Source organism: Ferranicluibacter rubi, assembly GCF_011603255.1.
Classification (GTDB): domain Bacteria; phylum Pseudomonadota; class Alphaproteobacteria; order Rhizobiales; family Rhizobiaceae; genus Ferranicluibacter; species Ferranicluibacter rubi.
The window spans coordinates 1-114,271 of sequence record NZ_JAANCM010000007.1; the positions used below are offsets into that span (position 1 = coordinate 1).

A 114,271-nucleotide genomic window follows, 5' to 3' on the forward strand; every position below is an offset into this window, starting at 1 on the left:
AATCCTACGAGGATATCGTCGACCACTGCTGCCACGCTTGGCGAACACTGCAGGACCGACCTTGGAAGATCATGTCCATCGGTCAGCGGCAATGGGCTCATAGGTTCTGATCAATGAGGGTTGGTATCAGAGGCTCGTTGAATGGGAACGAGACGACGTTAAACGCTTAACAAAAACAGTTTGCGGGGACGAGGTTCGACTCTTTTGGAGGTGCACGTGTCTTGCCCTCCATCCAATCGGAAAAATAGTAGCTGAAGACATACCGCGCCATCGCGCTGACTCCGGATGCTATCGGCCGCGCCGTCCGCTTCGCAATTGAAAAGCCCGACGATGCTGACGTCAACGAGACCGTCGTGCATACGACCATGGTGGATTTCTGACCAGTCACCCAGAAACCAGCCGGTGAAGGAGGCTGTCGAAGGCGTTCTGAGACGGAGATAGCGGTTTTACCGAGCCAATGTTGCAGAACATATTTTGCCCCGTCCTTCTTTCCAAGAGAGCGAGCTCTATCTCGTCGTATCGCACGATAACGCCTTGGATGCATCCGGCAGCACCTCCCGGAGACAGATCATATAAGCGCAAACGAACAGAAGGCATGTGATGACAGCCAATGACCAGATGCTCCAGAACCATGTAGTCATCGTCACCGGTGCCAGCTCCGGGATCGGTATCTCCGTTGCCGAGGCGATGGCGGAGGCCGGTGCAGCCATGATCGTCAACTACCGCTCTCATCAGCAGCCCGCCGAAGAGCTGGTTACCAGGATCAAAAGCAAAGGTGGGAAGGCTCTTGCCCTGAAGGCTGACGTCTCGCAGGAAGACGACGTCGCCAAGCTTTTCGATGAGACCGTCGAAGCGTTTGGACGCGTCGATGTGCTCGTTTCCAACTCCGGTGTCCAAAAGGATGCGGCTATTGCCGATCTTTCGCTCAAAGACTGGAATACCGTTATCGACGTCAACCTGACTGGCCAGTTCCTCTGCGCCCGCGAGGCCGTGCGTCGCTTCAGATCGCAACCCAGGGAGGGCCGGCCCGCGCGCAGTGCCGGGAGCATTATCGCCATGAGTTCCGTGCACGAGATTATCCCTTGGGCCGGGCACGTCAATTATGCTTCGGCCAAAGGCGGCGTGCGAATGCTGACGCGATCTCTCGCTCAGGAAGTGGCCGCCGAGGGCATCCGGGTCAATGCGATTGCGCCGGGCGCCATCCGCACACCGATCAATAAGGATGCCTGGGAGACCGACGAGGCCCTGACCAAGCTTCTCCGGCTGATCCCCTATGGTCGCATCGGCGAGCCGGAAGACGTCTCCCGCGCCGCTGTCTGGCTCGCCTCTGACGAGGCTGACTATGTGACAGGCACGACGCTCTTCGTCGATGGCGGCATGTCGCTCTATCCGGAGTTCCGTGACAATGGTTAAGCCAAACCGCGCCATCAGTGAGCATGGGATTGTCGGAGACATGGAGACGGCGGCGCTGGTCGCGCAAGACGGAACGCTCGACTACCTCTGCTGGCCGGCACTCGACAGTCCTACCGTCTTTGCGGAGCTCCTCGATGAAAAGAGGGGTGGTGCATTCTCGATTGCGCCGCAACTTGTCGAACCGCGCCGTCTTCAACTATATGTGCCTGAGACGAACGTTCTGATCACTCGCTGGATGGCGGATGGCGGGAGCGCGGAGGTCTTGGACCTCATGCCGCATCCGGATGCCCGTGTTCACCCTGGAAATACTGCCCGCTGCATCCTTCGCCGGATCTCGGTGACGCGGGGAACAATCTTGTTCAAAATCCGCTGCGCACCCTGTTTCGACTATGCCCGCGAGATCCCGAACATTTCCACCATCGATGGTGGGGTAAAGTTTACGGGCAAAGACTTGACGATGCATCTCTTCGCATCGATCCCCTTGACTGCGAACGATGGCGCAGCCGAGGCGACGTTCGAGCTTTCGGTTGGTAAAACGGCTTGGTTTACGCTTGGTGGCGAAGATCTCACCATTCCCGACGACGCGATGCTTTCCGCCGAGATTGTTGAAACGACGGCTGCCTGGCGAAGCTGGGCTGGAAAGGCGACCTACCGGGGCCGCTGGCGCGAGCAGGTGCTGCGCTCGGCCCTTGCCTTGAAGCTTCTGACCTCGCGCCAGCACGGCTCGATCGCTGCGGCCGCGACATTCTCGCTTCCCGAAGCGATCGGTGCCGGTCGAAACTGGGACTATCGCGCGACGTGGATCCGCGATGCCTCGTTCACGGTGTATGCCTTCATGCGGCTCGGCTTTCTAGAAGAGGCGCAGCATTTCGGCCGATGGGCGGGCCAGCGCGTCATGGCGTCGGATGCCGACCATCCGCTGCGTATCATGTACGCGATCGACGGATCGGAGGCAAAGGACGAGGAGGAATTACCGCATCTTTCCGGCTATGCCGGCAGCCGGCCCGTCCGTATTGGGAATGGTGCGAGTGTTCAAACTCAGCTGGATATCTTCGGCGAACTGATGGACAGCGTCTATCTCTCCAACAAATATGGCGAGGCCATCAGCCATAATGGCTGGGAACACGTTCGAAACCTCGTTGAGTATGTCATCGAGCACTGGCAGAAGCCCGATGCCGGGATCTGGGAGATGCGGTCGGAACCGCGCCACTTCCTGCATTCACGCCTCATGTGCTGGGTGGCGCTCGACCGCGCGATCCGGCTTGCGAAAAAACGCTCCCTGCCGGCACCGATCGTGCGCTGGGCGGAGTGCCGCGACGCCATCAATGCTGATGTGTGGGAGAACTTTCGTCATCCCGAGGACGGCTATTTCGTACAGGAGCGCGGTGGGAAGGAGCTCGACGCAGCCCTTCTCATGATGCCGCTCGTGCGCTTCGTCTCGTCTACCGATCCGGTCTGGCTAAAAACGCTTGACGCCATCGGTGAGCAGCTCTGCGACGATGGTCTCGTCTATCGCTATCGCGTCACGGACGGCCTTGAGGGCGACGAGGGTGCTTTCACCACCTGTACGTTCTGGTATGCCGAGTGCCTCGCCCGTGCCGGACGTCTTGACGCGGCTCAGCTAACGCTGGCCAAGGGCATGCGCTATTCCAATACACTTGGCCTCTTTGCCGAAGAGCAAGATGTCCGAGGCAGGCAACTCGGCAACTTTCCGCAGGCGCTGACGCACCTTGCATTCATCAGCGCTGCCTTCTTCACAGATCGTCGCCTAGATCCGTCGCATCGCCCGAATTGGCAACCCTGATGGAGTTTATGCCATTGTCGTCGCGTTCAAAACAAATTTCGGTCAGCACCTTTCAACGCGCCTGAGACATGACGCTGGAAATATCGGGCAAATAAGCAATAACCCTTTCATCAGTTTGCCGGCGGTGGCACGCTGACAATTATCCGGTCTTTTAGGATGAACCGTGGTTGTCCGAGCTATACCGCGTCCTCGGGCACGATCCTCAAGCCTGTATTTCCATTACCAGACCCATAGTCACAGGCAACCGTCCCCGACCAAGCAACTTCAAAGGGAACGCGTTGATCATAACAGTTCGTCAGTTCAAACCCCATCAAGGCGAAAAGGAATTGGACGATCGAAACTGACATCTGCGGCTGGTCGGGGAGCGTGTGCAGTGGGCCCGAGGATTTCGACAACATCGTCAATTCTGGCATTCATCGCCCAGCACGTCGCAGGGCCGGGATTATCGTGTCGGGCAAACTCGATGGCGATGTCTCTCCGCGGCGTTGATATGCCGAATGGTGTAGACACGATCAGACCTGCCGATGTGCTGTCCGCAACATAAAAAAATATGTTTGCACTTAAACAAGCACGCGGACCTCCTAAGCTCGCTCGACCCAACAAGGAAGAGCGAACATGCATCATGCCAATCAAAGCACGTCAATCCGGCCGATCCTCGTGTTTCTTCCACGGCCATCGGGAGAGTTCGTTGTCTCGAGACTGATCGCGACCGGCCGTGCCGCGGCATGTGTTTCCACAATTCAGGAGCTCTCCGAAGCGCTTGAGACACGCGTTTGGGCGCTGGCGATAACCGCCCGGCCGGACATAGATGCGATCCTCGGCTTGCGGGCACTACCGGTCGTGAACATCGAGATCTTCTTTCACCAGACAGTGGACGAGGATGGACGGGAGACGGGCCGGAAGGTGTTTGACGGACAGGCATTCCTAGAGAGGGTGCGACTTCTCACGGAGCAGCGCCCGGCGCGACCGCCGGCCTCCACAGCTCGGGCAAAGCCCTGCCGCACCACGATGCCGAGACAGACGAACCATGGGTGGATTGGCACATTGAGGGACCTCCTCAGCAAAAGGCCTGCGGCATCCTCGCGATGATCGCCGATGCCGGCTCGTTCGGTAACGTCATTCAGGGCGGCTCCGAACATTTCGCAACGTCAAAGGACAACACGCAACGTTGGCATCGCTCATAAAGGGCCGGCAACGAGCCCATCAGACAGGCGCTCGTCTCTTTGATGAACAAAACGAGGTATCCCGATGAACATCAGAATTCTGGCTTTGACGATCCTGTCATCTGCGACGGCACTGCCGGCTCTCTCCGCCGACATGAACGTCCTCGAGGACGCGCCCCAGCCTGTTCAACAGGTGTCAAGCACCTACGACTGGTCCGGCTTCTATCTCGGTGGCCAAGGCGGCTACGCCTGGATGACGGGCGATGTCCGTGGCATCGAGCGCGAGCTCGACGGCGGGGCGGCGGGCGCGCATGCCGGCTACAACCTTCAATCCGGAAGCATCGTCTACGGCATCGAAAACGACGTCAACTACAACTTCGACAGCAAGGGTTCCGCAAAGACAGAGTGGGACGCATCGGGCCGGGCGCGTGTTGGTTATGCGCTGGATCGTACGCTGATCTTCGCCACCGCGGGTGTTGCTGCGGCCGGGGCAGTGGTTGAACGTCCTGCCGCAGGAAAGAAAGACGAAATCCTGATCGGATGGACGGCTGGGGGTGGCATCGAGCATGCCGTTACCGACAACATCCTCGTGCGTGGCGAATATCGATACACGGATTTCGGCGAGAAGGACTTTGGAGACTCGGTCGGTAAATTTGGCGCTACCCAGAACAAGGTGATTCTCGGAGCAAGCTTCAAGTTCTGAAGGCATGGATGAGCGGGACCCATCGCGAAGGAAGCGGGGTTCCGCTGAACCACGAACGAACCGGCGCGGTCGGACGTTCTCAGCGTTTAAAGGCCGCGAGTTTCACCTCGAAGCTCTCGATCTATCCAAACCCTCAAGCAGCGAGGACGGGATGCAGGGCGAAGACCATCAGGATGCAGGTGCGCTGGCCCCAGCCATCGGGACGTTCGTCGTGCTTCTGACGCATCTGGCCATAGCCGCCGCCTGCGTGCTGCTGACATTCTAACGCGGGGGCATCGTCTTGCCGCAATGCGATACGAGGAAGAACAGACATGGAAATCACTCTGCAATCGAACGAATACCGCCGCCATGATGCGAAGGCCTCCCGGAATCTCACCTGGAATCTTGTGATGGGAGGGGCCGGACTGTCACTGCTGACGACCATGGCCGTTCTTGCCAAAGGTCCCGTGAAGGAAGACCGGCCCCAACAGATACCTGCCAATTATGTGTCGCTCTATAGTCCGAGATCAGAAGGCTTGCCGGCCTCGTCTCCGGTCGTTTTCCAGGCTGAGTCCGCTCGGACCTATCGCGTCGTTCCAACACCAAAGCCGCCCGTCCTTGCCTCGGCCAAGACTGCGCCTGCGCCCCTTGCAATGCCGGTTCGACGGTCAGCAAGCCCTGATGGCGATTTCAGCGCGTGCGATGCCTCTTGTCGGCAACCCATGTCGAGGAGAGACGCAACACACGCTGCGCCAGCCGTATCCACGTCTGAGATGTCCCTCGACAATCAGGGCTTTGACGATACGACTCGCCGCCCCGGACCGCTCGCGATGGCCGCGTCAGCGTTCGGCAAGGTGGCAGGCGCGCCGCTGACAGTCCTCGCATTCGGTCGGGATGCCATTGGCCGGGTCGCCAGCGTTACGGAATAGGTCGCCGGATCGTTGCGCAGACACTTTCATGCCGGGGGAGTAAGGTACTTGAAACAGGATGTTCACCTCTGGATGCTTCCGCCCGGAAACGAGCCGTGCGTCACGCTTCTGATCGCGGACCACGGGATGGCACCGGCCACCAAGGCGGTCCTTGGATTGGGCGGTATCTGGACGAAACCGATGCAGCAGATCTCGCAAGCCACCCTTTCCGCAAGCTCGGTCTCCCGGGACGTGATCGTCACGACCCGATCGACGTTCATCGCAATGAATGAAGCCTGCCGAGCGCGATCCGTTGTCGTCGATACCTACCTCTTCGAGGATCCGGATTATGCTGTATACCGTCATCGAACGCGAATGAACGGCACGCGTCTTCTTGAAGACGTTCTGGCGCGCCACCGGCATCTGCGCCGAAACGCGATGTCAGGTCTGCCGCATCTCCCATCTCGGCTGTTTCATCGTTGCGGACATGTTCATGAGGGTGCAGGAGAAGATCTTGGCGATTGCTGCAACTTCGATACGAACCCAGGTCCTGACGCTGGCCATCATGCTGATCGTTCTGGTGTCCATAACGGCGACCCTGACGGAGCCACTCCTTTATGGCCGTCAGTCCAATGACATCAGGACGGGAATATTTCTTGGGAAAGCTTTGGCCGTAACGCAGCAGTATGAAGCCAGTGACACTTCCGACGCGCGCAAGGACGTTCTGGCGCGTGTCGCCGGGGACGGACTGAGCGTTCAGATGGTCTCTCTTCCTCCAGCGGATAATGGCGATTCCAAGCTGCAGTATGTGATCCGCAGCGAGGCCGACATCGTTGCCGCTGCGCATCGCCTTAATCGCTTCGATCCCTTCGGAATGATCATGGGCTTGAACAGCGCATTTTCGACAGAGAAGGACATCGTGTTCGCCGTCTCGGAAACGTCGGCTCTTTCTTTCCGGTATAAGTCCCCTTCGGGAAGCCGCTGGACGCTCACTCCGTTTGCCAGCGGCATTCTGAAGATCGTCATTCCTCTTGGGATCATGGCATATGTCAGCTCGATGCTGATCATGAAACCCTTAGAGAGAATCGCCGCCGCAGCGAAGCGCCAGACCATTCGGGACGAAACAACGACGGAGCCGTTCGCTGTCGAAGGTCCTGCCGAGATACGAAGCCTTGCCGAGTCCCTGAACGCCATGCGGGAGCGGATCCAGCGCATGGCAATCGACCGCACGCAGATCCTGCGCTCCGTCAGCCACGACCTTCGCACCCCACTGACGCGACTGCGCATGCGGGCTGAGAGATGCGAGCAGGTGCTATTAAAGGAACGGATGCTGCGCGACATCGATCTTTTGGCGTCGATGCTCAATGAGACCCTGCAGTTCTTAAACAACAAGCCGGAAATTGCCGTCAAGGTCGACCTCTCTAGCCTTTTGGAAACGATCGTCTCGGATTTTGCAGACACGGGCATTGTCGTCCACTTCGAAGCCCCGCCAAGGCTCGTGGCCATCTGCAAGCCCCAGGGAATGACGCGCGCCATCAGCAACCTGATCGACAATGCTTCGCGCTATGCTACCCGCATCGACCTCCGTTTAGAAGAAGGCGGTCGTGATGGTGCAAGGATACTGGTCATCGACAACGGGCCGGGTATACCCGACACGCTGAAGGCACAGGTTCTTGAGCCGATGTTCAAGGCCGATCCGGCTCGACAGTCGCCGCTGGGGAAAGCAGCGGGCTTCGGCCTTGGTCTTACAATCGCCAAAGGCATCGTCGAGGTCGGGCACAACGGTCGCCTGACACTCAGAGACACTATACCCACGGGGCTTACCGTCGATATTGAGTTTGCCAGCCTGGCTGACACGCCTCTGACGGGGGGCGTATGATGTCGGGACGACTTGAGGAGATGGGCATGGCGATGAGAGCACACGAGGTCCTGCGGTTGAACGCGTCTTCTACAAGCGCGCGGTTGCTGATCGTGGAAGACGACCGAGATATCGCAGAAATGCTGGTCGAACTCGCGCAGATGAACGGATATTCCGCCGTTTCGGCCGGCTCGGGCCGGGAGATGGATCGATTGCTGGACAAACAGCCTTTCGACCTGATCCTTCTCGACGCAATGTTGCCAGGCGAAGACGGGTTCAGCATCTGCCGGCGACTGAGAGCAGCGAGCGATATGCCGATCCTGATGCTGACCGCGCTGGGCGACGACATCGACAGGGTCGTCGGGCTGGAGCTCGGGGCCGACGATTACGTCACCAAGCCTTTCAATTCCCGCGAACTCGTCGCGCGGATCAAAGCGCTGCTCCGACGTTCGGCTTCGACTGCAACTCCAAGGCCTGCCGCCAACAACGCGCCACTTTCCTTCGCAGGATGGACGCTCGATCCAGCTGCTCGCTCCCTCGTCGATCCGGAAAATGTCCAGATCTCCATGACCACGGCCGAGTTCGAAATTCTACTCGCTTTTTGTCGCAATCCGAACCAGGTGCTGACGCGCGAGCAGCTGCTCGCCATGACGCATGCGGGAAGTGCAGGGCCGGTCGAGCGAAGCGTCGATGCTCATATCAGCCGAGTTCGCCAGAAGATCGAGCTTCATCCAAAAGACCCGACCTTCATCAAGACGGTCAGGCTTGGTGGATACATGTTCACCCCTAAGGTCACCACGCACTGACATTCGGCGACATTAAAACACATCGACCACCGACGAAGTTCATGTCTGAAAGGAGGCATAGATAAAACGCAAGTTCGCGCCTAGAAAGGGGTATCGATGGTTCGAATCCGATAAAGGCGCACGGAATATCCATCCCCTTGGATCATCCGGTTACGCCGCGGGTAGTTCGATTCCAATCTTATTGGCGATGGCCGTATAGACTTCGACATCTGCATCCGGCGCCCTGACGGAGACGATCAGCGCATATCTTGCCGATCGGTCCCACCTTTGAAGCCCTGGCTTTTCCTTCCACCAGCCGCTGACTGGAAAGATACCGATCGCGTCGCGGTCGGCCAGTGCTGCGGCACTGCCGCGCCAAATATCTGAGTGAACCGAACCACGATCCCTGGTCTGACCCAGCACCCAGTCATCACCACCCGCCGCCGCGCCGAGGCCTCTTCGGCCTCCGCCGCCCTGTTGATGCGCTGCCTGAACTGAGGAAGACTCTCAAGCGACCGCTTCACCGCGAAGCGCAGGGCATGCGACGCATAGCGATGACGTCTGGTCCAACCTCGTTCCCCCGGGTTGGGTTCGACGAAATAGGACAGCGTGATACGCAACTCGACATCCAGTGCTCCAAGCGCGAGGAGTTCGTCCTTGGGCCAAGGCAGCGCATGTAGGTTCATGTCGCGCGTTTTGATTCCGCTCTTACCCTTCTTGAACGGCAGCAAAGCATCCTCCACCATCAAGGTCGCATCGTCGTTGGCGCTCATCAGCGCCCGACCGAGAGCCGGAACACCCCAGCCGTACCGGCGGAGCATCGCCATCTTCTGTGTCTGCGTGCCGGCGGCGTCAAACCGGGCGCGCATGGCGGGCGTCCATTCTGCCGAGTGAACGGCAAGTCCGCGCACGGTCTCAGGCCAAAGTCCAGGCCGGCCCACCATTATCCCGGCGCACAGGTTGGACGCGAGCGCCGCTGCAGCGCTCGTCGCACCGAAGGATTCGAACATCCGCATATGCGGCCGGTAGTGCGTGGTCAGCATCTGGAGGTCGTCGATCGCTGACGCTGCATTCACCCCGTCATGGGCATAGTTGCCGCCCTCAAAGACCACGTCAGGCCGGATTGGCCATTGCCGGTCCCAGATACCGGACGTGCGACTCGCGGGAGAGAGATCGCCGGCGGGCGCGACCGCCGCCCAGCCCGCGTAATCGGGATGATTGATGGTGATTCTGTCGGTGTAGGCGCCCGCGACAAAAGCGTTCCACGCCTGGGCCGGGCTTTCGGCCTCTGCCAGATCATTGGCATCGAGAGATGTTCCGGCGTCGATCTCGTCGCGCAGATTGCCGGCTGCAAGAACCATCAGGCGCCTGCGATCGCCTTGACCGTAGCAGATCTGATCGACCGCTGCCGACCATGAGGAGGGTCGGCCTCGTCCTAGCCCGACATCGCTTGTCACGGCGATGCAAAAGACACGCGGTCGCCCCGGCGCGAGTTCTTCGGCCTTTGCAATACCGCTCGCTGTTATCGCCCCATACAGGAGAGGATCGTTTTCTCCAGCCGGCGGCAGCACCTTGACGCTCTCCAGTCCGTGTCCGAGGTGGATCTTTTCTCCGGTCGATAGTGCTGCTTCGAGGTCCCCGTAAAGCGCAACGCCCGCCATTGAGGTGCCGTGGCCGTTCCAATAGCTTGTATCTGCTGTACCCCAGGCATCAACGGCCGTGTACATATCGTCAGCTGCAAGCGCCGGCTCGATCAACGGATGTTCTCGCGTCGTTCCGCTGTCGAGAATGCAGATCGCGGGATCCAGGGCGTTTGGTGGCTCGACCCTGCCTGCCAGATCGCCGACCCAATCGACCTGCTCGGCTGCAGGCATTTCCAAAAACAGTGTTGGCGTGTCCTTTGCCAGCCTGAGCTCGGCGATTGCATCGCTGTTGTCGATCAGGTTGGTGACTGCCGCCACATCGCCGAGCGCAAGCACGACCACGCGTTCCGGAAATCTGATGGTGTGATCCTTGACGGTGATGTTAAGGCGCTGCGCCACATGACGGAACTGGATGAGCCGTTCGTCGCGGATCCAGACCTCCCACCAGACAATTTGTCCAGCGTCGGGGAAGGTAGCCGGATCGTCTGTGAACAGCGATTTCGCGGCCGCAATGCGAACGTCCTCGATCCGCGCCACCAGGCGTTCGTTCTTCGGTCTTCCACTTTTCGGGCTCTCTTGCGTGCGGTAGGCTTCCACCCGGTTTCCGTAAAACTCCGCCGAGCTCTCTGGTACAAAGACCGTTGCCGAAATCATCCCGTCCGCGTCAGGTTGCGGGCGAACCGCTACAAGCTCGATATTGCCGGGCTTGTTTTCCAATGCGTCGACAAAACCGCGGTCTCCGGCGTCCAGATTGAACTCAAGGTAAAAGCCCTTTTCTCCTTCGGCGATCTCCGGGTTGCGTTGCGCCAGCTTGTCACGCGCTGCGGCAACCGCGGTGTCGAGCGACTGTTTGAGTTTCTGAGCGTGGGCGGCTCGAGCGCGAACAGGAGGCAGCCCATCGCGCGGCGTGCGAGGCGAGGTATAGGCTTCGGCCTCGCCGCCGCCTTCGAGATGGAAATGGGGACGATTGCGGGGAGGACGCGCCATGATACTCGCTGTTTCACGCTTTAGCTGGTGGATGCCTTCCGCTCGGCCAGCGTGGAGAGCAGCGTTGCGGTCGTGATATCGTTGCGATCGGAAAGGACGGCGGTCTTTGCGGCTTCGTCTGCGGCACGAGCGACCTCAGCCTGACTAAGTCCGTGGCCGGCGTCCTGGATCTGTGCCCAATCCACCGTCTTCAGGTCGAATGTCGCGAGATGGTTTTCGATAATGCCGCGCGCGACCGAAGCATCGGGCGGAGCGTAGTTGATGACGTCGTCGAAACGTCTGAATATGGCCTTGTCCAGAAGCTCCGGGTGGTTCGTTGCGGCAATGATCAAGCTCGGGCCGTTGTCGTTCTCGATGAACTGCAGAAAATAATTGAGCACGCGGCGGATTTCGCCGACGTCGTTTGGTCCCGATCGCTGCGAGCCGATCGCGTCGAATTCGTCGAAGAAATAAACGCCACGCTGAACGGCCATGGCGTCAAACACAAGACGCAGCCGGCTTGCGGTTTCGCCCATCATCTTTCCGATCAGGCCATCATAAAGCACGGTGAATATCGGAAGCTTCAGTTCGCCGGCAAGCGCTGCCGCTGTCATCGTCTTGCCCGAACCCGGGGGCCCAACCAGGAGAAGCTTACGTCTTGGCGATAGCCCGCGTGATTTCAGCCTTTCCTGTTGCCGTTGCTCGGTCAGGACGCGTGCGAGACGTTCCTTGAGCTCACCGGACAACACCATGTCGGCCAGGCGGGTATCGGAGAAGCGGGCATTGAGGAGGTTGGTCAGTTCACCCCTTGGCTGGGCAATTGCGACCGGTCCGGAACCACGGCGTCCAACATTCTGACCCTTACCCTTGGCGGCATCGATCAGCTCCGTCAGTTCCTGCGCGAGTTTGCCATGTCCCTGGCGGGCTTCATGGGCGGCAAGCTGCGTCGCGACGGAGATGAAACGTGCGTCATCCCCGTCGATATGGCTCCGCAGCAGGGCAACGATATGTTGTGCCGTCGTCATCAGTTTTGCAATCTTCATCCGTTCGGCCGTCATGTCCGCAAAACGCACGTTAGCGTCAAAGCCGGCCGGTGTATCGTTCGTGTGGCTTACAGGCTTCAAAGATCTGACATGTCCACAAGGTTTACACGTCAGGATTTAGGTGCTGCGATGGTCATGTGAACATAGCGAGAACCAGTTAACGTTTTCCAGTAGAAACGATGCTTGAGCCCGATGATACTGCGTATACTAATACCTGTGTGGCAGGCGGTCCTCTTATTGGGCGTCATCATTGGGCATGGCGTTCGACAACGCCGAGCGCTTTTCAAAGACTTTACGCCTCGGGGTCCCCGCAGACTCCGCTTCCAAGCAATGGACTACACGTACCTACGGCTGGCACAGGAACCGGGGCCGAGTTTCCTAAATGTTTGCTATTTCAGCGATGAAAGTGAAGGGTAGCGGTTCGGAACCATTCAAGACCTTCGTGCGACATGTCAGCTTTGTGCATTGCGGTCATGGCGGTTGCAGAAATCGGTCGGGAGCCTTTTTCTGCTGCGTTATACACCCACAATTCGTGAAAAATTCAACGCCTGAGATGTGCCGTAAAACATAGGACTGTTGCGATGAGTCTGTGGATAGTATCAGGTGCCGTGTAAGTCGGCCTCCGGCAGTATAAGCAAGCATCGCGCTTTGCAAATTCGCCCGTTTGCCATCAACGGCGCTTGCGTCTCTTCCGCGGCCGCGCTACCGCGCGGTAGCTCGGCACGATAGCATTTATCCAGCACCAAGCTTTGCGAACGCCACCAAGACAGAGTTCGAACATGCAAACAACCACATTTCTCGATATTCCGCCTGAGTTTGGCCTGCAGATGATAAAGGCCCAGGCCATGGAACGGTCGTTGCCCTTCGATGAGCCGCCCGATGGGGTGACCCTACATTTGCCACTGGGTCAAATTCACGCTTGTGGTGAAAATGGCGGCCTGCGACTGACCTTGAACGCGAGCGACGACGTGAAGTTGCACCTTCTCCAAGAAGTGGTCGATCACCGTCTCGACGAAGCGGCTGTCGCTCTCGACCGCCGATGGTCGCTGACCAATCCAGGCTTGGTTCCGCCCAATTTGACCTTTGCGACGGTGGCTTCGTGCGAGCACGTCTATCCGTCCTATTATCGCGTGCGTCTTTCCGGAGCTTCCCTTGAACGTTTTTCTCGTGATGGCCTGCATTTCCGGCTGTTGTTCCCGCCAGAGAGCCATATCGGTCAATGGCCCTTCGTTTCGGGAAGCGGGCGCGTGGAATGGCCCGGCGGCATCAGTCAATGGCACCGGCCGGTCTATACGACTCGCAGCGTCGATCCGGAGAACGGCACCCTCGACTTTGATGTTTTTGCGCATGAGGGTGGGCGCGTGACCGATTGGTGCAAGACGTTGCAGCCAGGAATGGACGTGGCCATCATGGGGCCGGGAGGAGAGTGGCTGCCAGACGCGGCATGGATTGCCTTGTTCGGCGATGAGACGGCACTGCCGGCAATCGCCCGGATACTGGAAAGCCTTCCCACGGAGACCAGTGGGGTCGCCACTATCCTCGTATCAGACGCGCATGATAAGCAGCACCTCAAGACGCCAAGCGGCATGGCCGTTCGCTGGCTGGTACGCGGCGACGGCATATCGCTGCTTAACGAATTGAAACAGCTTGAAATTCCGGATGATAATCGCTTCGTCTGGATTGCAAGCGAGCGATCGGAGGTCAATCAGGCTCGTGATATGTTGGCCGATCGCGGCCTCCAAAAGTCAGAGATGCGCGCCGCATCCTACTGGTCTCGTCAACAGTCTTGAGAAGACAGTCCCATGTGGTGTATTTTTGCAATGCGTGCGTGTGGTTTTTTCAGTCCCTAATAAGTTGATTGATTCGCTCACCTTTATTCTCTAATTTTCCTTTCGCTAGGGTTTAATGGTGCGAGGGGATAATGACGTTGAATAAGACATTGCAGCCGCTCCGTGGCTGCTTAGCAATCGCGACTGTTACAGCGGTAGTATCGATCGGGCCGGGCACTCGTATCTCGATGGCCCAGGACGCGACGCCGAACGACGAAGACGCCGTGACGACCTTGGCGCCAATCATCGTCACTGGCGAAAAATTCGGCCGTGATCAGTTCACCACCTTCACGAGCGTGGAGGTTTTCACGGGCGGAGAACTTCACGATCTCGTTCGACCCACACTCAATGATGCGCTGAACAGCTCACCCAACATCCGTGCCTTCATGGGTGGCACAGGGAATTCCGACATTGTCATCCGCGGTTTGAGCTCCGAGGGGGTAACGGCTCCGAGCCGCTCGAACCCGGTTATTTCGGTGGTCGTGGACGGCGCAGAACAGGGTGTCGAGGCGACCCGGCGCGGGACGCGAGGCATCTGGGACGTCGAGCAGGTCGAGGTATTGCGTGGTCCGCAATCGACGCTTCAGGGACGCAACGCGCTTGCAGGGTCCGTCATCATCAAGACGAAAGATCCGACGTATACCCCCGAAGCCAGTGTTGAAGGCCTGATCGGAACCGAGGACTACAAATCCGGTGCCTTTGCCGTTTCGGCGCCGATCGTCGATGACGAGCTGGCATTTCGTCTCTCCGGGCAAATCTTCCGCAAGGAAAACGATATCGACTATGTCGATCCGTCGATTTCGGACGTGGGCAAAGAGGAGTTCGAGGAAATTCGTGGCAAGCTGCTCTGGGAGCCAGCGGAAATACCGGGCCTCCGGGCGCTGTTTACCGTCAGCCGCACGCATGACAAACCGGCATGGGGTGCGGTGGACGGTCCCGATTTTTTCGCCAGACGATTTGATGATACGACGGCAGAACGACGCGATACTTATGTCAACCGCTACATCGCCGATCTGACATATGAGTTCAACGAGGACTGGAAGATTCAGTCGATCACGTCGTTCGTAGACACTGATGTGGACATCAATTCTCCTCAGACGTCGACGCTTCAACCGTTCCAGTTCATCCGTGGCGACACACGCGAGGGCGGAGATTTTTCCCAGGATACCCGTCTCACTTACGGATCGGAGGACTCGCAATTTTCGGGCGTCTTCGGTCTATTCGCGGGCCGTTCCACCTTCGATCTCGACTCGAACATCCAGATCGTCGCAGATCCATTCACCCCCATCATCGTGCCGTTCCAGCTGCTACAGGCGAAGAACAAGAGCGAGACAATCGCTTTGTACGCAGACACCCGCTACGAGTTTGTCGATCGCTGGACGCTGCTGGCCGGCGGTCGGCTGGTCCATGACAAGGTCTCGGCCAACTACACGGGCAGCCTGCTGGACGCTTCCACCTTCGGATATGTTCCACTTACAGAGAACAACTCCGTTTCCAACACCGAGTTCTTGCCGAAGATCGGCCTGGCGTTCGAACTTACCGAAAACCAGAACCTCGCAGCCACGATCAGCAAGGGTTATCGCCCAGGCTATTCGGAGCTGATTATCGGCACCACCGACATCAACAAAGTCGACCCGGAATCTCTCTGGGCCTATGAACTTGCCTATCGTTCCAAGTGGCTGGAGGACCGTCTGCAGGTGAACGGAAACGTCTTCTACTACGATTATACGAACCAGCAGGTTCCAATCGAGTTCGATCCTCGCTTCCCAGCCCAGACGATCAGTCTCAATGCAGCCGAATCGCATTCTTACGGCGCCGAACTGGAAGTTCGCTACGGCTTCGACAATGGCCTGGAGCTCTTTAGCGGGTTGGGCCTTATGAAATCGGAGTTCGACAAGGGCGACTTCAAGGGTAATGAGTTTCCCGAAGCACCATCGGTTACCGCCTCCTTCGGTGGCGTCTACAAACATGAAAGCGGTTTCTTCGGAGGCGGCGACGTGTCCTTCACAGACGGCTTCTACAGCAAGGGGGACGTGAATAATGTCCGTTCTCTGGATTCGTTTACTGTCGTAAACGTCAATGCCGGCTACGAAAAAGACAACTTCAAGATCACTGCCTTTGCCAAGAATTTGTTCGATGAAGAATATCTGACCTCGATTTCTACCGATGGAACGAGCGCCACTGTCGGCGACGGGCGCTCCTTCGGCGTACGCGTCAACGCGACTTTCTGATTGTCTGACAAGCGTTTCAGGCTTCTTCAAACCCGCCAGGCGTTGCAGCCCGGCGGGTTTTTCATTTTACAGGTCAGCGTCTTCCACCGGAACGCAGATCGGAGCCTTGGTCTGAGGCTCGATGAGGATTGTCACATCGACATCGAAGACACGCTTGACGGTCTCGGGTGTCAGGACATCCGCCGGGGGACCTTCGGAGATGATCGCGCCATGTTTTAAAAGAACCAGATTGTCAGCGTAGCGTGCGGCCTGATTGAGGTCGTGCAAGACTGCGACCACCGTCACGCCGCGTTCGCGAACAAGCTTTCGCGCAAGACGCAGGGTATCGATCTGATGCGAAAGGTCGAGAAAGGTCGTCGGCTCGTCGAGCAGGAGAACGCTGGTTCGTTGCGCGAGCGTCATCGCAATCCAGGCGCGCTGTCGCTGTCCGCCGGAAAGCGTATCGAATTTCTCGCCCGCGAGATGTGCCGTGTCGGTGACTGCGAGCGCCTCTTCGCAGGCTTCGTCGTCCTCCTTCGTCCATCGGCCAAACAGGGTACGGTATGGGTAACGGCCCTGCCGGACCAGATCCCTGACCCTCATGCCTTCCGGCGCCGACTGGTTTTGCGAGAGAAGCCCGATCCGTTGCGCCAGTTCCTTTCGTGGAAATGTCGAGATCGAGCGTCCGTTGATCAACACGGTGCCCTGCTGCGGCCGGATCAGGCCAGCAAGTGCGCGGAGGAGAGTCGATTTTCCGCAGCCATTCGGACCAAGGAGCACCGTGAAGGAAGCTTCGGGAATGGAAAAGTCGAGGTCGCGCAGGATTAGTCTCGCGCCGTATCCGATGGAGGCGGCGCGGGTTTCCAGGATAGGGAGGGCAGACTGATCAGACATTTCTCTTCCGCCACATCAGGTAAGCAAAGAAAGGCGCGCCCAGAATAGCCGTCATCAATCCGACCGGTAGCTGTGCCGGCATAAACAGGGTGCGGGCTGCAAGGTCGGCAGCAACCACCAGAAGTCCGCCGGCAAGCGCCGTGACCGGCAGCATGAGACCGTGAGAATGACCCACGAGCAAGCGAGCGACGTGCGGCGCAATCAGTCCGACGAATGCGACCAGACCTGCCGCAGCGACCGCGGCGCCAGACAGAACCGCGCAAAGGACGAACATGACGGCACGGAGCAGTTCTACCGGTTGCCCCCGTGCTCTTGCCGTCTCGTCCCCAAGGGCAAGAAGGTCCATTTCCCGCGCAATCAGTCCACTACCGGCCATTCCTATCGCCAGCCATATGACAAGTGTACGGATTTTCTCCCAGGTGCTGTTGTAGACGCTGCCGGAGAGCCAGATCATCGCTCGCTGCACGGCTTGGGGGTCTCCGAAGGCAGAAATGAAATTGGCTCCAGCCCACGCCAGCGAACTGAGGCCGATGCCAATGAGAATGATGCGCAGCGACGAGCTGCCGCTGTTCCATGACAACGCATAGATCGCAAGGGACATTGTGAGCGCTCCGGCGAATGCCAGCCACGAAAGGAGGTGTGTGGGAGGCACCTCGAATTTGACGATGACGATAACCGCAGCGAGTGCCGCGCCGGCATTGACACCGATCAGGCCCGGCTCTGCCAGCGGATTGCGAAGCACCGACTGTGCGATCATGCCGGCAATTGCAAGCGATGCACCGACCAGGAAACCCATGATAACCCTTGGAAGGCGAATGTCGCGGACAATCTGTATGGACTGCAAGTCCGCCACCGGGCTGTCGGTGAGCACCGCAATAATTTGCGCCAACGCGACTGGGTGGTCGCCGATCGCCAGTGCCACGAACAGCATGACGGCCGTCATGCCCAATAGAACAAGAACACTCCGCATCAACCAATCCCGCCAGCGCGCGATCGCGCCAGCCAGATGAAGAAAGGCGCGCCAACCAAGGCAAGCGTCACGCCGACCGGAATGTCGATCTCTGTCAGGCTTCTTTGCAGCCCGTCTGCCGTGACGACCAGTAAAGCTCCCGATAACGCGCAGAAAGGTAAAATCCAGCGGTAGTCGACGCCGAGGCTCAAGCGGACGATGTGTGGCACCACCAGTCCAACAAATCCGATAGGGCCTGCGAGCGCAACCGAACTTCCAGCCATCAGGACCACCAGGGCTCCCGAAACAAGTCTCCATAACAGGACATTCTGACCGACAGCCTGCGCGACGTCCGCCCCCAGACTGAGCGTCGTCACCTCTCTTGCAAGCAACAGAGTGGCAGCAACTCCAGCCAGGGCAAAGGGTACCACGGCTGCGACGGCAGCCATTTCTTTTCCCGTCAATGAACCAACCGACCACATTCTGATCGTGTCGATGGCTTTCATGTCGAAGATTAGAAGCGAAGCGGACACCGAACCGAGGAAAACGCTCAGCACGGCGCCTGACAGAGCGAGCTTAACAGGTGTCACACCGGATATGCCGGCTGACGCGATCAGATAGACGATGACTCCTGCTACTGAAGCACCACCGAAGGCGAACCATAGGAACACCAGCGGAGATTGCGCGTCGAAGAAGACGATGGATATGACGACCGCAAAAGCCGCCCCGGCGCTGATGCCCAGCAGATCGGGTGAAGCCAGCGGATTGTTTGTGACCGCCTGCATCAAGGCTCCGGCAACGCCTAATGTGGAGCCTACGATGATGGCCGTGAGAATGCGCGGCAGCCTGATCGTGGAAATCACTAGGTCTTGATGTGTGGTTCCCTCCGATATGATGGCATGCAGCGCGTCACCCAGCGGTATCGCTGTCGTACCGATCGTCAGCGACCACAGGCTCAGAAAAGCAAGGAGAAGTGCAAGCAGGCCAAAAGCAAAGATGCGCATCGCAGGGCTGTTGCGCCTCGTCGACGTGACGATCGCCATTTCACGGCCTCGAAATGATGTAGGTCTCGATGTCATCGAGAACCTTATTGGCCGAGGCTAGACCGCTGAACTCCATCCAGGTGGCTGCGTCCACTCGATAAGCGCGGCCTGCTTTCACGGCCGGCAGCATTTTCCACAATGGGTTCGCCAGCACCGCCTCATGCCTGCCGCTGGTGGCTGAATCGTTGGATCCGCCGACGATGTAGAGCAGGATATCCCCATCCAGGCCGGTCAGCCCCTCGAAATCGAGCCGTTTCGTGCCGACCTTCGTTTCGGATGTTTCGAAATCCGTACGCCTGACACCCGCCTCACGCAGCACGTCGAACGGCGCCCATGCATCGGGTTCATCAAGGTAAACCTGGAACTCCCAAGGCGTGATGCGGACGACGGACACGCGCACATCCTTGGGAACCCGCTCGCGAACGGATGCAACCCGCTTTTCGTATTCGGTGAAGCGACCTTCCATTCCATCCGCGACGCCAGTGATATTTGCCAGCGTGCGATAAAATTCTTTCCAGTTCGCTCCGGTGAGCAGTGCGGTGGGAGCCAATCGCGATGCCATCTGGTACGCTTCCTCGCCCAGGAAGTCGCTGCCGATGATGAGATCGGGCTGAAGCGCGACAATCTTCTCGATGCTGGGCTCCATGAAGGAACCGAGATCCACGACACCAGCAGCCTCAGCTCTGGATTTCAGATCCTCATCACTCATCCCGAAAAGCGGAGCGCCGACGACAGGCAGGCCAAGCTCCAGCGCTATGCCAAGGCTGAACGTCGGGACGAGGGATACGATCCTCTTCGGCTCCTTGGGAGCGCAGAGCGGCGGGTGAAGAAACGCGCCGTCCTCGATGAGCCGACCGTCACATTGAGCGAAGACGGGAGAAGACAGCAGCATGCTTATGAAAACCAACACAACAACGCGCATGAAAATCCAAAGATGACATTCTTGTTCATGTTAAACTAGCTTGGCGAGCCGATCCGCGCAATGCTGAGAGACGTTTGCGGCCTTTCGCTTATCCCAGCTTTTGCTACCTTGGAGGTTAAGATCCGTCATCGTCCTCAGGAGAGGAGAGGGAATCCAAGGTGCTGAAGTTCTATCCTCATAGTCATCGGAAAGGCAGGGCAACACTGTTGCGCCCGTAGGGCGCGTCAGCCGGCCAGCGCCGCGGCGTCGATACATTGCTTTACAAATGATGTGGCGAAAGGCTGATCAGCCTATCCAGCAAGGAAGTGCCCATTTAACACGGCCGCCCGATCTCGGACTATGTGTCCGCTGCGGATGCCGGTACGGGCAATTGCTTGTCGTTTCGGCCGATAACGCCAGACACGAGTGCGAGCACCAGTGCCGCTGCCGACAGGAAGGCGCCAGCCCAGTCGGGCGTGGCGTATCCAAAGCCGCCGGCTATCACGGCACCACCAGCCCACGCGCCGATGGCGTTGCCGAGGTTGAACAGACCGATGTTCACCACCGAGGCAAGGTTCGGTGCGCCGGCTGCGCGTGCATTGTCCGTGACCAGCCTCTGGATCGGCGCGACGGTGGCGAAGCCGAAGGTCGCCATCAGGACGATACAGATGGCTGAGGCGATCTGGCTGTCGGCGATATAAGAGAAGGTCAGCAGAACGATGGCCTGCGTGGCGAGCGTTACATAGAGCAGCAAGCATCAGCGCCGGTCTGCGAAGCGTCCCCGAGAATATCGCCGACGAACAGCCCCAGTCCGAACAGCGACAAAAGCCATGTGATTGCGCCCTCGGTATAGCCGGCAACCTCTATCATCATAGGGGCTACATACGTGATGGACATGAAAAATGCCGCGGGACCGAGGATCGTGATCCCATGGCAAGCAGAACACGAATATCGGTGAAAGCCGTCAGCTCTCTGCGCAAGCGCGGCGGTTCGTGGCGCTCGCCGCGAGGCACCAGCAGCAGCACCCCTGCGATGGCGATAATACCGATTACCGTTATCGCGAAAAATGTCGCACGCCACGATACGGTCTGTGCCAGCGAGGTCCCCGCCGGTGCTCCGATCAGCGTGGCGAGGGTCAGTCCCGTGAACATAAAGGCTATGGCACTCGTGCGACGATTGGGGGCGACCAGATCGGCCGCCATGATCGAACCTATGCCGAAAAACGCCCATGTGTGAGAGAGGTGATCACGCGACCGACGAGAGCGATCGGATAGGATGGCCCCACCGCCGTGATGATGTTGCCGGCGATGAAGAGAACCAGCAGTCGGGACCGTCGTTGCCCCGACAAGCCATCGGTGCCCAGCACGACCGGCGCGGTATTCGGGGCGTGGATATAGGCAGCGACTTCAGGACCCATCTCGTTGATGCCCGGCGAAATACTGATATGCGGAACGCCACGCGACTGGGTAAAGCACCGCGACCCGCCGCAGATCCGGGAGGGTGGGGGCCGAAAGATCGGTGAGCGCCTCATGCGCCAAGCGGTCGAGGATGCCCGGCGTGAGGGGGCACGGTCATTCCCTCTGCCCGTTTTCCAAAGCTCGGATTGAACATCATCCGGAATGGCAGGACGTTCTTCGGACATCATCAACTGGCCGGGAACACCACATGCATCGGCTTCGTCTAGGTCAGTTCATACGCTTTTCTCTCACAAGATTATACATTGCCAGTGCGGCGACCATCAGAACAGAGATGATGAAGATGGCGCCGGACATGGCGTAGATCACGGGGGAGGCGCCGGAGTTCATCTTGCTGAAGAGAACGACGGGAAGGGTATTCTGACGTCCGGCGAGATAGAAGGCGCGTGTGAACTCGTTCAGCGACAGCAGGAACGCGAAGATGAAGGCGCTGACAAGGCCCGGGCGGATGAGCGGCAGCGTGATATCGACGAACTGCCGCCACCGGCCGGCGCCGAGATCGGCTGCCGCGAGCAGGACGTTCTGCCGCACGGCCGCAAAGCTCGTGAGAATGACGATGAAGGCGAACGGCATCGCCCAGAGCAGGTGACCCGAAATGACCGTCATCATCGAAGCCTTCACGCCGATCCGGGTGAAGACGGCGGAGAGCGCCAGCCCCTGGACCACGCCGGGCACGAACATGGGCAGGAGGACCGCGAGAAACCACGTGGTTCGCCCGAGCCGCAGCTCGACATAACCGAGGGCGGCCAGAAGCGACAGAAACGTTGCGAGAACAGCCGTGACGAACGCGATCAGGAAGGATTGCTGGAGCGCGCCGATCAGGGCCTTCTCCCGTGGAAGCGCCATATACCAGTCCAGGCTGAGCGCCGACAGGCTCGGCAGGCCCGGCTGCAGCGCCGGATTGAACGATATCGCGAGCAGATAGAGCGGCGGCGCGTAGATCACCAGCAGGCCGAGAACGGCGATGACCCAGAGGACGATGCGGTTGCCGAGACCTTCGTGGACGGTCATCGTTCCTCCTCCCCGAACAGCGATGCCAGTCCGAAGGCGGCATTGCCGATCAGCACGAGCGCGAAAATGACGGCGAGGACGACCGTGGAGATCGCAAAGGCGAGGGGGTAGTTGGCGACCCGCATGACGTCGTTGATCATCACCGAGACGATGGAGGCGCCGGCGCCACCCAGCATCTGCACCTCCGTGGACGAGCCGGCCACCATGACGAAGACGAACAGGAAGCCGGCAAAAATGCCGGACATGGTCAGCGGCACGAGAATCGTGAGGACAGCGCGCCAGAAACCGGCGCCGAGATCCTGCGCGGCGGCCATCAGGTCCGGAGAGACGCGTCTGAAGGCGAGCACGAGCGGAAAGACCGCGAAGGGAAGATAGGAGGCGACCAGTCCGACCACGACGGCAAAGTTGCTGAACAGCAGCCAGTCCAGCGGTGCTTGCGTCAGGCCGAGCTGCTGGAGCGTCGTATTGACGATGCCGGTTCGCCCGAGGACCAGCCGCCAGGAAAAGGCGCGTATGAGGTAGGAGGTAAAGAAGGGGATCGTGATCAGAGCGAGAAGCAAGGTCTGCAGGCGCGGCCCGCTGAGGAAATGAACGGCATAGGCGATGGGAAAAGCCAGAACCACGCACAAGGCGGCTGTTCCCGCAGCCTTGAGCAGGGTCGAGACGATCACCGTCCAGCGACCCGCGTCGAGGATCGCGCTGTACCCAGCAAGGCTCAGATCCGGCTTGATCCAGTAGGTGGCGGGATCCCAGGTCCAGAAACTCCAGACCAGCACCAGCACCAGCGGCACGACGCCGAGCATGAGGATGGCAAGGAGCGGCGATGCGATGAGGGCGAGGGGGCGACGGTTCATGGGCGGGATCCGGTTGACGGCGCCGGCGGCAAGGATTGCCGCCGGCCTTCTCTGGAGATCGCGGAGCTCTCCGTCACGCGATCAGGCATTCCGCAGCTTCTGCCACCATTCCTCGTAGAGCTGGAAATTGTCTGGCCGCGCGTTCTGCCAGAAGACTTTGCCCGCAAACTTCGCCTTGACGTGCTCGGCAAGTTTTTCGACCTCTTCGGGTGCATATTCCGTCGGGTGGGCCTTGGCGTAGTCGAGGTTCTTGTCGGTCGGCACGATATAGCCGCGCGCCTTGCCGAGCTCGCAACCATAGAAGCCGCCCAGGAGCCCGTCGACGAACCGATGCGCCGCTTCAGCCGTTCCGCGGTCTTCGGCGCCCTTCAGCAGCACCGTATTGTTGCCCCAGCCCTCATAGCCCTCGACGGGTGCGGCATATTCCACCTGAAGGCCACGCTTGCGACCTTCGTAGACGATCGGTTCCCAGCCGGTCATAGCATCAACTTCCTCGTCCGCGACGAGCTGCACGCCCTGCTCCCAACCGTTCCAGAAGGTGCGGAACTGTCCGTCGGTCTTGTGCTTGATCAGGAATTCCATGACGAGGCCGAGTTCGGACTCCGACAGGTTTCCCGGGTCCTTGATCGGCTGGTTCTCGCTTTCCTTCAGGTACATGGCAGTGAAGATGGCGCTGTTGATCCAGGCATCCTCCATGGCCACGCGGCCTTTCAGCTTCGGGTCGAAGATGGGGCCGTAGCTGTCGATCTTGCCGAGCTTGTCGGGCCGATAGATGATCGAGTCCGCATTGATGACGGTGGGAATGCCGTACTGCTTGCCGTCCTGCTTGAGATAGGCGATGTCCTTGGCCCACGACCAGACGCTTTCGTAGTTCGGAATCTTCGAGAGGTCCCATGGAACGATGGCGCCCTGACGGGCGAGTTCCTTTTCCGCGCCGCCCTGGAAACCGCCGACGTCGAACAGATCGTTGGCGTTCCCCGCGGCAAGGCGGGCGATGACGGGGCCGAGATCGTTGCCGTTGTCGGTGAATTCCGGGGCTACGCCGGCCTGGGTCGCGAATTCCGGCCACTTGTCGGCGATGTCGAGCGTTGCGGTTGCCCAGAAGGCGACCGTTCCCGCCTCCTGTGCAAGGGCGCGCTGCCCAAGGCCGAGGCCGCCGGCTGCCAGAGCCGTGCCCCCGAGGCCCATGAGTTTCAGGATCTGGCGCCGGCCGATATTGCTGGCGAATGCGGAAGGCACTGGACGTCTCGTCATGGTCGTTCCCCTTTTTGTTAACCTCCGGCGCGTCAAGCGGCCGGCGGCATTCCCGAACCTGATAGAAGCATCGCTGCATCCGGAAGAAGCGAAAGCGGTACCTGCGTGCCCGGCTTCATCGTCGCCGCGGGACTGTCGCTGGAAACAACGGCCACGAGGCTTTGGCCGTCCGCAAAGGTAAGGCGCACATCCGTCTGCAGCCCGCGAAACGTGGTCGCCACGACCGTCAGAACGAGATCTGCGGTGTCGATGCTCTCCGAAATCCGCAACCTGTCCGGTCGAACGGCGACGAGGCTGTCGGCGCCCAGGGTTGCCACTGGCGCGCGGAGCCGCAGAGACTGGCCACCAACGATGGCGTGGGGACCGTTATCCCGCATCTCGATCCGCTCCGGCTTGAGCAGGGTATCGATGCCGACGAAGCGGGCGACGAAGCTGTTGGCGGGATGCTCGAAGAACTGCGCTGGCACACCCAGCTGCTCGATCCGGCCCTTGTGCATGATCGCCATGCGATCCGATAGGCTCAGCGCCTCATCCTGATTGTGCGTGACGAGAATGAAGGTCGCGCCGGTTCGCCGGTGTAGCCGGCCGAACTCGTCGCGCATCTGCTGGCGCAGGCGCTCGTCGAGGCCCGTCAGCGGCTCGTCGAGTAAGAGGATGCCCGGTTCCATGACCAGGGCGCGGGCAAGAGCGACCCGCTGGCGTTGTCCGCCGGACATCATGCCGATCGTGCGTGGGCCGAAGCCGGGAAGCTCGACCAGATCCAGCGCATCCTCGACCTTCGCCTTGAGAGAGGCCCCGGAGAGACCGCGCAGTTTCAAACCATAGCCGACGTTTTCCGCAACCGTCATGTGCGGGAACAGCGCGAGACTCTGAAAAACGGTGTTCACGGGCCGCTGGTTGGCGGGAACGTCGATCACGTCGCGGCCATCGAGCAGGATGCAACCTTCGCTCGGGCGATCGAACCCGCCGATGAGCTTCAGGAGCGTGCTCTTTCCGCAGCCGGAGGAGCCGAGAAGCGTGAAGAACTCGCCGGCCTTGATCGAGAGATCGATGCCATCCAGCGCCTTGATGGGGCCGTAGGAGCGGCTCACCGACTGTATGTCGATTGCAATCGCCATCTAGCGTCCTCCTCGTCCGGCTTCGCGAATGACCATGATGCCGTTTGCGGTCAGGTTCAGCACCTGATCGGGTTGAACGAGGCTGGTGGTCGTCGCTTCCTCGACCAGCAGCGGGCCGGGGATGTCCTGCTCGATGGGCAACGCCAAGCGATCATAGACGGGGCAGGGCAGCCATCCGGTATCCCGGCCGAAATAGACCCGTCGATCGCCTTTCAGCGCCGCCTTGAGCGATCGCCCGGCCGGGCTCTGTACAGACAGCGTGATCACCGGGCCTTCGAGGACGGCTTCGAGGTGTATCGTCGTAATCTCCACCGGCGTCGTCGTCAGACGGAAGGCATAGGCGCGCTCATGCGCCGCGTGCAGCCGTTCGGAGAAGCTTTCGACCGTGTCCTCGACGGAGAAGCCCACGAACACGCCGTGTTCCTGACCGCGATAGCGCGCCTCGACCTGATAGAGGAAGCGGATCGGGGCGTCTTCGTCCTTGGCGAAGTAGGTCGTCGCTTCCCTTTCGAGGCCGGAAAAGCGCTCAGCGAGGGCTGCAAGAGCCTCGTGCGACAGAGGCGCGAACCAGGTCGACCGGAAATCCGCCCGCGGCTCGGCGGCCAGCATGCCCCAGGCAGAGAAGATGCCGGAATGCGGCGGGACGATGGTCGCCTTGACGGCAAGGTCGCGACCAAGGCGGCTAGCCAGCGCCGGGCCGGCGCCGCCGCTGATGATGAAGATGGAATCGCGCGGATCGTGGCCGCGCTGCACCGTCACCAGCTTCAAAGCGTTGATCATGCTGGCATGCGCAATCTCGATGATGGCCAGTGCGGCATCCTCCACCGACATGGCGAGGGGACCGGCGACGGATGCGATCGCCTCGGACGCTTTGGGCACATCGAGGCGCATCGTCCCGCCGGCAAAACTCTGCGGGTCGAAGATGCCGATGACGACGAGGGCATCGGTCAGGGTCGGCCGGGTGCCGCCGCGATTGTAACAGGCAGGTCCCGGGGAAGAGCCGGCACTTTCCGGCCCCACGCGCAGGCGGCCCTGTTTGTCGAGGTGGGCAATGGAACCGCCGCCCGACCCGATCTCCACGATATCGACCACCGGTACCTGGACCGGATGTCCGGGGGTAATGCGGGTATGTTCGAGCTTGTAGTCGACGTTCAGCGTCGGCCGCCCTTCATGGATCAGCGAGCACTTGGCTGTCGTGCCGCCGACATCGAGGTGGAGCACTTCGCTCTCGCCCAGCAGGCGACCGATGCAGGCCGCCCCGGCGACGCCGCCGGCCGGTCCGGATTCCACCAGCGTCAGCGGGCGCGCGGTCGCCTGGTCGAATGTGGAGATGCCGCCGTTCGACTGCATGGCGTAATAGGGACAAGTGAGATCGCGCGCCATCAGGGCGCGTTCCAGCCGTTCGAAATAGCGCTGAATGATCGGCTGGACGTAGGCATTCAGCACGACGGTGTTCGACCGCTCATATTCGCGCCATTGCCGGGAAACGGCATGGCTTGCACAGACGGTCGCCTCCGGGAGCGCTGCGGCCAGCAGGCGGGCGCACATCTCCTCGTGCAGCGGGTTTGCGTAGCTGTGGAGAAAAAGGATCGCGACGGCCTCGATCCGCTCGGCCTTGCAGGCTGCAATGATCGACGCCAGATCGGCCTCCTCGAACGGAAGAACCACGTTTCCTCTGGCGTCCATCCGTTCACGGACCTCGAAACGCAAGTGGCGCGGGACGAAAGGTTCGGGGCTTTTGAACTGGAGGTTATAGAGGTCCGGCCGGTTGCCGCGCCCGATCTCCAGCACGTCCCGAAACCCCGCCGTCGTGACCAGTGCGGTTCGCACGCCCTTGCGCTCGGTGATTGCGTTGATCACGGTGGTGCCGCCATGGGCAAAGAACGTCACGTCGCGGGTGGCAAGGCCGTCGGTCGCCTCGCAGGCGGAAATCGCGTCGAGGACGCCCTTGGATTGATCCTCCGTCGTCGTCAGGCTCTTTGCGGTAAAAAGCCGGCCATTGCGCTCGTCGTAGCCGACGAGATCGGTGAACGTACCGCCGACATCCGTTGCCAGTCTGATCATGATGCCGCTTCCTCGTAGCCGTATATCTCAAGCGCCACATCCCGCGTCACCCGTCCGTCACGCAGATCCTGCTCGATCCTTGGCCGTTCGCGCTCCTTCGGATCTCCCCAGCCGCCACCGCCACCGGTGACGATCCGCAAGATATCGTTTCGCGCGAGATCGAGATGCGCGATGCGTCCATGAACATCAAGGCCTCCGGCGTGCCGTTCGATCTCGAGCCGATTTGCGGTTCCCTCCGCCCCGCCGTCAACGCCCCAGGGGAGGGTTTTCGTTCGGCCGAAGCTGGCATAGGCGGATGCTTCCGTTGAGAGCACCTCGTACTCCCTGATGATGCCGAAACCGCCGCGTCGGCGCCCGGCGCCGCTGCCGCCTTCGACGTTCAGCGCGTAGCGGCGAACCCGCAGCGGAAAGCGGGCTTCGATCACCTCGACGGAATAGTTGTAGGTGTCGCCATCCGTCAGCGCGATCAGCGCGCCGGCTCCGTCCTCGTCCGGCGTTGCGCCCCAGCCGCCATGTTGCGGCTCGATGTGGATGAAGGGCATGCCGGTTTCATCCCGGCCGGAAATGTAGACGACGCAGAGGCTGGAATAGGACCCGGCGGAGAACCGTCCGGGCTGGAGCGGCGCCAGCGCCTTCCAGAGCAGTTCCGACGCGTGGACCGAACCCTCGTAGTACCAGCCGGTCGGCGAGGGCAGTTCCGCCGTGAACACCGTGCCCGGCGGACAGACGACGTCGAGGGGGCGGAACCACCCTTCGTTGGATGGCGCCTGTGGGTCGATGAGGGCCTTGACGATGGTCTTGACGGCGGATTGCAGCGCGCCGCGTGCGCAGTTGATGGGCCCGGCGACGGCGGGCGGGCAGCCGGTAAAGTCGGCGACGATCTGATCCGCCGCAATGGTGATCGTGACCCTGACCTCGATCGGTGCGTCGGTGAAGCCATCGCCGTCGATCACGTCCGTTGCCGTATACACGCCGTCCGGTAAGGCGAGGATCGCTGCGCGCGCGCTGGCTTCGCTGGTGGCGAGAAGATGCGCAAAAGCTGCCTCGACCACGTCCGCACCGTACTTGGCCGCAAGCTCCGCCATCCGACGACCGGCGACGCGAACGGTGGCGATCTGCGCGTTGAGATCGCCAAGAGCCATCTCCGGCATCCGGACATTGGCGGCGATGACGTGAAGGATCTCGTCGCAGAACGCATCGGCCCGCATCACTTTCACGCCGGGAAGCCGCAGGCCTTCCTGAAAGACGGACGTGGCGTTGGGCGCAAGGCTGCCGGGCACGGAGCCTCCGACATCGAGGTAGTGGGCGACGTTGATCGCGTATGCCAGTATCTCGCCATCGACGAAGAGCGGCTTGACGATCGCGAAGTCGCAGGCATGCGTGCCCCCGGCATAGGGGTCGTTCGTCAGAAGCACGTCGCCATCGGCAAGTTGTTCGCCGAATTGCGCGATCAACGCCTTGACCTGTACGCCGAACGTGCCCGTGAAGAGCGTGATGCCGTTCATCTGCGCGACGAGCTCGCCATCCCGGGTCAGGAGGCCGCAGGCGAAATCGAGCACTTCGTAGATCACGGGGCTCATGCTGGTGCGGGCCATCACGATGCCCATCTCATCCACGGTGGCAACGAGCTTGCCCTCGATGATTTCCTGCGTCACCGGATCGACGGCGTTCTGTCCGGACAGCATGTGGACCCCCTTGGTTCGTGCAACACAGCGTAGGAGGGGATGGGAACGCGGCATAGCCAGCCAGACGGGTGGGATGCGGCCAGCGATACCCGCCCGAACGGGTGGGCAAGGGTCAGAACGTCAGGGAAGCAGGCCGGCTGTGCGTGCTGCCGCCACCGCGCCCGTGCGGGTCGTCACGCCGAACTTCGCAAAGATATTCCGGAGGTGGAACTTGACCGTGTTGTCGCTGAGGGACAGTCGCCGGCCAATATCCTTGTTTCCCAGACCCGCGCTCAGAAGCTGCATCACGGCCTGTTCGCGTTCCGTCAGGCCGCCGGTCTTCGTGACGACCGGAGACGGCGATCCGGCCGCCTGCAACAGGCGCTGCAGGACGACGCCGGGCACCGGTGCCGCGCGCGCGAGCGCGAGGATGTCACTGACAAAGGCGGGCCCTTCCGACAGGAGGACGGCGCGATAATCCATGACGGGCAGGCCGAGCACGAGATCCGAAAGTTGGCTGGCGGCGGTCGTGCTATCGCCAGCAGCCATCGCCAGCCGGATGCCGAGAAGACGCAGTTCGATCTGGCGCAGAACATGCGGCTTGCGGGCCTGGCTCGTTTCCAGCCGCGAGAGCAGATCGCGCGCCACGTCGAGGCGGCCCTGTGCCAGATGCATCCGCACCCACAGAAGGGCCGGCACCGTTCCCCTCAGCCGCAGCGACAGGTCGTTCGGCTGGTCCGCCCGCGCCGCCTTCTCGCCGAACCCGCTTGCTTCGGCATAGCGCGCGGCTTCCGCGAGATCGCCCGACGCGATCAGCAGCGCGACGCGCTCGCCATCGATCATCCGGACCAGCCGGTCGAAACCACGCCGTCTTGCGGTTGACCGCGCCCGGTCCATGGCCGCGTGCGCACCGATCGTGTCGCCCGAAAGGATGAGAACGCGCTGCTGCGCCAGCAGGCCGGCGGCCAGCGGATCGAGCCACGTGTCATGCCGTTCGACGTGCGGCAGCGCCCAGGCAAGCGCACGTCCGGCCTCGACGATGTCCCCCCGCATCGACAGGACCTCGCATTTCAGCACATGGCCGACGGCATCGAAATCGCTGCCACGACCGATATGCGCAGCGACCTCGGTGATCAGGCGGTCATAGGCTTCCTCCGCCGAGGTCATATCGCCGCTGAAGAAGGAGGCCTGGCCGATATGGGTATAGAGGTGCAACGCTCCGAAATCCGCACCGCCATCCCGGAACGCCTGCATGGCGAGATTCCCGTAATGCAAAGCGCGATCGAGGTCGGTGCGGATCAGGAAATTATAGGAGAGCATGTTGAGCGAGAGCGCGCGATGCACGAGCTCTCGGCCGGAGTGACGGCCAAGGTCGCGCTCCAGTTCTCCAAGATCCGCGCTGCTGACCCAGCGGTCGGTGTAGAGCGAAACGAGAACCCGCACGACCCGAAGCGCGCTCGCCAGCCCTTCGTCCATGGTGTCGGCTCCACGGGACACGATCTCAAGGTAATAATCCGCCGCATCGAGCTGCGCGGTCTTGGCGCTGACAACGGCAAGGCCGAGCGTGGTGAGAGGGTAGGCCGAGAGATCGATCTGTGCCGCCTCGTCCGACAGCTTGCGGAACAGGGCCGCACCGCCTCGGTTCGTCGTATACACCCGCCGCCAGCCTCCGGCCGCCTCGATGATCTCGGCCGCAAGCTCCGGCGCGCCGGCGGCGAAGGCATGCTCGACCGCGGCCTCGATATCGCCTTCTCCGGCAAACCAGCGCGCGGCACGGGCAAGGATCGCGCTGCTGTCGATGCCGAGACGAACGGCCTCCTCCTTCAGAAACCCCGTGAGAACGGGATGCAGGCGCAGCCATTGTCCCTCGTCATCGAGCACCGCAATGGGCAGGGCCTGTTCGCGCAGGGAGGCGAAGGCGCCGACGACCGTTTCGTCGCAGAGCGCGTTCACGAGCCCGCGGCTGATGGCCGGCAGGGACGACGTTTCGAGAAGCAGTCTCTGGAGGGGAGCTGAGAGGCTTGAGAAGACCTGCTCCGACAAATATTGTCCCATGTCACCGCTGCGGTCCCTGAACGCGGAGAGGATGGCCGGACTGTCGGCGCCGGACTCCTCCAGCAGAATCCGCATCATCTGCAGGGCGACCGCCCAGCCTTCGGCACGCTCGTTCAGGCTTCTCAGCTGCGGGCCGCTCAGCGCGGCGCCATCGCCGCCAAAGAAGGCCTGCGCCTCGTCGTCGGAAAACCCGAGCTCGGCAAGCCCGATCTGCTTGACCTCCCCGGCAAGGCGAAGGGCGGATGTCGGAAATCGTGGCGCACTGCGGGAAACGAGCACGAACCGGATATGCCCGAGCTCGTCATGCGACAGCAGCCGCGCGACGATCGCCTCCGTGCCATCGGTCTGGGACGCATGATAATCGTCCAGAAACAGGGTCGCCTCCGGCTGAACGCGCTGCAGACGCGTGACGAGCACGGACAGGAGCGTTGCGACGGACACGGAGCCAGCATCGATCGGCTTGGCCGGATGGTCGAGGGTCTGGTCCAGGGCCTCGACCATCGCTAGCAGAAACCGGCTCTGGTCGCTGTCATCCGGCCCGAGCGAAATCCATGCGGGCGTGAGGCCTTGTGACAGAAGCCGGTGATACCATTGCGCGGCAAGCGATGTCTTGCCGTAGCCGGCCGGCGCGACAAGGATCGTCAGCCGTCGTTGCCGAGGCAGCGACAGGAGATCGAGAAGCCGGGGGCGTGCGACTTTGCCTGCAATCGAGGGCGGTCGAAAGCGGGCTTGCCGGCGTAGCGACGATGTGGGCGGCACGGCTCTCGGCATTTTTTCCAGGCATGAAGAACGGCTCGCAACAGGGGCGAACTGGGCGATCTTATGGCCTCTGAGCCTGTTTGGAAACCCGGGCGGCTTCAGCCTCCGTCTTCCATTGCCGGTTGCATGTGAAGGCGAGATATATGTTCCATGGCAAAGTCTACCAAGGGCATCTATTCTCCGGAATCTCGTCGGAGTTTGGCACAGTCAGCAATGGCAGAGGTCATGTCGTAGGAGCCCTTGAGTGAACGTAATTGCCCACGTTGAAATTCCTGTAACAGATCTCAATAGAGCCATGCGCTTCTACAATGCTGTGTTCGGGGTGAACTTTGGAGACGTTGTCACGATCCACGACAACAGAATGGCCTATTTCCCTTTCGAAGAAGGTGGAGGTGGTGCCAGCGCAGCGCTTGCCCAAGGCGATGTCTACGTTCCCACCCGAGATGGAGCAATCATCTATCTTAATGTCGCAGACGTTGACGACGTTCTGGCCAAGGCTGTTGGGTATGGGAGCGAGATTTTGTTTCCAAAGACACCGGTGAACGAGATTGGGTTTGTCGCCGAAATTGCTGATAGCGAAGGTAACCGCATCGCAGTTCAATCACTATGATGAGGGCCGAACACGTTGTTTTTAAAGATCAACGCAACAGCCCGTCGCGGCCGAACGCTTCCCAGTCATCCAGTTTTGCAGCCGCCTCATCCAGAGCTGCGGACGGTGACGCCACCACACTCCGACCCTTCCTCAACGAACGGGTGAGTTTGGCTTTGTAAGCCGCCCGCCGTCGGTTTTCGGCGGCAGCGGCCAGGTCTTCCTCTCGCCATTCATCGACCCTCCCGCTATCGAGGAGGTCTTCGACAACCCTGGGATCGAAGACGTGAAAGGTGATCTTCTTGGCGCGGCCTGCCAGTCGGACTGTTCTTGTTCCGGCACTCGGAAGGCGACCGTCCGCCAGCCAGCGGTGTCTCTCGCCTGGCTTGATCGTCAGGATGTCCTGGATCTCGCGCGGGATCACCGGGAGGCTTTCGATATCTTTCATCGCCGCAGTGACAACGCCGGCGGCTGCGTTGAATTCGGTCTTCGCGCTGGCGGGCATCGCAAGAACAAGTTCCCCAGACTCCAGAACGAGCAGTTTCTTCGATGATGCCGGCAGTCGCGCGCGCATTTCCAGAAGAATACCCTTCGCGCGCACCGATGAGCCGAGCGTTGCCGCTGACGGCAACGTCCAGGTCCGCAGGAGTTCGACGTCATCTTTCTCGCGCTTCGACATGGCGGTGAGATGGGCCTCAGATCCGACCAAGTCAACGCAGGGAGCGTTTTCCCCTCTTGCTACCCGATCACGGGCGTCTGCCGTGCGGACAGCCTTGGCTGCATACGGCGCTTCTGACGGAAAGTTTATCTCGGACAGAGATAGCTTAGCGATCCGGCATCCCCATCTTCAGAGCAATTCGACGTCCTTTCCGCTACCTATCGGTGATCGGGACAGCAAGCCACAGAGGAGAATGTCATGAGCGCTGCGCTCGGACCATACGTGCAGATGGTCAAACTCGCCCAACAGATGGCGTTGATGTACCAGGCGGACAGGAACCTCGATCTGGGTTTGCTGGTGTCGCATTACGTCGAAGAGGTCGAGGTGAACGTGCGGTCGGACACATTCGATCATCTGGGCTTCATCGACAGGATACGGGGCGAGCTGTCGAGCGAAGCGGGACAGGCGGGAGATGGCAGACGTGGAGAATATCTGCGGATGGTCGTCGCGGCGCTTCACGCATGCGCTGGGTCTCTACCGAGTGCTCCGGATGCTCAACCCTTCGGCGCAGAAAAGAGGATGTGACGTCTAGCCGATGGTGACGTTCGTTGCCATTGCCGCCGTCCGCGCCATTGCATCGGCCAGTTCATTGCCTGGAATGTCATCGTGTCCGCGACACCATGCAATGCGAATGCGAGGGTTGGCGGTGAGCTGACGGTCAAGCTCCTGCCATAAGGCGACGTCCTGTATGACACGATTTCGCTTCTTTGGATTTGCCTCGATACGGCGCCAACCGTTGTTTCTCCAGATAGCCCTGGAGATCTGACACCCTTTCACCGTCTGGCTCGAGTCCGTCCAGATGGTGGCGGAGGTGTCGGCATGTTCGTTTGCGATCCACGCCGCTGCTTTCAAAACAGCCAAAAGCTCGAAAGTGTTGTTCGACATCCCGGTCGCAAACCCAAGCGCCCGATGGATCTCCTGCCCGTGCTGGAAAACCACGAACGCCCACCCACCGGTCGAAGACTTCGGGCGGAAGGAACCGTCCGCGTAAACGTCTAACAAGTCCGCCTCCAAAACATCCTGGATCTTGATATGTCGTGGCTCTCATCGCAATGATGAGACCATCAGCCGACTGTTGATGTACCGCTTGGGACCGTCTCCACTCAAATCTTACTTTTCCCGAAATGTATGCCAGCAATGTGCATGATGGTTGCACAATATGATCCGTCGGCATGCCCCGTGCCTCACGATAGGAGTGATTGTCTCAGGTTTTATGATCCATAATCCAACGAGTGATCGATTGCGACTGGGGTGATGAACGATGGCGTAATCGACTTATGCCGAGATCGGCCAAAGGCCATGGAAAATCGACAAAATCCTTTATATTTAAGTACGATAGGAAATTAAAATATCGGCCGATATGACTGTTGAGGAAGCCCTACCCGCGTCGCGCCGGCGCGTATCGAGCATCCCAATGGCGAGCTGCTGGACCTTTCGCTTGAGATTGTCGCCAAGGCCGAACGACTTGGCCGGGCTTTCCATTCCGGAACCGGCAGCCCAACTGGCTGCACCGTCAGGATCATGAACACCGACTACAGTAGCCATCTGCCGTTAACGCGGATTGGAACCGCAGCTTTCCAGGTCGGGCCAGCCATTTTTTGAAACTTTCAGATGGTCCCTCGACCCCGCTTGTGCGGGAGCTCGTGCTTAATGAAGATATATTCAGAACGTTCTTTGAAGTTGCGCAGCTAGAACGCTGCAAGGCTACGCAAGGGGTAAAGCAACTTTTCTATGGAAAAATCTGGAGGCCATTGCGAGCATATCCTTTCGAGCATATTATAATTTCCTCGAAAGGATATGCATCATGCCGCTCTACATCAAAGATCCGGAAGTTGATACGCTCACTGAAGAGCTGATCCGCTTGACCAAGACATCTAAGGTTGATGCCGTGAAAACTGCCCTCCGGCGCGAGATCGCCAGCCGCAAGGGCAGCTTGCCCATGCGCGAGCGCTTGGCCAAGTCCCTCGCGATGGCGCGGGACGCCGGTCCCTTTGCGCCGGGGGACCACAAACGCGAAACTGACGAAATGTGGGGCGAAGACTGATGCTATTCGTGGACGCTTCCGTGGCCGTCGCAATCCTTGCCGGCGAAGAGGACGCCGGCGAGCTGATGCAGCGGCTCGAACAGCACGGTGGCCCCTTTTACGTGTCGGCCGTGGTTCGCTTGGAAGCCTCGCTTTCGCTGACGCGGCGCATGGCACAGGCGACAGGCCGCGACCGTCCTGCTACGCCTGACATGCTCGCTAAGGCGCGAAGGATGGTCGATCAGTTCTTCGCGGACCTTGAAGCCAAAGAGGCTATGATCTCGGGAGATGTGGGGACCAAGGCGCTTGACGCTGCACAGCAGTTTGGGAAGATCGTCAATCACTCGGCAAAACTGAATATGGGCGATTGCTTCACTTATGCCTGCGCCAGGGCTTACCGCACGAAGATCGCTTACAAGGGCAACGACTTTGCCGAAACCGATCTAGGCTGGTGACCGTCAATAGCAACGCGCGAGGTAGTCATGTCCGAAGACGTATCGCAAATTCTCTACACATGCTCCCCATGCCGCCGCGCCGAAGGCGATGGCTGCTATCAAGACATTGCATATTGCTCCGGAAGGTCTTTTGATGGGCGGCTGCAGAGCGGCAGCTTACCGCCTAGTCGTCGCCACAACCGGACCGTCCTGACACGGCCTGATACCAGCCATTCCAAGGAGCGACTTTTTTGTCACAACAAGAAGATGACTAATACCGGCATGGCTACTGGACGACGGGGTCGTTGGTTCGAACCTTTTCAAGGCGAGGCAAAAGGCCGCTTGGCAATGGCGTCGATCTGAGTTTTGATCTGTGTTCAGCTGTGGATTTGCGACATGAACTCGACCATGCACCGGACAACCAAGCCATCCCTTTGGCGCGTGTACCAGTTGATCCGATAAAGATCAGCCTAAATCGGGTGGGGTTGTCAAAGACGACCTGCGTGGGAGGTGATGCGGGCCAGGATCTTTTCCAGGCTGGGCCTGGCGTAATAATAGAGCGCCGACGTCCGCTCGTATGCGCGCTCGTAAAGTCTGAACGTCTCTGGGTCGGAAAGGCTGAAAGCGGGATTGCTGCCTATGTTCTGAACGTCAGCCTTCGGGAAACGTCGGTCCTTGTGCGCGAGATAGGCTGCCGTACCGATGAAGTCTTGCACTTCCGGCTGGTCCAGTAGGCAGTAGACGTCGTAATAATGCCGAAGGAAATTGGCGGGGAACTGGCCATTACTGCTGCTTGCGATATTCAGTGGAGATGGTCTGGAGCTTCTCGACCAGCGTGTAGCCGGGCTCGTAGCAGGGAACGGCAAGTGCGCGATTATCGATCAGCTCGACGCGCGATGCCGCGCAATCATAGGCCCAGGAGCTGATATCCTTGTTGATATTGGAAGCCATCGTGTCAAAGCCGGCTTCGAGCAACACGCCGTCCTTGAGATCCGATTTCGTGCCGGTCGTCTCGGGGTAGTAGAGGCGGATGCCGCCGCTGCGATACGTCTCGTTGTCAAATTCGGTATCGCGCTCGAGCGAGGCAGATATGAAAATTGGTTGATGAATTCAACAATGATTGGATTGATCGCAGAGGGGCTGTCATTCTGCTACTCATTCGATCATCCGAGATATTTCATGAAACGTCCTACCATCGCCGATGTTGCTCAGGCGGCCAGCTTGAGTGTCGCCACAGTCGATCGGGTCTTGAATGGTCGCCTTCCTGTTCGCGAGGAGACCGCGCGTAAGGTCTACGAAGCGGCGGAGAAGCTGGGCTTTCACGGCGCTAAAATTATCCGTCAGCGCATGATGGCTGATTTGCCGTCTTATCGGTTCGGCATTATTCTGCGGAAGGAGCGACAGCCTTTCTATCAGGCTTTCGCCGAACAGTTGAATGCGGCGGCCGCGGCCGTGAAGGATCGCCATGTCAGCGTGACGATCGCTTACGCGATTTCAGGCGAGCCGAGCGAACTGTCGGAACTGATGCTCGGCATGGCCGGCAGGGTTTCGGCCATCGCGGTGACCGGGCCGGATCATTATGATGTGACGGCCGCAGTTTCGACGCTGAAGGCTAAGGGCATTCCGACGTTTGCCCTCTTGACCGATCTAGCGCAAGGCGTGCGGGAGGCCTATCTCGGAACCAACAATATGAAGGTCGGCCGAAGTGCGGCTTGGATGATCTCCAAACTGTCGCCTTCGCCGGGAAAGGTGGTCCTGTTTCTCGGCGGCCACCGGTTTCACGGACATTCGCTCCGTGAGATGGGTTTTCGCGCTTACATGCGCGAGTTCGCACCGCAGTTTCAGGTTCTCGATGCCCATATCAATCTCGAAACCCGGCGGCTGACCTATGAACTCCTCATGGATACGCTGTCGCACCATCCCGATCTCGTCGGCGTCTACTGCATGGGCGGTGGTATGGAGGGTGCTATCGAGGCGCTTAAGGAGAGCAGGCGCTCGGAGAAGATCGCCTGCCTCGTCAACGAACTCACGCCGGAATCCCGGCAGGCCCTGCTCGAGCGCCGAATCTCGGGCGTTTTCCAGACGCCGCTGGTCGAACTCTGTGCCGACCTGATTGCGACAATGGTGCACACGATCGAGCACGGCATGGCGGAAAGTCCCGGGCAGCGCTTCTTTCCGGCCCTTCTGTGGGTTCCTGAAAGTCTATGAGGGAATGATAGAAAAACGTCAGCATCGCGAGAACGTTTCTATCAGGAATGACGGCTCGACCCTCTCATGACGTGTTGACCCGTCGGGCCGACTGCGGAATTGTCCCCCTGCGGTGACGAGGTAGGAGCTCACCGCTTACGCAACAAGATCCTTGTTTCCCGTCACTGGTTCGCCAGCGGCATCGGACACGCATGCCCATAAACAGCCGCGTAACGGCGGCAACACGAATAAAGTGGAGGAGAACCCGATGAAGAAATATTTCCTGGCGACAGCGCTCGCAACGATGCTCGCGACAACGGCCTCGGCCGAGACCATCGGCGTCTCGATGGCGCTGTTCGACGACAACTTCCTGACCGTTCTTCGCAACGGCATGACGGACTACTCGAAGGATCTGAAGGACGTCACGCTGCAGATCGAGGACGCGCAGAACGATGTCGGCAAGCAGCTGAGCCAAGTGCAGAATTTCGTGGCGTCCGGTGTCGATGCGATCATCGTCAACCCGGTCGATACCGATGCGACCGTCGCGCTCTCGCAGGCGGCGGCGGCTGCCGGCATCCCGCTGGTCTATGTCAACCGGCAGCCGGTAAATGTGGACGACCTTCCCGAGAAGCAGGCCTTCGTGGCATCCGATGAAAAGGAGTCGGGCACGCTCGAAACGAAGGAAGTCTGCCGCATGCTGAAGGCTGCCGGCAAGACCGAGGCGAAAGCCGTCGTGATGATGGGCGAACTCTCCAACCAGGCAGCGCGTATGCGCACCCAGGATATCAAGGATGTCCTTGCCACGCCGGAGTGCAGCTTCATCAAGGTCGTCGAGGAGCAAACTGCCAACTGGTCGCGTACGCAGGGCGCCGACCTGATGACCAACTGGCTGTCCGCCGGCGTTCAGTTCGACGCCGTTATTGCCAACAATGACGAGATGGCGATCGGCGCCATTCAGTCCTTGAAGTCGTCCGGGCGCGCGATGGACGATGTCATCGTCGCCGGTATCGACGCGACCCAGGATGCTCTGGCGTCCATGGCCGCAGGCGAGCTGGATGTCTCCGTCTTCCAGAACGCCGCTGGCCAAGGCCGCGGTGCCGTTGATGCCGCGCTGAAGATCGCACGCGGCGAGCCGGTTGAGAAGAAGGGTTACGTCCCCTTCGAGCTCGTGACGCCTTCGAACCTCAAGGACTATCAGGCCAAGAACTAACCTTCTTCGCGACAAAGGGGGAGGCGGGAACGCCTTTCCCGATCCCACCATGGAGGGTTTGCATATGGTCAGTCCGCGAACTGCCGAAGCCATCAAGCACGTCATCGAAGAGACGGAGCGCCACGGTCTCCTTTCCATCGAGGGTATCCGCAAGGAGTTCCCGGGTGTCGTCGCGCTCGATAACGTTCAGCTGCGCGTTCGCCGCGGCACCGTGCACGCCCTCATGGGGGAAAACGGTGCCGGAAAATCGACCCTGATGAAGATCATCGCTGGTATCTACCAGCCGGATGCCGGCGAAATCCGCCTTCGCGGGGAAGTCGTTACATTGAAGTCGCCGCTCGATGCGCTCGAGCAGGGCATCGCGATGATCCATCAGGAGCTGGCCCTGATGAACTGGATGACGGTCGCCGAAAACATCTGGATCCGGCGGGAACCGAAAAACCGCTTCGGCCTCATCGATCACGGCCGGATGGCGGAGATGACGGCCGATCTTTTCGACCGTCTGCGCATCAAGCTCGATCCGCGCGCGCAGGTGTCGGAGCTGACCGTCGCCCAGAAGCAGATGGTCGAGATCGCCCGTGCCGTGAGCTATGACAGCTCCATCCTCATCATGGACGAGCCGACATCCGCCCTGACCGATCGCGAGGTCGAAGGCCTGTTCTCGATCATCCGCGACCTGCGCGAACGCGGGATCGGCATCGTCTACATCACCCATAAGATGAACGAGCTTTTCGAGATCGCCGACGAGTTCACCGTATTCCGCGACGGGAAATATGTCGGCTCCCATCTGTCGACGGACGTCGACCGCGACGACATCATCCGCATGATGGTTGGGCGCGATATCACCGACATGTTTCCGAAGATCGAGTGCCCGATTGGCGAGGTCATCCTCGAGGTTCGAAATCTTACGATTCCCGGCGTCTTCCACGACATCTCGTTCTCGCTCCGGCGCGGGGAGATCCTCGGGCTTGCAGGGCTTGTGGGGTCGAAACGGTCGAACGTCGCCGAAGCGATCTTCGGGGTCACGCCTGCCACATCCGGCGAGATCCTGGTCAACGGCACGGCGGTGACCATCGGGAGCCCGAGCGCTGCCATGGCGCAGGGCTTTGCCTTCCTCACCGAGGATCGCAAGGAGACGGGCTGCTTCCTGAGCCTCAATTGCCTGGAAAACATACAGTCGGCGCTGATCACGCGGTCGCACGTCAAAGGCGGTTTCGTCGATCAGTCCACCGTGACCAAGCTTGCCGAGGACATGGCCCGCCAATTGAGGGTGAAGACCCCGAACCTCTACGAGACTGTCGAGAACCTCTCGGGCGGCAACCAGCAGAAGCTGCTGATTGCCCGCTGGCTCCTGACCAAGCCGCGCATTCTCATCCTCGACGAACCGACGCGCGGCATCGACGTCGGCGCCAAGTCGGAAATCCATCGGCTCATCACCGGTCTCGCGGCGGAGGGGGTCGCGGTGCTGATGATTTCGTCAGAACTGCCGGAAGTGCTGGGGATGAGCGACCGCATCGTCGTCATGCATGAAGGTCGCGTGTCCGGTGTTCTCGACCGCGCCGAAGCCACTCAAGTCAAGATCATGGACCTCGCTGCGCGCTAGTCGTGCACCGCGGGAGGAGACAGCGAACATGAACACCATCACGCAACCCGTTCCGAAGCTGCAGCAGACGCGACGGCGCGTTCCGCCGGAATTGACGATCCTTCTGGTGCTCGTCGGCATCTCGCTGACGTTTGAAATTCTCGGCTGGATCCTGCAGGGGCAGAGCTTCCTCGGCAACACGCAGCGGCTTTCCATCATGATCCTGCAGGTCTCGGTCATCGGCATCATCGCGATCGGCGTCACGCAGGTCATCATCTCCGACGGCATTGACCTCAGCTCCGGATCGATCGTCGGGGCAACGGCGATGATTTCCATGAGCCTTGCCCAGGTCGGCACATTCGAGCGGGCGGTCTATCCCGGACTGACGGATCTTCCGGTCATCGTGCCGGTTCTCGCCGGGCTTCTGGTCGGCGTCGTCTGCGGCGCGATCAACGGGCTCCTCATCGCTTACTCGCGCATTCCGCCGTTCATCGCGACGCTGGGTATGATGGTCACCGCACGGGGCTTTGCGAAGTGGTACACCAAAGGTCAACCGATCAGCTTTCCCACAGACAGCTTTGCCGCGATCGGCAAGGGGCTTGCTCCCGTCCTGATTTTCCTCATCGTCGCCGCCATCATGCATGTGGTCCTGCGCTACACCCGTTACGGCAAGTTCACCTATGCGATTGGCGCAAACAAGCAGGCGGCCCGCGTCTCCGGCATCGATGTCGAGCGTCACACGGTCAAGGTCTATGCAGTGGCAGGCCTTCTCTCGGCTCTGGCCGGCATCGTCGTCGCCTCGCGCGGCCTGACCGCTCAGGCCGGGATGGGCACGAGCTACGAGCTCGACGCCATCGCCATGGCCGTCATCGGCGGTGTCTCCCTGTCGGGCGGTCGCGGCTCCATCCTCGGGACCATGATCGGCATGGTCATCTTCGGGGTCATCATTTCCGGGTTCACGTTCCTCCGGCTCGATGCCTATTACCAGGAAATGCTCAAGGGCATCATCATCGTCGCCGCCGTCGTGGCCGACGTCTACCGACAGCGAAAGCGCGTGAAGACGGCCTGAAACCCAGGCACGTCTTCCAAGGGGGCCGGCCTCCCAGCGTCCAACATCACCACCAAACGACCTTCAATTAGCGAGACCTCCGATGAGACAGCTCCTGATCACGACCGCACTTTGCCTTTTTACAGCACCTGGCCTTCTTGCATCGCCGGCATTCGCCGAGACGAAGGTTGCGGTGTCCATGACGTCCTTCGACAATCCGTTCCTGACGATCCTGCTGAACGGCATTCGCGCCGGCGCAGCGAAAGATACGACCATCGAGCTTCTCACCGAAGACGCCCAGCTCGATCCGGCCAAGCAACTGAGCCAAGTCGAGAACTTCATCGCCAACGGCGTCGACGCCATCATCGTCAATGCCGTCGATGGAGACGCGACGGCCGCGATTACGCAGGCGGCGCGAAACGCCAAAATCCCGCTCGTCTACGTCAACCATCCGCCGGCCGAGCTCGATAACGGCCTGCCGGATGGCACCGCTTTCGTCGGCTCCAACGAGCTTGATTCCGGGACCATGGAAGCAGAGGCAGCCTGCAAGCTGATGGGCGGCAAAGGTCGCGCCGTCATCCTGATGGGCCCTCTGGAGAACCATGCTGCGTTGACCCGTACTAAGGATGTCGAGGCCGTGTTCGCGCGGCCCAACTGCAAGATCGAGATCATCGAGAAGCAGACGGCCAACTGGAACCGGACCCAGGCACAGGATCTCACCGCGTCCTGGCTGACCGCAGGCGTGCAGTTCGATGCCGTCATCGCCAATAATGACGAGATGGCCATCGGTGCCGCCCAGGCTCTGAAGTCCGCCGGCGTCGACATGAAGAGCATCGTGATCGCCGGCATCGATGCCACACCGGACGGCCTTGCCGCCATGACCTCGGGCGGCCTCGACCTGACGGTCTTCCAGAATGCGACCAGACAGGGGGAGGTCGCGGTCGAGACGGCCGTCGCGATGGCCTTGGGCAAACCGACCGAGAAGGCCCTCTGGGTGCCCTTCGAACTCGTCACGCCGGACACCATGGCGGCCTACAAGTGAAACGACAGCGGCCCTGGAGAAGAAGCCCATGAAACACACCCTCGACCCACACATGTTCCGGCACCTGTCGCTGGAGGACACCTGCCGCAAGGTTGCCGATCTCGGCTACGATTACGTCGAACTGTCCCCGCGTCCGGATTTTCTCTCCTGGTGGACGAGGCCGAAAGTCTATCCGGAGCGCGTCGCCAGCTTCAAGAAGGCGCTGAAGGATCATGGCGTCGGCCTCGCCACGCTCCAGCCGATGTATCGCTGGGCGAGCCCCTATAAGGATGAATGGGACAATGCGATCGACAACTGGAAGCGTGTCATCGAGATCGCGGTCGAGATGGATGGCCCGATGCTCGTCTCGGAGTTCGGCCGTGGCGGATCGCCGGAGCGCAGCCTGAACGATCGTTCGGGCCTCCATCGTCCCGAAACCTGCGAAGCCCAGTTCTTCCGCGCCATGGATATTCTCGTGCCGCTCCTCGAGAAGGAGGGCCTCGTCCTGTCGCTGGAAGCGCACCCGGAAGACTGGATCGAGCAGATCGCGCCGGCCGTCGACATCATCAAGACGATCAACTCGCCGTCTGTCAAAGCGTCGTTCATCGCGCCGCACACGTTCTTCTACGGTCCCGACATGGTCGCCAATCTCCGCGCGACGGAGGGGCATCTGGTGCATGTCCGGCTGGCCGACACCTACGACCACAACAAGTCGTCGGAGCTCCGCTACATCGTCAACCCTCCCGGCTCCAAAGTGCGCGTCCATCAGCACACCGACTTCGGCCAGGGCGAGATCGATTTCGATACGTTCTTCGCGACGCTCGCAGACATGAAATTCGACGGTGTCCTCTCGAACTGCGTGTTCGCCTGGGAAGACCGCGTCGATGACAGCGCGCGCTTCATGCTCAACGAAACCCGGCGCTATGTCGCCAAATACTGGAATGAGGTCTGAAATGACTGTGAGAATTGGCGTTATCGGCACAGGCGCCATCGGGCGCGATCATGCGCGCCGCATCAACCATGTCCTCGGCGGCGCGAAGATCGTCGCTCTGAGCGACGTCAACCGGGCCTCGGCAGAAGCGGTCAAGGCAGACGTCGCACCGGATGCCGCCATCTTCGAGACGGGCGAGGCGCTGATCGCGTCGCCGGATGTCGATGCCGTTCTCGTGACCTCCTGGGGCGCGACACACGAGCAATATGTTCTCGCAGCGATCGCTGCCGGCAAGCCGTGCTTCTGCGAGAAGCCGCTGGCCACCACGGCGGACGGCGGCAAGCGCATCGTCGATGCGGAGGTTGCCCATGGAAAACGCCTCGTGCAGGTCGGCTTCATGCGCCGCTACGATGCGGGCTACGTCGCCCTGAAGAAGGTGGTCGACAGCCAGATCGGCGCGCCGATCATGGTGCATGCCGCCCACCGCAACCCCGCCGTTCCCGAGCAATACGTCACCCCGATGGCGATCCACGACACGATGATCCACGAGATCGACGTGCTGCGCTGGCTGCTCGACGACGACTACGTCTCCGCCCGCGTTCTCTTTCCGCGGGCCTCCGCCCGCAGCCATGCCAAGTTGCGCGATCCCCAGATCGTCATTCTCGAAACCGCCAAGGGCACGATCATCGACGTCGAGATCTTCGTGAACTGCCACTACGGCTACGACATCCAGTGCCAGGTCGTCGGCGAGGACGGGATCGCGAACCTGCCCGATCCCATGGCGATCCCCATGCGGCTTGGTGCGCGCCAGCAAAGCGAGATCCTGACCGACTGGAAGGACCGCTTCATCGCCAGCTACGACGTCGAACTGCAGGACTTCATCCATGCAGCCGCCAGGGGCACCGCCTCCGGCCCGAGTTCCTGGGACGGCTATGTCGCCGCGATCACGTCGGATGCCTGCGTCAGTGCGCAGGATGCCGAAGGGGCAGCCGTCGCCATCAACCTTCCCGCCCGTCCGGCGCTTTATAACTGAGGTCTCCCATGCGTTTTGCCATCAACCACATCACGGCCCCGAACCTGTCTCTTGAGGACTTCTTTTCCGCAGCCCGCCGTCTCGGCCTGACGGAGGTCGAGATCCGCAACGACATTCCGGATGTCGTCAACACGATGGATCCCGCCGACGTCAAGGCGGCGGCGGAAAAGGCCGGCGTCGAGATCGTTTCGATCAACGCGCTCTACCCGTTCAACGTCTGGTCGGGGGACCTGCCGGCTAAGGCTTTAGCCCTTGCCGACTACGCTGCGGCAAGCGGTGCAAAGGCGTTGGTCATGTGCCCGCTGAACGACGGGACAAAGGTTTTGTTCGATGATCTCGTGGCGGCCCTCTCAGCCATGAAGCCGATCCTTCAGGAGCGCGGTCTGACAGGCCTCGTCGAGCCTCTGGGGTTCCCGATCTCCTCCCTGAGAACGAAGGCGGAAGCCCTGCGCGCCATCGACGCAGCAGGTGGCGGCGATGTCTACAGACTGGTGCACGACACCTTCCATCATCACCTTGCCGGCGAAACCGAGCTCTTTCCGAGCCGCACGGGCCTCGTCCACATCTCGGGCGTGGTCGATCCGGCGGTTGCCGTGGATGAGATGCTCGACGCGCACCGCGTGCTGGTGGATGGCGCAGACCGTCTGGAGAACGTGGCCCAGATCAAGGCGCTGATCGCCGCCGGTTTCGATGGGGTCTTCAGCTTTGAGCCCTTCGCCGAAGAGGTCCACGCGCTTGATGATCCGGAAACGGCCGTCCGCGACAGCATCACCTACGTGTCGGCTCAACTCTGATGCCTGGAAATCCCGTGTCTGCGTTTCCGCGCAGGCATGGTCCAACCTTGGAACCACGGCTCATGCCGGAGGATGAAATGAACAAGTCACTGGATGTCATCACGATCGGTCGATCATCCGTCGATCTCTACGGTGCACAGATCGGGGGACGTCTGGAGGATATGGGGTCCTTCCGCAAATATATCGGCGGCTCGCCGACCAATATGGCTGCGGGAACGGCCCGGCTCGGCCTCCGGTCCGCCCTGATCACGCGGGTCGGCGACGAGCATATGGGGCGCTTCATCCGCGAGGAACTGGCGCGCGAAGGTGTCGATGTCACGGGCGTGAAGACCGATCGCGAGCGGCTGACGGCGCTCGTGCTTCTCGCCATCCGCGACGAGGAGACATTTCCACTGATCTTCTATCGCGAGAACTGTGCCGACATGGCCCTGTGCGAAGATGACATTGACGAAGCCCTGATTGCGCGCGCGCGCTCCGTCGTTGCCACCGGCACCCATCTGAGCCACCCCGACACCGAAAAGGCCGTTCTGAAGGCGCTGACGCTTGCCCGCAAGCATGGGGCCCGAACCGCGCTCGATATCGATTACCGTCCCAACCTCTGGGGCCTTGCCGGCCATGGCGACGGCGAAAGCCGGTTCGTCGAAAGCGCGGCCGTCACATCCAAGCTGCAATCGACACTGCATCTCTTCGACCTTATCGTGGGGACGGAAGAGGAATTCCACATCGCGGGCGGCTCCACAGAAACGATCGCGGCGTTGCGTGCGGTGCGCGCCGTCTCGCGCGCGACGCTCGTCTGCAAACGCGGTGCGGCAGGGGCCGTCGCCTTCACGGGCGATATTCCCGACGATCTCGACGGCGGAGAGACCGGCCCGGGCTATCCCATCGAGGTTTTTAACGTGCTGGGCGCCGGCGACGGGTTCATGTCCGGCCTCATCAAGGGCTGGCTTGAAGATGCCGCATGGCCGCGTGCCCTTCAATATGCCAATGCCTGCGGCGCCTTTGCCGTCAGCCGCCACGGCTGTACGCCGGCCTATCCCTCGCTGGCAGAGCTTACGTTCTTTCTCGAGCGAGGGGTGAAGACCAAGGCTCTGCGTCAGGATCTGGAACTTGAGCAGATCCACTGGGCGACCAACCGCCACGCGGACTGGTCGACGATGCGTGTCTTCGCCTTCGATCACCGTATGCAGCTGGAAGCCATGCCGGGGGCCACGCCCGACAAGATCGGCCGGTTCAAGGCGCTCTGCCTTCAAGCGGCGCTCGACGTGCAGGACGGTCGGTCGGGATACGGCATTCTCTGCGACAACCGTCTCGGCAAGCGCGCTCTGCATGCGGCATCCGGCACCGGCCTCTGGATCGGCCGCCCGGTGGAATGGCCGGGATCGCGTCCGCTGACGCTCGAGCCGGAGATCGGTCCCGACTCCGGCGGCCTCGACGAGTGGCCGCTCGACAATGTCGTCAAGGTGCTGTGCTTTTGCCATCCGGACGATGCCCCCGATCTCAGGGATGGGCAGGAGGAAACGGTCAGGCGACTTTTTGCGGCCGCGCGGCGCAACCGGCTGGAGTTTCTGCTGGAGATCATTCCGTCGAAGGTCGGCCCGGTCGATGACGACACGAACGCCACGCTGATCCGCCGCTTCTACGAGATCGGCATCTATCCCGACTGGTGGAAGCTCGAGCCGATGGCGAGCCGCGTTGCCTGGGAGAAGGCCTGCACCGCCATCACCGACAACGATCCGAACACACGCGGCATCGTCGTCCTTGGGCTTGATGCGCCGGAGGACGAACTGGCGGCCAGCTTCAAGATCGCCGCCGGCTTCCCGCTGGTGAAGGGCTTTGCTGTGGGCCGAACGATCTTCGCCAACGCTGCCCGAGAATGGCTCGCTGGAGACATCACGGATGCGGACGCCGTGCAGGATATGCAGGCGCGCTATCGCCGCCTCTGCGTCCTCTGGGAGACGGCGCGGGCGGTGGCGCAGGACAACGAAGCGACGGTTCCGTCGCAGGGAGGAATTTGACATGACCGACACCATTCGCCTGACCGCGGCCCAAGCGATGTTTCGCTGGCTTTCCGTGCAGATGACCGAGGATGGGGATCGCTTTATCGAAGGGGTCTGGGCGATCTTCGGCCACGGCAACGTCGCCGGTATCGGCGAGGCTCTGCATGGCATCGGCGCGAAGCTGCCGACATGGCGCGGACAGAACGAGCAGACGATGGCGCATGCGGCCATCGCCTATGCCAAGACGAAGCGCCGCCGGAAAGCCATGGCGGTCACGTCGTCCATCGGCCCCGGCTCGACCAATCTCGTGACGGCCGCAGCGCTCGCCCATGTGAACCGCCTGCCGGTCCTCTTCATCCCTGGAGACGTCTTTGCCAATCGCCGGCCGGATCCGGTTCTCCAGCAGATCGAGGATTTCGACGACGGCACGATGAGCGTCACCGACTGCTTCCGTCCGGTCAGCCGCTATTTTGACCGGATTACCCGGCCCGAGCATCTTCTGACCGCACTGCCGCGCGCCCTTCAGGTGATGACGGACCCGGCCACCTGCGGTCCCGTCACGCTCGCCTTCTGCCAGGATGTTCAGGCGGAGGCCTACGACTATCCTCTGTCCTTCTTCGACACGAAGACATGGCGCATCCGGCGACCGGAGCCCGACATGCGGGAGGTTGAGGATGTGGTGGCGGCGCTGAAGGGGGCCGAGAACCCCTTGATCATTGCTGGCGGCGGCGTGCTCTATTCGGGTGCTGATGCAGACCTTTTCGCCTTTGCCCGAAAGCACAACATCCCCGTCGTCGAGACGCAGGCGGGCAAAGGGGCGATCGACTGGCAGGAGCGCCTCAACTTCGGGTCTCCGGGGGTAACGGGCACGGATTGCGGCAATGCGATTGCGGCGAAGGCCGACCTCATTCTGGGTGTCGGAACGCGCTTCCAGGACTTCACGACGGGAAGCTGGACGATTTTCGGCAAGGCGGACCGCAAGCTCGTGTCCATCAACCTCACCGGCTACGACGCGGCCAAGCATGGGGCAATTCCGCTGGTCTCCGACGCGAAGGTTGCGCTGGAGCGGATTTCGAAGGGTCTCGGCGAGCACCGCTTTGCCGATCCGGATTTCGCAGGGCGTGACGCTTGGTTCAAGGCGACGGACCAGGTGACGGCGGCACCGGAGCCCGCGAGCGCCAATGTCCTGCCTTCGGATGCTCAGGTCATCGGGGCGGTGCAGCGCGTGGCCGGGCCACAGACGGTTGCCATGTGCGCGGCCGGCACCATGCCGGGAGCGTTGCAGATCCTCTGGCGGTCCGCAGCGGGCGGCTACCATATGGAATACGGCTTCTCCTGCATGGGCTACGAGGTCGCGGGCGCATTCGGCATCAAGCTTGCAGCGCCGGAAAAGGAGGTCGTCTGCTTCGTCGGCGACGGCTCCTACATGATGGCGAATTCCGAACTGGCCACCGCCGTCATGATGCGCGTCCCCTTCACGATCGTGCTCACCGACAATCGCGGTTACGGCTGCATCAACCGGCTTCAGCAGGAGTGCGGCGGTGCCGAGTTCAACAATATGTACAAGGACAGCAACATCGAGGTGCAGCCCGAGATCGACTTCGTGGCGCATGCCGGCTCGATGGGCGCACATGCGGTCAAGGTCGATGGCATCGCTGCCCTTGAAAGCGAGATCGTTCTGGCGCGGGATCGCCAGATCCCCACCGTGATCGTCATCGATACGGAAGCGGAAACCGGTCCGGGTATCGGCGGCGCCTGGTGGGATGTCGCCGTTCCCGCGGTCGGCGATACCGACAAGCTCGCCCAGGCCCGCGCGCATTACGAGGCCAACACCGCGCGCCAGCGCATCAACTGACATTTCGACAGGCCGGAAGGAACGACCATGATACTCTACGGAACCAACCCCATTGCCTGGTCGAATGACGACGATCAGACGATCGGCGCGCATCTGACACTCGAGGATTGCCTGTCGGACTGCCGCAAGATCGGCTTTGACGGCATCGAGAAGGGCCACAAGATGCCGAGCGAGGGCGGGGCACTGAAGGACGCGCTCGGCACGTTCGGCCTGCGCTTCGTCGGCGGGTGGCACTCCACCAATCTCCTCGTCAACGATGTGGAGACGGAGAAGGCGGCCCTGCAGACCTTCATCGACATGACCAAGGCCGCCGGCGGCGACCACATCAATGCCTGCGAATGCTCCAACACCGTTCATGGCAGCGAGGGCACGCCGGTCAACGACCGACCCATCATGACCGATGCCGAGTGGACACGGTTTTCCCAAGGGTATGAGGCGCTCTCCCGGCATGCCGCCGATCAGGGCGTCAAGATGGGCTACCACCATCACATGGGCACGATCATCGAGAGCGCTGCCGATATCGATCGCTTCATGAGCATGGCCGGGCCTCATACGCGGCTTCTCCTCGACACGGGTCACTGCACCTTCGGCGGTGCCGATCCGCAGGAAGTCGCTCGGAAATACATGGACCGCGTTACGCACATTCACGCCAAGAACATCCGGCCCGAGATCATGGCGCGCGTTCGCTCGGAGCACCTGTCGTTTCTCGATGGCGTGCGCCTCGGCGTCTTCACCGTGCCGGGTGATCCGGAAGGCTGCGTCGCCTTCGAACCGGTGCTGAAGATCGCAGCTGAGCACGGCTATGCGGGTTGGCTCGTCATCGAAGCCGAGCAGGACAGTGCCGTTCGGGAGCCGTTCCTCTACCAGAACATGGGCCTGACGGCTCTAAAGGCGATGTCTCGCAACGCCGGGCTCGACACATCCGCCGCAACGGCAGCCGAATAAGGAGGGCAAGAGCGATGAGCATGCTTCGACGCCGGCCTTTTGGCGGGCACGGCAAGGTCCACGAGATCACGCCGCAGTCGGCCGGGTGGCGCTATGTCGGCTTCAGCCTGTACCGCCTGCGCGCGGGCGACACGATCGGCGAGGCGACCGGTGCGATGGAGGCCATTCTTGTGATGGTCGAGGGCAAGGCACGGTTTCAGGCGGCGGGCACGGATTGGGGCGAACTCGGCGATCGAATGAACGTCTTCGAGCGCACGCCGCCGCACTGCCTCTATGTGCCGAATAATGAGACATGGCAGGCGCAGGCGATCACGGACTGCACCATCGCCGTCTGCCTGGCTCCGGGAAAGGGCGGCCACAAGGCCCACCGCATCGGGCCGGACCGGATCACGCTCACCACGCGCGGGGTCGGCGCAAACCAGCGCTTCATCAACAATATCGCGATGGAGGCGGACGACGACTGCGACAGCCTGCTGGTCACCGAAGTCTTTACGCCCGCCGGCAACTGGTCGTCCTATCCAAGTCATCGGCACGACGAGGACGATTTTCCGCGGATTACCTATCTGGAGGAAACCTATTACCACAGGCTCAATCCCGACCAGGGTTTTGGCGTCCAGCGGGTCTACACGGAAGATGGCGCGCTGGACGAAACGATCGCGGTGAAGTCGCACGATGTCGTCCTCGTGCCGCGCGGCCATCACCCCTGCGGCGCGCCCTATGGCTTCGAAATGTACTACCTCAACGTCATGGCAGGTCCGTTGCGGAACTGGCGTTTCGTTCCCGATCCGGCCGTCCAGTGGATCATCGATCGCGACACCACGGCGTAGCCGCTGCCGAAAGGACGTATCATGCCGCTGATCAAGCTGCACATTCGCAAGGGCCGGTCGGAGGCCGACATCACACGGCTTCTCGACACGGTGCATGCGGTCATGCTGGACGCCTTTCATGTGCCGGAGCGGGATCGCTACCAGATCGTGTTCGAACACGAAGACACGCATTTTCGCGCGCTGGACACAGGCCTCGGCTTCACGCGGACGGATCGTTTCGTCCTGATCGAAGTCGTCTCGCGGCCGAGGCCGAGATCCGAAAAGCTCGCATTCTATCAGGGCCTTGGTGGTCAATTGTCTGAAAGATGCGGCATTCCGGCATCCGATCTCATGGTGTCTTTCGTCGAGAACGGTGACGAGGACTGGTCGTTCGGCGCGGGTGTCGCTCAATTCGTGACGGGTGATCTATGACCGGTCGCCTGGACCCCGTCCCGCGAGGTCGTCGGGCGTCTGCCTCCGCACGTTCGTTTCGGACACCCCTATCGGGTGACAGGGACTACCGTCCGCCGGATCTCGATACGCTGAAAGCCGTGATGCTGGCGCGGCACGCAGACCTTCCCAAGCGGATCGCAACGCTTGGGCACTTTGCCCTTGACCATCCTGATGACATCGCGTTCGGCACCGTCGCATCGATTGCAAAAGCTGCGCAGGTTTCGCCGTCTGCGCTCGTCCGCTTTGGGCAGTTTTTCGGATATAGTGGGTTCAGCGATCTTCAGTCGGTGTTCCAGCAGGCGGGACGCACGAGAATCGTTGCCAAAGCCACATCTCATGTCGCATTGAAGATTGGCCCCGCTTGCGGCCACTGGAATGCCATTCACGAGACGGTCGAGGCCTGCCGCATGTCGATCGACGTGATGGGTGAGACCATCCCGCTTGCCGATATGAGGGCTGCGTCGGACATGCTGTCGACGGCGGATAGCATCTTCATTCTCGCAGGCAAAGACGCTCTGCCGTTCGCGAGCTTCTTCCACCGGCGTCTTGTCGCGATGAGCATCCGAGCGATTCTGCTGACCGACATGGCCTCCGCAATCGATATCCTCGCTCTTGCAAGACGCGGAGATGCGGCCGTCATCCTGGAGACAGCCCCGGTCAGCAGCGCGCTCGCCGCTCATGTCGTGGCCATCAAAGAGCTGCAGATGCCGATTGTCTGCATGACCGACACGCCATTATCGCCCACGGCAGCACTCGCCAGCGTTCGTTTCGATCTCGCCGGTGCCGGGAGAGACGCCTTGTCACGCGTGACTGCAGGCATCGTACTCGGCGACGCCCTGGCGAACGGCATTCGTGCGTCGTTGCAGACGACCAGCGGGTGACGGAGGCCTATTCCACCAGCCCTGCCTGCGTGAAGTCGATGCCGAGCGCCTGCCGTATGCCGTCGAGCAGCCGCATGGTGGCTAGCGATTCCTCGGCGGGTCGGCACGCGGTCTCGCGTTTTCCTTCCGAGATCGCCCAGGCGATCTCGGCGGCTTCGTAAAAAAGACCCTGGAAATGCGCACCTCTCGGCTCTTCGTAGCGCAGGCGACGGGTGCCATCGAGGGACCAGACTTCGAAGCTGCCCGGTAGGTGAAACTCCGTCTCGAACCGGATCGTGCCTCGGCGGCCCATGATCGCCGCGTTCGTCGGGCTGAAACCGTAAGGCGAGGTCGACATGGTGCCAAGGGCGCCGCGCTCGTTGGAGATGACGACCGAGAGTTGTCCGTTGACGCCGGCTGGATCCGGCGTAGCCAGACCGACGATGCGCTCGGGCGTGCCAAGAAGCTTGGCGAGGAGCGAGACGGGATATGTCCCGAGATCGAGAAGAGGCCCGCCGGCAAGCGCCGCATCGAAGATCCGATGGTCGCGTGGCAGGTACTCGCCATAGTCCGTATAGACGGACAGGATGTCGCCGATGACGCCGGCATCAAGGACTTGGCTGATCACGTCGAATTTCGGAAGAAAATAGGTCCAGAGCGCTTCGGCGAAGAACACACTCTTCGCCCGCGCGGCCGCCACCATGTCCGCTGCCTGCGCGTGATTGAGTGCCACCGGCTTCTCGACGAGAACATGCTTTCCCGCTGCGATTGCCAGCATGGCATGCTCATGGTGCCTGTTGTGCGGTGTGGCGACATAGATAATGTCAATATCGTCCGCGACGACGAGTGCCTCGTAACTGCCGTAAGCGCGAGGAACCTGCCAGGTCGCCGCAAACCTTTCGGCGGCTTCAGGCGATCGGGAGCCGACCGCCGCGATCGCCTGGCGCGTATGCGCCTGAACCGACTCGACAAACTTCGCCGCGATCCATCCCGAGCCGAGAATACCCCAGCGAAGCGGGGGTGCCTCCATCGGCGGCCGGGTCCGGGGCAGGGGCAGTGTTTCTGGGAAAGACATGAGGGCTCCTCCTTCTCGTCAATAGCGCGTCAGCCGGCGGTCTTCTGCCAGGACCCGGTCTCGACGGAGCGTTCCATCGCGTCGATGATGCGTTCGTTGGCCAGACCGAAGTCGAAGTTCGGAAAACAGTCCGCGCTGTTGCAGATGCCCTCGATGAGATCCCGGACCTCGATGACCTTCACGTCGAAATAGCCGAGACCGCCGCCGGCGAAGTCGAACCCGAAGAAGGCGCCGAACTGCGGCACCTGGCTTCCGGCAAGGATGGTCTTGAAACCACGGTCCGGCTTCGGATCGTTGAAGCGCGAGATCTTCAACTCATTGAAGCGCTCCCCATCCATGATGATCGTGCCCTCAGTGCCGGAAACCTCCCAGTAGATGCCGAAGACCTTACCGGCAGCGACGCGCGATGCCTCGATCGTACCGCCCGCACCATTGCTGAAGCGGATCAGCGTCTGGATCTGGTCCTCATTCTCCACAGTCGCGCGCGGCGCATCCGTGTCCGACGTCGCCCCATAGCCGGAACCGCTTTGCGGCACGGGTCGCGTCGGAAAGAAGGTCTGCGTCTGCGCGATGACCTGGTCGATATCGCCGACCAGATATTGCGCCACCGAGATCACATGGCTGCCCAGATCCCCAAGCGCTCCCGAGCCCGCCTCCTTGCGTGTGCACCGCCAGGAAAACGGCAGGTCCGGATCGTTGAAGAATCCCTGATCGAACCATCCGCGAAACCGCATGGGCGTGCCGATATCGCCACGGTCGATCATGATCTTGGCGAGCATTGCGGCAGGGGTCTTGATGTTGTTGAAGGCGACCATGGTCTTCACGCCCTGCCTTCGTGCCGCGTCGGCCATCTCTTCGGCCTGCGCCACCGTCACCGAGAGTGGTTTTTCGCAATAGACATGCTTGCCCGCGGCAATGGCGGCGAGCGCCATCTCATGGTGCATCGCGTTGGGCGAGGTGATGTCGACCACATCGATGTCGGGGTCGGTCACAAGCGTCCGCCAGTCACCGGTGCTCCGCTCAAACCCGAAGCGATGGGCGGCATCTGCCGCAAGCTCGTTCGTGACATCGGCGAGCATGCTCAGATGCGGAACCGCCGGCAGATCCCGGTACAGCATGCCCGCGCGACGATAGGCGTCGGCATGGGCCTGCCCCATGAAGCCGGAGCCGATCAGACCGATATTCAGCGTCTCTTTTGGCATCTTCGTTGTCCTCAAGGGGGGCCATCAGGCCGAGAAATGCGCAAGGATATGGTGGAAAGCCGCAGTGACGGCCGGCAAAGGCGGCACGACCGCCGGATCCTGCTCTGCCTCGACCACAAGCCACCCGCGATAGCCGGTTTCCCGGACGAATCGCGCCAGTGGCGCAAAATCGAGCGCGCCGTCTCCGGGGACGGTGAACATGCCGCTTCGCACCCCTTCGTTGAAGCTCAGGTCACGGATGCGAACCACGGTAAGAGCCGGCGCGCGGACATCCTTCATGTGAATATGGACGATGCGGTCGCCGAAACACTCTATCAGCTGAGGGTAGGCAAAGCCTGCCGCCGCCGCGTGGCCTGTGTCGAGGAGAAGCCCGACCGATGGCCCTGCCGCGTCGAAGATCATCGAAATCTCATCGAACGTTTCAGTGACCATCATGAGATGATGATGATAGGCGAGCGTTAGACCATACTCGCCAGCGAGCCTGGCGCCGAAGTCGGTGAGTCTTGCCGCATAGGCCGCGACATCCACTCCGGGAAGTTGGCGCCTCTGCGACATCGGCGCATCAAGAGGTGCGCCCGGTGTCATCATGGCCGTTTCGCCGTAGACCATGACCGTGGAGCCCATGGCGCGCAACAGATCGGCATGGGCCGCGACGGCGGCCATTTCGTCCTTGACGCTCCCTTCGGCGAGTTGACCGGAATGCCAACCGGAGGCAAGCGACAGCTTCCGGCTGTCGAGCAGGGGCACCAGCAATTCTTTTGTGCGCGGAAGTTTGCGGCCAAGCTCCACACCGTCGTAGCCCGCACGGGCGGCCTCATCCAGACAGGTCTCGACCGGGATATCGGCGCCAAGATCCTCCAGGACATCATTGGCCCAGGACAAAGGGCTCACGGCGAGGCGGACTCCGGACGGAAGCGCCGATAGGGTTTCAGATCTCATCATGGTCTCCGGTATGAAGGACTGTGTCAGGGCTGCCAGTCGGAGCCGATCCGGACGGGCAGGCCGGTGGCGACGGATTTCACCGAGGCTTCCGCGATCCGTTGCGCTTCCAGACCGTCGCGGATCGTCGCCAGCGGTTCGGCGCCGGTCCGGATCAAGTCGATGAACGCGGACATCTCGGCGCGATAGGCCGTCGAGAAGCGCTCGATGAAATAGTTCATCGGCGGGGAGGCCCTGAATCCATCGGCATCGGCGATGATGACCCCGCGCTGCGGGCGGTTCTCGACATAGAGCACTTCACGGGCGCAGAGCGCTTCAAGACGCTGGTCGTAACCAAAGGGTGCACGGCGGCAGTTGATCATCTGAACGAAACGCCCGGATGCGGATGTCAGCGTGACCATGGCCGTATCGATATCGCCGGCTGCGCCGATCGCGGGGTCGATGAGGCAATTGCCGGCGGCGTAGACCGTCACGATCTCCTCACCCAGCAGGTAGCGCGCCATGTCGAAGTCATGGATCGCCTGATCCCGGAACATGCCGCCGGATCGCTCGACATAGGCACGGGGCGGGGGTGCGGGATCGCGCGTGTGCATGACGATGTGTTCCAGCGGTCCCGCAGTGCCCTCCGCAATCCGATCCCGCACGAAGCGGAAATCGGGATCGTAGCGGCGCTGGAAGGCAAGCAGGCAGGGCACGCCCGAACGCTCGACAGCATCCGTAACCGTCTCGACCGTCGCAAAATCGAGGCTCACAGGCTTTTCGCAGAAGATGGCTTTGCCGACACGCGCGGCCTCGATCAGCAGAGCGGCATGCGTGTCCGTCGAACTCGCGATGACGACACCATCAATCGACGGATCGGCGAAGACCTGCGCGGCCTCGACGACGTCGGCGCCGACTCTTGACGCAAGCTCCGACCGGGCCTCACTCGCGATGGGATCGACAAGATAGCGCACCCGCACCGAGGGCAGGCTTGCGGCGTTCGTCGCATGCACATGCCCGATGCGCCCTGCACCGAAGACGGCGAGATTTAGCATGAAGATCCTCCCGATCCACGCGAGCCGTCTCGGCCTCGTTCGTTGTCGGCAGTCTAGCGCGGTGCTAATGAGGGGATACGTCGATCTTGATGAGATCTCCTCAAACGGGGTGTGCCGTGGGCAAGCCGACATCGCGAGATCTCGCCATCGCAGCCGGCGTGTCGCTGGCCACGGTCGATCGTGTCCTGAACGGGCGCGGCGGCGTGAGCCCGGACAAGGAGCGGCGTGTTCTCGAACAGGCGAGACGGCTGAAGATCAACCGCATGATCGACCCGCGCGCTGCGCGGACGCTGCGTGTCGCCGTTCTGCTTCAGTCGCGTGCAAATCCTTTCCACGCGGTCGTGCAGGATGGTTTTGAGACGGCGACGCGACTTTACCCACAGTATAACCTGCAGTTTCAGGTTCATCACATCGACCCGGTTCGCCCCGCCGCCACTGTCGCGCTGATCCAGGCTCTGGGCGGGCATTGCGATGCATTGATTATCGTCAGTTCCCAGAACGAGGATGTCGCGACTGCTCTTCGAGCCTGGGGCGGGCAGGGCAAGCCCGTCATGACGCTTGCCACCGATATTCGGGACGCGGATCGCATCGCCTATATCGGGCCCGACAACCGGAAAGCAGGACGGGTCGCCGGAGATTTGATGGCGCGCCTGATGGGCAGGCAAGGCGGCGAAATCGTCATCATATCCGGCATGTTGAGCATGATCGGTCATGAGGAGCGCGAGATGGGCTTTCGCGCCGTGTTGCGCGAACGCTATCCGCACTGCCGGGTAACGGACGTTTTGGAGAGTCTGGAACGTGCCGAAACGGCAGGCGATCTCGTCTTCGACGCCCTGCGCAGAAATCCTCAGATCCGCGGCATCTACAACGCTTCCGCCGGCGCTCAGACGGTTGTGACGGCGCTCAAGACACTCGGACGCGCCGACGAGGTCGTTTTCATCACGCACGAACTGACCGACGACCGTCGCCAGCTCATTCGCCAAGGCCTGATCGATGTCATCATCGACCAACGACCCGAACTCGAAGTGCAAACCGCCGTTCAGGCACTGGCATCATATTTCGGCAGGAACGACCATCCTCCAGCGTCCCTCGTGACGCCGATCGATATCTACATGATTGAGAATGCGTAATAAGCGATAAAGCCAAGCGCAACGACTGCTGCAAGCTAGCTCGATGTCATACTTCACAGCGGCAAACAGTCGGCGGTTCGTATCCCTTCAAGGCGCCGGACCAGTTAAACACGTCCAGAGCGGAAATTATTTCCGCTCCTAAAGCTGCCGCAAAATTGCAAGGCCTGGGGCGCGGAGCCATCAAGGGCCGGATGACGCGCGAGAGCGTTCTAATGCTATCACACGCGAAACGTCACATCTGTCCAGCTGAGTCATTACACCGACAGCCCTCGTCAATTGAGAAATACCAAGCAAACGCGACAAACCCTTGGGCTTCTGGCTATCCTCGAATGCCCCATGGACACGCAGTGTGCTGTTCTCTATGTGTTCTTGTTATGAACAAAGACCGCAGGCTTCAAGTGCGGGTGCATTGAACTCAACCGCGCAAATAGGGGTGCCCAAGTCCATTGGGTCGAAGTGAGTTATGGCGTTCCGGGTTCCTGTTCCCAGTCTTCGGACATTTGGGGAATGGACCGCATCGCGCCGGGGTAAGGGAAAATGAAGATCTGGGTCTTTTCCGATCTGCATCTTGAATTCGGCGAGGCTTTCAATCAGCCACCGCCGGACGACGTCGACGTATTGGTATGCGCTGGCGACCTGCTAACGCGGGGTGTCGTCCCGAGCATCGAATGGCTGGCGAGCAACGTGCCTAGTTCGATACCCGTCGTGTTCACCGCAGGGAACCATGAATTCTATGGTGCCTCCGTGCAGGAGAGCGTCCGCGATGCTCGGTTGCTTCAAAGCCGCTATCCCAACATCCACTTCCTCGATAACGATGCCGTTGAAGTCGAGGACATTAGGTTCGTGGGCGCGACGCTGTGGACAGATTTCCGGGTCAACGGAGGCGATCCTGAGTTTGCGATGAATGTCGCCCAAGCAGGGATGAACGACTACCGCAGGATCAAGTTCTCGAAGCTTCCGTATCAGAAGTTCAAGCCGATCCATGCCTATCGGAAGCATCAAGAGTCACGAGCTTTTCTCAGATCGTCGCTGCCGGAAACGAACGCAAGGACGACCGTGGTCGTGACCCATCATGCCCCGTCGCCCCGGTCCATCGCCTCAGAGTTCCAGGGCGATCCCCTGTCGGCCTGCTACGCTTCGGATTTAGAACACCTCATGATCGAAACCCAGCCGTCGTTGTGGGTGCATGGACACGTCCACCATCGCGTGGACTACCGCGTGGGTGAAACGAGGGTGGTTTCCAATCCACGGGGATATCCAGGAGAAGCGACCGATTTCGATCCTCGGCTTGTCGTCCATGTCTAGGTCATCAAATTCGAGAGCCCGGCCGTCGGATCAGGTCGTCAACGTTAGATTATTGGCGCGGCCCGCCAACCTTACGGTTTTTGGCCCGTCGCGAGGCACAGTCGGCAAGCCAGTGGTGCCTCACGACGGACTTGATCTTCAGGATGTTGGTTTCCACGCGGAACTGAGCTGCTGGTGGTCCAAGTTTTCGTCCGCACCCCCCTTGTCGTCGAGGACGAAATCCTGATCAGGATGGATGCCGCGGACTACTTTGCGGACGAAGGGTTCGACGTCCTCGAGGCGGGAACGGCTGACGACGCGCTGCTTAACGACCACATTCTGAAAAAGCTGATGATTGACGTGTTCAAGGCTCCTTGAGCCGACGCCGCCGACCTCAGCCGTGTCATCTTTGGAAATCTAGCCATACCCCCCGATAAGGCAGCTCCGCTCCTAAAGCGCCATTATGACTTACAGTCATTGTCGCGTCGGTTAGGAGCCATAAGTTGATTTACACGCGGAAATCCAACACAGACCTGCTGAGACGCCTTGAAGTCGCGCTCGACGCATCGGGCATGGGTGGAAACCTATCCATCAAGGAATTCGCGCTCTTAGACCGCTGGTCACTTTAGATATAATGAAATGATCAGCAAATATTGGTCAAGACTTCATTGGGATTGGAGTATCTATTCATTCCCGCGCGGAACTACGTTGGTCGGGAGTACGGATAAATCTGTCATTCAAATTTAACGAACCTATAACGTATGGTGAGTAAAACGAAAACAAGAGCATGCTCTCGCATTAAAAATACTAAAAAATACTTTCCCAGGAGATATCGATGTCGAATCGGTGCGACGCAAACGCCATTGACGGTCGTGAGGATGCCACGGGTCTGTTGCATGCCACAATCGACAACTTCCCGGGTGGTATCTGCGTGCTCGACAACGACCTCACCATGCTCGTGACCAATCGAAAATTTTATGAGTTGCTTGATCTGTCCGAAGACATGTTCCCGGCTGGTTCCAACTTCGAGGGCGTGTTCCGATATAACGCATGCCGTGGCGAATATGGGCCGGGTGATCCCAAGGAAAAGGTGCGCGAGCGCCTCAGCCAAGTCAGACGCTTCGAGGAGCACCGCTTCGATCGCGAAGTCGGTACGGGTCTCGTCATCGAGATGCGCTCTGCCCCAAAAACCGGTGGCGGATGCGTTCTGACATACCTTGATGTCACCGTGAACAGACGAGCCGAGCAGGCCCTTCTCCGGCACAAGGAGACACTTGAGGAACTGGTCCTGCTTCGAACCGAAGAGATTGAGCGACAGGCGGAGGAACTCAGAAGACTGCTCGGTCAGGAGCGGCACACCAACGAGCTACAGCGCCAGTTTGTGACAATGACGTCTCACGAATTCCGGACACCGCTTGCTATCATTGACGGCGCTGCCCAGCGGCTCCAGCGGCGCAAGCATGCCGTCACGAGTGAGTTTATTGAAGACAAGGTCGGTCTCATCCGCGGCGCAGTTTCGCGGATGGTTGACCTGATGGAGAGTTTCCTGTCGGCTGGTCGCATCGAGCACGGGCACATGACATACGCATTTCGCCCATGTTCCCTCAGGGAGGTTGTTGAGCGGTGTGTCGCGCGGCAGCAATCCATCGCCACCACGCACCACTTCCACCTGAAACTAGACGATCTTCCGCCTGTTGTGGTTGCCGATACTGCGGCAATGGAACAGGTGTTCACAAATCTGATTTCAAATGCTGTGAAATACGCTCCGGTTTCTCCCGACATATACATAACCGGGCATTCAGAAGGGAACGGCGCCAGCGTGACTGTCGCCGACACGGGGGTCGGCATCGATGCCGACGACCTACCGAAAATGTTCCAGCGCTACTTCCGTGCAAGGACCTCAACCGGGATTGCGGGGACGGGAATTGGTCTCAATCTCGTGAAACAGATCGTTGAGGCACACAAGGGGAATATTTTCCTCGAAAGCCGCAAGGGTCAAGGGACCGCGTTCACCGTAACTCTTCCTGTCACCAATCCGATGCTCATCGCCGCATGCGATGAGGCGAAAGTGGGCTAAACCAATGATTACGATCCTCTGTGTTGAAGACGAAGATGCTATCCGCAATCTTCTGGTCGAAGAGATCAGTGAGGCGGGGTTTACGACTCTCGAAGCCGCCAATGGAAAGCAGGCTCTTGATTTGATCATCGGCAAGTGGCCTGATATTGTTGTGTGCGATATCACCATGCCCGAAATGAGTGGGCACCAGTTGTTCGCCGAAATTCAGATGAACCACGAGCAACTCGCAAACATTCCCTTTATCTTCCTGACGGCACTGAGCGACAAGGAAAACATGATCACAGCGCTTAAAGCAGGCGCGGCCGATTACCTCACCAAGCCGGTCGATTTCGATTTGCTCATGGCGAAGATACAGGGCTGCGTTGCACGGTTGGAGAATGACAGGAAAATGGGACGCGTATTTTAGCGTCTGTCAGGTTTATTCTGAACCTGACAGACGCTAAAACGGAAGTTTAAATGAGTGTTCTCTCTCGGATCGAGGGGGCACGAAAATTGTCAATCCACGTCTGCAAGGGCTGAAAAGCCGCGTTGTTGATCATGTGAACGCGACGGGTTCCGCAGGTCTGTACCAGGACCAGCTGGGCATCGCGCAGGACCTTGAGATGTTGCGAGACTCTGGGCCTGCTGATCGGAAGACGATCAGACATCTGTTTGACGGTCATCGGAGAGACCATGAGCTGTTCCAGCAGGTAGCGACGGCGTGAATCCGAAATTGCGTTGAAGAGACGATCCGTCATAAACGGGTCATCTTCAAAAATGCAGGGACAAGACGTCCTTTCACGCCGATCAGAATTCATGCCATCCTTCGACGGGTCGCCACCAATCTGTTGGGCGTTGCACTCTGTAAAGCGCTGGGACTGGGGGCCTGTCGCATCGCACCGGCGCCGAACGACGTCTCTTCGCTGTTTATTCCGACTTTAAACCGCGATAGCAGTTCGAAAAGCTGGCCTGCTTCCGTTGCAAGCTGGCTGGCTGCGGCGCTTGTCTCTTCGACCATGGCTGCATTCTGCTGTGTCGCTTGGTCCATGGTATTGACAGCCGTGCTGATCTCCTTCAGGCCGGTTGCCTGCTCTGACGAGGCCACCACGATCGCACTGACATTGCGGTCAACTTCAACCACCTGCTCCACGATGTTCTGCAGGGAGCTCCCCGTCGATCCGACCAGAGCCACCCCGTTCTTGACGAACCCGCCCGACTTAGCGATCAGATCCTTGATCTCTTTGGCAGCCACAGCCGACCTTTGGGCGAGTTCGCGAACTTCCTGAGCGACAACGGCAAAGCCCTTGCCGGCATCACCTGCACGGGCCGCTTCGACGCCGGCATTCAGCGCAAGCAAGTTGGTCTGGAAGGCAATCCCGTCGATTACACCGATGATGGTTGCGATTTCCGAGGAGGACCGTTCGATATCTTCCATGGCGGAAACGGCCTGACTTACAACCAGCCCCGATTGCTCGGCATTGCCTTTGGTGCTGCGCACGAGCTGCCCGGCGTCTTTTGCACGGTGGCTGGAGTCGGCAACAGTCGTCGTGATCTGCTCAAGCGCGGCGGCCGTTTCCTCGACAGAAGCGGCCTGCTGCTCGGTGCGTCTTGCAAGGTTGTCCGATGCGGACTGGATTTCCCGAGAGGCGGACGCAATGGCTGCTGCGTTTTGGGAGACTGTCTGCATGGCAGAACAGAGGCTGGAGGAGGTCTGGTTGAAGTCGCCGCGCAGCTGCTCGAGGGCCGGTAGGAAAGGTACGGCGATCGAATGCGTCAGATCACCCTGTGAAAGCGCTTTAAGTGCAAGGCCCAACTGTTCGACGTTGTTCACCCGCTCGGTGATATCCGTTGCAAACTTGACCACCTTGAAGACTTTGCCATTCATGTCAAAGATTGGATTGTATGAGGCCTGGATAAAAACCCGCCTGCCACCTTTCCCGATGCGCATGAATTCATCGGCAATCAGCTTTCCTGAGGCAAGGTTCGACCAGAAACGCCGGTACTCATCGCTTCCAACATAAGTGGCGTCGCAGAACATGGCATGATGGCCCCCGACAATCTCGCTGGCCGAGTAGCCAAGTAAGGTGAGGAAATTATCATTGGCCGCAAGTACCTGACCTTCAGGTGTAAACTCGATCACCGCCTGAGCACGTGAAATCGCCGCGATCTTGCCTGCGTGCTCTGCGGCTTGAAGCTTCTGCTGCGTAATATCGGTTGCGAATTTCACGACCTTGACCGGCCGGCCGCGGTGGAACACCGGGTTGTAGGACGCTTCGATCCATACTTCCTTACCGGCTTTGCCGATCCGTTTGTACTGCCTTTGATCGAACTCCCCTCGGGCGAGCTTTGCCCAGAAAGCCTGATAGTCGGGCGATGTCACCTCAACGGGATCAACAAACAGACGATGGTGCTTTCCAACGATTTCAGACAGCTCATAACCCAGCGTCTGACAGAAATTAGCGTTAGCTGTTATGACGGTTCCGTCGATCTTGAATTCGATAATAGCTTGCGAACGTTGAAGAGCATCCAATATTGCTCCCGCTCCGAAATTCACGCCAAACATGCAGATCTCCCCTCAGCTGGCAATAAGGCATCCGCAAGATCGTGTGATCTGCCGTGCGGAAAGGTATGCCTGCACACTAAAAGTGGGGTCAAAAATTGAGAATATGTAAATGATAGAAGATACTAACGTAATTATGCGGAATTCAGATCTCCGTTGCGTACCAGTGACCTTCTCGCCAATTTAACGCCGGCTTCCCTCTCGAAAAAGGTTGCCGGGCTTCTCACCGAACTCGGCAAAGAAGAGTCGGGCAAACTCTCCAGAGGAGTGGAACCCCCATCTCCGCGCAATCTCTCCGACCCCCGGCCCCTGGCCTGATTTCAGATCAGCATAGGCACGCTTGAGCCGTATCCGTCTAAGGTAGTGCTGGGGGGTGGTCTCCAATCGCTCCCGGAATGTCAGCTGAAGCGATCGTATGCTAAGCCCCGAGGCAACAGCCACATCCGTCGTTGTAATCGGCAGATGGGCATTGGCGTCCATGAACTCCATGGCCCGACGGACCAGTCGGGGCAACTCGATGGATCCATGCAGCAACGCCGTTGAATAGGAATGCCGGGCGCCGTATAAGATTGTGTTGATCAAGGCGTCCTGGAGATTAGCAATCACGAGCGGGTTCCCAGCCAGTCCGCCGTGTTCGGACAGCCCCATCTGCAACGTGTAGCAGATGTTCTCGCAGGCGATGTGGAGGGGTAGGGACATCCCGCCTGGAGCGAAGGCGATACGGGCAACATGTTCCTCACCAAGCCGGTCAGAAACCGCTTTCAACAATGTGGTAGCCTCGATGCTGACGCCTGTCTGAGACGACATAGGCAGTGTGGATTTCCCATCCGAAGCCCTGCGATCGACCACAAAGGTAGATTGAACATTCAGGCCTCTGATCCGCAAGGGGTCATCGAGGTCGACGGTTCGGCGCTGGACGGCGAAAACGAAATCATCCAAGGCGCGGATATATCGGGCATGGTATCCCGTGATCGACGCAAATCCGAAGATCGTCAGGCCGCCGGTTTGCTCGATCCGACCTTTGATATGGAATTTGCCCTTCTCCATAGGCTCAAGATTGACAGGGGCTGCAAGCCTCCTGATGCTATCATTTGCCTGGTCATTGTCGAAAAATTCAAACTGCGACATAACGGATTACCTCTATTTTTACTAACATAACATAGAACGGGTTTCCGCATTGCAATCGCTATGTTTACCGTGGCTTAAATTGGCGCTTCGAATGACTGGCCTGGTGCCGGTTTTGTTTCAGCTGCGGCAGGGGTAGAAATGCCGTCAATGTTTCTCGATTTGGGACGTCTGCCATTCGACCTTCGCCAACGACAGCCATAGGTCCCACACGTGAGCGAGCACAGACCATCTTGGTAGCGGTTCCTCTCTCCCTTCGACGTCTTGGCGCCGAGCTAAGTCTTGCCTGGCAATTTGCGATCGCGGGACTGATCGTCCTGATGGCCGGCATGGCGGCCATCGGGCTCTGGGTCACGGCGAATATCGAAATGGCGATCGTGCAGAACCGGGCTGATGCGACGGCACTGTTTGTGGACAGCATCGTATCGCCGCTTTCCCAAACACTGGCGCATCAGAGTGCGCTCGATCCCCCCGCGCAGAAAAACCTGCTGGCGGCAGTCGAGACCGGGCCGTTGTCCGAACGCTTCTTCTCGTTCAAGATCTGGACGCCGGAGGGAGACGTCGCCTTCAGCAGCGATCCGGGGCTGGTCGGACAGCGGTTCGCTCTCCAGCCGGAAATGCTCGCCGCGCTGAACGGTGAGGTGGTGGCGGCGTTCGACGAGATGGCCGGCGCAGAGCACCTTGTCGAGCGGGATAGCGGCCAGGAGCTTCTGGAAATTCACAGCCCTATCCGCGATGCCGGAACCGGCCGGATCATCGGCGTTGCGGAATTCTACAGGCCCTCGGCGGATATCCGGGAGGCTCTTTCCCGCGCCCGCCTTCGGAGCTGGCTGGTGGTTGCCGGCGTGACCATCGCCATGCTGGCGCTTCTGTTCGTCATCGTCGCGCGCGGCAGCAACCGTATTGACCGCCAGCGCCGGCGGCTCGACGATCAGGTGGAACATCTCTCGCAACTGCTGGCCGCCAATACGACGCTGCGCAACGCGGTGGACGAGGCTGCTCAACGTGCGGTGACCCTCAACGAGCGCTACCTCCGCCGCATCTCCGCGGATCTCCATGACGGACCTGCCCAGCTTCTCGCTTTTGCCGTCCTGCGGCTGGAGGCCATCCGCAAGGGCAAGGGGCGCCCCGACGATGAAACGCTTGTTCGCCGCTCCATCGATGATGCCATTGCCGAAATCCGAAGCCTTTGCCAGGATCTGCGGCTCCCGGAACTGGAAGGCTTGTCGGGTCGGGAGGTCGCACTGCGCGCCATAAAGGCGCATGCGTTCCACTCGGGCGCGACAGTCGAGTCGGCGCTTGCCGATGTCGCGGTAGAAACGCAGGGTGCCAAGATCTGCCTCTACCGCTTCCTGCAGGAAACCTTAAGCAATGCAACACGGCACGCTGGTGCAAGCCGTATCAAGGCCGAGCTTTCTCCCCATGACACCGGCATCATGGCCTGCGTCGAAGACGACGGCATCGGTTTTTCCAGCGAGCCGGACCCGGATCGGCCGGGGCTCGGTCTGGCCGGCCTGAGAGAACGGATCATAAGTCTCGGCGGACGCATGGAGATCACCCCGGCATCGAACGGCATGCCTTCGGGAACATTGGTCAGGATGTTCCTGCCATGAGAGGCACTGCAATAGAGACAGGCGCGCTTCGCGTCGCCATCGTCGATGACCACCCGATGTTCCGCATGGGTGTTGTTCGCGGTCTGGAAGACGAGGCCGGCATTGAGATCGTCGGAGAGGGCGCCAGCGCAGACGACGCCATTGCGCTCTTTCGGACGCACAGACCCGACATCAGTCTGCTCGATCTTTCGATGCCGGGAGGCGGCCATGCCGCCATTCGCGCCATTCGCCAGATCGACCCGAACGCCTTGATCGTCATCCTTACGGCGTCCGCCGGAGAAACGGACGTTGTTGATGCGCTCTCGGCCGGAGCCAGCGGCTACGTGCTCAAGGGTGTGGAGGTCGACGAATTGCATCGGGTGCTGCGCAGCGTTGCGAACGGGAAGACCTGCGTGCCGGAAAGCGTAGCTCTCCGCACTCCGGCTAGAGCGCAGGTCACTGCGTTACGTGCCGATACAGACCTCCCTGCTGCTGACGCGATGCCCAAACTGACTCCGCGGGAAGAGCAGATTTTGTCGCTCGTCGCAGAAGGGCACAGCAACAAGGAGGTCGGGCGTCTGCTGGTTCTCCAGGAAAAGTCGATCAAACACGTGATGACCCGCATCCTCAGGAAGCTGCGGGCGCGCAACAGAACAGAAGCTGCGATGGTCCTGCGCGACTGGCAGCAGGGCGGAAAGCTGTGAACGAAGCAGCATCGTATCCATGGACGCGTGCCTGATAAAGCGACAGGTGCGCCATGAATGTGTCGAGATGCAGCGGCGTCTCGGCACTGGCCCCGCCATTCTCTCCCGACGTGGAGACGTCGCTCGTCGCCGTTCCCACGGAATTGTCCCGCAGGCTTCCCGATACGGACCTTGGTCCGCATGGATCGGGTCTGCTCATCTGTTTAAGTGGAGTGATCGAGAACAGATTAAGCCTGGCCGGGCCGTCCCTATCGAAGCATCGCAGGAAGTCGCCTAGCGGCTCTCCCGAACCTTATCCAAGGAGCACTCCATGCACGCGCATTCCTTCCTCACCGCGACCGCCGTCGCCACCCTCCTGGCGCTGTCTCCCTCGATCTCCGCGGCTGCCGACCTGAATGTCTACACGACCCGCGAACCCGCGCTGATCGCCCCGCTTCTCGAAGCCTTCACGGCAGCGACAGGGACGAAGGTCAATACTGTGTTCCTCAAGGACGGCCTTGCCGAACGCGTGGCGTCCGAAGGCGAAAGCTCGCCCGCCGATATCTTGATGACCGTCGATGCCGGCAACCTCGTCGATCTGGCTGAACGGGGCGTCACACAGGCCGTCGATTCCGACGTGCTGACCGCCGCCGTTCCCGCGCAGCTGCGTGATGCCAAGGGGCACTGGTTCGGCCTGTCCATGCGTGGCCGCGTGCTCTACGCCGCCAAGGACCTGGACCTGACGACCTTCCATTACGAGGATCTCGCCGACCCGAAGTACAAGGGCAAGGTCTGCATCCGTTCGGGCCAGCATCCCTACAACACCGCTCTGTTTGCCGATTACATCGCCCATCATGGCGCGGTCGAAACCGAGGCATGGCTTTCGGGCGTCAAGAACAATCTTGCCCGCAAGGCCGCCGGTGGCGACCGCGATGTCGCCAAGGATATTCTTGGCGGAATTTGCGATATCGGCATCGCCAACACCTACTATGTCGGCCTGATGACGTCGGGCAAGGGTGGCGAGGAGCAGGCGAAATGGGTGCAGGCGATCAAGGTCGTACTGCCCACGTTCAAGGATGGCGGCACCCAGGTCAACATCAGCGGCGCAGCCGTCGCCAAGCATGCCCCCAACAAGGCCGAGGCTGTGAAGCTGCTGGAATACCTCGTTTCCGATGATGCGCAAAAGATCTACGCACAGGCGAACTATGAGTATCCCGTCAAAGCCGGCGTTGCCGTCGATCCTATCATCGCCGCGTTTGGTCCCCTGACGATCGACAAGACACCGTTGTCCGAGATCGTCGACCACCGTAAGGAAGCAAGCGCACTGGTCGACAAGGTCGGCTTCGACAACTGACCCGCGAAGACGGCGCTCATGCGGGCGCCGTCTTCCGATACCCCTGGATACCGCGATGCCCGCCAGTTCACCGGCCGCCGGCCTTCTCAGACGTTCCGGCAGGCGCTGGCTGGCCTGCGCCGGTATCGTCGCGCTTGTCGTCGCGCTTGTCGTCGCGCTGCCGTTCGCAGGGCTCGCACTCGAAGCGCTGAAGGGATCTCCCGGGCTTTGGGCGCATCTGGTATCGAGCATCCTGCCGGTGGCGTTGGTGGATACGGTGATTCTTCTTGCCGGCGTCGGCCTTGTCACCGCCACGCTGGGCACCGCCGCTGCCTGGCTCGTCACGGCCTACGCCTTTCCCGGGCGGCGTGTGCTCGAAGGGGCGCTGCTCCTGCCGCTCGCGGTGCCCACCTACATCATCGCCTATGCCTATCTCGACATTCTCCACCCGATCGGCCCGGTCCAAGGCGCCGTCCGCTGGATGCTGGGTTATGAAAGCCCTCGGCAGTTCCGCCTTCCAGATATCCGATCCATGGCAGGCTGCATTCTGCTTCTCGGTTTCGTCCTGTATCCCTATGTCTATATTCCGACGCGGGCGATGTTTCTGACGCAGCCCGGCAATCTGATCGATGCCGCCCGAACGCTCGGGATATCGAGGCGTGCCGTTTTCTGGCGTGTTGCCCTGCCCATGGCACGGCCTGCCGTGGCCGTTGGCATCGCGCTGGCGTTGATGGAAACCTTGAACGATGTGGGGGCGGCCGAGTTTCTCGGCGTGCGAACGATGACGGTGTCGATCTACACGACGTGGATCACCCGCACAGACCTGCCCGGGGCTGCGCAGATTGCGCTCATGCTGCTTCTTATCGTCGTCGGGCTGGTAGCGCTCGAGCGATGGGCCCGGCGCAGGCAGGGCTACGCCGTCGATACGCGGCGCAACCACGGCATGACACCGGTTTCGGTCGCACCGTCGAAGGGCGTGCTGCTGCTTGCCGCCGGGCTTGTGCCTGTGCTGCTCGGTTTCGTTGCGCCCGCCATCTACCTCGCAATAGAAGCGTGGAAACGCTACCAGTTCGCGTCGCTCTCCGCTCGCCTCCTCCATGAGGCCGTCAACACGATCGTCATTGCAACGCTGGCGACGGCCGTGACGATCACGCTGGGACTTCTCATTGCTTATGCGGCGCGCCTGCGCCCGGACACCGGCTGGCTCCTGCGCGTGTCCACCCTCGGCTATGCCGCCCCGGGCACTGTCGTTGCCATCGGCGTTCTGATCGTGCTCGGCAGTGCCGACCAGCTTATCGACCGCGCTGCGCTCCAGTGGGTCGGCATCTCCACCGGCCTCGTGTTCCTGGGTTCCGGCGCTGCCGTGGTCTATGCCCTGACCGTGCGGTTCCTGGCCATCTCGGCCGGAGGCATCGAAGCAGGGCTTTCGCGCATCCCGCTTTCGCTCGACCATGCCGCCCGCACGCTCGGGCAGTCGCCTTCGGGAACGTTCCGGCATGTTCACCTACCGCTGTCGAAGACAGCCATAGCGGCCGCCGCGCTGCTGGTCTTCGTCGATTGCGTCAAGGAACTGCCGGCTACGCTCCTACTGCGTCCGCTCAATGTCGAAACCTTCGCGACTCATCTCTATGGCGAGGCCGCGCGCGGCACCTATGAGGAAGCCTCTATCGCAGCGCTCGCAATCGTCGCCATCTCTGTCCTGCCTGTTGTCTTCCTGTCCCGCGTCGGTGTCGCGGGGTCGGCATCATCGACGTCGGCGCGAAAAAATGAAACGATCGAGGATACGCGAACATGACGGAACCGGCCGTGCGGCTGAAAAAGGCGATACGCAGGTTCGGGAGCACCACTGCCCTCGATAATCTGTCGCTCGATATCCACCAAGGAGAGATCCTGTCGCTCGTTGGGCCCTCCGGCTGCGGCAAATCGACGCTTCTTCGTGTCATCGCCGGCGTGGAAACGCTCGATTCCGGGCATGTCTTCCTCAGTGGACGCCCCGTTGATGGTGATGGTTTCATCGAGCCTGAAGCCCGCAACGTTGGCTTCATGTTCCAAGACTACGCGCTTTTCCCGCATCTGAGCGTTCGTGACAACGTCCTTTTCGGCCTGAAGAAACGCAGGCGTACCGAGGCGGCAGCCCGCGCAGAAGATCTGCTCGGCCGGCTCGGTATCGCGCATCTGGCCGCCAGGTTTCCCCATGCGTTGTCCGGCGGAGAGCAGCAACGGGTAGCGCTTGCCCGGGCGCTGGCTCCCGAGCCCGGCATCATCCTTATGGACGAGCCGTTCAGCAACCTCGACCAGGGTCTGCGCCAGCGCGTAAGGGACGAAACCCTGTCAGTCCTGCGCGCCTCCGGAACCACCGTTATCATGGTGACGCATGATCCGCAGGAGGCTCTGTCGGCTGGAGACCGCGTTGTGCTGATGCGCGGGGGCGCGATCGTGCAGGTGGGAACGGCCTACGATCTCTACGACCGGCCGTTCGATGCCTATGCGGCGGCGTTCTTCTGCGCGCTGAATGCGGTACCCGGCCTCTTGCGCGACGGCAGGGTGGAAACCCCTCTTGGAACCTTCGCCGCGCCGCCTGCTCTGGCGCCGGAGGACGCGACGACGCTCTATATACGACCGGATGCGATCAACATTTCAACAAGTCCCGGGGCCATCCGAGCACGCATTCGGCGACGCGTCTTTCTCGGGGCAACAGAGCATGTCATGCTTCACGTCGAAGGTCTTGACCAACCGTTGACCTGCGCAACCTCAGCCCGCCTGCCCGAGGATGCAGACGTCGTTTTTATCTCGGTCTCGCCTGAAAAGGTCCTGATCTTCTGATACGGCTCAGGCCATTCTTCCATTTTCCGACCACTGCTCAGTCACTGCCAAAACCCATGGAATCGCGGCCAGAAACGAATTGCCGCAATCTAAAACTGCCTGACAGCATGCTCGATTGATGGATTGATAAGAGGGAAATGGATATCAAGCAGCGTGCCAAAAAGTCGCCGCTTATCGAACATGCGGATTTTACCGACTATAAGGCCATCATTAAGCGCGCCAATAAACTGGCGCATCTCGCGGCCAAGACGCAGTTGTCAGAAAGCTGGTGCTCAACACGGCACGCGAGACGGTCGAGCGTTTCCACGCCGTTTGGGAGGCGGAGAAGGCCAACCTGCCGATTGCAGGCAAGGTCCGCGAGATGATCGATGCGCACGCGCCGTCGATCGAGTTGTATCGAGAATGCACGTAGGCGAAAGAACAGGGCGCCATCCGAAGATGACGTGCTCGCAGGCTAGGCATTGATCCGTGAAAGGGTCGATGCTTCGCTTGCATATGCCGATAACGTCTTGTTCTGCGAGAAATGCAGTTCATGTTCGATCTTGCTGGCGGCCCGGAAGACAAGCTCGCCCAGCAGCGCGCTCTGATCCAGGTCTTGCAGATCGAGGAGCGGCGTATGGTGACGGAAAATGCCGCCTTGCTGAAGCGCATCCTCGACGCCGAGGCGGAGGTCGAGCGGCAGAAGCGTCTTAATGCCTGCCTGATCACTGAGCGCGATCGCGCCATGAAGCCGATGCCTCTCCCGCGCGGGCCAAAATCCTGATGTCGTCTGCGATTGCAGGTTGGTTACCGCGCTCGTCGAAGGACAATTGTCGTCCTATCTATTGCCCGCAACATTCGTGCGCGGCATGATCTGCCGCATGCTTGACCCCTTCGATCCAGACAGCTTCATCGTGCGCGCCGAGGTTCATATCCTCGGCATCGAGCCCATGATCAGCCGCACGCTCGAACTGCCCATCATTCTCAACCTCGCTCAACTCCACGAGTTGCTGCAGGCCGCCTTTGGCTGGACTGACAGTCATTTGCATCAGTTCAATATCGGAGGCCTTATCTACGGGGCACCAGAGTACGATGAGGATGGTCTGTCCGACAGCCGGACCTTCGAGGCGACCGAGGTTAGGATGATCGACCTTCACTTTCCCTACGATCCCGAGGAAAACCCTCTCACGATCCTCTATGTATACGACTTTGGCGATAATTGGCGTCATCTGCTGCGCCTGGAGCGCGTCGCGCGCGAGGAGAATGCCAAATATCCTCGCTGTATCGCAGGTAAACGTTCCGGACCTCCCGAAGATGTTGGTGGGACTTCAGGCTATGCTGACTTCCTCGAAGCCTGGCTCGATCCTGACCACGAGGAACATAATGCCATGCGCCGGTGGGTGGGTCGCAAGTTTCACCCGGAGACCTGCAATCTCGATGACATCAACAAGGCGATCGCCAAGGCCATGCGCGCATCAAAGGGCGGCTACCGGTTCCGTCGCGAAGCTCGTAATTGACAGACCCGAGAGGGTTTCGAAGCCAAAGATACAATCGAACTACCGCTCACAGCTGAAAAGTGCTTAGAATCAGTGTAATCCAGCCAAAAGGACACCTGACACAAAACCTAACCGCTCAACCCGGTCGACCAGTGGCGCGCGATCGAGCGGCTGGTCGCGCTCGGCTGGACCGAGGAGGCGATCGGCGTCGCCCTCGGCTTTCCTGCGCGCCAGATCCGCAAGCTCCGGCTTCTGGCTAACGTTCTACCTGCCATGCTCGACCAGATGGCCAAAGGCGACATGCCGGACGAGCGGCAGCTGCGTACGATCGCCGCAGCCTCGCGCGAGGAGCAGGTGGAGGTCTGGAAGAAGCACAAGCTAAAGAAGGGCGATCCGCAGGTGACCTGGTGGAGCGTCGCGCAGGGGCTGACGAAGACGCGCATGCTGGCGAAGGATGCGAGCTTCGACGACGCTGTCGCCAAGGCCTACGGCATCGTCTGGCAGGAGGACCTGTTCGCGCCCGCCGACCAGGACAGCCGTTACACCACCGATGTCGAGGCGTTTCTCGGGGTGCAGAACGAGTGGATGGCAAACCATCTGCCGAAGCGCGGCGCGATCGTGGAAACGACGCAGTGGGGCGAGGTGAAGCTGCCGCCCAAAGCCGAGCGCGTCTACGGCAAGCCTTCCAAGTCCGACCGCAGCGCTTGGTATCTCGACCGGGACGGCAAGGTCCAGTCGGGCTCGAGCGCGACGAGCTATGGCGGCAAGCGCCTCGCGCGCCATGCGGTGCAGCTTGTCATTGAGGATGGCACGCTGGAATTCGATCCGGGTACGCTGCGCGTTGCGGCCCGCTAGATGCTGATCGATGTGCTCTTGGCTCGCGTGAACCAGACGAACAGCGGGATCGTCGCGCAAATCGCCCGCGAGGCGATCGGCGCGGCCACGTTCCTGCCGGACATGGGCACCGAGGCCTTCCTATCGTGCCTGTCGGGTGGCGCGCTCGAAGGCTCCTGCAAGGACACGCCCGTCCTGCCGCGTGCCCGCGTCCGCGACACGCGTGCGGCTCTGGTGGAGCATTTCGGGGAGGCGCCGTTCGTCCACCCGTCCGCGCTCTTTGCTTCGGAGGCGGAGGCGCTTGCCGAATGGATGACGCGAAACCGCGCATCGGAAGACGGGGAGGTCGATGTTGACGGCCTGCCGGACGATCCGGCCGAATTCGAGGGCGACGACGCGGCGAGCGACGAAGGTGCGGACGACGCCAGCATCGTCACCGACGACGAACAGGATGGCACGGCGGCATCCGACGTGGCCGAGGCCTTCCGCGAGGCCGCCGAGTAGCCGCGCGTTTCCCTCTTCTTTTTTCCGAACGAATACCCGCCGCCGGCCGCATGCCGGCGGCGGTTCCGTTTCAAGTTCACGCGCATCGCGCCACACCAGGGAGGACCTCATGTCCGCACAGCACATCCACGACCTCGCGCTACTCGGCGCGATCATCTGCTACGCCGACGGTACGGCAAGACCGCCGGTGCATCACAGGCGCAAGCTCGCACTCTGGGAGAACACCAACAATGCCGTGCATCTGATCCGCAAGCAGCCGGGAGGCCATCGCGGGATCGAGGGCGCGCATGGCCGCCGAGGGCGCGGTCGCGGCCTACGAGCAGATCGTCGGCGAGCGCTGGAAGCCCTTCGAGCGCCAGATCGAGAACGCCGGTGCAACCGTCGAGCGCAAGGCTGCCGATCTCCAGATGGCGGCGCTCGCCTCAGCCAACGCGGGTAGGGCTTCGGCCCCGCCAGTCCACTGGGCGCTCTCGCTCTGACAAAGCCCGCACTCTCCAGCACTCTTGGCAATGTAGACGCAATCATCTACATTTAGTTTTAGCTGATCTACATAGAGGGCCTCATGCCGATCAACGTCAACAATCCGGAGGCCGATGCGCTCACGCGCAAGTTCGCGCAGATGGCAGGCCTCAGCATCACCGAGGCGATCGTCATCGCCATGAAGGAAGCGATCGAGCGCCGCCGCAACAGCGAGACGGCGCTTCAGACGGCCGCGCGGCTGCGTGAGAAGCACGGTGTCGCGCTGACGGAGGAGGCACGCAAGCCGCTCGACGGCCAAATCTTCGACGAGATGTGGGAGGACCGCTGATGTATGTCGACGCCTGCGCGATCATCGCGCTTCTGTCCGACGAGCCCGAGGCGGAGCGGGTGTCCACATCGCTGGCAGGCGCCTCCAAGCGCATCACCTCACCGGTCGCCATTCTCGAGTCCGTTCTCGGCCTCGCTCGGCCGGACAAGTTCGGGCTGAGCGTCGAGGCGGTGGAGCCGATCGTTCTTGAGTTCTTGGAGGCGCGCGGAATCGAGATCCGGGATCTGCCGCCGGCCAAACAAACGGTCGCCCTGTCGCTTTCAGCGGCGCAGCGCTATCGCGCCGGGCGGCATGGTCTCAATCTCGGCGACTGCCTGCACTATGCCTGCGCCAAATACTATCGCGTGCCAATCCTGGCGACGGCCGACGAGTTCAGAAAGACCGATCTGGACGTCGTGCCGTAGGCTGCAACCCAGATATCCTTGCGCTCTGCGGCTCACAGGCTTTCGTCAGAGGCGCTGATCGGGACGTTGACAGGCTCTTGACGCGACCCGCGCGCTCCGCATCCTCTTCCAGCGGGGCACGGCACGCTCCTGCAAGACGGATGGGAGCAAACGCATCCACGGTTTTCCTACCGGCAGGTCCACCGCCGGGGCGGGGCCTCACACCTCCGACTCCTTACTTGCGCGTTCTCAGCCTCGGCGCTGGCGTGCAATCGACGACGCTGGCGCTGATGGCGGCCAGTGGCGAGATCGGGCCAATGCCCGACTGCGCCATCTCGTCGATACCGGCTGGGAGCCGCGAACGGACTAAGACCATCTCGCCTGCTGGTGTCGCCGAACGTCCTGCCGTTCCCGGTCCATATCGTCTCGGCCGGGAACATCCGCGACAGCCTCATGGAGGCCGCAAGCGGAGAAGGCTGGGCGTCGATCCCGGCTTTCACGAAGATCGTGACGCCTGCATGAACCGAGGTGCCCATCCTCGACGAGGACGAGGACGGCGACCTGGTCGAGGTTTCCACACGGGCACGCCAACGGGAACGATCTCTATCTGCATGATCCGCCGCCAAGGCGCGGGCGACGTCAAGATTGTGCCGATCCGCATGAAGGTCCGCGAGCTTGCGGGCCTGACACGCCAGCGCTCGTCCCAGCATCCCGTCGTCGAGCAATGGCTCGGAATTTCGCTGGACGAGGTCGTACCATGAAACCTGCGCGCGAGGCGTGGCAGGTCGATTGATGCCGCTGATCGAGCGGCATATGACCCGGCACGATTGCCTGCGCCGGCTCAACCGGCACGGCTATCCCCCTCCACCGAAGAGCGCCTGCATCGGCTGCCCGTTTGATTTCGAAGCCGTATGGCGGACGATGCGCGACGAGGATCCCGAAGTCTGGTGCGATGCTGTCGCGGTCGATCGGGCGATCCGCACCGGCTTGCGCGGTCTCCGGGGCGAGGTCTGCCTCCACCGTTCGGAGGCTCCTCTCGACGAGGCCGACCTGTCGACCGCCGCACCTTTCGGGCTGAACCTTGCAGGGCGCGCGCCACCGTCGGCCTCGTTCGCAGTTAGCCGATGTCGAGGTGGGAAACTTGAGTTCCCGGCAAGGTTGCTTGCCATGTTGCGCGTTCGAGGGGTTTCGGGGGAGCGTTGCTCTCGCCTGCCATTGTCCGAAGGGGCGGTGTCGACGGTACGTTCAACGGAATCGAGTTCGGCAGTCGTGCAGCGGTAGCAAGAGCCTGCATCAATGGCGGTGTCCCCGCTGGTTGTGCTTCAAACAGTCGATGATAGACACACCTCGGTCGGGATCCTTCTGCGTTGATGATCGGTGCGCCCCGGCACGTCCTCGATGTATGGGTGTGACCGCAGGACGACTGCGTCTCGATCGCCTGACCGCAACGGCCTTCTGCGACTTTCTTCCCCTGCTCGCTACGCTCGCATTCCTCGCGATCCAAGAAAGCCGCTCTCGGCCGTCCTGCATTCCATTTCGGTCCCTTCGGGATGCGGTGGCGATCGCCAGCGGTCTTTGACACCCCATCGAGGTCGCGCAGGGGCGCGGCCCGAGCAAACCGAAAGGATCACGATCATGGCTGTCATCGGCGAATTCACCACCAGCGGCAACACCATCCTGGGTACGGTCCGCACCCTCACCGTCGGCTACAAGGCCCGTCTCAACCCCATCGACCGCACCTCGCGGGACGCGCCCGATTTCCGGATCATGAGCGGCATGGCCGAGGTGGGCGCCGCCTGGAAGGCCACGTCGAGCGACGGCGAGCCCTACATCTCGGTCAAGCTGGACGACCCGAGCTTCCCGTCCCCGATCACCGCGGCTCTCTGGCCGAGTGAAACCGACGGCGACTACGCCCTCGTCTGGTCCCGCCAGAAGCGCGACGCCTGACAGCGCAGAGGCCTCGCCCCCAAAGGGCGGGGCCACTTTCTTTCAGACACCGGATTGCCGGCGCCCGTGACCCGAGCGCGTGGTGCAGACAGGCAGAAAGAGGCGAAAAGGCTCAGGCGCGACCAGAAACGCTCTGTCGAAAAGCTGACGGCGTGGTGCCGGTCATCGTTTTGAACACCCGGGTCAGGTGGCTTTGGCTGCTGAAGCCGCAGGCCGCAGCGATCCGGGCGATCGGCTCGGTTCCTGTTAGAAGTGTCTTGGCATGGGCGAGACGCCTGTGAAGGACCCAGCTATGTGGCGAGACACCGCAACTGACACGGAACATGCGCTGCAGGTGGAATTCACTAAGGCCGGCGATGGAGGCAAGATCCGGCAAGGTGATCTGTGTGTCGAGATGCGCCTCGATGTAGTCGGTGACGCGCCGGCGCACAGCAGGGGCCAAGCCGCTTTTGACGGATATGGGCCGGGTTCCGCCATAACGCGAATCGACAAAAAAGCTGGCGAGGGCGGTTGCGATGGCCTCGTCGGCCAGCAGCGTGTCGCCGGACCTCGCCGCATGGGCGACGCGGCGCAGCGCTCCGCCAAGTGTCGGCGCGTGGTCGAAGGTCGCCTCTGGCACCACCATCAGGCGGCAGTCGCGATCGAAAGTTTCGGCAAAAAACCGCCGCATCTCCTTATCCGGCATGTAAACGTGGACGAATGTGAAGACGTCCGTAATGTCCCATTCCGAAGAGGCGCCTTGCGGCATGACACAAAACGCACCCGACCAGCCGTTAACATCGGCTCTGTCGATACGACGGGTACCGGATCCACCTTCGAGATACAGGCTGAACGTATGGCCGCCCGGCCTCTCGTAGCACATCCGGTCATGGGCGTTGCGCCAGATGACCGCCGACTTGCCAAGTCCGAGATCCAGCGCATCGGTGGCATGCGCACAAGGCGAGGCCGAAAGAAAGCTGAAGACGGATGGGTTGATGACGGACATGAAGGAACTCTTTGCGAAACGAGCCCCATCCTATCTCAGAGTGCCGTGCATGCCAGCATAGAGGTAGACGTCGGCGCTGCGGGAATCCATTTTACCGCAAGAATCTGCAATAAGGACCACTGTTTCCCTCGTATTCGTCGATCATCACAGCGAGGGAGTCATGGTCAATATCATTCTGTTCGTCTCGACCGTCATAATTTGGGGCACGACGTGGATCGCCATAGCCATGCAGGTCGGGCCGGTGCCCGTGCTGGTTTCGGTGTTTTACCGCTTTGCCACGGCCGCCTTCATTTTCCTTGTCGTGCTCGGCGTGCTGGGCAAGCTCAAGGTTCCTGCTGCCCGGCACCAGCCATTCATCCTTGCCCAGGCCCTCTGCCTGTTCAGCTGCAACTTTATCTGCTTCTACAATGCTGCCAGCTATGTGCCGTCGGGGCTGATCTCGGTGATCTTTTCACTGGCGACGATCTACAACGCCATCAATGCCCGGCTGTTCTTCGGCGATCGGATCACGGCGCGCACGGTGCTGGCGGCAGCGCTCGGCGCCTCAGGGCTACTTATGCTGTTTGGCCCGGATATCCTCGTGCACTTCGATATCGATACCTGGAAGGGCGTTGGCCTGTCGGCGCTCGGGACGCTGCTTTTTTCGCTGGGAAACATGGTCTCACGCCGCAACAGTGCCGCCGGGATCGCGCCGGCCACGGCCAACGCCTGGGGCATGACCTACGGCGCCCTCCTTCTTCTGATTCTCATTACGATCACCGGCACGCCGGTTATCGCGCCGCCCGACGCCCGGTATCTGATGGCGATGCTCTATCTCGCCGCGGTCGGCTCGGTCGTCGGCTTTACCACCTACCTGATGCTGGTTTCGCGCGTCGGCTCATCGCGGGCAGCTTATACGACGGTGCTCTTTCCGGTCGTCGCCTTGTCGCTCTCGACCCTCTATGAGGGCTATCACTGGACCCCGCTCGCGATCATCGGCCTCGTCCTGACACTTGCCGGCAATGTGGTGATCTTCGCGCGCCCGACGACGCGGTCGGCAGTGCCAGCCCCGGCAAGCGCGTCATCGCATTGAAATCGACCGTTCGCGCCCAACCTCGAGCCAAAGAAGCGCCTTCTGTTGCGCAGCTTGTAGAGCGGGGCGCAAACGGACGCCGAACCGAACTTCTTTATCCTTGATAGAGCGAGCGGCTGGGTGTGTCGGCGTCGCGTCTCAAGGGTGCATGATTTGCCCGATGCGGCTCTCGCACGTCGCCGAACCTTCCAACCCGTGAAGGAGCTTACCACAGCCTACGACATCCTCCTGAATGCCGCAGACCTGCTGATCGAGCTCATCCTTTCGCGGATGTAGCAGAGAGAAGCGCTTCTCGCTCTCGTCGCGAACCGGACATGCGAGCCTTGGCAGCCGCCAGCACGGAGGGCGAGGCCGTTTCGGGGAGGCCCGAGCCGAAGGGCGGTTCCGGCGCGTACTCCAACGAGAGCTGAATCGTCTCGGCTTCCTCGCGCCCCAGAAGCTCTGCAACGACGGCAAGGCCGAAGTCGATCCCCGAGGTCACGCCGCCTGCCGTGATGAGCGATCCGTCCCGGACGACCCGCTCCTTGACGGGCATCGCCCCGAAGCCCTCGAGAAAGTCGTGCGCGTTCCAGTGCGTGGTGGCACGACGACCCTCGAGAAGACCGGCGCGCCCGAGGACGAGCGAACCCGTGCAGACTGACGTCACGAAGCGCGCCTTGGCCGCCTTGTCCCGCACGAAGGTCAACGTCTCGTCGTCGGTGAGGAGCGCGTTGACGCCTGCGCCGCCGGGCACGCAGAGGACGTCGAAGTCTGGCGCATCGGCAAAACGCATGTCGGGCTGCAGCCAGAGACCGGTCGAGGCTCTCACGGGTTCGAGATCCTTCCACACGAGATGGACCTTCGCGTCCCGCGCAGAGGCGAAGACCTCATAAGGACCGGTCAGGTCCAACTGTTGGACGGCGGGAAAGCAGAGAATTCCGAAGTGATGCGTCATAAGCTCATTCCTTTCTTGACGGGACGAGCTTACCGCAGCAAGGATTGGCCTTTACGCCAATCATCGCTCGTTTCATGCCAAATGATCACCCCCATCGTATCGAGATCCTCGCCTTCGCGAACGCCCAGCTTCTGGATGTGACAGGGCCTGCGCAGGTCTTCGCCACGGCCAACGATCTCACGCCGGCAGGAGTGCCAAAGCCCTATGCGATCTGCATCGTCTCGACCGACGTGGAGGTCGTGACGAGCTCCGGCATCGTTCTGCGATCCACGACCCTTGCAGAAGAGGGGGGTGGGGGAACCCTCATCGTCTCCGGCGGCTATGGCGTGAATGCCGCATGCAGCGATACCGCACTCCTCGACTGGGTTCGCCGACGCGCGGCCATCGCATCGCGCACCGCTTCCGTCTGCAGCGGTGCCTTTCTCCTCGCCGAGGCCGGCCTTCTCGACGGCCGCCGCGCGGTGACGCACTGGGGCAGATGCGCCGAGTTCGCCGCCCGCTTTCCCGCGGTCCGCCTCGATCCTGATCCGATATTCGTTCGCGACGGACAGGTCTGGACCTCAGCAGGAGTGACGGCCGGCATCGATCTGGCTTTGGCGATGGTGGAGGCCGACAAGGGCCGGCCGCTGGCTCTGGCGATCGCACGCCAGCTCGTCGTGTTCCTCAAGCGGCCGGGCGGCCAGGCGCAGTTCAGCGCCGCGCTGGCCCTTCAGGAATCGGACGGCAACTTCGAGGGGTTGCACGGCTGGATAGCGGATCATCTCGACCGGGACCTGTCACTCGGCGCGCTGGCAGACCAAGCCGGCATGAGCCTTCGCTCCTTCTCTCGGCGCTACCGCCAAAGCACGGGCCGCACCCCGGCTGACGGCGTCGAAACCATCCGTTTCGAGAGCGCGCGGCAGCTTCTGGAAGATGGCGCGAGTGTGACGCGAACGTCGGCACGCTGTGGCTTCGGATCGACAGAAACAATGCGGCGCGTGTTCCTTCAGCGGCTTGGTGTCGGCCCCAATGCCTACAGGAGCCGGTTTCATGGTTGAGCGAGCCTGAACCTCGTGCCTTCGAGGGTCTATCTAGACGTCACCTTTGTACGCCGAGGCATCCAGAAGAGCGGCGTCGGCGGTGCGTATACGTTGATCTAGCCGAGCTTGCTGGTGACGCAACGCCCAAGCCAGTGCCAAGAATGTGTCCCTGCTGGTTGTGCTTCAAACAGTCGATGATAGACACACCTCGGTCGGGATCCTTCTGCGTTGATGATCGGTGCGCCCCGGCACGTCCTCGATGTATGGGTGTGACCGCAGGACGACTGCGTCTCGATCGCCTGACCGCAACGGCCTTCTGCGACTTTCTTCCCCTGCTCGCTACGCTCGCATTCCTCGCGATCCAAGAAAGCCGCTCTCGGCCGTCCTGCATTCCATTTCGGTCCCTTCGGGATGCGGTGGCGATCGCCAGCGGTCTTTGACACCCCATCGAGGTCGCGCAGGGGCGCGGCCCGAGCAAACCGAAAGGATCACGATCATGGCTGTCATCGGCGAATTCACCACCAGCGGCAACACCATCCTGGGTACGGTCCGCACCCTCACCGTCGGCTTCAAGGCCCGTCTCAACCCCATCGACCGCACCTCGCGGGACGCGCCCGATTTCCGGATCATGAGCGGCATGGCCGAGGTGGGCGCCGCCTGGAAGGCCACGTCGAGCGACGGCGAGCCCTACATCTCGGTCAAGCTGGACGACCCGAGCTTCCCGTCCCCGATCACCGCGGCTCTCTGGCCGAGTGAAACCGACGGCGACTACGCCCTCGTCTGGTCCCGCCAGAAGCGCGACGCCTGACAGCGCAGAGGCCTCGCCCCCAAAGGGCGGGGCCACCTTTCCGCGAGATTGGCAACTGGAGCATTGACATGGCCGAACCATCCACACCCACCCGCGCCCCGAACGCCGAGGACATCCCCTCTTGGCCCGACGGCGCCTGGGCTCACCTCGGTGAGGTCTGGCGCCGCGACTTCGACTGGAAGTCCGACGATTATGAGGTCGTCCTGCTGAAGGACACCGTGCCCCTGCGTGAACTCGTGATCCTCGACGAGCTGAGCTCACCCCCGTCGTCCCATCGCTCGGCGGCGGCGACCGTTCACCCCCCGCCAGCCGAGTGATGCGACCGTGAACGCCGGATCCGTATCTGGCGGAGATCATGATCAGTTTCTCAGTGGCGCCGCTTCGCGTCGCAGGGGTGCCGACGGGTGCCACACTGGACCTTTCCCTCTCTGATAGAGCGGCAGTGTACGGCTCGGCGTCGCGCCTCAAGGACGCACGGTTCCCCCAAAATGCTGCGCATTTCGGCTCCCCCATGCGCCGGCTCCGCCGGTCGCGTGCCGCGATCCTTGACCCACTTCCTTCTCACACGTTGCCGGACCTCCTTATCAACGAAGGAGCTTCCCATGACCTACAACATCTTCCTCGACATCGCTGAACTGCGCGCCGAGCTGGCTTCCTGCTACCTGACCAAGCGCGAGCGCGCCGAGAGCCTGAAGCGCCTTGCGATCCTCATCGAGCGGGCGAAGGAGGCGGAGGCGTAAGCCTCCCCTCCCATGTCGGGACGGTGCTGCCGCCGGTTGGACGCGCAGTTGTTTGATCCGCGCGATACAGTCACTGGCGCCTTCCGCCGCAAGGGCCCTCGGCGGCGTCCCTGTTCCGACTCTCCAGCGGAGCGGTCTCTGCCCGCGCTGAGAGGGGGCGATCGTCCGCTGCAAATATCCGATGCGAGATGCTGACGTCACGGCAAGCACTGCAATGAAGGGCCGAAATCGGCCGCTCGACGAGCAATCGTTACACGGGCAGGTCCGGCATGGCGCCGTCCCTGACATTCCAGACCCAGGACGTCATCCCGCTTTCCTCGGCGCGGGCTTCGCGAGCCTCGCAATAGGCACTGTCGATATCGTCTGGAACGATGTACATGGCGATCGGCGGCGCCTGGTCGGGACGCAGCAGGAGGCTAGCCATCGGCGTGGAGCGCGGCGGCTTGTAGCGCAGCATCTTCACGATGCTGGCGCCGCGAAACGTCAAGGCGTCCATTAGCGCCAGCTCATAGCGGCTGTCGAACGGAATCCACCGATCGGTGACGACCATCAGCGCGATCTCCTCGACCCCCGCAATGCCGGCGGCGTCGATGCCGAAGGTTGCCACCGCCATCAGGTGACTGCCTTCCGTCGCATTCCACAGTGACAGTTCGGTTTCGAAGACCCGGTTCATGCGACGATGAAAGTCGTCCGACGGCATGAACGGGTATCGCGGCGCGTGTTTCATCGTCATCCGGACGCCGGCCCGTGCCGGAGCAACCTCCTTCACCTCGCCGATCAGCAGCGCCAAAGAGCGGCGCTTGCCCTGCGACCGGACGGCCTGGCAAAGGAACGTGTCGCGGCGTGCGGCGATGTCGGTTCCCTTGTCGGCGTCGAAGAATTCCGGCATGTAGAGCATGTCGGCCAGTCCCTTGCCTTTGGTGGGTTTCCCATCGGCTGCTTGTATGAGGAATTTTCGGATAACCGCCTAGTTGCAGGGTCGCCATCGCCCGCGCCCTTATTCTAGAACCCCGTATTCTCCTGCTTGATGAGCCGACGTCCGTTCTCGACGTCTCCATTCAGGCAGAAATCCTGAACCTTCTCAAAGACCTCAGAAAACGCGAGAACCTGACCTACATTCTCGTGAGCCATGATATGGCGGTCGTCGCGCATCTTTGCGACCGTGTCGCCGTCATGCAAAGCGGCATCTTTCTAGAGACGGTGACGAAGAAGCAGATCCTCGAAGGCACGGTGACACACCCATATACAAAGGTGCTGATGGACGGGAGCAGGGGCTACATGCCGAAGACGCCGATCGTCGCACACCAAAGTCCTGTTGAGATTGCCGGTTAGCGTCCGCTTCTCTCAACGATGGGCATGCCTCGCTCTCGGAAAACCGATGCGATTTTCGATATAGCCCGATGCCAGTCGCGCCACCTGAACTGCCATTGTTGGTTGCATCCTAAAATTTCAGAATCTGACCGGCGGCGGATAATGTGCTCCGCAGCTTGTTGACGTTGACCTCACTCACTCGGCCACCCGGTGCAAGAGCCGCAGCCGCGCCTGCTGCCTGTCCGAGAACCATGAACGTCGGCTCGACGCGCACCGATGTGAAGGCGGCATGGCTTGCCGAAAGGGCGACGGGGACAATGAGATTGGTCACTTGCGAGGTCTTCGGCAGCATGGCGCGGTAGGGAATCTGGTAAGGGCCAACGCCGATGCTTTCGCGGGACTCGTCTGCGATGAAACCACTCAGAACGGTTCTGATCATGCCATGTTCGTCCATGGGATAGAAGCCGAGGCCGATCGCGTCGTTATACGTTGTCTTCTTGGCGAGATTGTTCTGCGTCAGGACGAACTGGCCGACAAGGCGCCGAGACTGGCGGACATACATCTGATACGGAATTCCGCCATTGTCTTTGAATTCATCGGCGCAGTATCCGAATTTCGTCATATATTGGCGGACATTCGCAGGAACGCGCGGATCCGTCTGCGCAAACCACATCAGGCCTGTGATGTGATTGCGCACCTTTGCACGGATCTCCTCGCGCTTGGCTTCCGTCCCGGTGGTATAGTCGTAGCCGATGTGCCAGACATTGGTCGAGAAATAGCGCGTGGAATTAACGTCGAGCTTGCCATTGACCGTCATGCCACGGCCGAGGAAATGGGCCGCGTCCACGCCTTTGCCGGCTGCCTTCAAGGCCTGCAGGAACCTTGCCGTCGTTTCGTATCGGAGCGGATCATAGTCGGCAGGCCTTGTGAAGGGGATACGGTTGCCGGCCTCTTCTGTCACGCAGAGCCGGTAGTTGAAGGCCATCATGCTCGTGTCTGCAGAGCCGAGAGGTTTCTGACCGACATCGATCACGCCCGGTAGGAGGCCGCTGTTCCGGTTGCCGGCGATGACATAGGGATCGACGAGGATGGCTTTTCCTTCAACCTCGGGCCGTTTCAACTTCTGGACGCCTGCAGCGCTCTCGCCATATTTTGCACGACTTTCCCGACCGACGATCGTTTCGGCGCCAGATTTCAGTGTCAGATCGCCTTCATAGCTGGCATCGACGAAAACTGTTCCGCAGTAAGCCTTGCCCGATAGCATGGTGATTTCGGTCAGCGCTTTTGAAACCCGCGTTGCCTTCAAGACACGCTGCTGCAGCTCGACCTTCACTTTCGCAGACGTCAGCATCGCGTTGAAGGTCGACTCCGCCCACTTCGATTCGAAGTAGATCCGGATCGGATCCGGCGTGCCATAATGCGCCTTCGCCTTGTTGAGAAACTCGGTCGTGATGCCGCCATAGACATTCTTGCGGGGGGATGCGTCGGTCTTGGTCAAACCGCTCGACAGCATTCCGCCGACGTGAAGCGTAGGTTCGAGCAAAATAACGCTCTTCTTCAGACGCGCCGCCTGAATGGCGGCCGCAATCCCGCCGGGCGTTCCGCCATATACCACGACATCAGCGCGCTGACAGGCGGCGTAAGCCGGCGCGGCAGCATACGATAAAAGTAGAGCAAAGGCTCCGCTGACCAGCCTTACGTAACTAGCTTTGCCATCCATAGAAAACGCTCCCATCGCCATCTCGGATCCTTAGAGGTGTTCGTAATCGAAAACAATCTCAGTTCGGCAGCCACGTTTTGATTGCTCGTCATCGACGACGACCGCAGCTTGTTATTGATCCTGCGGAATTATACCGCGATCCATGATGTGAGGACTGCTTGTCGCGTCAGTGGAAGTCGCCTCTCTTTTGACCGTTGGTTGCACACAAGGAGCAAAGCTATAACCAGCGACAACGAGAAGCTTGCGAACCATGATCACGTTCCCTGGCGTGGAACCGTGCGCAGCGAACTGAGCGAGTGGATCCGGATACCTTTGTAAAACATCAACGCCCGCAACCGGATCGTTGACGAGGCTCGACGAGTTCCTTTAGCATCCTGCGCAATTGAGGCCACGGCTCATGCCCATGTATGAGCCGTGGGTCGTGCAGCACAAGCAAGCAGTGGAGCTTGGCAGCGACCTCCATGAGGGAGGACGGCGGCATCAGTAGTACCACGTTGGCGGAAATACCCGCAGAGCGATCGAGGTCCCTTTCCCCCCTGACGGCAGCGCTGTACCCTATGCGAGCGTCGGCCTTTTTCCAGGCTTGCCGCCTTTGGCGTAGTGTCGATCGTGCGGCGTCGAGCCGACCTGCGTCGATCCTGGAGGACAGGTGTCGGATCTCCGCGTATGTCGTCGCAATTTGAGGCGGCTCACCTTCAAGTCCGTCGATCGCTACAGACGGATAGCCATCAAGGTCTGCCAATAGCCTGTCGCGCAGCGTCCGTACCCTGCGACTTTGGCGCAAATGCTGCTGATGGAGGCTCCACCAACGCAACCAGATTTCTCGTACCGGAGCGGGCCCTCTTTCCGTCCGAGGCGCCATGTCAGTGAAGCGCTGCTGCAAAATCTGCGCTGTGTGTGAAAGAAGGTTTCGCCGCGTGATGATGTTCGGCGCGTCTTCGGCCTTGTGCCTTGTTGAGTTGTTCTTTTCAATCGAGATTTCGGGCAGAGTTCTGCTATTCTCGGAATCAGCCATGATCCAAGCTCCTGTAAGCTAGATTGTGGTCAGGCTGCTCTTGGTGGTGCGAACACCATGGGCAGCCGCTTTACAACATGGGAGACTACCTTTGCAGCTCAGAATGGGCAAGCTAATTCACAACAGGGTTGTGAAATGAACTTTATGCAGTGCAAGCTGGCGCGCGTTTCGTTGGGCTGGGGTGTGAGAGAACTTGCGCTTGCAGCCAATGTTTCGACGCAGACCATCAGTCGGCTTGAAGCGGGTGGGCAACTTCGTCCCAGTACGGTAGACGGCATCAGAAAAGTGCTTGAAGATGCCGGGATAGAGTTCATCGCTGAAAGCGACGATGGCGGCGTCGGAATCCGGCTGAAAGCCAGATCCTCTGGCACATAACTCAATATGGGGCCGCCTACTGAACCGACAGGATTGTGCAGTTGCACAGTGTTTCTTGCCCTATCGTTGTGCGGACGCAAGTCTCGTTACGAGACCGCTACCTACCTCTAGGATTTGTTCTCATGCTGGATCAAACGCGCCTGCGAACTCCGGATCGGAATGATAGACGAGCTTGCGCGCGACGATCGGACGTTGCCCGGCAAGGAACAGAAGCTCGACCTCCTTTGGCAGATTGCGCACCTCGTCAGGTGTCATGAGGGCACGGCCGGTGTGCTGCTGGCTGAGCGAGATGCCAGGATCGCTCGCATCGAGATTGCGTCCCATCGTCTGGAAGACGACGGTCTCCTGTCCAAGGAGATCGGAGATCAGCCGGGCACTCTCGTGATCGTTGACGCCGAACACCTGAAGGACGCCGGCATTCGACAGGAACGTGCCTGCTCGCTTCTCGTAAGTCGCGCGCAGCTGATGGATGTCCTGCAGGATCGGCCAAAGCTGGACGCCGTAGCCGGCCATCAATCCCATGGCCTGGCTGACGGGCGCGAGATACCCAAGGCTTGCGAACTCATCGAGAAGGAAGAGCACGGGGACATCCGGCTTTTGCCGATCGCGCGCCATGTCCGTGAGGCTCTGGGTCACGAGCAGGCGCAGCCAGCGGGAATAGGCCGAAAGCCGATCTGGCGGCAGCACGAGGAACACCGTGGCGTGGCCCGCTTTCAGATCGGCAAACCGGACATCGGATCGTGCGAGAACAGCCGTCATGCGCGGACTGTCGAGGAAGTGCGTGTGACGCTGGGCGGATGACAGAACACCGGCCGCCTCGCGGTCGGATTTGGCAAGATGACGGTTGGCGGCACGCGCAACAAGGTTGCCGGCAGAACTGGCGCCTAGGGACACCTGCATGGTCTTCAAAAGCGCTGCAAAGGCACCGGGATCAAGGGTCAGATTGTCGCGCAGGGTGGCAAGCGTTCGCCGGGCTGGCGGCTCGTTAGTGACGATGTGAAGGATCAGACCGGCGATCAGCGCTTTTGCCTCTTCGTTCCAGTGCGCCTCGCCGGACAGGCCCGGCTCGTCAAACACCAATGCATCGGCAAGCGTGCTTGCGTCCTCGGCCACATCGACGCTGTCGGGATCGATCTGGTCGAGCGGATTGAAGGTCGAGGACGGTCGACCTGTGACACCGAAGGGATCGAGAACATGAACCGGTCCGAAGCGTTCACGCGCACGCCCTGTCACCATCGCGTTCTCGCCTTTCGGATCAATGCAGATCACCGACCGATCCGCCGTCAGCAGGTTCGGGATGATGGTGCCGACACCTTTGCCGGACCTCGTCGGCGCCATGGTGAGGAGATGGGCCGGTCCGTCATAGCGCAGAAGTTTGCCCGTTCTCGGATCGCGACCGATCAGCAAGCCCGAGGGCGCGTTGATGAGTGGCGCGATGTCTCTGGTGGTCGCAAGCCGGGCCGAGCCGTGCGTGGCATCGTCGCTTGAGCCGAAGTGCAGGATCAACGGTTCGCTGATCACGCGGAACACGAAGGCGAACGCAACGAGGGTCAAAACGATGTTGCCGAGATACCAGAGCGCTTCATGCGTCACACTGCCCGCGAGCCGTAGCAGATAGTCGCGCGCGACAACCGCAGCCAAGAAAACGATCATCAAATAGACGGCGGCCCTTGCGACCATCTTCCAATAGCGGAGAGGTGCCGCGATCAGGGCGACGATCGCCCAGAGCGGATCACGGGACACTTGCCGCATCATGTTGCCGAAGGCGTCAAAGGTCCGGGTCATTCTGTTCATGGCGCCACCTCGCCTTCCGTCTCACCTTGCCTGTCCGCGCCATTGCTGCCCGTGGTCGCAGAGGATGTCGTCACTTGATCTGATGGAAGCGGGCTTGATGGAAGCGGATCCGGTTGCAGCAGATCGGCAAAGAGCGCGTGATCGGCCTCGCGTGTCAGGAAGCCTGGCAGCTCGCGTCTCAGCCAGTCATCGAGCTGCCGTGTGAACGTGCTGTTGCCGCTTGTCTGAAGCCGGTGAAGCACCAGTGCGCCCAGCAGGATCTTGCGCCTTGTCTCTTCCGATCGCTCCTGCTTTCCCAACCGGGCTTTGAGCGTTTTGCGCTGGGCCTCGATCTGGGCCAGCCGTTCCCCAATGCTCTTTCGCGCCATGCCGACGTCCTTTCTGATCCGGGTCTTCCACATCAGGGGGAGGCTACGGAGCGGCTGTCGCATCGGCAATTTGGTGAATCCTACAAATAGCGGCACCCTGTGAGATCCCGTACGAAGAGAGCGAAGCGAACGAGGCACAAGGGCGCACTTACGAGTTGCTGCGCAACTCAAGTGGCCGATGGCGCACCGGGAAAGGCGACCACGGGTATGGCGATCTACCATTGCAGCATGAAGCCGATCGCGCGCAGCAGCGGCCGCAGCGCGGTGGCGTCGGCTGCCTATCGCGCGGCCGAAAGGCTCACCAACGCGCGCGATGGCCTGACCCACGACTTCCGCGCCAAGCAGGGCGTCGAGCATGCCGAGATTGTCCTGCCCGAGCCGGGCGCCGGCACCATGGGCGTGAATGCCGCATGGGCGCAGGACCGGTCGGCCTTGTGGAACGCGGCCGAGAAAGCCGAGAACCGCAAGGATGCCCGCGTTGCCCGCGAGTTCGAAGTGGCCCTTCCGCACGAGCTATCGGCGCAGCAGCGGATTGATCTGGCGCGGACGTTCGCTCAGGCGCTTGCGGACCGTTACAGTGCGGCTGTGGATTTTGCCGTGCATTGTCCGCATCCAGACAGCGATGTGCGCAATCATCATGCGCATCTCCTGATGACGACGCGAGAGGTGACAGAGCGCGGTCTTGGCGACAAGACGGTGATCGAGCGGGAGAACAAATGGCTGTTGTCGAACGGGCTTCCCACATCGCAGATGCAGCTTCGCGATATCAGACAATCGTTCGAGCAGATCACCAATCACCATTTGGCCAGGGCCGGTCTCGATATCCGGGTCGATCATCGCAGCCATGTCGAACGGGGACTGGAGATCACGCCGACCGAACATGCCGGCGTTCACGCGACACAGATGCAACGCCGCGGCCAGGATATCTCTCGCGCGCGACTGGATGAGGATGCCGCCAGGCGCAACGCCGATCTCATTCGCGAGAAACCGGAGGAGGTATTGGCGATCATCACAGGCGAGAAGAGCGTCTTTGACCGCCACGATGTCGCGCGTGCTTTGCATCGATACATCAACGACGATGCCCAAGCGTTCCAGAACGCGTTCGCAACCGTCATGGCCTCGCCGGCACTGGTCGCGTTGCAGCCGGAACGAACGCATGACGCGACCGGCAGGATTGCGCTCGCGCGCTATTCGACGCGCGAGATGGTCGAGATGGAAAGCGGGATGGCGAAGAGCGCCGAAAGGCTGCAGGCAGCGCGCACACATGGGGTCGCTCGTCAGCATATCGATCATGCGATCCGCCGCCAGAATGCGGCCCTTCGAGCAGGCATTGCCAGCGATACGGTAGCAAAGGTCGAGCGTGGCGAGCTGGACACCGCAGAGCGCGATCGGCGCCTTTCCGCGGCGCGGTTGTCCGCAGAGCAGCAGGCGGCGATCGAACATGTCACGGGACCTGAGCGTATTGCGGTTGTCGTCGGCTATGCCGGTGCGGGCAAGTCGACCATGCTGACGGCCGCGCGGGAAGCCTGGCAGCGCCAGGGCTATCAGGTGCAGGGTGCAGCACTGTCGGGGAAGGCGGCGGAAGGCCTGGAAGAGTCGTCCGGCATTGCCTCCCGCACGCTCGCCTCCTGGGAGATGCGGTGGCAGAACGATCGTCAGCTGCCTGGCCGCCGGGACGTGTTCGTGATCGACGAGGCGGGCATGGTCGGCAGTCGCCAGCTTGCTCATTTCGTTCGCGAGGTCGAGCAGCGCGGAGCAAAGATCGTTCTGGTTGGCGACCACGAACAGCTGCAGGCGATCGGAGCCGGCGCGCCGTTCCGGGCGATCGCTGAGCAGATCGGGCACAGTGCGCTCTCCGACATCCGTCGTCAGCGCGTGGACTGGCAGCGCGCAGCATCCGTGTCGTTTGCCACGCTTAAGACGGCAGAGGGACTGGCGGCGTATCGGCGGCATGGCGACATCCGGTTCAGCCAGACGGTGGATGATGCGCGGTCCGCCATCGTGCGCGACACCGTTGCGGACCTGGAGGCCCGCCCGCAGGGCAGCCGGGTTGCCATGGCGCATCGCCGCGCCGACGTCTCCGCCATCAACGCCGATATCCGTTCAGCGCTTCAGGACACCGGACGTCTGGCACGCGGCGGGGAGAATGGTGAGCTGTCGTTCCAGACGAGCAACGGTGCGCGCGCCTTTGCACCCAGTGACCGGCTGGTGTTTCTGGAAAACGATCGGGATCTCGGCGTGAAGAACGGGATGCTCGGGACCGTGCGGACCGTCGAGCCGGACGCAATACAGGTTCAGCTCGACGATGGTGCTGGTCGCGGTCAGAACAATGACCGCATCGTCACCATACCCACCAAAAGTTACCAGTCCTTTGACCATGGCTATGCGACCACCATCCACAAGACGCAAGGCGCCACCGTCGATCGTGCGTTTGTGATGGCGTCGAAGACGATGGACCGTCACCTGACCTATGTCGCCATGACGCGGCATCGCGACAGCGTCCAGCTCTATGCGAGCCAGGACGCGTTCACAGACGCGAGCGCCGGTCGGCTGGTGGCGTTCGGTACCGCACCCTATGCCCACGATCCCAAAAACCGCGACAGCACCTTCGTCACGATCAAGACGGACAAAGGCGAGACGCAGACGATCTGGGGCACGGATCTCAAACGCGCGATAGAGGTCGCAGCGCCAGAGGTTGGTGCAGCGATACGGCTTGAGCGCGTCGGCTCGGATCCGGTTCGGCTTCCCGATGGAAGCACCGTAACACGCAACCGCTGGAACGTGCTCACCGGGGAGGATCTGGCATTCCGGCAGCTCGAGGAGCGGCTCAGCCGCTCGGGCGTCAAGGAAACGACGCTCGACTACACCAGAGACTTCGCCCATCGCCGGGGGATTGCGGAAAAGGCTGGCATTCGCAGCGAGATCGCGGTGGATCTTGCCGACATCACGGGACAGGCGCGCAATGCATCCAGCGAGCGAACCGAGCACGCCACAGTGTCCGAACGCCCAGCACCCCTCGTGCCCGCCATCACGCGTTACGACCGCGGTATCGAGGACGTCGCGCGCGAGAAGGCCGCATCGGTAATCGAGCAGAAGTTCGGGACCATTGCGTCGCTCGTGCAGCAGGTGTTCCGGGATCCGGAGAGCGTCGTGCGCCAGCTGCGCACGGGCATCACCGAGAAGACGGGGAGGGGGAAAGAACTCGCGACGATCATGGCCAAACAGCCGGAGCGGTTCGGGGAGCTGCGTGGCAGGTCGGGGCTGCTTGGGGAAAATAAGGAGCGCAAACAGGCAACGGAGATCGCAAAGGCGGTGGCCGCCCATATCGGCCACGTCTCGAAAGCCTGGGAACGGCGCCTGGATGCGGAGCGGGCGTCGGAAACCTGGCAGCGCGAGAAACGCGATGGCGTCGAGGTGCCCGGGCTGACACCTCGCAGCTTCGAGCTTATTGTTCAGGTGGAAAAGGCAGCGATCGACAAACAGGGTCCGCTCATCGATCAGTTGCGGTCAGCGCCGGAGGGGAGGATCGCACTGGACGAGGCAAAGCGGGTGGCTGATGCGCTGACGCTTCGGTTCGGGCATTCCGATCCGCGGAACTTCGCCTCCGAGCTTGATAAGCGGCCTGAGATCGCAAAACAGGCCGAGACGATCAAAAGCGTTGCCCGTATTGTGGAGCGCACCCGCATGGCGGAGCTCACGCGGGATCATACGTTGAAGCAGCGGCTCAGCCGAACGAAGGGGCTCGGGTTGAGCCGGTAAGGTGATGAGCGGACACGAGCTCGTGTTCACGGATTGGCCGAAAAGATGGCGTAGACGCTCTTAGGTCCGTCAAACGGTCCGGACCGGAAACATGTCCTCGCCATAGTGATGCAGGCGAGTGTAATGACGGCGGCAGAGCCAGCGGACGTCGAGAGGGTCGTCGTACTGGTCGTGATGCGCGTCAACCGTGTCGATGCCGCAGACCTTGCAGGGTTGTCTGGCAAGATCGCCCGCTTTGACAGCTCGCTGCACGGCCAGGTGCGCACCATACTTTGCCGCCGATGCGCCGCTGCACGGTGGAGCCGGAGACGTGGAAATAGCGCCCCGCATAGGATACGTCCTCCTCCGTCGAGAGACGGCGTACGAGCCGCATGAACGCCTTCGTTCTCGCGTAGCGGTCTTCCTGGTCGCCCTCACTGTCGCCATAGGCGGCAAGATCGTCCTTGCCGGAGACGATGTTGATGCGGATGTGACCGCCGCTTAAAGCGTCGAGCGTGGCGGCCGACGCCGCGAAATGGGCCGGAGACCAGTAGCCGGCGCGCACCGCGATCAGCGGCTCGAAGGTTTTTGTTCGCGCAACGAGCGCGGTCGCCACCGTGAAGGTATCCGGACGACTCCAGCCGGTGCCGATCAGCGCGCCCGTCCAGCCACTCTCCTCCAGACCCGTCGCCTGTGCTGTCAGGGCCTCTAGACTGTCATGTCCCTCCACCGCCACATCCCCACGATGCCCAGCTTTGGTATCGTTCGGAATGTACCAGAGATAGTTGGCTCCACGCCCCATCATCCGCTCTTCAAGCCTCGGGACAGGCCTGATACGTTCGCTATTCGCTATTTACGACTGCCGACTGCCGACGACCTAGATCCGGCTCACGGCTCACGGCTCACCAACCACCTCGATCCCCACAGATCCCGGCCGCCCGCCATCCCGCGCCAAGCGGGCAACGGCCTGCTGCAGCGCCTCGCTGAGCGGCGCGGGGATGCCGTGGAGGCGGGCGAGACGGACGATTTCGCCGTTGAGGTAATCGACCTCGCTTGAGGAGCCGCGGGTAAAGCTCTGCCACGTCGATTGTTGTCCCTGCTCGATGCCGCTGTCTTCGGCCACGTGCCAGCCGGAGATATCGAATGTCCGCTCGGAGGGGACAGCCGGGTCGAGGCCTGCGGCGTGCAGCACGGTGCGCGCCTCGTCGGCCACGCGGGCGGCAATGGCGGCACGGGCGTCCGGGGTGGCGGCGAAGAGTTCGGTGGCGTTGGTCACGTTGTGGATCAGCTTTTCCGCCTTCCACCGCGTGATGTCCGCCCGCGCCTCGGTGAGATAGCCTGCCTTGGTCAGGTCCGCGACGATGTCCCGGGCGGTATCGTCGAGACCGTGAGGATAGCGGCCAAGTGTGACGATGCCGAGGTTCGGCGCACCGCCAACCACGACTTCGCCGGTCACAGTGTAGCGTGCGGGAATCTTGACGCTGGCGGCATAGACGCGGGAAAATCGCCGCAGCGCGATATCCTCAGCCGCAAGCCCGTTCTGCACCGTCACCAGCGGTAGATCAGCGGCGAGGCCGCCCCCTTCCACTGGCAGCCACGCCCAGAAGGCGGTTGCCGCCTCCACATCCTGCGTCTTCACGGTGAGAACCAGAATGTCGTCGGGCTTTAGCACCGGTGGCGTCGCGGTGTTCACGGCCTGAAGCCTGATCTGGCGCGTGCCGTGTGGACGGCGATAGGTCAGGCCGTGCCGGGCAATATGATCGATCTGCACGCCACGCCCGACGAGGACATAGGCGATGCCGTGGGTTTCGAACTCCGCGGCGAGGCTTGCGCCCACGGCGCCGGCGCCGATGATGATGTAGCGGGTCATGGCGGTCCGATCGCGTCAGGCGGTCTTCAGGGCGGGGAGGGGCGCGGCCGTTGTCGTGGCCGTCGGGCTTTCGGCGTCCGTCTTCGCCCAGCGGTCAAAGGCGCTTTTGCCGAGCAGCGAGAGGGAGGTATCCTCCTGCGGGGCATGGACGAGCACGGACTGGATGTCGCGGAAGTGCCGTTCGAGCCCGAGATCGGCGCCGAGGCCCGGATTGCCGATGCCGCGCACGGCGATCTGCACGGCATCGCGTAGCTGCCGGCCGGCCAGAAGGCGGGCGCGGATCAGCGCTTCGGTTTCGTCGCCCCGGTGTGCGAGCGTATCGAAGATCAGCTGTCGGGCACCGGAGACGAGCAGGTCGATCTCGCCCGAGAGCGTCACGAAACGCTCGGTGCGGGCGATGGGATGACCGAGATTGGCGGGCACGCGCTCGTGTGCAAAGCGGATGAAGGCCTCCTGCGCGGCTTCGGCCACGCCGAGATAGAGCGCGGTGAGCGCGAGCGTCATGCCGGCATGGGCGCGATTGTCCTGTTGGGCGACGGAGGGATCGACCAGATCAAGCACGTTTTCGGCCGGGATCTCCACATCGGTGTAGGCGACATCATGCGAGCCGCTGGCGCGCATGCCGAGGCTGTTCCAGTTCTCGATAACCTCGATGCCGGGCAAGCCGTTTTCCACGACGAAGGTGCCGACGCGCGAAGGCGTCTCGTCCGTATGGGCCCAGACGAGGAAGTGGGTGAGGCCATAAGCCCCAGTGACGAAGCGCTTGCGGCCGGAGATCGACCAGCCGGTGGCCGTGCGCCGGGCGACGGTTGCAGGCAGGCCGCCGCGCGCCGGCGAGCCAAGTTCGGGCTCGACGCGGGCCGCGTTGATCAGCAGCGGGCGGTCTTTTGCCTGATCGAGCAGCCGCCGATAGAGATCGTCCGGCCAGTGGCCCTTCGCCGCCTGCCCCAGATGATTGAAGAGCGTCATGGCGCTGATCAGCGCGACGGAGGGATCGCCTCGGCCGAGCGCTTGAAGAATGGTGGCAGCGTCCAATAGCGTGCCGCCGGGCCCGCCATAGCGAGTGGCCACGGTGTGTTCCAGAAGGCCGCTACGGTGCACGGCCTCGATGCCCGCCCAAGGGAACCGGCCGGATGTATCCGCCTCCGGCGCGGCGTTCGCGACCGCTCGGACGGTGGCCTCGGGAACGGTCGGGTTGGATACGGGGACCTTGGAAACTTGGACCTGGGAAACTTGGGCCGGGGAAACGTTGAGGGGACGATGCAGTGGGGTCGCGGACATGGGGTCGGGGCTTTCTGGCTTTCGCATAACATCCGGCATGGCGCACCTTTGCGGACGCGGAAAGGCGCGCTTGCGGCGTTTGCAAACCGGACGCGGGCGGTGTCCGGTTTGCGATCCTTGAGGTCAGGCGGCCGCTTTCTTGCCGCCGTCTTTGCCGGCCTGTTCGCTCGCCTCTTCCCGTGCGCGAATACCTTCGCGCACCAGCGGCAGGACGTAGCGGCCATAGTCCACGGCGTCGTTATAGTTGTCGTAACCGCGGATCGAGATGAGGTCGGCGCCGAGATCGATATAGTCGAGGATGGAATCCGCGATGGTCTGCGGCGAGCCGACCAGTGCCGTGGTGGCGCCGCTCGCATTGGTGGCCGTGACCGTGGGGTACCAGAGCGCCCGGTCGTGCACATGGCCGCGCGCGGCAATATCCAGAAGCCGCTGCGAGCCGACATTGGCGGGCGGTGCCGACGAGACGGGCTTGCGGGAAAGGCCCTTTTCGCGGTTCGCGTTCAGCTGGTCGAGCACCTTGTGGGCCTTGACCCAGGCCAGTTCGTCCGTCTCGGCGATGATCGGGCGGAAGGTGACCCAGATGCGGGGGCGGTCGGTGCGGCCGGCCTTGGCGGCTTCCTCGTAGACCCGGTCTATCTGCTGCTTCGTCTCGGCCAGCGGTTCGCCCCAGAGGCCGAAGATGTCGCAGAGCGCGCCGCCGATGCGGTAGGCGGCATCCGACGAGCCACCGAGCGAGATCGGGATATGCCCCTTGGTCGGGCGCACATTGCTGATGAACTGCTTGAACTGGTAGTATTTTCCGTCGAAATCGAAGGGCTCGGTCGCGCTCCAGACAAGCCGCAGGATGCGGATATATTCCTCCTGCCGCTCATAGCGCTCTTCCTTGTTGAGAAAGTCGCCCTCACGTGCTTGCTCGTCGTCGCTGCCGCCGGCAATGAAGTGGACGACGACGCGTCCGCCGCTCAGCTGGTCGAGGGTGGCCAGCGCCTTCGCTGCGACCGTGGGGTAGACGGTGTTCGGCCGCAAAGCGACAATGATGTTGATGTTCTTGGTATGCGCCAGGATCGTCGCGCCGATGGTGAAGGGATCGAAGGACGACGACGCATAGGGGATCAGCGTGTAGTTGAAGCCGTAATCGTCCAGCGTGCGCGCATAGCGTTGCAGATAGGCCGGATCGATCGGTGCCTGCGGCTGGGGATGAAGGTCGTTGGATTCGTTCGGAAAGGTAACGCTGATGAATTCTGCTGGCACGAGGCGTGTCTCCCATACGGTAGGTAGCCGGCTCATACGAGGCCGGTCGATGCTGTCAGCCTAAGGCGCGATATCGGGACGAGGAAGACAGGTCGTTCTATTTCTAGTGATTCTATAGAAAATATTCCTAAACTCGGTCCGGTTGCCGCGAGTCCAACGTCCGGACATTACCACGAGGCCGACCAACCGAGACTGGGCGCAACCGTTTCCGCAAAATCGCCGAGGACGCGCAGGTTTTCCGCAAGGCCGAAGCCGGGCGGCAGGAAGAGGATGATCTCGTCGGCGGCGCTGAGGCCGGGATCGCTCGCGATCGCCTCGACAACCCGGTCGGGCGTGCCGTGGAACACCGGCGAGATCTGCGAGCCCGGCGGCTGTACGGCTGCGGGTGCCAGCGCGCCCTTGGGCCGCGACGCAGCAATGCCGAGCGTCCGGCGTTCGCGATCGTAGGCAGCATAGGTTTCCAGAAGGTGGGGAGACGTCGCTGGGAGAATGGAGGCTGCGACCGTGACCAGCGGCGGCTTCGTGCCCCAGAGCTCGTGCCAGCGGGCGCGAAAGGCGGCGATGCCGCGCGCCTGATAGGCGCCAAAGGCCTCGCCCTCGTCATGATCGTGCTGAACGGTACCGCAGACGAGGCCGATGCCGAGTTCGGCCGCCTGCACGGCGGAGGCAAGGCTGGCCGAGCCCTGGCGGATGCGGGCGGCAAGTGTCGGGCTGTGCGGAGTCACGCGCAGCTGCGTCCCCGCCGGCGCGCCTTCGCCGGGGTCGGTCACGGTGTGCAGCACCTCGCCGCGCACGGCGGCCAGAAACCGCGCCTGCCGGCGCTTGGCTTCCGTCCGCGCATCCGTGCCGACCGTGTCGAATACGGCATCGAAGGCGGCATTCGCGCCGGTGGCGATCGCCAGTTCCAGCCGGCCGTCGATCAGGAGATCGGTGGTGCCGGCAGCTTCAGCCAGAAGGATCGGGTCCTGATAGCGCATGGGAATGACGGCGGAGCCGAAGGTGATGCGCCGTGCGTGCTGGCCGGCGGCGGCAAAGAAGGGCAGCGGCGACGATAGATAGTGATCGAAGTGCCGCTGGTATGCCCAGCCCGACTGGTAGCCCAGCCGCTCCGCCGCCGTGTAGAGCGCGATGCCGTCGCGCAGGCCCTGTGCGGGCCCGGCCGCGTCGTTGAAGGCGACGCGGGTGTTGAAGCCGATCCGCGTCTTCGCCCGGAACGCGGTGTTGGCAGTGGGTGCGAAGGATGTGGCAGCAGCGGCGGTCATGCGATCTGCTCTTGCCCGAACACCGGCTGGACTGCCGGCCGTACGGTGCGCGCCCGCACGGGCGAGGCTGCTCCCGAGGGGATCGATTGCAGCAGCGCCACCGTATAGGGTTCGCGCGGGTTCTCGAAGATGTCGGAGACCGTACCATGCTCGACAATGCGGCCATGGCGCATGACCGACACCGTGTGGGCGAGCTGGCGCACGAGCGCGAGATCGTGGGAGACGAACACATAGGTGAGGCCGAGCTTCGCCTGCAGCTCAAGCAGCACCGCGACGATATCGGCCTGCACGGTGACATCGAGTGCGGAGGTCGGCTCGTCCAGCACGATCACGTCGGGCCGCAGCACCAGCGACCGGGCAATCGCCACCCGCTGGCGCTGCCCGCCGGAGAGCGCCTGCGGCTTGCGCGTGACCAGATGCGCACCGAGCCCGACATCGACAAGGGCCGCGCGCACCCATTCGGCCCGCTCGGCCGGTGTCCCGATCTTAAACCGGTCGAGCGGTTCGCGCACCAGGCGCTCGACGGTCCATGTTGGATCGAGCGAGGTGAAGGGGTTCTGGTAGACGAGCTGCAAATGCCGCCAGGCGCTTTGCATCGAGCGGTGCGTGCGCCCGGTGATCGTCTCGCCCGCGACCGTGATCTCGCCGCACTCGGGCTGTTCCAGCCCAAGCAGCAGCCGGATCGTCGTCGTCTTGCCGGAACCGGACTCGCCGACCAGCGCATGCGTCGTACCGGAGGGTACGGAAAAGGAGACGTCGTTGACAGCTGTCAACACGTTGCCATCGACCTCGAAGGTCTTGGTGAGATTCTGGACCAAGATCTTCGGCGCCTGCCCGTCATCGCCAAGACGGCGGAAGCCGGGATCGCGGAGCGTCGCATAGCGGTGGGGATTGAGCGCCGGCACATCGGCATGCAGCTTCTTCGCGTAAGGCGAGGAGGGAGCCGCAAAGACCGTGGCCGTGCTGCCCGCCTCCTGCACCGAACCGTCCTTGAGGACGACGATGCTGTCGGCCCGCTCGGCCGCGATCGCAAGATCGTGGGTGATGAGCAGCAGGCTGATGTCGAGATCGTGCTGAAGGCGGGAGAGGAGATCGAGGATGCGCTTCTGAATGGTGACGTCGAGGGCCGAGGTCGGCTCGTCCGCCACCAGCAACAGCGGCCTTGGCAGAACGGCCAAGCCGATCAGCACGCGCTGGAGCATGCCGCCCGAGAGCTGGTGCGGATAGGAGTCATAAACGCGCTGTGGATTGTCGAGCCCGACCTGCGCGAAGGTTTCAAGGATGCGTTCCCTTGCTATACGCGGATCGCGCTCGTCGGCGAGCGCTGCGGCCTCCAGCGCCTGCGAGCCGATGGTGCGGACGGGGTTGAGCGCATTGCCCGGGTCCTGTGGCACGAAGCCGATGGCCCGCCCGCGCAAAGGCCGGAAGCGTCGCTCCGACAGTCCCAGAATATCCTCGCCGTCGAACGAGACGCGGCCCTTGACCCGGGTAGCCCCGGGAAGCAGGCGCAGCACGGTGCGGGCGATGGTGGACTTGCCGGAGCCGGACTCGCCGATGAGCGCCAGGCTCTTGCCGCGACCGAGCGAGAAGCCGACATCGGTCACGACGCGGTTCGCACCATAGGAGACGTTGAGGTCTTCGACGTGAAGGAGCGGCGTGGGTCTGTCCACCTGAACGTTGTGGGGGAAGGCGGTGGTCAGTCTGTCGTGCGGAGCCATCGGCTGATCCTGTTTACTGAGAGGACTGTGGCAATCGTGACGAGGGCGGGGGCGTAAACCAACCAGGGCCATTTGGGGTAATCCTTGCCGATCGAGATCAGCAGGCCCCAGTCGGAGGCGGGCGGCGGATCGCCGTAGCTGAGGAAGGCGAGGCTGGCGATGACGAGGATCGAGTCCCCGAAATGCAGCACGCCCAGTGGTAGCACGGAGCGCGAGGCATTGGGCAGCACGTGGCGAAGGAGGATGTGCCAGCGCGAGCCGCCCGACAGGAACGACGCCTCAACGAAGGTCGCCTCCCGCGTCTTGATCACCTCCGACCGCATGACGCGGGCAAAGACCGCGACGGCGGAGACGCCCGTTGCAATCGCCGCATTGATGGTGTCGAAGCCGATGGCTGTGACGACGATGACCGCGAGCAGGAACTTCGGGATCGCCAGAAGCACATCGACGAAGCGGGCAAGTACCGTGTCGACCCAGCCGCCGAGAAAGCCCGCGACGAGCCCGATGAGGCCACCGGCGAGAACGCCGATGACGACGGCGATGAGTGCGCTGGTGACCGAGGAAGCACTGCCGAAGACCACGCGGGCAAAGAGGTCGCGGCCGAGATGATCGGTGCCGAACCAGTGCGCAAGGCTTGGCCCCAAGAGCTTGTCGGCCGGCACACCGGCGATCGGGTCATGGCCGGTGAAGAGGCCGGGCACGAGCGACCAGGCAATGACAAGTGCGACGAAAACGAGCGACAGGACGACGGGAAGCGGCGGAAGCGCCGCTCGCCGGCGTGTCGGGGCGAGGTGTGCGGCGGTGGCTGTGGAGAGGAGGGTCATGGTGCCGATGCTCCCGCGGGTTTGGACGCGGGTGAGCGCGGGGTTCTTGCCCCCAGCAGCTTCACGCGCGGATCGAGCAGGGGATAGACGAGATCGGCGATGAGGTTGGCGAGCACGAAGACAACGGCGGCCAGCGACACCACGGCCTGCAGCACCGGCAGGTCCTGCGTGCTGACCGAGCGCTGCACGTGGCTGCCGATGCCGGTACGGCCGAAAACCGTCTCGGTGATCAGCGACCCGCCGAGCAGCTCGCCGATGGTGAGTGCGATAACGGTGACGACGGGCAACGAAGAGGGTTTCAGCAGGTGGCGGGTAAAGAGGCGGAACGGACGAAGTCCGCGCCCGCGCGCCACCGCGATGTAATCCTGGTCCGCTTCATGATCGAGGCTGGCGATCAGCACCTCGGCGATCTGGGCCGAGATGGGAATGGCGAGCGTGACCGCGGCAAAAAAGGTCGCCCAGGCGCTATCCGGATTGATGACCCGGAAGAGCCCGAGCTGGAAGCCGAAGAGATGGATGAGCACCAGCCCGATGACGAAGTTGGGCACCGAGAGGAACAGCGAGGGAAAGGCCCGCAGGAGGCCCTGCCCGTAGCGCTTCGGCAGAACCTGCGTGCCGTAGGCGACCACCACCGCCAGCACCAGCGCGAGGAACAGCGCCGATGTGGCCAGGATGAGCGTCGAGGGCAGCACCTCGGCGATCATCGTCGTCACCGGCCGGTGAGAGCGCATGGAAAGCCCGAGATCACCGGTGAGGAAGCCAGACAGCGACGACCAGAGCTGTTCCAGAACCGGTCTGTCAAGGCCCTGTGCCGCCACGATCTGCGCGATCTCCTCCTCGGAAAATCCGTTCTGGGGATTGCGCAGCACGCTGGTGATCGGGTCGCCGGGCAGGATGCTCACGACCACGAAGGTGAAGACGTAAGCGAGCAGGATGACGATGGCGGCCTGGGCCAACCGCTTGCCCGCATAGGTGAGATAGGCGCTGTTCATGGCGCGACCCCTGCGACGGCTGCTGTCACTGCCCAACCTCGCTCTTGGTCGCGGTGTAGTAGCTGGCATAGGCGACGCCGTTGTAGACCTCGCCCTTCAGTGCCGGCGACTGGACGTAGATGCGCTGGACGATTTCCGTACGGGGAATGAAGTAGCCCTGTTCGAGCACGTATTTTTGCAGCGCGTCGAGCAGTGGCGCGCGGGCATCCAGAGTGTCGGCGCTGGCGATTTTGTCCCGCAGGTCGTTGATGACCGTATCCCGCTCGTCGAGCGCGAACCAGTTTTCGCCGTTATTCGCATTGGTGAGGATGCCGGCGACGGTTCCGGCATCGATGAAGCTGCGCGTGACCTCATAGGCCGGAACGGCCACACCGCCGAATTTCACCTTCTCGCCGAAGGTCACCACGTCATAGGCGCGGATCACGACCTTCCAGCCGATCTTGCCGAGTTGCTGGGAGATGAGCTCGTCGATCGACTTGGAAGCTGCGAGATAGGGGTTCGAATGAAGCGTCAGCAACAGCGGCTTGCCGTCCTTGGTCCGCACGCCATCTGCGCCCTTGACCCAGCCGGCCTCATCGAGAAGCTTCTCGGCCTTTTCCGGATTGTAGACGAGCAGATCGCTGTGGTCAGTCGCGCCGGGCACGTTGCTCTGGATGAACGAGGTCGCGAGCTTCCAGTCGGGCGTATAGACCGTGTCGATGATCTCCTGCCGGTTGATGCCCGCCTGCAGCGCCTGACGCACCTTCACATCGTCGTAAGGCGCGAGCTTGGTGTTGATGGCGAGGCCGTTGACGAAGCCGAGATAGCGCGGCGTGGCGACCGTGAAACCCTCGTCCTTCAGCGACGATAGCTCCTGGGGCGAGGCGTTGTAGGCGACGTCGGCCTGGCCGGACTGGACGGAGGCGATGCGCAGGGACGGCTCGGAAACGAGCTTGTAGGTGATCGTGTCGAGGAAGGCCGGACCGGTGTGGCCGACGGCGGCCGGACCCCAGTTGTAGTCCTTGCGCTTGGTGAGCGTGACGTGATCGCCCTCCTTCCAGGACTCCACGATGTAGGGTCCGCTGCCCGAGCTCTTGCTGAGATCCGCCTGCTCGGTCGCCGGCTGCGCGATGGTCTTCGGCGAAATGAGGATGGATCCGTGATAGCCGAGCGTCGGGATTAAGCCAAGCGTGGGCTTCTTAAAGAAGACCTTGACCGTCGCGGCATCCACGGCCTCGGCCCGTTCATAGGTTTTCGGGAACAGGAAGATGGGGTTGATGCCCTCCTTCTTGCGGCCGGCCGACCAGATGTCGAGATTGGCGATCACCGCGGTCGCATCGACCGGGGTGCCATCCGAGAACGTCACACCCTGCTTGAGATGCAGCGTGAATTCCGTCGCCGTGGCGTTCTGCTCCCAGCGCTCGGCAATCCAGGGGCTCGCCTGGCCCTGCGCATCGACATAGACGAGCTTGTCGGCCACATGGCCCCAGATATGGCCTTGGAAGCTTGAGATCGCGCTGTTGTTGGGGATCCAGGTATCGCCGAGCGAGTCGATGAGGAAGGTGATATCGCCACCCTCTTTCTTGGCGTCATCGGCGAGCGTCGCGGCGGGGCCAGCCAGCGTCGCAAGAAGTGCCAGCGCCGTGAAGGCCGAAGTGGCACGCAGCAGGCGGCGGCGGGTGGGGGAAAGCAGGGAGGCGCGGTCGGTCATACGGGGTTCCTGAAAAGGTTCGGGTTCTCTTAGGCCCGCCGGCCGGTTTCGGCTCTCGCGGGATGTCGATCGTTTGGCTGGCTAATGATCTGATGCCGGACAACAGGTACGACCAGTGGCAAGGCAACGAGCGGCACCCTGCGCTGAAAAGCGCGTTGCGGATCTTGGAACTGAGGGGGCTGTCGTCTCTCGGGTCACGGTGTCAGGCTCTCGTTTCTTGAGACCTAGACTAGGGGTCTGCGCGCGCGATGAGAAAGACCAGTTGTTCTTATTCGATCGAATTTATAGATTATTTTGGTCGATTTTCGCCTTAGCCGGGATCAGCGTTTCAGGCGGGGATCAAGATGATCAAGGACCGGCGGCTGCGGCACGAGCTTTGGGATGGTTGCGACGGACCAGAAGCAGAGCGCAGGCGACTTCGCTGCGCGTATTCTGTCGCCAAACGTCATATCGACGCCGAGGTGCGTAGGACGCTATCGAAGTCGCTTTCACGATTACGATCGCTCTGTCGAGCGTATCCTCGTCCGGTCTAATTGGACAACGACCGGCATAACGTGGCTCTCCAGAACTTCACCTTCAGATAGGGCATGTCCAGCATATGCACCCTTACGCTCCGCTTTTGTTCGTTCGTATGTCAACGGTGCGGGATGAGCGGGAAGAATTCAAGGACCTGAACAGAGGCATTTGATCCCTGACACTTGCCCTTCGAATGGGATCCCGGATTGTTGGCAGTCTCATCGTCACGCTCTTTCGCACCTCGAGCGGAATGTGCAACTACTCTGCTGTAAGCGACCTCCGTTACGCTGCCCGTATCGTGTCGAGAGGTTGGTGCCGCTACGGCCACGCCGGCTTTCTATGGTCCTCGACAGCATGCTCTTCAGCGATCGAAAGCAGCCGCTTTAATGTCTCAACCCATCTTGGCTCGATTGCGCAATATCGCCACTGCTTGTCTTTTCTCTGCGAAATTATTCCCAACCCCTTGAAAATCTTGAGATGCTGTGACGTCGCTGATTGAGAAAGACCAACGCGGTCCGACAAGTCGCCAACCTGAGTCTCACCCGTAAGCATGATTTGAGTCATTCGAACCCTCGCTGAATTCGCTAGTGCAGTAATAATTGCAGCGGCCTGTTTTGCTTGGCTCTCCGTCATACAAATCCTCCTCCTCTGTATCGTCGCGCAATGAGCGAATCTTATGGGTAAGCCTGCCATTAGAAGATTGCGCGCGCTCGTACGAAGTCTAGGTCAGCTCGTTCAGCGGGTCAGAGCCAGCATTCAGCATCACGGGTGCACTCTAAGCTAACGGCATCGAAGATGTTTCCTAAGACGGTACCGCAACCGAGGGCAATCGGCGAGAGCGTCGAATGCTGGAGCATCCCGAACAAGATTCGAATTGTCCGGTAGACGCCGCGAGCCAGCGTTGATGGCTTACAAACTCTGATTTTGGTCGCGAGTCGGGTCTGCAGTTTCATTCGTTCGCATTGTACGTTTCCACAACCGAGGCGAGTCGCATTCTTTTTAGCGCGGCTCGCATCCGCTTGACTTTGTGCAATCTTAAAGTGTTATGCTGCTTACACTCACAGGAGGGGAAGATGGGCGTTACGATACGGGTCGGGGGAGACTACAGTCTCGACATGACGGACTACGATCTTGATTTGTCGTCTTTGGGCAATGTCTACATTTCGTCATACAACAAGACGACGATTAGTGGTTATGTGGGCAGCTTGAAGGTCGTGATCAACGGCAAGGGTTTCTCTTACAGCGACGATGGGCTGGTGGGCGGAACTGTCACAGGGTTCACTGAAAAATACGGAAGTTCGCTGTACGCTTCGGTGTCCGGCCTCAATCTGTCCGTGAAGACCATCATCAAGCTCGCAGAGAGTGGCAGCGAAAATGCGATAAAGTCAGCCGTTAAAACCGCCCTAGCCGGCGCTGACGATATTTACGGCAGCAATTCCTCGGACGTGCTTTTCGGATATAGCGGAAACGACACTATCTCAGGCAACCGCGGCAATGATCGGCTTGTTGGCGGAGCCGGGAACGACAAACTCATCGGCGGGATTGGTGCCGACGCTCTTCTTGGCGAAGGCGGCAAGGATACCTTCGTCTACAAGACGGTGAGCGAGTCCAGTGCGCAACTTGGCATCGACACGATCTTCGATTTCTCCGGCGCAGGTGGGGATCGCATCGACCTATCGGGTATCGATGCCAACACCAAGACCGCCAAGAACGACGGGTTTTACTTTGTCGGCTCGAAGGCGTTCTCGGGCACTGCTGGCGAACTTCGCGTGGAAAAGCAGGCTTCCGACACGTATGTTTACGGGGACACGAACGGGGATAAAGTGGCCGATTTCCAGCTTCATTTCGATGATCCGATCGTTATGAGCAAAGGCTTCTTCATTCTCTAGTCCAGCCACATCAACATCGCTCGGTTCGAGAGTGAAGAGTTCGCGTGGTTGCCTGCTCGTATACAAAAGCGCCGTCATGACCATGGAGGTGAGGGCGGCATCTTGGAAGAACTCGGCGGCGTGCTCATCGTATACCGGACGGGTGCCCGATCTCGTAAGTGTCGGGCGCCGATTTACGCCTTTGTTTCCACACCGCACCCATCGCTTGACCTCAGCCCACTCGTTTTTTACCGCAGGATTCCACACTGCAATAAACGGTGTGAAGAGTTGCAGGTAACGTGTCGGGTCGGTCGTGCCAGGTTACAGCCTCAGGTACAGCACGTTCAAGTCGTTCCGGTCGATGTATCACAGCCGCCTATTGTCTGTCATTTGACAGGAGAAGTGAGAGAACGCGTGGAACCTCTCCCAACGTGGTGGGCTTCGACGGCCGTGTTTGACGTCGCGACGGCATTCTTGCCGAAAACGCTTTCATCGAGCTGCTTGTGCCCACGGAGAATGCGAATGGTCTCGACCGTCGGTCTTTGTCGACACCAAGACGGTGTTGTCGCAAACGATCCCGCGGAGCTGAAGGTCTGAGCTGTCTCCTTCATTTGCAAGTTCGAAGGCCACCACGACCCCCTGAAAGAGGACGCGATTGCGTGCGGCACGGATGCCGAAAAAGTTCATGTTTCTGTTGAGAGTGGTGACATACGTCCGGGCTGGTGGACCGCGACTGAACATCAGATGACAGGAAGTGATTTATTAGCACGGTGCGGCAGCAATCGCTCTCACTGTCGACTTCCGACAAAAGAAAGAGCCGCCGCTCTCTGCAGAGCGGCGGCCATTGAACTGCTATCGAATGACCAGACGGAAGACTTCCGGTGCGTAGTAGTAACCGTCGGAGTGGCGACGGTAGCCACGACGGGCCTCGCGGTAGCCGCGGTGACCGCGCCAGTAGCCCCGACGCTCTTCGCGACGTTCCATGCGGCGCTCATGCCTGCGATCCTGGCGCTTCATCCAACGGGGGCGATCGTCGCGATGACGATACTGAACCTGCTGTGCGTCCACGGTCAGCTGAACGGGCGCCGGCACGATCGGTGCGGCAGATGCGGCTGAGAAGCTTGTAAGGCCCAGCACGACCGCAACAGCGGCAGCGCCGAAAACATGAGTGAACTTGGTCATTGGGTCATCCTTGCTAAGTAAGTCTTACTATTAGGCGGCAAGGGATGAACCTAGGGTGAATAGTCTGTTCATCCAGAGGGGGCATCGTGTCATCGTTATTTTCCGCTGCTTTTGGCCCGTGGCTCCAACGATGACCCTGATGGAAGGTGTGCAAACCTAATCGGCTCGAAGATCCGTACCGGCGGCGGGGTGCCGGCGAAGCGCTCGATCTCGACGCGGGTGAGCTGTCCCGTGCAGCCCTGTGCGAGTTGAGAAGTGCCGATGTCGCGGGTGAGGATGTTGGGGTTGCCGTGGATGCACGTGGCCTCTTCGGCCGTCGGATCGTGCGGCTCGAACCAGGCGCCGGTGGCAAGCTGCATCACGCCGGCGCGCAAGGCATCGCTGAGCACGGCGGCGGCAAGGCAGCTGCCGCGCGCGTTGAAGAGACGCACCACGTCGCCATCCTGAATGCCACGCGCGGCGGCGTCTGCCGGGTGGATGCGCAGGGCCTCGCGGCCGTCGATCTTGGTCGCCCGGCTGACGGCGCCGTAATCGAGTTGGCTGTGCAGGCGCTGATGCGGCTGGTTGCAAACGAGGTGCAGCGGGGCGGGGTCCGCGCCTGCTCCTGCTCTTGCGGCTTCTGCATGCGGCGGATACCAGCGCGGGTGGCCTTGGCAATCCTCGTAGCCGAAGCTCTCGATCGTTTGCGAGAAGATCTCGATCTTGCCCGAGGGGGTCGCGAGCGGGGAGGCGTGCGGATCGTCCCGGAAGGCGCGGGCGGGACCACCGGTGTCGGGCTTGACCGGCAAAGTGAGCTCGCCGCGTGCCCAGAAGGTCTCGAAATCCGGGGCCTCATGGCCGCCAGCGTCGAGCGCCTTTCGCGTCGTGTCGTAGAGGACGGCCAGCCAGTCGCGGGCGCTGCGGTTTTCGGTGAAGGCCTCTGCGGTACCGAGCAGGCGGGCAAGGCCCGAGAAGATGGCGTAGTCGTCGCGCGCCTCGCCCACGGGTGCGATCAGCTGTTTCATGGCGATCATCAGGGGATCGCCCGAGGCAGCGCCGATATCGTCGCGCTCCAGCGTCGTGGTTGCCGGCAGCACGATATCGGCGTGGCGGGCCGACGACGTCCAGGCCGTTTCGTGCACAATGATGGTCTCCGGACGCCGGAACGCGGCGCGGAGACGGTTGAGATCCTGATGATGGTGGAAGGGATTGCCGCCGGCCCAGTAGACGAGCTTGATATCCGGATAGCGCCGCGCCTGCCCGTTATAGGCATAGGGTGCGCTCGGCTGGAGCAGCATGTCGGCGATGCGTGCGACGGGGATGAAGTCGGCGACCGGGTTGCGGAACTGATCGAGCGTCGGCAGGGGAACAGTGAGATCGTGCTTGCCGGTATTGCCGAGCGCGCCGAGCGAATAGGAATAGCCGCCGCCGTCGAGCCCCATCTGACCGAGCATGGCGGCAAGCACAATGCCCATCCAGACCGGCTGTTCGCCATGGTCTGCCCGCTGCAGCGAGTGGCTGACGGTGACGAGCGTTCTTGACCGCGCCATGTCGCGGGCGAGCGTGCGGATCGTGTCCGCATCGATACCGCAGAGGGCGGAGGCCCATTCGGGGGTCTTTTCCACACCGTCGGATGCGCCGGTGAGATAGGCCTCGAAAGCGAGGTAGCCGACCGTGTAGCGATCGAGGAAGGCGCGGTCGTGCAGAAGCTCGGTGGCAAGGACATGCGCAATGCCCAGCATCAGCGCGACGTCCGTTCCCGGTACGATCGACAGCCATTCGCCGTTCGCTTCCGGCGGGAAATCGTCTCTCAGCGGGCTGACGAGGATGAAGCGGCAGCCGCGCGCGCTGGCACTGCCGATCCTGTCGCGCACGATATGCGCGCTGTTGCCGCCGCCATGCACATCCGCATTCTTGATGGCCATGCCGCCGAAGGCGACGACCATTTGGGAGCTGCGCGCGATGGCATCCCAGGTGACGCTCTTTCGCTCCACGTGATCATAGGGGCCAAGGACATGCGGCATGATGACCATGGCAGCGCCAGAGCTGTAGGTGTTGACGGATTTCACATAGCCGCCGAGCAGGTTCAGGAACCGGTGGACCTGGCTCTGCGCATGGTGGAAGCGCCCGGCGCTCGCCCAGCCATAGGACCCGCCGAACACGGCCTGCGGGCCGTGCGTGTCGTAGACCCTGCGAAGCTCAGCTGCGACCAGCGCCAGCGCCTCGTCCCATTCGACCTCGACGAATTCGTCTGCGCCACGCGCGGCGGCTGCACCGGGTCCGTGCTCCAGCCAGCCGCGCCGCACAGCCGGACGGCGGATACGCATGGGGCTATCGGCGCTGGCGGGCAGGTTGCCGAGGAGTGGCGAGGGGTGGGGATCGCCGGAATGTGGGCGGATTTCGAGTGCGCCGTCCTGAACGCGGCCGGAAAAGGCGCCCCAGTGCGAGCTGTGAGTCTTGAAGGGCGTCATAGGCGCTGGTCCTCTCAATGGTCGGACGGGAAGGCGTCGTCGGGCAGGATCTTGCCGGGGTTCATGATGCCCTTGGGGTCGATGGCGGCCTTGATGATGCCCATGAGATCGACGGCGCTGCCATGTTCACGCCTGAGATAGTCGATCTTGCCGGTGCCGACGCCATGCTCGCCGGTGGAGGTGCCGCCGACGGAGATGGCGTGGTGGACCATCGCCTTGTTGATGGCAGCGACCTCGTCGAGTTCGGCTTTGTTTTGCGGATCGACGGCGAAGACGACATGGTAATTGCCATCGCCGACATGGCCGAGAATGGCGGCAGGGACGCTGCAGCTCTTCAGAAGCTCGCGTGTCATCAGGATGCAGCCGGCAAGCTCCGATACGGGCACGCAAACATCCGACGACCAGCCCTTGGCGTTCGGGCGCTGGGAGACGACGGCATAGAACGCGTTGTGCCGCCCCTTCCACAGGCGGTTGCGCTCTTCCGGCGTGCTGGCGAAGGCGAAATCGCGGCCGCCATTCTCCTCGACGATGGCGGCGACCATCTCCACCTGCTCGGCGACGGCGGCCGGCGAGCCGTGGAATTCGAAGGCGAGCGTGTCCTCGACGTCGAGCGAGAGGCTGGAATAGCGGTTGACGGCGTCGATCAGCCCGCGATCCATCAACTCCATGCGGGCAACGGGAATGCCGAGCTGCACCACGGAGATGGCGGCTGCCACCGCTTGCTCGACGCTTGGAAAAGAGCAGAGCGCGGCCGAGATGGTTTCCGGCACGCCATAAAGCCGGAGCGTTACCTCGGTGATGATGCCGAGCGTGCCTTCGGACCCGACGAAAAGCCGGGTGAGATCGTAGCCGGCCGACGATTTTCGCGCCCGGCCGCCGGTGCGGATGATCTCGCCGCTCGGCAGCACCACGGTCAGCGACAGCACGTTCTCGCGCATGGTGCCGTAACGCACGGCATTGGTGCCGGAGGCCCGGGTGGCCGCCATTCCGCCGAGCGAGGCATTGGCGCCGGGGTCGATGGGGAAGAAGAGACCGGTGTCGCGCAGATGCGTGTTCAGCTGCTCGCGCGTCACGCCCGCCTCGACCGTGCAGTCCAGATCTTGCGCGGTGATCCGCAGGATCTTCGTCATGCGCGAGAGGTCGATGCTCACGCCACCATGAAGCGCGGTTAGATGCCCTTCGAGCGACGTGCCCGTGCCGTAGGGAATGACCGGCACGCCCGCCTCGGCGCAGAGACGGACGATGTCGGACACCTCCTGCGTCGTTTCCGCAAAGACCACGGCATCGGGAATGGCCGGCGTGTGGTGGGACTCGCCACGGCCATGCTGCTCGCGCAACGCCTGCGATGCCGAAAACCGGTCCTCGAACCGCGATCTCAGCCGTTCGAGCAGCGCGGCGAGAGGCGCCCCCTGTTCGAGGGTCTGCGAGGAAAAAGCGGGGGATGAGGACATAAGATACTCCGGGGATTCGGGTGATCGCAGGTCGTCTGCGATCAGGCGATCGGCGCTTCGCCGTTCAGGTGGCGCTCGAGAAAGGGAAGGCTGTCCTGTCCCCAATAGAGTTCGTTCTCGAAGCGATAGGTCGGCAGGCCGAAGACGCCGGCGGCCGAGGCGACGTCCCTGTTCGACGCCCAGATGGCGCGGATCTCGTCCGATTGCGCAAGCTTTTCGAGCGCCGCGCCGTCCAGTCCGGCAGCGTCGGCAATGGCGATACGCACTTCCGGTTTACCGATATCCGAACCATGGCTCCAGAAGGCTTCCTGCAGGGAGGCGGTCAGCGCCAGCCAGTCCTTGCCCGTTTCGATGGCGGCAATCACCAGCAGGCCGGCTGGGGTCGGGTCGGAGAGGGCGGCCCGATTTTCGAAGGTCAGGGTCTTGCCGCGATGAGCCGCCCAGCGCTTCAGGTCCTTCGTCCAGTAGGTCCGGCGTGGCTCTGGCCGGTTGCGCGAATAGATGCCGCCATTGTCCTCGATGAGAGGGATGAGATAGGGGCGGATGGTGACGCCTTGGCGCTCGGCAAGCTCGCGAAAGGGCGCAAGGCCGATGAAGGCGAAGGGAGAGCCGATGCCGAAGAAGTAATCGATGGTCTTGGTCATGCACTTTTTCTTTCGTGGAGAATTCGGGTCTGGAGTCCGGGAGATATCGCGGCGTCGAAGACGGAGAGAGCGCAGTCGCGTGCGACAAGCACGGCCTGCGGATCGCGCCCGACGGCTACGGTGGACAGGGCGCCCTCGTAGAGCAGGGCAAGGTGTGCGGCCGGCTGATCCGGCGCGGCTGTGACCTGGGCGAGGACCCTGCGGAAGATGTCGCCGACGGCGGCCTTATGGGTGCGGGCGATCGTCGTGACCCGTTCGGATTCGCCGTGTTCCGCAACGGCTAGAGCGAAGGCGCAGCCCCGGAACTCCGGGCTGTCGGCCTTTTCATGCAGCCGCAGGAAGATCGCCTCGACCTGATCGCGCGGGACGCTAACCGTGGCGAGCACATCGTGCAGCGAGCGCAGCACGCGTTCGTGCCGATCCTGCAGATAGGCGGCAACCAGATGATCCTTCGACGGGAAATGCCGGTAGAGCGTCGCCTTGGCGACATTGGCCTCCTCGATGATACGGTCGATGCCAACGGCCCGAATGCCTTCCCGGTAGAAGAGCGTACTGGCGGAGGTGAGGATCTGATGGGCGATGGATGTTTTCATGGTGACGCCTTGTGAGGTTTCGGCCCTGACGCGCGGGTACGTTTAGCGGTGAAATACAGGAGAAAGACAAGTCTTTCTTGACAGTGACAGGATTTTTCCCGGTGATCGAGACGTTAGAGCGCTTCCCGGGAATGCCCCAACATCATGTCCGCCCCTTCCATGGCACCAGTGCGGCCTCCAGCAGACGGATGGCGGCGGCCGAGGAGAAAGCGCAGGCGGCGATGATGAAGATGCCGACGAAGACGACGTCGGTGGCGAGGAACTGGGCGGCCGACATGATCATGAAGCCGATGCCGCGCGTGGAGGCAATCAACTCCGCGGCCACCAGCGTTCCCCAGCCGATGCCAAGCGCGATGCGGACGCCGGTGAGGATTTCCGGTAGGGCCGATGGAAAGACGATATCGGTGAAGAGCTGGAAGCGGCTGGCGCCGAGCGACCGCGCCGCATTGATGCGCTCGATGGGCAGCGCCCGCACGCCGGCCTGCGCCGAGAGGCAGATGGGTGCGAACATGGCGAGCGTCAGCAGCGTGATCTTGGATGTTTCGCCGATGCCAAGCCAGATGATCATTAGCGGCAGGTAGGACAGCGGCGGCAGGGGCCAGTAGAACTCGATCGGCGTATCCAGCACGCCTTTGGCGACGCGGTTGACACCCATCAACAGGCCGATCGGGATGGCCAGGCTGATGGCGATGGCGGCGGCCGTGAGGATGCGGAACAGGCTGGCGAACAGATGCTCGCCGAGCGACGCGCCCGCATAGCCGTCGCGGTAGATGTTGGCGAATTGCGTCACCACCTCTGCTGGTGCGGGGAGAAAGAGCGGGGAAACGAGGCCCAACCACGATGTCGCCCACCATGCCGACAGGATGACCACGGCGGTGACAAGGCTGATGGCGGCCGTCGGGCGGCCCGCAATGCCGAAGCTCGTCATTTCCACCGTGCGGACCGGGCGGGGGAGGGGTTGCGACTGAGTGTGCGTGTGGAGCTGGTCGGGGCGGAGGACGGTGTCCTGGGTGATCTCGCTCATGCGGCGTCTCTTCTCACAGTGTCCGTGGCGTGCAGCATGGCGCGGATTTCCTCGCGCAGTTCGGCGAATTCCGGTGCGGTCTTGACCGCGCGCGCGTCGCCGCTTTCCGCGAATTGGCGCATGAACGGTGGATCGAACCGCCCGACGATGCGACCCGG

103 protein-coding genes and 5 pseudogenes (1 of these 108 cut by a window edge) are annotated in these 114,271 nt (G+C 61.4%); 56 read left to right on the forward strand and 52 right to left on the reverse strand.

What is annotated here, in order from left to right; all coding sequences use genetic code 11:
* Window positions 1-251: 251 nt before the first annotated feature.
* The 3 genes and pseudogenes from G8E10_RS14375 to G8E10_RS14385 all read left to right on the forward strand — a co-directional run.
* Window positions 252-380, forward strand: a pseudogene (locus G8E10_RS14375) (oxidoreductase); the annotation flags it as partial.
* Window positions 381-600: 220 nt separating this feature from the next.
* Window positions 601-1,413: an SDR family oxidoreductase gene (locus G8E10_RS14380; protein ID WP_245420212.1), complete on the forward strand. Its 813-nt coding sequence runs from the start codon at window positions 601-603 to the stop codon at window positions 1,411-1,413.
* Entirely contained in the window at window positions 1,406-3,217 is a 1,812-nt protein-coding gene (locus tag G8E10_RS14385; protein ID WP_167129865.1) for a glycoside hydrolase family 15 protein, read from the forward strand. Before G8E10_RS14380 ends, G8E10_RS14385 begins: the two co-directional genes overlap by 8 nt.
* 300 nt (window positions 3,218-3,517) lie before the next feature.
* Here G8E10_RS14385 and G8E10_RS26310 read toward each other — a convergent pair whose 3' ends face one another.
* The gene (locus G8E10_RS26310) at window positions 3,518-3,841 is read right to left on the reverse strand and encodes a siderophore-interacting protein (RefSeq protein WP_425530847.1); all 324 of its coding nucleotides are present in this window, start codon (window positions 3,839-3,841) and stop codon (window positions 3,518-3,520) included.
* A 624-nt stretch (window positions 3,842-4,465) separates the two neighbouring features.
* Here G8E10_RS26310 and G8E10_RS14395 point away from each other — a divergent pair.
* From G8E10_RS14395 to G8E10_RS14410, 4 genes are all read left to right on the forward strand, one after another.
* Entirely contained in the window at window positions 4,466-5,083 is a 618-nt protein-coding gene (locus G8E10_RS14395) for an outer membrane protein (protein WP_110808028.1), read from the forward strand.
* Between the two features lie 311 nt (window positions 5,084-5,394).
* Window positions 5,395-5,991: a hypothetical protein gene (locus G8E10_RS14400; RefSeq protein WP_132449408.1), complete on the forward strand. Its 597-nt coding sequence runs from the start codon at window positions 5,395-5,397 to the stop codon at window positions 5,989-5,991.
* A gap of 373 nt (window positions 5,992-6,364) precedes the next feature.
* A complete protein-coding gene (locus G8E10_RS14405) occupies window positions 6,365-7,849 on the forward strand; it encodes a sensor histidine kinase (RefSeq protein ID WP_110802759.1) in 1,485 nt (494 codons plus the stop codon).
* Between the two features lie 26 nt (window positions 7,850-7,875).
* Window positions 7,876-8,634: a response regulator gene (locus tag G8E10_RS14410; RefSeq protein ID WP_110802760.1), complete on the forward strand. Its 759-nt coding sequence runs from the start codon at window positions 7,876-7,878 to the stop codon at window positions 8,632-8,634.
* A gap of 236 nt (window positions 8,635-8,870) precedes the next feature.
* Here the strand turns inward: G8E10_RS14410 and G8E10_RS14415 are convergent, their stop codons facing one another.
* Both G8E10_RS14415 and G8E10_RS14420 read right to left on the reverse strand, forming a co-directional pair.
* Window positions 8,871-11,243: a S8 family peptidase gene (locus G8E10_RS14415; protein WP_343289798.1), complete on the reverse strand. Its 2,373-nt coding sequence runs from the start codon at window positions 11,241-11,243 to the stop codon at window positions 8,871-8,873.
* A 20-nt stretch (window positions 11,244-11,263) separates the two neighbouring features.
* A complete protein-coding gene (locus G8E10_RS14420; RefSeq protein WP_167129967.1) occupies window positions 11,264-12,247 on the reverse strand; it encodes an AAA family ATPase in 984 nt (327 codons plus the stop codon).
* Between the two features lie 797 nt (window positions 12,248-13,044).
* On the opposite strand from G8E10_RS14420, the gene G8E10_RS14425 reads away from it, so the two are divergent.
* Both G8E10_RS14425 and G8E10_RS14430 read left to right on the forward strand, forming a co-directional pair.
* On the forward strand, window positions 13,045-14,055 hold the full coding sequence (locus G8E10_RS14425) for a siderophore-interacting protein (protein ID WP_110802762.1): 1,011 nt from the start codon (window positions 13,045-13,047) through the stop codon (window positions 14,053-14,055).
* 131 nt (window positions 14,056-14,186) lie between these two features.
* A complete protein-coding gene (locus tag G8E10_RS14430) occupies window positions 14,187-16,325 on the forward strand; it encodes a TonB-dependent receptor (protein WP_167129867.1) in 2,139 nt (712 codons plus the stop codon).
* Between the two features lie 66 nt (window positions 16,326-16,391).
* Here the strand turns inward: G8E10_RS14430 and G8E10_RS14435 are convergent, their stop codons facing one another.
* The 14 genes from G8E10_RS14435 to G8E10_RS14495 all read right to left on the reverse strand — a co-directional run bounded on the left by G8E10_RS14435 (window position 16,392) and on the right by G8E10_RS14495 (window position 32,357).
* On the reverse strand, window positions 16,392-17,198 hold the full coding sequence (locus G8E10_RS14435) for an ABC transporter ATP-binding protein (RefSeq protein WP_132449405.1): 807 nt from the start codon (window positions 17,196-17,198) through the stop codon (window positions 16,392-16,394).
* The gene (locus G8E10_RS14440; protein WP_132664582.1) at window positions 17,191-18,168 is read right to left on the reverse strand and encodes a FecCD family ABC transporter permease; all 978 of its coding nucleotides are present in this window, start codon (window positions 18,166-18,168) and stop codon (window positions 17,191-17,193) included. Before G8E10_RS14440 ends, G8E10_RS14435 begins: the two co-directional genes overlap by 8 nt.
* Entirely contained in the window at window positions 18,168-19,190 is a 1,023-nt protein-coding gene (locus G8E10_RS14445) for a FecCD family ABC transporter permease (RefSeq protein ID WP_167129868.1), read from the reverse strand. The genes G8E10_RS14440 and G8E10_RS14445 overlap by 1 nt, the downstream gene beginning before the upstream one ends.
* Before the next feature lies 1 nt (window position 19,191).
* Window positions 19,192-20,112 (reverse strand): iron-siderophore ABC transporter substrate-binding protein, encoded by a 921-nt coding sequence (locus G8E10_RS14450; RefSeq protein WP_110802767.1) that lies wholly within the window; start codon window positions 20,110-20,112, stop codon window positions 19,192-19,194.
* Between the two features lie 337 nt (window positions 20,113-20,449).
* The gene (locus G8E10_RS25990; RefSeq protein WP_281517594.1) at window positions 20,450-20,845 is read right to left on the reverse strand and encodes an MFS transporter; all 396 of its coding nucleotides are present in this window, start codon (window positions 20,843-20,845) and stop codon (window positions 20,450-20,452) included.
* A 124-nt stretch (window positions 20,846-20,969) separates the two neighbouring features.
* A complete protein-coding gene (locus G8E10_RS25995) occupies window positions 20,970-21,293 on the reverse strand; it encodes an MFS transporter (RefSeq protein ID WP_207903383.1) in 324 nt (107 codons plus the stop codon).
* Between the two features lie 8 nt (window positions 21,294-21,301).
* Window positions 21,302-21,508, reverse strand: a complete 207-nt coding sequence (locus G8E10_RS26000; protein ID WP_207903382.1) for an MFS transporter — start codon at window positions 21,506-21,508, stop codon at window positions 21,302-21,304.
* A gap of 268 nt (window positions 21,509-21,776) precedes the next feature.
* Window positions 21,777-22,577, reverse strand: a complete 801-nt coding sequence (locus G8E10_RS14465) for an ABC transporter permease (protein WP_110802768.1) — start codon at window positions 22,575-22,577, stop codon at window positions 21,777-21,779.
* The gene (locus G8E10_RS14470; RefSeq protein ID WP_110808017.1) at window positions 22,574-23,431 is read right to left on the reverse strand and encodes an ABC transporter permease; all 858 of its coding nucleotides are present in this window, start codon (window positions 23,429-23,431) and stop codon (window positions 22,574-22,576) included. The genes G8E10_RS14465 and G8E10_RS14470 overlap by 4 nt, the downstream gene beginning before the upstream one ends.
* Before the next feature lie 81 nt (window positions 23,432-23,512).
* Window positions 23,513-24,685 carry an ABC transporter substrate-binding protein gene (locus tag G8E10_RS14475; protein WP_167129869.1) on the reverse strand — a complete coding sequence of 391 codons (1,173 nt, stop codon included), beginning with the start codon at window positions 24,683-24,685 and terminating at the stop codon, window positions 23,513-23,515.
* Window positions 24,686-24,717: 32 nt separating this feature from the next.
* The gene (locus tag G8E10_RS14480) at window positions 24,718-25,803 is read right to left on the reverse strand and encodes an ABC transporter ATP-binding protein (RefSeq protein WP_132449400.1); all 1,086 of its coding nucleotides are present in this window, start codon (window positions 25,801-25,803) and stop codon (window positions 24,718-24,720) included.
* Window positions 25,804-27,867, reverse strand: a complete 2,064-nt coding sequence (locus G8E10_RS14485) for a hydantoinase/oxoprolinase family protein (protein ID WP_167129870.1) — start codon at window positions 27,865-27,867, stop codon at window positions 25,804-25,806.
* Window positions 27,864-29,552, reverse strand: coding sequence for a hydantoinase B/oxoprolinase family protein (locus tag G8E10_RS14490; protein ID WP_167129871.1), 1,689 nt, complete (start codon window positions 29,550-29,552; stop codon window positions 27,864-27,866). Before G8E10_RS14490 ends, G8E10_RS14485 begins: the two co-directional genes overlap by 4 nt.
* Before the next feature lie 120 nt (window positions 29,553-29,672).
* Complete coding sequence (locus tag G8E10_RS14495) at window positions 29,673-32,357, reverse strand: LuxR C-terminal-related transcriptional regulator (RefSeq protein WP_167129872.1); 2,685 nt, start codon at window positions 32,355-32,357, stop codon at window positions 29,673-29,675.
* Between the two features lie 232 nt (window positions 32,358-32,589).
* On the opposite strand from G8E10_RS14495, the gene G8E10_RS14500 reads away from it, so the two are divergent.
* Window positions 32,590-32,955, forward strand: a complete 366-nt coding sequence (locus G8E10_RS14500) for a VOC family protein (protein WP_110802775.1) — start codon at window positions 32,590-32,592, stop codon at window positions 32,953-32,955.
* Between the two features lie 28 nt (window positions 32,956-32,983).
* Here G8E10_RS14500 and G8E10_RS14505 read toward each other — a convergent pair whose 3' ends face one another.
* Window positions 32,984-33,613 (reverse strand): hypothetical protein, encoded by a 630-nt coding sequence (locus G8E10_RS14505; RefSeq protein ID WP_167129873.1) that lies wholly within the window; start codon window positions 33,611-33,613, stop codon window positions 32,984-32,986.
* A 237-nt stretch (window positions 33,614-33,850) separates the two neighbouring features.
* Between G8E10_RS14505 and G8E10_RS14510 the strand changes: the two genes are divergently transcribed.
* Entirely contained in the window at window positions 33,851-34,177 is a 327-nt protein-coding gene (locus tag G8E10_RS14510) for a hypothetical protein (RefSeq protein WP_181425265.1), read from the forward strand.
* A gap of 3 nt (window positions 34,178-34,180) precedes the next feature.
* Here G8E10_RS14510 and G8E10_RS14515 read toward each other — a convergent pair whose 3' ends face one another.
* Window positions 34,181-34,654, reverse strand: a complete 474-nt coding sequence (locus G8E10_RS14515) for an RNase H family protein (protein WP_245420216.1) — start codon at window positions 34,652-34,654, stop codon at window positions 34,181-34,183.
* 802 nt (window positions 34,655-35,456) lie between these two features.
* Here G8E10_RS14515 and G8E10_RS14520 point away from each other — a divergent pair.
* Complete coding sequence (locus G8E10_RS14520) at window positions 35,457-35,696, forward strand: type II toxin-antitoxin system VapB family antitoxin (protein ID WP_012653071.1); 240 nt, start codon at window positions 35,457-35,459, stop codon at window positions 35,694-35,696.
* Window positions 35,696-36,130 carry a type II toxin-antitoxin system VapC family toxin gene (locus tag G8E10_RS14525; protein ID WP_110802778.1) on the forward strand — a complete coding sequence of 145 codons (435 nt, stop codon included), beginning with the start codon at window positions 35,696-35,698 and terminating at the stop codon, window positions 36,128-36,130. The genes G8E10_RS14520 and G8E10_RS14525 overlap by 1 nt, the downstream gene beginning before the upstream one ends.
* Before the next feature lie 467 nt (window positions 36,131-36,597).
* Here the strand turns inward: G8E10_RS14525 and G8E10_RS26005 are convergent, their stop codons facing one another.
* Entirely contained in the window at window positions 36,598-36,825 is a 228-nt protein-coding gene (locus tag G8E10_RS26005; protein WP_210206311.1) for a hypothetical protein, read from the reverse strand.
* 463 nt (window positions 36,826-37,288) lie between these two features.
* On the opposite strand from G8E10_RS26005, the gene G8E10_RS14535 reads away from it, so the two are divergent.
* From G8E10_RS14535 to G8E10_RS14600, 14 genes are all read left to right on the forward strand, one after another.
* A complete protein-coding gene (locus tag G8E10_RS14535; RefSeq protein WP_167129968.1) occupies window positions 37,289-38,317 on the forward strand; it encodes a LacI family DNA-binding transcriptional regulator in 1,029 nt (342 codons plus the stop codon).
* Window positions 38,318-38,564: 247 nt separating this feature from the next.
* Window positions 38,565-39,506, forward strand: coding sequence for a sugar ABC transporter substrate-binding protein (locus G8E10_RS14540; protein WP_110802780.1), 942 nt, complete (start codon window positions 38,565-38,567; stop codon window positions 39,504-39,506).
* 64 nt (window positions 39,507-39,570) lie between these two features.
* Window positions 39,571-41,109, forward strand: a complete 1,539-nt coding sequence (locus G8E10_RS14545) for a sugar ABC transporter ATP-binding protein (RefSeq protein WP_110802781.1) — start codon at window positions 39,571-39,573, stop codon at window positions 41,107-41,109.
* Window positions 41,110-41,137: 28 nt separating this feature from the next.
* A complete protein-coding gene (locus G8E10_RS14550) occupies window positions 41,138-42,157 on the forward strand; it encodes an ABC transporter permease (RefSeq protein WP_110802782.1) in 1,020 nt (339 codons plus the stop codon).
* 82 nt (window positions 42,158-42,239) lie between these two features.
* A complete protein-coding gene (locus tag G8E10_RS14555; protein ID WP_167129874.1) occupies window positions 42,240-43,178 on the forward strand; it encodes a sugar ABC transporter substrate-binding protein in 939 nt (312 codons plus the stop codon).
* Between the two features lie 28 nt (window positions 43,179-43,206).
* Window positions 43,207-44,109, forward strand: a complete 903-nt coding sequence (locus G8E10_RS14560) for a sugar phosphate isomerase/epimerase family protein (RefSeq protein ID WP_110802784.1) — start codon at window positions 43,207-43,209, stop codon at window positions 44,107-44,109.
* Between the two features lies 1 nt (window position 44,110).
* Entirely contained in the window at window positions 44,111-45,121 is a 1,011-nt protein-coding gene (locus G8E10_RS14565; protein WP_110802785.1) for a Gfo/Idh/MocA family protein, read from the forward strand.
* Between the two features lie 8 nt (window positions 45,122-45,129).
* A complete protein-coding gene (locus G8E10_RS14570; RefSeq protein WP_167129875.1) occupies window positions 45,130-45,915 on the forward strand; it encodes a TIM barrel protein in 786 nt (261 codons plus the stop codon).
* Between the two features lie 77 nt (window positions 45,916-45,992).
* On the forward strand, window positions 45,993-47,930 hold the full coding sequence (locus G8E10_RS14575) for a bifunctional 5-dehydro-2-deoxygluconokinase/5-dehydro-2-deoxyphosphogluconate aldolase (protein ID WP_167129876.1): 1,938 nt from the start codon (window positions 45,993-45,995) through the stop codon (window positions 47,928-47,930).
* 1 nt (window position 47,931) lies between these two features.
* The gene (gene iolD / locus G8E10_RS14580) at window positions 47,932-49,767 is read left to right on the forward strand and encodes a 3D-(3,5/4)-trihydroxycyclohexane-1,2-dione acylhydrolase (decyclizing) (RefSeq protein ID WP_167129877.1); all 1,836 of its coding nucleotides are present in this window, start codon (window positions 47,932-47,934) and stop codon (window positions 49,765-49,767) included.
* Window positions 49,768-49,794: 27 nt separating this feature from the next.
* The gene (iolE, locus tag G8E10_RS14585) at window positions 49,795-50,712 is read left to right on the forward strand and encodes a myo-inosose-2 dehydratase (RefSeq protein ID WP_167129878.1); all 918 of its coding nucleotides are present in this window, start codon (window positions 49,795-49,797) and stop codon (window positions 50,710-50,712) included.
* A 14-nt stretch (window positions 50,713-50,726) separates the two neighbouring features.
* Window positions 50,727-51,539, forward strand: coding sequence for a 5-deoxy-glucuronate isomerase (gene iolB / locus G8E10_RS14590; RefSeq protein WP_110808005.1), 813 nt, complete (start codon window positions 50,727-50,729; stop codon window positions 51,537-51,539).
* Window positions 51,540-51,560: 21 nt separating this feature from the next.
* A complete protein-coding gene (locus G8E10_RS14595; protein ID WP_110808004.1) occupies window positions 51,561-51,950 on the forward strand; it encodes a tautomerase family protein in 390 nt (129 codons plus the stop codon).
* Window positions 51,947-52,852: a MurR/RpiR family transcriptional regulator gene (locus tag G8E10_RS14600; RefSeq protein WP_167129879.1), complete on the forward strand. Its 906-nt coding sequence runs from the start codon at window positions 51,947-51,949 to the stop codon at window positions 52,850-52,852. Before G8E10_RS14595 ends, G8E10_RS14600 begins: the two co-directional genes overlap by 4 nt.
* A 7-nt stretch (window positions 52,853-52,859) precedes the next feature.
* Here G8E10_RS14600 and G8E10_RS14605 read toward each other — a convergent pair whose 3' ends face one another.
* Genes G8E10_RS14605 through iolG form a run of 4 tightly spaced genes read right to left on the reverse strand, consistent with a single transcriptional unit; the run spans window position 52,860 to window position 57,081 of the window.
* Window positions 52,860-53,906: a Gfo/Idh/MocA family protein gene (locus tag G8E10_RS14605; RefSeq protein ID WP_132714948.1), complete on the reverse strand. Its 1,047-nt coding sequence runs from the start codon at window positions 53,904-53,906 to the stop codon at window positions 52,860-52,862.
* 29 nt (window positions 53,907-53,935) lie between these two features.
* Entirely contained in the window at window positions 53,936-55,108 is a 1,173-nt protein-coding gene (locus G8E10_RS14610) for a Gfo/Idh/MocA family protein (protein WP_167129880.1), read from the reverse strand.
* Window positions 55,109-55,132: 24 nt separating this feature from the next.
* Window positions 55,133-56,047 (reverse strand): myo-inosose-2 dehydratase, encoded by a 915-nt coding sequence (iolE, locus tag G8E10_RS14615; RefSeq protein ID WP_167129881.1) that lies wholly within the window; start codon window positions 56,045-56,047, stop codon window positions 55,133-55,135.
* Window positions 56,048-56,073: 26 nt separating this feature from the next.
* Window positions 56,074-57,081: an inositol 2-dehydrogenase gene (gene iolG, locus G8E10_RS14620; RefSeq protein ID WP_165910800.1), complete on the reverse strand. Its 1,008-nt coding sequence runs from the start codon at window positions 57,079-57,081 to the stop codon at window positions 56,074-56,076.
* A 116-nt stretch (window positions 57,082-57,197) separates the two neighbouring features.
* Between iolG and G8E10_RS14625 the strand changes: the two genes are divergently transcribed.
* From G8E10_RS14625 to G8E10_RS14645, 5 genes are all read left to right on the forward strand, one after another.
* Window positions 57,198-58,211, forward strand: coding sequence for a LacI family DNA-binding transcriptional regulator (locus G8E10_RS14625; protein ID WP_343289800.1), 1,014 nt, complete (start codon window positions 57,198-57,200; stop codon window positions 58,209-58,211).
* Between the two features lie 537 nt (window positions 58,212-58,748).
* Entirely contained in the window at window positions 58,749-59,516 is a 768-nt protein-coding gene (locus G8E10_RS14630) for a metallophosphoesterase (protein ID WP_110807998.1), read from the forward strand.
* 174 nt (window positions 59,517-59,690) lie between these two features.
* Window positions 59,691-59,873, forward strand: coding sequence for a hypothetical protein (locus G8E10_RS14635; protein WP_110803155.1), 183 nt, complete (start codon window positions 59,691-59,693; stop codon window positions 59,871-59,873).
* 457 nt (window positions 59,874-60,330) lie between these two features.
* Complete coding sequence (locus G8E10_RS14640) at window positions 60,331-61,572, forward strand: sensor histidine kinase (RefSeq protein WP_110803105.1); 1,242 nt, start codon at window positions 60,331-60,333, stop codon at window positions 61,570-61,572.
* A gap of 4 nt (window positions 61,573-61,576) precedes the next feature.
* The gene (locus tag G8E10_RS14645) at window positions 61,577-61,978 is read left to right on the forward strand and encodes a response regulator transcription factor (RefSeq protein ID WP_110803104.1); all 402 of its coding nucleotides are present in this window, start codon (window positions 61,577-61,579) and stop codon (window positions 61,976-61,978) included.
* A gap of 46 nt (window positions 61,979-62,024) precedes the next feature.
* Here the strand turns inward: G8E10_RS14645 and G8E10_RS14650 are convergent, their stop codons facing one another.
* From G8E10_RS14650 to G8E10_RS14660, 3 genes are all read right to left on the reverse strand, one after another.
* Window positions 62,025-62,309, reverse strand: a complete 285-nt coding sequence (locus G8E10_RS14650; protein WP_110803103.1) for an ArsR/SmtB family transcription factor — start codon at window positions 62,307-62,309, stop codon at window positions 62,025-62,027.
* A 56-nt stretch (window positions 62,310-62,365) separates the two neighbouring features.
* Window positions 62,366-64,114 (reverse strand): methyl-accepting chemotaxis protein, encoded by a 1,749-nt coding sequence (locus tag G8E10_RS14655; RefSeq protein ID WP_110807996.1) that lies wholly within the window; start codon window positions 64,112-64,114, stop codon window positions 62,366-62,368.
* A gap of 180 nt (window positions 64,115-64,294) precedes the next feature.
* On the reverse strand, window positions 64,295-65,239 hold the full coding sequence (locus G8E10_RS14660) for a helix-turn-helix transcriptional regulator (RefSeq protein ID WP_110803101.1): 945 nt from the start codon (window positions 65,237-65,239) through the stop codon (window positions 64,295-64,297).
* Between the two features lie 230 nt (window positions 65,240-65,469).
* On the opposite strand from G8E10_RS14660, the gene G8E10_RS14665 reads away from it, so the two are divergent.
* From G8E10_RS14665 to G8E10_RS14730, 15 genes and pseudogenes are all read left to right on the forward strand, one after another.
* A complete protein-coding gene (locus G8E10_RS14665; protein WP_132449364.1) occupies window positions 65,470-66,849 on the forward strand; it encodes a sensor histidine kinase in 1,380 nt (459 codons plus the stop codon).
* Complete coding sequence (locus G8E10_RS14670; RefSeq protein WP_167129882.1) at window positions 66,846-67,532, forward strand: response regulator; 687 nt, start codon at window positions 66,846-66,848, stop codon at window positions 67,530-67,532. Before G8E10_RS14665 ends, G8E10_RS14670 begins: the two co-directional genes overlap by 4 nt.
* 310 nt (window positions 67,533-67,842) lie before the next feature.
* Complete coding sequence (locus G8E10_RS14675) at window positions 67,843-68,865, forward strand: Fe(3+) ABC transporter substrate-binding protein (RefSeq protein ID WP_167129883.1); 1,023 nt, start codon at window positions 67,843-67,845, stop codon at window positions 68,863-68,865.
* Window positions 68,866-68,920: 55 nt separating this feature from the next.
* The gene (locus G8E10_RS14680; protein ID WP_167129884.1) at window positions 68,921-70,639 is read left to right on the forward strand and encodes an ABC transporter permease; all 1,719 of its coding nucleotides are present in this window, start codon (window positions 68,921-68,923) and stop codon (window positions 70,637-70,639) included.
* Complete coding sequence (locus G8E10_RS14685) at window positions 70,636-71,667, forward strand: ABC transporter ATP-binding protein (protein WP_167129885.1); 1,032 nt, start codon at window positions 70,636-70,638, stop codon at window positions 71,665-71,667. Before G8E10_RS14680 ends, G8E10_RS14685 begins: the two co-directional genes overlap by 4 nt.
* A 268-nt stretch (window positions 71,668-71,935) precedes the next feature.
* On the forward strand, window positions 71,936-72,079 hold the full coding sequence (locus G8E10_RS14690; RefSeq protein ID WP_165917059.1) for a hypothetical protein: 144 nt from the start codon (window positions 71,936-71,938) through the stop codon (window positions 72,077-72,079).
* Between the two features lie 120 nt (window positions 72,080-72,199).
* Window positions 72,200-72,430 carry a hypothetical protein gene (locus G8E10_RS14695; RefSeq protein ID WP_181425295.1) on the forward strand — a complete coding sequence of 77 codons (231 nt, stop codon included), beginning with the start codon at window positions 72,200-72,202 and terminating at the stop codon, window positions 72,428-72,430.
* Window positions 72,431-72,515: 85 nt separating this feature from the next.
* A complete protein-coding gene (locus G8E10_RS14700) occupies window positions 72,516-73,163 on the forward strand; it encodes a plasmid pRiA4b ORF-3 family protein (RefSeq protein ID WP_343289813.1) in 648 nt (215 codons plus the stop codon).
* Between the two features lie 114 nt (window positions 73,164-73,277).
* Window positions 73,278-74,480, forward strand: a pseudogene (locus G8E10_RS14705) (plasmid partitioning protein); the annotation flags it as partial.
* Window positions 74,481-74,764: 284 nt separating this feature from the next.
* Window positions 74,765-74,959: pseudogene (locus G8E10_RS14710) on the forward strand (hypothetical protein); the annotation flags it as partial.
* Between the two features lie 83 nt (window positions 74,960-75,042).
* Window positions 75,043-75,288, forward strand: a complete 246-nt coding sequence (locus G8E10_RS14715) for a type II toxin-antitoxin system VapB family antitoxin (RefSeq protein ID WP_110729215.1) — start codon at window positions 75,043-75,045, stop codon at window positions 75,286-75,288.
* Window positions 75,288-75,692: a type II toxin-antitoxin system VapC family toxin gene (locus G8E10_RS14720; RefSeq protein ID WP_110729216.1), complete on the forward strand. Its 405-nt coding sequence runs from the start codon at window positions 75,288-75,290 to the stop codon at window positions 75,690-75,692. The genes G8E10_RS14715 and G8E10_RS14720 overlap by 1 nt, the downstream gene beginning before the upstream one ends.
* Before the next feature lie 590 nt (window positions 75,693-76,282).
* Window positions 76,283-76,432, forward strand: coding sequence for a hypothetical protein (locus tag G8E10_RS26225; protein ID WP_343289803.1), 150 nt, complete (start codon window positions 76,283-76,285; stop codon window positions 76,430-76,432).
* Window positions 76,433-76,463: 31 nt separating this feature from the next.
* The gene (locus G8E10_RS26230; RefSeq protein ID WP_343289804.1) at window positions 76,464-76,952 is read left to right on the forward strand and encodes a hypothetical protein; all 489 of its coding nucleotides are present in this window, start codon (window positions 76,464-76,466) and stop codon (window positions 76,950-76,952) included.
* 354 nt (window positions 76,953-77,306) lie between these two features.
* Window positions 77,307-77,618, forward strand: coding sequence for a DUF736 domain-containing protein (locus G8E10_RS14730; RefSeq protein ID WP_167129886.1), 312 nt, complete (start codon window positions 77,307-77,309; stop codon window positions 77,616-77,618).
* A gap of 112 nt (window positions 77,619-77,730) precedes the next feature.
* Here G8E10_RS14730 and G8E10_RS14735 read toward each other — a convergent pair whose 3' ends face one another.
* Entirely contained in the window at window positions 77,731-78,603 is an 873-nt protein-coding gene (locus tag G8E10_RS14735; protein ID WP_167129887.1) for a helix-turn-helix domain-containing protein, read from the reverse strand.
* A gap of 160 nt (window positions 78,604-78,763) precedes the next feature.
* Here G8E10_RS14735 and G8E10_RS14740 point away from each other — a divergent pair, with 160 nt between their 5' ends.
* Window positions 78,764-79,675 (forward strand): DMT family transporter, encoded by a 912-nt coding sequence (locus tag G8E10_RS14740; protein ID WP_110807988.1) that lies wholly within the window; start codon window positions 78,764-78,766, stop codon window positions 79,673-79,675.
* Window positions 79,676-79,931: 256 nt separating this feature from the next.
* On the opposite strand, the gene G8E10_RS14745 is transcribed toward G8E10_RS14740, so the two are convergent.
* On the reverse strand, window positions 79,932-80,609 hold the full coding sequence (locus G8E10_RS14745) for a DJ-1/PfpI family protein (protein WP_132449357.1): 678 nt from the start codon (window positions 80,607-80,609) through the stop codon (window positions 79,932-79,934).
* Window positions 80,610-80,683: 74 nt separating this feature from the next.
* Here G8E10_RS14745 and G8E10_RS14750 point away from each other — a divergent pair, with 74 nt between their 5' ends.
* The 4 genes from G8E10_RS14750 (at window position 80,684) to G8E10_RS14765 (ending at window position 83,176) form a co-directional block, all read left to right on the forward strand.
* Window positions 80,684-81,646, forward strand: coding sequence for a GlxA family transcriptional regulator (locus G8E10_RS14750; protein ID WP_132449356.1), 963 nt, complete (start codon window positions 80,684-80,686; stop codon window positions 81,644-81,646).
* 478 nt (window positions 81,647-82,124) lie between these two features.
* Window positions 82,125-82,436, forward strand: a complete 312-nt coding sequence (locus tag G8E10_RS14755; RefSeq protein ID WP_110729220.1) for a DUF736 domain-containing protein — start codon at window positions 82,125-82,127, stop codon at window positions 82,434-82,436.
* A 68-nt stretch (window positions 82,437-82,504) separates the two neighbouring features.
* Window positions 82,505-82,753, forward strand: a complete 249-nt coding sequence (locus G8E10_RS14760) for a hypothetical protein (protein ID WP_110807985.1) — start codon at window positions 82,505-82,507, stop codon at window positions 82,751-82,753.
* 285 nt (window positions 82,754-83,038) lie between these two features.
* Complete coding sequence (locus G8E10_RS14765; RefSeq protein WP_167129888.1) at window positions 83,039-83,176, forward strand: hypothetical protein; 138 nt, start codon at window positions 83,039-83,041, stop codon at window positions 83,174-83,176.
* A 250-nt stretch (window positions 83,177-83,426) separates the two neighbouring features.
* On the opposite strand, the gene G8E10_RS14770 is transcribed toward G8E10_RS14765, so the two are convergent.
* A complete protein-coding gene (locus G8E10_RS14770; protein WP_167129969.1) occupies window positions 83,427-84,137 on the reverse strand; it encodes a DUF1173 family protein in 711 nt (236 codons plus the stop codon).
* A 14-nt stretch (window positions 84,138-84,151) separates the two neighbouring features.
* Between G8E10_RS14770 and G8E10_RS14775 the strand changes: the two are divergent.
* A pseudogene (locus tag G8E10_RS14775) lies at window positions 84,152-84,508 on the forward strand (ATP-binding cassette domain-containing protein); the annotation flags it as partial.
* A 109-nt stretch (window positions 84,509-84,617) separates the two neighbouring features.
* On the opposite strand, the gene G8E10_RS14780 reads toward G8E10_RS14775, so the two are convergent.
* Window positions 84,618-86,228, reverse strand: a complete 1,611-nt coding sequence (locus G8E10_RS14780; protein WP_343289805.1) for an FAD-dependent oxidoreductase — start codon at window positions 86,226-86,228, stop codon at window positions 84,618-84,620.
* 301 nt (window positions 86,229-86,529) lie between these two features.
* Window positions 86,530-87,222, reverse strand: coding sequence for a hypothetical protein (locus tag G8E10_RS14785; RefSeq protein WP_167129890.1), 693 nt, complete (start codon window positions 87,220-87,222; stop codon window positions 86,530-86,532).
* 57 nt (window positions 87,223-87,279) lie between these two features.
* Here G8E10_RS14785 and G8E10_RS14790 point away from each other — a divergent pair, with 57 nt between their 5' ends.
* Complete coding sequence (locus G8E10_RS14790; RefSeq protein ID WP_425530844.1) at window positions 87,280-87,597, forward strand: helix-turn-helix domain-containing protein; 318 nt, start codon at window positions 87,280-87,282, stop codon at window positions 87,595-87,597.
* A gap of 120 nt (window positions 87,598-87,717) precedes the next feature.
* On the opposite strand, the gene G8E10_RS14795 is transcribed toward G8E10_RS14790, so the two are convergent.
* Window positions 87,718-89,391, reverse strand: coding sequence for a type IV secretory system conjugative DNA transfer family protein (locus G8E10_RS14795; RefSeq protein WP_167129891.1), 1,674 nt, complete (start codon window positions 89,389-89,391; stop codon window positions 87,718-87,720).
* Window positions 89,388-89,759, reverse strand: coding sequence for a mobilization protein (locus G8E10_RS14800; RefSeq protein ID WP_167129892.1), 372 nt, complete (start codon window positions 89,757-89,759; stop codon window positions 89,388-89,390). Before G8E10_RS14800 ends, G8E10_RS14795 begins: the two co-directional genes overlap by 4 nt.
* A gap of 207 nt (window positions 89,760-89,966) precedes the next feature.
* On the opposite strand from G8E10_RS14800, the gene traA reads away from it, so the two are divergent.
* The gene (gene traA, locus G8E10_RS14805) at window positions 89,967-93,518 is read left to right on the forward strand and encodes a Ti-type conjugative transfer relaxase TraA (RefSeq protein WP_167129893.1); all 3,552 of its coding nucleotides are present in this window, start codon (window positions 89,967-89,969) and stop codon (window positions 93,516-93,518) included.
* A gap of 69 nt (window positions 93,519-93,587) precedes the next feature.
* Here traA and G8E10_RS14810 read toward each other — a convergent pair whose 3' ends face one another.
* The 11 genes and pseudogenes from G8E10_RS14810 to G8E10_RS26315 form a co-directional block, all read right to left on the reverse strand.
* Window positions 93,588-93,848, reverse strand: a complete 261-nt coding sequence (locus G8E10_RS14810) for a hypothetical protein (protein ID WP_281517596.1) — start codon at window positions 93,846-93,848, stop codon at window positions 93,588-93,590.
* A pseudogene (locus tag G8E10_RS14815) lies at window positions 93,799-94,299 on the reverse strand (LLM class flavin-dependent oxidoreductase); the annotation flags it as partial. The pseudogene G8E10_RS14815 and the gene G8E10_RS14810, both read right to left, overlap by 50 nt.
* Window positions 94,300-94,392: 93 nt before the next feature.
* Window positions 94,393-95,367 carry a ketopantoate reductase family protein gene (locus G8E10_RS14820; protein ID WP_167129894.1) on the reverse strand — a complete coding sequence of 325 codons (975 nt, stop codon included), beginning with the start codon at window positions 95,365-95,367 and terminating at the stop codon, window positions 94,393-94,395.
* Window positions 95,368-95,382: 15 nt separating this feature from the next.
* Window positions 95,383-96,648, reverse strand: coding sequence for an acyl-CoA dehydrogenase family protein (locus G8E10_RS14825; protein WP_167129895.1), 1,266 nt, complete (start codon window positions 96,646-96,648; stop codon window positions 95,383-95,385).
* Between the two features lie 123 nt (window positions 96,649-96,771).
* Window positions 96,772-97,899 carry an LLM class flavin-dependent oxidoreductase gene (locus tag G8E10_RS14830; protein WP_132665773.1) on the reverse strand — a complete coding sequence of 376 codons (1,128 nt, stop codon included), beginning with the start codon at window positions 97,897-97,899 and terminating at the stop codon, window positions 96,772-96,774.
* A gap of 167 nt (window positions 97,900-98,066) precedes the next feature.
* The gene (locus G8E10_RS14835; protein WP_167129896.1) at window positions 98,067-99,161 is read right to left on the reverse strand and encodes an LLM class flavin-dependent oxidoreductase; all 1,095 of its coding nucleotides are present in this window, start codon (window positions 99,159-99,161) and stop codon (window positions 98,067-98,069) included.
* Window positions 99,158-100,879, reverse strand: a complete 1,722-nt coding sequence (locus G8E10_RS14840; protein WP_167129897.1) for a dipeptide ABC transporter ATP-binding protein — start codon at window positions 100,877-100,879, stop codon at window positions 99,158-99,160. The genes G8E10_RS14835 and G8E10_RS14840 overlap by 4 nt, the downstream gene beginning before the upstream one ends.
* Entirely contained in the window at window positions 100,858-101,703 is an 846-nt protein-coding gene (locus G8E10_RS14845; protein WP_167129898.1) for an ABC transporter permease, read from the reverse strand. Before G8E10_RS14845 ends, G8E10_RS14840 begins: the two co-directional genes overlap by 22 nt.
* Complete coding sequence (locus G8E10_RS14850) at window positions 101,700-102,695, reverse strand: ABC transporter permease (protein WP_167129899.1); 996 nt, start codon at window positions 102,693-102,695, stop codon at window positions 101,700-101,702. The genes G8E10_RS14845 and G8E10_RS14850 overlap by 4 nt, the downstream gene beginning before the upstream one ends.
* Before the next feature lie 25 nt (window positions 102,696-102,720).
* Window positions 102,721-104,385: an ABC transporter substrate-binding protein gene (locus tag G8E10_RS14855; RefSeq protein ID WP_167129900.1), complete on the reverse strand. Its 1,665-nt coding sequence runs from the start codon at window positions 104,383-104,385 to the stop codon at window positions 102,721-102,723.
* Between the two features lie 834 nt (window positions 104,386-105,219).
* Window positions 105,220-105,594, reverse strand: a complete 375-nt coding sequence (locus tag G8E10_RS26315) for an ArsR/SmtB family transcription factor (RefSeq protein ID WP_425530845.1) — start codon at window positions 105,592-105,594, stop codon at window positions 105,220-105,222.
* A 380-nt stretch (window positions 105,595-105,974) separates the two neighbouring features.
* On the opposite strand from G8E10_RS26315, the gene G8E10_RS14865 reads away from it, so the two are divergent.
* On the forward strand, window positions 105,975-106,790 hold the full coding sequence (locus tag G8E10_RS14865; RefSeq protein ID WP_167129902.1) for a calcium-binding protein: 816 nt from the start codon (window positions 105,975-105,977) through the stop codon (window positions 106,788-106,790).
* Window positions 106,791-107,621: 831 nt separating this feature from the next.
* On the opposite strand, the gene G8E10_RS14870 is transcribed toward G8E10_RS14865, so the two are convergent.
* From G8E10_RS14870 to G8E10_RS14900, 7 genes are all read right to left on the reverse strand, one after another.
* Complete coding sequence (locus tag G8E10_RS14870) at window positions 107,622-107,951, reverse strand: hypothetical protein (RefSeq protein WP_167129903.1); 330 nt, start codon at window positions 107,949-107,951, stop codon at window positions 107,622-107,624.
* 95 nt (window positions 107,952-108,046) lie between these two features.
* On the reverse strand, window positions 108,047-110,401 hold the full coding sequence (locus G8E10_RS14875; protein ID WP_167129904.1) for a molybdopterin-dependent oxidoreductase: 2,355 nt from the start codon (window positions 110,399-110,401) through the stop codon (window positions 108,047-108,049).
* 14 nt (window positions 110,402-110,415) lie between these two features.
* Window positions 110,416-111,852 (reverse strand): FAD-binding oxidoreductase, encoded by a 1,437-nt coding sequence (locus tag G8E10_RS14880; protein ID WP_167129905.1) that lies wholly within the window; start codon window positions 111,850-111,852, stop codon window positions 110,416-110,418.
* A 41-nt stretch (window positions 111,853-111,893) separates the two neighbouring features.
* Window positions 111,894-112,496, reverse strand: coding sequence for a 2-hydroxychromene-2-carboxylate isomerase (locus G8E10_RS14885; protein WP_167129906.1), 603 nt, complete (start codon window positions 112,494-112,496; stop codon window positions 111,894-111,896).
* Entirely contained in the window at window positions 112,493-113,089 is a 597-nt protein-coding gene (locus tag G8E10_RS14890; protein WP_132449335.1) for a TetR/AcrR family transcriptional regulator, read from the reverse strand. Before G8E10_RS14890 ends, G8E10_RS14885 begins: the two co-directional genes overlap by 4 nt.
* 142 nt (window positions 113,090-113,231) lie before the next feature.
* Complete coding sequence (locus G8E10_RS14895; RefSeq protein WP_281517608.1) at window positions 113,232-114,017, reverse strand: ABC transporter permease subunit; 786 nt, start codon at window positions 114,015-114,017, stop codon at window positions 113,232-113,234.
* A 92-nt stretch (window positions 114,018-114,109) separates the two neighbouring features.
* A protein-coding gene (locus G8E10_RS14900) for a taurine ABC transporter ATP-binding protein (RefSeq protein ID WP_167129908.1) crosses the window boundary here: on the reverse strand, window positions 114,110-114,271 show its 3' portion. Its footprint extends 630 nt past the window's final position; 162 of the gene's 792 nt are visible here — the last part of the coding sequence; its start codon lies beyond the right edge, outside the window — the gene reads right to left on this strand; the stop codon is at window positions 114,110-114,112.

Excerpts from the sequence above, each read along its gene's own strand:
- G8E10_RS14895 (WP_281517608.1), bottom strand. The coding sequence starts at position 114,017 with ATGACGAGCTTCGGCATTGCGGGCCGCCCGACGGCCGCCATCAGCCTT.
- G8E10_RS14520 (WP_012653071.1), top strand. The coding sequence starts at position 35,457 with ATGCCGCTCTACATCAAAGATCCGGAAGTTGATACGCTCACTGAAGAG.
- G8E10_RS14540 (WP_110802780.1), top strand. The coding sequence starts at position 38,565 with ATGAAGAAATATTTCCTGGCGACAGCGCTCGCAACGATGCTCGCGACA.
- G8E10_RS14835 (WP_167129896.1), bottom strand. The coding sequence starts at position 99,161 with ATGACCGCCGCTGCTGCCACATCCTTCGCACCCACTGCCAACACCGCG.
- iolB (WP_110808005.1), top strand. The coding sequence starts at position 50,727 with ATGAGCATGCTTCGACGCCGGCCTTTTGGCGGGCACGGCAAGGTCCAC.
- G8E10_RS14535 (WP_167129968.1), top strand. The coding sequence starts at position 37,289 with ATGAAACGTCCTACCATCGCCGATGTTGCTCAGGCGGCCAGCTTGAGT.
- G8E10_RS26225 (WP_343289803.1), top strand. The coding sequence starts at position 76,283 with ATGATCCGCCGCCAAGGCGCGGGCGACGTCAAGATTGTGCCGATCCGC.
- G8E10_RS14495 (WP_167129872.1), bottom strand. The coding sequence starts at position 32,357 with ATGCCGAGAGCCGTGCCGCCCACATCGTCGCTACGCCGGCAAGCCCGC.
- G8E10_RS14595 (WP_110808004.1), top strand. The coding sequence starts at position 51,561 with ATGCCGCTGATCAAGCTGCACATTCGCAAGGGCCGGTCGGAGGCCGAC.
- G8E10_RS14465 (WP_110802768.1), bottom strand. The coding sequence starts at position 22,577 with ATGACCGTCCACGAAGGTCTCGGCAACCGCATCGTCCTCTGGGTCATC.
- G8E10_RS26310 (WP_425530847.1), bottom strand. The coding sequence starts at position 3,841 with ATGATGCATGTTCGCTCTTCCTTGTTGGGTCGAGCGAGCTTAGGAGGT.
- G8E10_RS14675 (WP_167129883.1), top strand. The coding sequence starts at position 67,843 with ATGCACGCGCATTCCTTCCTCACCGCGACCGCCGTCGCCACCCTCCTG.
- G8E10_RS25995 (WP_207903383.1), bottom strand. The coding sequence starts at position 21,293 with ATGGCGGCCGATCTGGTCGCCCCCAATCGTCGCACGAGTGCCATAGCC.
- G8E10_RS14865 (WP_167129902.1), top strand. The coding sequence starts at position 105,975 with ATGGGCGTTACGATACGGGTCGGGGGAGACTACAGTCTCGACATGACG.
- G8E10_RS14385 (WP_167129865.1), top strand. The coding sequence starts at position 1,406 with ATGGTTAAGCCAAACCGCGCCATCAGTGAGCATGGGATTGTCGGAGAC.
- G8E10_RS14480 (WP_132449400.1), bottom strand. The coding sequence starts at position 25,803 with ATGGCGATTGCAATCGACATACAGTCGGTGAGCCGCTCCTACGGCCCC.
- G8E10_RS14890 (WP_132449335.1), bottom strand. The coding sequence starts at position 113,089 with ATGAAAACATCCATCGCCCATCAGATCCTCACCTCCGCCAGTACGCTC.
- G8E10_RS14845 (WP_167129898.1), bottom strand. The coding sequence starts at position 101,703 with ATGACCCTCCTCTCCACAGCCACCGCCGCACACCTCGCCCCGACACGC.
- G8E10_RS14790 (WP_425530844.1), top strand. The coding sequence starts at position 87,280 with ATGGGCAGCCGCTTTACAACATGGGAGACTACCTTTGCAGCTCAGAAT.
- G8E10_RS14670 (WP_167129882.1), top strand. The coding sequence starts at position 66,846 with ATGAGAGGCACTGCAATAGAGACAGGCGCGCTTCGCGTCGCCATCGTC.
- G8E10_RS14505 (WP_167129873.1), bottom strand. The coding sequence starts at position 33,613 with ATGTCGAAGCGCGAGAAAGATGACGTCGAACTCCTGCGGACCTGGACG.
- G8E10_RS14660 (WP_110803101.1), bottom strand. The coding sequence starts at position 65,239 with ATGTCGCAGTTTGAATTTTTCGACAATGACCAGGCAAATGATAGCATC.
- G8E10_RS14840 (WP_167129897.1), bottom strand. The coding sequence starts at position 100,879 with ATGGCTCCGCACGACAGACTGACCACCGCCTTCCCCCACAACGTTCAG.
- G8E10_RS14680 (WP_167129884.1), top strand. The coding sequence starts at position 68,921 with ATGCCCGCCAGTTCACCGGCCGCCGGCCTTCTCAGACGTTCCGGCAGG.
- G8E10_RS14430 (WP_167129867.1), top strand. The coding sequence starts at position 14,187 with ATGACGTTGAATAAGACATTGCAGCCGCTCCGTGGCTGCTTAGCAATC.
- G8E10_RS14795 (WP_167129891.1), bottom strand. The coding sequence starts at position 89,391 with ATGAACAGAATGACCCGGACCTTTGACGCCTTCGGCAACATGATGCGG.
- G8E10_RS14510 (WP_181425265.1), top strand. The coding sequence starts at position 33,851 with ATGAGCGCTGCGCTCGGACCATACGTGCAGATGGTCAAACTCGCCCAA.
- G8E10_RS14655 (WP_110807996.1), bottom strand. The coding sequence starts at position 64,114 with ATGTTTGGCGTGAATTTCGGAGCGGGAGCAATATTGGATGCTCTTCAA.
- traA (WP_167129893.1), top strand. The coding sequence starts at position 89,967 with ATGGCGATCTACCATTGCAGCATGAAGCCGATCGCGCGCAGCAGCGGC.
- G8E10_RS14545 (WP_110802781.1), top strand. The coding sequence starts at position 39,571 with ATGGTCAGTCCGCGAACTGCCGAAGCCATCAAGCACGTCATCGAAGAG.
- G8E10_RS26000 (WP_207903382.1), bottom strand. The coding sequence starts at position 21,508 with ATGGGTCCTGAAGTCGCTGCCTATATCCACGCCCCGAATACCGCGCCG.
- G8E10_RS14885 (WP_167129906.1), bottom strand. The coding sequence starts at position 112,496 with ATGACCAAGACCATCGATTACTTCTTCGGCATCGGCTCTCCCTTCGCC.
- G8E10_RS14715 (WP_110729215.1), top strand. The coding sequence starts at position 75,043 with ATGCCGATCAACGTCAACAATCCGGAGGCCGATGCGCTCACGCGCAAG.
- G8E10_RS14425 (WP_110802762.1), top strand. The coding sequence starts at position 13,045 with ATGCAAACAACCACATTTCTCGATATTCCGCCTGAGTTTGGCCTGCAG.
- G8E10_RS14695 (WP_181425295.1), top strand. The coding sequence starts at position 72,200 with ATGTTCGATCTTGCTGGCGGCCCGGAAGACAAGCTCGCCCAGCAGCGC.
- G8E10_RS14645 (WP_110803104.1), top strand. The coding sequence starts at position 61,577 with ATGATTACGATCCTCTGTGTTGAAGACGAAGATGCTATCCGCAATCTT.
- G8E10_RS14880 (WP_167129905.1), bottom strand. The coding sequence starts at position 111,852 with ATGTCCTCATCCCCCGCTTTTTCCTCGCAGACCCTCGAACAGGGGGCG.
- G8E10_RS14640 (WP_110803105.1), top strand. The coding sequence starts at position 60,331 with ATGTCGAATCGGTGCGACGCAAACGCCATTGACGGTCGTGAGGATGCC.
- G8E10_RS14415 (WP_343289798.1), bottom strand. The coding sequence starts at position 11,243 with ATGGCGCGTCCTCCCCGCAATCGTCCCCATTTCCATCTCGAAGGCGGC.
- iolE (WP_167129878.1), top strand. The coding sequence starts at position 49,795 with ATGATACTCTACGGAACCAACCCCATTGCCTGGTCGAATGACGACGAT.
- G8E10_RS14825 (WP_167129895.1), bottom strand. The coding sequence starts at position 96,648 with ATGTCCGCGACCCCACTGCATCGTCCCCTCAACGTTTCCCCGGCCCAA.
- G8E10_RS14780 (WP_343289805.1), bottom strand. The coding sequence starts at position 86,228 with ATGGCGATGGGAGCGTTTTCTATGGATGGCAAAGCTAGTTACGTAAGG.
- G8E10_RS14820 (WP_167129894.1), bottom strand. The coding sequence starts at position 95,367 with ATGACCCGCTACATCATCATCGGCGCCGGCGCCGTGGGCGCAAGCCTC.
- G8E10_RS14380 (WP_245420212.1), top strand. The coding sequence starts at position 601 with ATGACAGCCAATGACCAGATGCTCCAGAACCATGTAGTCATCGTCACC.
- G8E10_RS14630 (WP_110807998.1), top strand. The coding sequence starts at position 58,749 with ATGAAGATCTGGGTCTTTTCCGATCTGCATCTTGAATTCGGCGAGGCT.
- iolE (WP_167129881.1), bottom strand. The coding sequence starts at position 56,047 with ATGAGATCTGAAACCCTATCGGCGCTTCCGTCCGGAGTCCGCCTCGCC.
- G8E10_RS14490 (WP_167129871.1), bottom strand. The coding sequence starts at position 29,552 with ATGCTGTCCGGACAGAACGCCGTCGATCCGGTGACGCAGGAAATCATC.
- G8E10_RS14855 (WP_167129900.1), bottom strand. The coding sequence starts at position 104,385 with ATGACCGACCGCGCCTCCCTGCTTTCCCCCACCCGCCGCCGCCTGCTG.
- G8E10_RS14850 (WP_167129899.1), bottom strand. The coding sequence starts at position 102,695 with ATGAACAGCGCCTATCTCACCTATGCGGGCAAGCGGTTGGCCCAGGCC.
- iolD (WP_167129877.1), top strand. The coding sequence starts at position 47,932 with ATGACCGACACCATTCGCCTGACCGCGGCCCAAGCGATGTTTCGCTGG.
- G8E10_RS14435 (WP_132449405.1), bottom strand. The coding sequence starts at position 17,198 with ATGTCTGATCAGTCTGCCCTCCCTATCCTGGAAACCCGCGCCGCCTCC.
- G8E10_RS14800 (WP_167129892.1), bottom strand. The coding sequence starts at position 89,759 with ATGGCGCGAAAGAGCATTGGGGAACGGCTGGCCCAGATCGAGGCCCAG.
- G8E10_RS14485 (WP_167129870.1), bottom strand. The coding sequence starts at position 27,867 with ATGATCAGACTGGCAACGGATGTCGGCGGTACGTTCACCGATCTCGTC.
- G8E10_RS26230 (WP_343289804.1), top strand. The coding sequence starts at position 76,464 with ATGCCGCTGATCGAGCGGCATATGACCCGGCACGATTGCCTGCGCCGG.
- iolG (WP_165910800.1), bottom strand. The coding sequence starts at position 57,081 with ATGCTAAATCTCGCCGTCTTCGGTGCAGGGCGCATCGGGCATGTGCAT.
- G8E10_RS14720 (WP_110729216.1), top strand. The coding sequence starts at position 75,288 with ATGTATGTCGACGCCTGCGCGATCATCGCGCTTCTGTCCGACGAGCCC.
- G8E10_RS14475 (WP_167129869.1), bottom strand. The coding sequence starts at position 24,685 with ATGACGAGACGTCCAGTGCCTTCCGCATTCGCCAGCAATATCGGCCGG.
- G8E10_RS14610 (WP_167129880.1), bottom strand. The coding sequence starts at position 55,108 with ATGCCAAAAGAGACGCTGAATATCGGTCTGATCGGCTCCGGCTTCATG.
- G8E10_RS14740 (WP_110807988.1), top strand. The coding sequence starts at position 78,764 with ATGGTCAATATCATTCTGTTCGTCTCGACCGTCATAATTTGGGGCACG.
- G8E10_RS14650 (WP_110803103.1), bottom strand. The coding sequence starts at position 62,309 with ATGACGGATCGTCTCTTCAACGCAATTTCGGATTCACGCCGTCGCTAC.
- G8E10_RS14745 (WP_132449357.1), bottom strand. The coding sequence starts at position 80,609 with ATGACGCATCACTTCGGAATTCTCTGCTTTCCCGCCGTCCAACAGTTG.
- G8E10_RS14785 (WP_167129890.1), bottom strand. The coding sequence starts at position 87,222 with ATGGCTGATTCCGAGAATAGCAGAACTCTGCCCGAAATCTCGATTGAA.
- G8E10_RS14565 (WP_110802785.1), top strand. The coding sequence starts at position 44,111 with ATGACTGTGAGAATTGGCGTTATCGGCACAGGCGCCATCGGGCGCGAT.
- G8E10_RS14445 (WP_167129868.1), bottom strand. The coding sequence starts at position 19,190 with ATGGCGATCGTCACGTCGACGAGGCGCAACAGCCCTGCGATGCGCATC.
- G8E10_RS14600 (WP_167129879.1), top strand. The coding sequence starts at position 51,947 with ATGACCGGTCGCCTGGACCCCGTCCCGCGAGGTCGTCGGGCGTCTGCC.
- G8E10_RS14560 (WP_110802784.1), top strand. The coding sequence starts at position 43,207 with ATGAAACACACCCTCGACCCACACATGTTCCGGCACCTGTCGCTGGAG.
- G8E10_RS14765 (WP_167129888.1), top strand. The coding sequence starts at position 83,039 with ATGACCTACAACATCTTCCTCGACATCGCTGAACTGCGCGCCGAGCTG.
- G8E10_RS14575 (WP_167129876.1), top strand. The coding sequence starts at position 45,993 with ATGAACAAGTCACTGGATGTCATCACGATCGGTCGATCATCCGTCGAT.
- G8E10_RS14570 (WP_167129875.1), top strand. The coding sequence starts at position 45,130 with ATGCGTTTTGCCATCAACCACATCACGGCCCCGAACCTGTCTCTTGAG.
- G8E10_RS14400 (WP_132449408.1), top strand. The coding sequence starts at position 5,395 with ATGGAAATCACTCTGCAATCGAACGAATACCGCCGCCATGATGCGAAG.
- G8E10_RS14420 (WP_167129967.1), bottom strand. The coding sequence starts at position 12,247 with ATGACGACGGCACAACATATCGTTGCCCTGCTGCGGAGCCATATCGAC.
- G8E10_RS14735 (WP_167129887.1), bottom strand. The coding sequence starts at position 78,603 with ATGTCCGTCATCAACCCATCCGTCTTCAGCTTTCTTTCGGCCTCGCCT.
- G8E10_RS14410 (WP_110802760.1), top strand. The coding sequence starts at position 7,876 with ATGGCGATGAGAGCACACGAGGTCCTGCGGTTGAACGCGTCTTCTACA.
- G8E10_RS14555 (WP_167129874.1), top strand. The coding sequence starts at position 42,240 with ATGAGACAGCTCCTGATCACGACCGCACTTTGCCTTTTTACAGCACCT.
- G8E10_RS14730 (WP_167129886.1), top strand. The coding sequence starts at position 77,307 with ATGGCTGTCATCGGCGAATTCACCACCAGCGGCAACACCATCCTGGGT.
- G8E10_RS26315 (WP_425530845.1), bottom strand. The coding sequence starts at position 105,594 with ATGGCAGGCTTACCCATAAGATTCGCTCATTGCGCGACGATACAGAGG.
- G8E10_RS14755 (WP_110729220.1), top strand. The coding sequence starts at position 82,125 with ATGGCTGTCATCGGCGAATTCACCACCAGCGGCAACACCATCCTGGGT.
- G8E10_RS14875 (WP_167129904.1), bottom strand. The coding sequence starts at position 110,401 with ATGACGCCCTTCAAGACTCACAGCTCGCACTGGGGCGCCTTTTCCGGC.
- G8E10_RS14605 (WP_132714948.1), bottom strand. The coding sequence starts at position 53,906 with ATGTCTTTCCCAGAAACACTGCCCCTGCCCCGGACCCGGCCGCCGATG.
- G8E10_RS14395 (WP_110808028.1), top strand. The coding sequence starts at position 4,466 with ATGAACATCAGAATTCTGGCTTTGACGATCCTGTCATCTGCGACGGCA.
- G8E10_RS14470 (WP_110808017.1), bottom strand. The coding sequence starts at position 23,431 with ATGAACCGTCGCCCCCTCGCCCTCATCGCATCGCCGCTCCTTGCCATC.
- G8E10_RS14525 (WP_110802778.1), top strand. The coding sequence starts at position 35,696 with ATGCTATTCGTGGACGCTTCCGTGGCCGTCGCAATCCTTGCCGGCGAA.
- G8E10_RS14450 (WP_110802767.1), bottom strand. The coding sequence starts at position 20,112 with ATGCGCGTTGTTGTGTTGGTTTTCATAAGCATGCTGCTGTCTTCTCCC.
- G8E10_RS14760 (WP_110807985.1), top strand. The coding sequence starts at position 82,505 with ATGGCCGAACCATCCACACCCACCCGCGCCCCGAACGCCGAGGACATC.
- G8E10_RS14870 (WP_167129903.1), bottom strand. The coding sequence starts at position 107,951 with ATGACCAAGTTCACTCATGTTTTCGGCGCTGCCGCTGTTGCGGTCGTG.
- G8E10_RS14700 (WP_343289813.1), top strand. The coding sequence starts at position 72,516 with ATGATCTGCCGCATGCTTGACCCCTTCGATCCAGACAGCTTCATCGTG.
- G8E10_RS14685 (WP_167129885.1), top strand. The coding sequence starts at position 70,636 with ATGACGGAACCGGCCGTGCGGCTGAAAAAGGCGATACGCAGGTTCGGG.
- G8E10_RS14440 (WP_132664582.1), bottom strand. The coding sequence starts at position 18,168 with ATGCGGAGTGTTCTTGTTCTATTGGGCATGACGGCCGTCATGCTGTTC.
- G8E10_RS14750 (WP_132449356.1), top strand. The coding sequence starts at position 80,684 with ATGCCAAATGATCACCCCCATCGTATCGAGATCCTCGCCTTCGCGAAC.
- G8E10_RS14810 (WP_281517596.1), bottom strand. The coding sequence starts at position 93,848 with ATGCGGGGCGCTATTTCCACGTCTCCGGCTCCACCGTGCAGCGGCGCA.
- G8E10_RS14550 (WP_110802782.1), top strand. The coding sequence starts at position 41,138 with ATGAACACCATCACGCAACCCGTTCCGAAGCTGCAGCAGACGCGACGG.